Annotated in this window: 102 protein-coding genes and 2 tRNA genes (1 of these 104 only partly in view); 47 read left to right on the top strand and 57 right to left on the bottom strand. The window is 66.3% G+C overall.

What is annotated here, in order from left to right; genetic code table 11:
- Positions 1–164 precede the first annotated feature (164 nt).
- The 3 genes from glmS to MXA07_RS09870 all read right to left on the bottom strand — a co-directional run bounded on the left by glmS (position 165) and on the right by MXA07_RS09870 (position 6,809).
- Positions 165–1,973, bottom strand: a complete 1,809-nt coding sequence (gene glmS / locus MXA07_RS09880; RefSeq protein WP_247728441.1) for a glutamine--fructose-6-phosphate transaminase (isomerizing) — start codon at positions 1,971–1,973, stop codon at positions 165–167.
- A gap of 639 nt (positions 1,974–2,612) precedes the next feature.
- Positions 2,613–3,323, bottom strand: a complete 711-nt coding sequence (locus MXA07_RS09875) for a helix-turn-helix domain-containing protein (RefSeq protein ID WP_247728440.1) — start codon at positions 3,321–3,323, stop codon at positions 2,613–2,615.
- Positions 3,324–3,575: 252 nt separating this feature from the next.
- Positions 3,576–6,809, bottom strand: a complete 3,234-nt coding sequence (locus MXA07_RS09870; RefSeq protein ID WP_247728439.1) for a bacterio-opsin activator domain-containing protein — start codon at positions 6,807–6,809, stop codon at positions 3,576–3,578.
- Positions 6,810–7,309: 500 nt separating this feature from the next.
- Here MXA07_RS09870 and MXA07_RS09865 point away from each other — a divergent pair, with 500 nt between their 5' ends.
- The 4 genes from MXA07_RS09865 (at position 7,310) to MXA07_RS09850 (ending at position 11,128) form a co-directional block, all read left to right on the top strand.
- The gene (locus MXA07_RS09865; protein WP_247728438.1) at positions 7,310–7,492 is read left to right on the top strand and encodes a hypothetical protein; all 183 of its coding nucleotides are present in this window, start codon (positions 7,310–7,312) and stop codon (positions 7,490–7,492) included.
- Between the two features lie 378 nt (positions 7,493–7,870).
- Positions 7,871–9,526, top strand: a complete 1,656-nt coding sequence (locus MXA07_RS09860; RefSeq protein ID WP_247728437.1) for an alpha,alpha-trehalose-phosphate synthase (UDP-forming) — start codon at positions 7,871–7,873, stop codon at positions 9,524–9,526.
- Positions 9,526–10,452, top strand: coding sequence for a trehalose-phosphatase (otsB, locus tag MXA07_RS09855; RefSeq protein ID WP_247728436.1), 927 nt, complete (start codon positions 9,526–9,528; stop codon positions 10,450–10,452). The genes MXA07_RS09860 and otsB overlap by 1 nt, the downstream gene beginning before the upstream one ends.
- A 328-nt stretch (positions 10,453–10,780) precedes the next feature.
- Positions 10,781–11,128, top strand: a complete 348-nt coding sequence (locus MXA07_RS09850; protein WP_247728435.1) for a winged helix-turn-helix transcriptional regulator — start codon at positions 10,781–10,783, stop codon at positions 11,126–11,128.
- A gap of 34 nt (positions 11,129–11,162) precedes the next feature.
- Here the strand turns inward: MXA07_RS09850 and MXA07_RS09845 are convergent, their stop codons facing one another.
- Both MXA07_RS09845 and MXA07_RS09840 read right to left on the bottom strand, forming a co-directional pair.
- Positions 11,163–11,918: a zinc metalloprotease gene (locus MXA07_RS09845; protein ID WP_247728434.1), complete on the bottom strand. Its 756-nt coding sequence runs from the start codon at positions 11,916–11,918 to the stop codon at positions 11,163–11,165.
- Between the two features lie 46 nt (positions 11,919–11,964).
- Positions 11,965–12,276 (bottom strand): hypothetical protein, encoded by a 312-nt coding sequence (locus MXA07_RS09840; protein ID WP_247728433.1) that lies wholly within the window; start codon positions 12,274–12,276, stop codon positions 11,965–11,967.
- A gap of 414 nt (positions 12,277–12,690) precedes the next feature.
- On the opposite strand from MXA07_RS09840, the gene MXA07_RS09835 reads away from it, so the two are divergent.
- From MXA07_RS09835 to cysS, 4 genes are all read left to right on the top strand, one after another.
- Positions 12,691–13,356: a 2,5-diamino-6-(ribosylamino)-4(3H)-pyrimidinone 5'-phosphate reductase gene (locus MXA07_RS09835; RefSeq protein ID WP_247728432.1), complete on the top strand. Its 666-nt coding sequence runs from the start codon at positions 12,691–12,693 to the stop codon at positions 13,354–13,356.
- 83 nt (positions 13,357–13,439) lie between these two features.
- The gene (locus MXA07_RS09830; RefSeq protein ID WP_247728431.1) at positions 13,440–14,075 is read left to right on the top strand and encodes an HD domain-containing protein; all 636 of its coding nucleotides are present in this window, start codon (positions 13,440–13,442) and stop codon (positions 14,073–14,075) included.
- A gap of 150 nt (positions 14,076–14,225) precedes the next feature.
- Positions 14,226–14,723, top strand: a complete 498-nt coding sequence (locus MXA07_RS09825; protein WP_247728430.1) for a DUF7523 family protein — start codon at positions 14,226–14,228, stop codon at positions 14,721–14,723.
- Between the two features lie 125 nt (positions 14,724–14,848).
- Positions 14,849–16,336, top strand: coding sequence for a cysteine--tRNA ligase (cysS, locus tag MXA07_RS09820; protein ID WP_247728429.1), 1,488 nt, complete (start codon positions 14,849–14,851; stop codon positions 16,334–16,336).
- Between the two features lie 57 nt (positions 16,337–16,393).
- Here the strand turns inward: cysS and MXA07_RS09815 are convergent, their stop codons facing one another.
- From MXA07_RS09815 to MXA07_RS09800, 4 genes are all read right to left on the bottom strand, one after another.
- The gene (locus tag MXA07_RS09815; RefSeq protein WP_247728428.1) at positions 16,394–17,398 is read right to left on the bottom strand and encodes a presenilin family intramembrane aspartyl protease PSH; all 1,005 of its coding nucleotides are present in this window, start codon (positions 17,396–17,398) and stop codon (positions 16,394–16,396) included.
- 82 nt (positions 17,399–17,480) lie between these two features.
- Complete coding sequence (locus MXA07_RS09810; RefSeq protein ID WP_247728427.1) at positions 17,481–17,699, bottom strand: H/ACA ribonucleoprotein complex subunit GAR1; 219 nt, start codon at positions 17,697–17,699, stop codon at positions 17,481–17,483.
- Positions 17,699–17,980 (bottom strand): signal recognition particle subunit SRP19, encoded by a 282-nt coding sequence (srp19, locus tag MXA07_RS09805; RefSeq protein ID WP_247728426.1) that lies wholly within the window; start codon positions 17,978–17,980, stop codon positions 17,699–17,701. Before srp19 ends, MXA07_RS09810 begins: the two co-directional genes overlap by 1 nt.
- A 132-nt stretch (positions 17,981–18,112) precedes the next feature.
- On the bottom strand, positions 18,113–19,291 hold the full coding sequence (locus MXA07_RS09800) for a PGF-CTERM-anchored ABC transporter substrate-binding protein (protein WP_247728425.1): 1,179 nt from the start codon (positions 19,289–19,291) through the stop codon (positions 18,113–18,115).
- A 60-nt stretch (positions 19,292–19,351) separates the two neighbouring features.
- Between MXA07_RS09800 and btuC the strand changes: the two genes are divergently transcribed.
- The 4 genes from btuC (at position 19,352) to MXA07_RS09780 (ending at position 24,510) form a co-directional block, all read left to right on the top strand.
- Positions 19,352–20,449 (top strand): vitamin B12 ABC transporter permease BtuC, encoded by a 1,098-nt coding sequence (gene btuC / locus MXA07_RS09795; RefSeq protein WP_247728424.1) that lies wholly within the window; start codon positions 19,352–19,354, stop codon positions 20,447–20,449.
- Complete coding sequence (locus MXA07_RS09790) at positions 20,446–21,696, top strand: ABC transporter ATP-binding protein (protein ID WP_247728423.1); 1,251 nt, start codon at positions 20,446–20,448, stop codon at positions 21,694–21,696. Before btuC ends, MXA07_RS09790 begins: the two co-directional genes overlap by 4 nt.
- Before the next feature lie 1,385 nt (positions 21,697–23,081).
- Complete coding sequence (locus MXA07_RS09785) at positions 23,082–23,507, top strand: DUF5805 domain-containing protein (protein WP_247728422.1); 426 nt, start codon at positions 23,082–23,084, stop codon at positions 23,505–23,507.
- Positions 23,500–24,510, top strand: a complete 1,011-nt coding sequence (locus MXA07_RS09780) for a tyrosine-type recombinase/integrase (protein WP_247728421.1) — start codon at positions 23,500–23,502, stop codon at positions 24,508–24,510. Before MXA07_RS09785 ends, MXA07_RS09780 begins: the two co-directional genes overlap by 8 nt.
- 968 nt (positions 24,511–25,478) lie before the next feature.
- Here MXA07_RS09780 and MXA07_RS09775 read toward each other — a convergent pair.
- The 3 genes from MXA07_RS09775 to dph2 form a co-directional block, all read right to left on the bottom strand.
- A complete protein-coding gene (locus MXA07_RS09775) occupies positions 25,479–27,116 on the bottom strand; it encodes a hypothetical protein (RefSeq protein WP_247728420.1) in 1,638 nt (545 codons plus the stop codon).
- A 114-nt stretch (positions 27,117–27,230) separates the two neighbouring features.
- Entirely contained in the window at positions 27,231–28,070 is an 840-nt protein-coding gene (locus tag MXA07_RS09770; protein WP_247728419.1) for an MBL fold metallo-hydrolase, read from the bottom strand.
- 146 nt (positions 28,071–28,216) lie between these two features.
- The gene (gene dph2, locus MXA07_RS09765; protein WP_247728418.1) at positions 28,217–29,263 is read right to left on the bottom strand and encodes a diphthamide biosynthesis enzyme Dph2; all 1,047 of its coding nucleotides are present in this window, start codon (positions 29,261–29,263) and stop codon (positions 28,217–28,219) included.
- 407 nt (positions 29,264–29,670) lie between these two features.
- Between dph2 and MXA07_RS09760 the strand changes: the two genes are divergently transcribed.
- Together MXA07_RS09760 and MXA07_RS09755 are read left to right on the top strand one after the other, a co-directional pair.
- Entirely contained in the window at positions 29,671–30,597 is a 927-nt protein-coding gene (locus MXA07_RS09760) for a cell division protein CdpA domain-containing protein (protein WP_247728417.1), read from the top strand.
- Positions 30,598–30,693: 96 nt separating this feature from the next.
- Positions 30,694–31,722, top strand: coding sequence for a disk-shape morphogenesis protein volactin (locus tag MXA07_RS09755; RefSeq protein WP_247728416.1), 1,029 nt, complete (start codon positions 30,694–30,696; stop codon positions 31,720–31,722).
- Positions 31,723–31,881: 159 nt separating this feature from the next.
- On the opposite strand, the gene MXA07_RS09750 is transcribed toward MXA07_RS09755, so the two are convergent.
- Positions 31,882–32,052, bottom strand: a complete 171-nt coding sequence (locus tag MXA07_RS09750) for a hypothetical protein (protein WP_247728415.1) — start codon at positions 32,050–32,052, stop codon at positions 31,882–31,884.
- 162 nt (positions 32,053–32,214) lie between these two features.
- On the opposite strand from MXA07_RS09750, the gene MXA07_RS09745 reads away from it, so the two are divergent.
- A complete protein-coding gene (locus MXA07_RS09745) occupies positions 32,215–32,616 on the top strand; it encodes a DUF7961 family protein (protein ID WP_247728414.1) in 402 nt (133 codons plus the stop codon).
- Between the two features lie 193 nt (positions 32,617–32,809).
- Positions 32,810–33,742 (top strand): GTP cyclohydrolase MptA, encoded by a 933-nt coding sequence (mptA, locus tag MXA07_RS09740; RefSeq protein ID WP_247728413.1) that lies wholly within the window; start codon positions 32,810–32,812, stop codon positions 33,740–33,742.
- A gap of 13 nt (positions 33,743–33,755) precedes the next feature.
- Here mptA and MXA07_RS09735 read toward each other — a convergent pair whose 3' ends face one another.
- Complete coding sequence (locus MXA07_RS09735; protein ID WP_247728412.1) at positions 33,756–34,559, bottom strand: TrmB family transcriptional regulator; 804 nt, start codon at positions 34,557–34,559, stop codon at positions 33,756–33,758.
- 70 nt (positions 34,560–34,629) lie between these two features.
- The gene (locus tag MXA07_RS09730; RefSeq protein WP_247728411.1) at positions 34,630–36,276 is read right to left on the bottom strand and encodes a DUF255 domain-containing protein; all 1,647 of its coding nucleotides are present in this window, start codon (positions 36,274–36,276) and stop codon (positions 34,630–34,632) included.
- A 132-nt stretch (positions 36,277–36,408) separates the two neighbouring features.
- Here MXA07_RS09730 and MXA07_RS09725 point away from each other — a divergent pair, with 132 nt between their 5' ends.
- The 3 genes from MXA07_RS09725 (at position 36,409) to MXA07_RS09715 (ending at position 38,259) form a co-directional block, all read left to right on the top strand.
- A complete protein-coding gene (locus tag MXA07_RS09725) occupies positions 36,409–36,996 on the top strand; it encodes an FxsA family protein (RefSeq protein WP_247728410.1) in 588 nt (195 codons plus the stop codon).
- A gap of 58 nt (positions 36,997–37,054) precedes the next feature.
- Positions 37,055–37,128: transfer RNA gene (locus tag MXA07_RS09720), tRNA-Ile, on the top strand.
- Positions 37,129–37,677: 549 nt separating this feature from the next.
- The gene (locus tag MXA07_RS09715; protein ID WP_247728409.1) at positions 37,678–38,259 is read left to right on the top strand and encodes a hypothetical protein; all 582 of its coding nucleotides are present in this window, start codon (positions 37,678–37,680) and stop codon (positions 38,257–38,259) included.
- An 87-nt stretch (positions 38,260–38,346) separates the two neighbouring features.
- On the opposite strand, the gene MXA07_RS09710 is transcribed toward MXA07_RS09715, so the two are convergent.
- Both MXA07_RS09710 and MXA07_RS09705 read right to left on the bottom strand, forming a co-directional pair.
- Positions 38,347–39,111 (bottom strand): HFX_2341 family transcriptional regulator domain-containing protein, encoded by a 765-nt coding sequence (locus MXA07_RS09710; RefSeq protein WP_247728408.1) that lies wholly within the window; start codon positions 39,109–39,111, stop codon positions 38,347–38,349.
- A gap of 164 nt (positions 39,112–39,275) precedes the next feature.
- Positions 39,276–39,860 (bottom strand): NAD(P)/FAD-dependent oxidoreductase, encoded by a 585-nt coding sequence (locus tag MXA07_RS09705; RefSeq protein WP_247728407.1) that lies wholly within the window; start codon positions 39,858–39,860, stop codon positions 39,276–39,278.
- A gap of 180 nt (positions 39,861–40,040) precedes the next feature.
- On the opposite strand from MXA07_RS09705, the gene MXA07_RS09700 reads away from it, so the two are divergent.
- The 3 genes from MXA07_RS09700 (at position 40,041) to MXA07_RS09690 (ending at position 45,550) form a co-directional block, all read left to right on the top strand.
- Positions 40,041–41,123, top strand: a complete 1,083-nt coding sequence (locus tag MXA07_RS09700) for a bactofilin family protein (protein WP_247728406.1) — start codon at positions 40,041–40,043, stop codon at positions 41,121–41,123.
- A 66-nt stretch (positions 41,124–41,189) separates the two neighbouring features.
- Positions 41,190–44,552 (top strand): FAD-binding and (Fe-S)-binding domain-containing protein, encoded by a 3,363-nt coding sequence (locus MXA07_RS09695; RefSeq protein ID WP_247728405.1) that lies wholly within the window; start codon positions 41,190–41,192, stop codon positions 44,550–44,552.
- A 32-nt stretch (positions 44,553–44,584) separates the two neighbouring features.
- Entirely contained in the window at positions 44,585–45,550 is a 966-nt protein-coding gene (locus tag MXA07_RS09690; RefSeq protein WP_247728404.1) for a nucleotidyltransferase family protein, read from the top strand.
- Positions 45,551–45,604: 54 nt separating this feature from the next.
- On the opposite strand, the gene MXA07_RS09685 is transcribed toward MXA07_RS09690, so the two are convergent.
- Together MXA07_RS09685 and MXA07_RS09680 are read right to left on the bottom strand one after the other, a co-directional pair.
- Complete coding sequence (locus tag MXA07_RS09685; RefSeq protein ID WP_247728403.1) at positions 45,605–46,345, bottom strand: diphthine--ammonia ligase; 741 nt, start codon at positions 46,343–46,345, stop codon at positions 45,605–45,607.
- 70 nt (positions 46,346–46,415) lie between these two features.
- A complete protein-coding gene (locus MXA07_RS09680; RefSeq protein WP_247728402.1) occupies positions 46,416–47,573 on the bottom strand; it encodes a DUF373 family protein in 1,158 nt (385 codons plus the stop codon).
- A 501-nt stretch (positions 47,574–48,074) separates the two neighbouring features.
- Between MXA07_RS09680 and MXA07_RS09675 the strand changes: the two genes are divergently transcribed.
- A complete protein-coding gene (locus MXA07_RS09675; RefSeq protein WP_247728401.1) occupies positions 48,075–48,392 on the top strand; it encodes a HalOD1 output domain-containing protein in 318 nt (105 codons plus the stop codon).
- Positions 48,393–48,563: 171 nt separating this feature from the next.
- On the opposite strand, the gene MXA07_RS09670 is transcribed toward MXA07_RS09675, so the two are convergent.
- The gene (locus MXA07_RS09670; protein ID WP_247728400.1) at positions 48,564–49,445 is read right to left on the bottom strand and encodes a coiled-coil protein; all 882 of its coding nucleotides are present in this window, start codon (positions 49,443–49,445) and stop codon (positions 48,564–48,566) included.
- A gap of 366 nt (positions 49,446–49,811) precedes the next feature.
- The gene (locus tag MXA07_RS09665; RefSeq protein ID WP_247728399.1) at positions 49,812–51,656 is read right to left on the bottom strand and encodes a glycoside hydrolase family 2 protein; all 1,845 of its coding nucleotides are present in this window, start codon (positions 51,654–51,656) and stop codon (positions 49,812–49,814) included.
- Positions 51,657–51,927: 271 nt separating this feature from the next.
- On the opposite strand from MXA07_RS09665, the gene MXA07_RS09660 reads away from it, so the two are divergent.
- From MXA07_RS09660 to MXA07_RS09645, 4 genes are all read left to right on the top strand, one after another.
- The gene (locus tag MXA07_RS09660) at positions 51,928–52,353 is read left to right on the top strand and encodes a DUF5791 family protein (protein ID WP_247728398.1); all 426 of its coding nucleotides are present in this window, start codon (positions 51,928–51,930) and stop codon (positions 52,351–52,353) included.
- A 243-nt stretch (positions 52,354–52,596) separates the two neighbouring features.
- Positions 52,597–55,332: an aconitate hydratase AcnA gene (gene acnA / locus MXA07_RS09655; protein ID WP_247728397.1), complete on the top strand. Its 2,736-nt coding sequence runs from the start codon at positions 52,597–52,599 to the stop codon at positions 55,330–55,332.
- Between the two features lie 111 nt (positions 55,333–55,443).
- A complete protein-coding gene (locus MXA07_RS09650; protein ID WP_247728396.1) occupies positions 55,444–56,127 on the top strand; it encodes a PHP domain-containing protein in 684 nt (227 codons plus the stop codon).
- Entirely contained in the window at positions 56,128–57,381 is a 1,254-nt protein-coding gene (locus tag MXA07_RS09645; RefSeq protein WP_247728395.1) for an asparagine synthase C-terminal domain-containing protein, read from the top strand. It abuts the gene before it with no gap.
- 123 nt (positions 57,382–57,504) lie between these two features.
- Here MXA07_RS09645 and MXA07_RS09640 read toward each other — a convergent pair whose 3' ends face one another.
- From MXA07_RS09640 to MXA07_RS09625, 4 genes are all read right to left on the bottom strand, one after another.
- Positions 57,505–58,623, bottom strand: a complete 1,119-nt coding sequence (locus MXA07_RS09640) for an Mrp/NBP35 family ATP-binding protein (RefSeq protein WP_247728394.1) — start codon at positions 58,621–58,623, stop codon at positions 57,505–57,507.
- A 106-nt stretch (positions 58,624–58,729) separates the two neighbouring features.
- On the bottom strand, positions 58,730–59,047 hold the full coding sequence (locus MXA07_RS09635) for a hypothetical protein (protein WP_247728393.1): 318 nt from the start codon (positions 59,045–59,047) through the stop codon (positions 58,730–58,732).
- On the bottom strand, positions 59,044–60,390 hold the full coding sequence (nrfD, locus tag MXA07_RS09630) for an NrfD/PsrC family molybdoenzyme membrane anchor subunit (RefSeq protein WP_247728392.1): 1,347 nt from the start codon (positions 60,388–60,390) through the stop codon (positions 59,044–59,046). Before nrfD ends, MXA07_RS09635 begins: the two co-directional genes overlap by 4 nt.
- A complete protein-coding gene (locus tag MXA07_RS09625) occupies positions 60,391–62,115 on the bottom strand; it encodes a 4Fe-4S ferredoxin N-terminal domain-containing protein (protein WP_247728391.1) in 1,725 nt (574 codons plus the stop codon). It abuts the gene before it with no gap.
- Positions 62,116–62,585: 470 nt separating this feature from the next.
- Between MXA07_RS09625 and gatC the strand changes: the two genes are divergently transcribed.
- The 3 genes from gatC (at position 62,586) to MXA07_RS09610 (ending at position 64,754) form a co-directional block, all read left to right on the top strand.
- Positions 62,586–62,864, top strand: coding sequence for an Asp-tRNA(Asn)/Glu-tRNA(Gln) amidotransferase subunit GatC (gene gatC, locus MXA07_RS09620; RefSeq protein ID WP_247728390.1), 279 nt, complete (start codon positions 62,586–62,588; stop codon positions 62,862–62,864).
- Between the two features lie 3 nt (positions 62,865–62,867).
- A complete protein-coding gene (gene gatA, locus MXA07_RS09615) occupies positions 62,868–64,133 on the top strand; it encodes an Asp-tRNA(Asn)/Glu-tRNA(Gln) amidotransferase subunit GatA (protein ID WP_247728389.1) in 1,266 nt (421 codons plus the stop codon).
- Positions 64,134–64,346: 213 nt separating this feature from the next.
- A complete protein-coding gene (locus tag MXA07_RS09610) occupies positions 64,347–64,754 on the top strand; it encodes a DUF8048 family protein (RefSeq protein ID WP_247728388.1) in 408 nt (135 codons plus the stop codon).
- 10 nt (positions 64,755–64,764) lie between these two features.
- On the opposite strand, the gene MXA07_RS09605 is transcribed toward MXA07_RS09610, so the two are convergent.
- The 6 genes from MXA07_RS09605 to MXA07_RS09580 all read right to left on the bottom strand — a co-directional run bounded on the left by MXA07_RS09605 (position 64,765) and on the right by MXA07_RS09580 (position 70,650).
- Positions 64,765–65,115 (bottom strand): helix-turn-helix transcriptional regulator, encoded by a 351-nt coding sequence (locus MXA07_RS09605; RefSeq protein ID WP_247728387.1) that lies wholly within the window; start codon positions 65,113–65,115, stop codon positions 64,765–64,767.
- Between the two features lie 72 nt (positions 65,116–65,187).
- Positions 65,188–66,003 carry an NRDE family protein gene (locus tag MXA07_RS09600; protein ID WP_247728386.1) on the bottom strand — a complete coding sequence of 272 codons (816 nt, stop codon included), beginning with the start codon at positions 66,001–66,003 and terminating at the stop codon, positions 65,188–65,190.
- A 132-nt stretch (positions 66,004–66,135) separates the two neighbouring features.
- On the bottom strand, positions 66,136–67,680 hold the full coding sequence (locus MXA07_RS09595) for a class I adenylate-forming enzyme family protein (protein WP_247728385.1): 1,545 nt from the start codon (positions 67,678–67,680) through the stop codon (positions 66,136–66,138).
- Positions 67,677–68,720 (bottom strand): mandelate racemase/muconate lactonizing enzyme family protein, encoded by a 1,044-nt coding sequence (locus MXA07_RS09590; protein WP_343217238.1) that lies wholly within the window; start codon positions 68,718–68,720, stop codon positions 67,677–67,679. The genes MXA07_RS09595 and MXA07_RS09590 overlap by 4 nt, the downstream gene beginning before the upstream one ends.
- On the bottom strand, positions 68,717–69,661 hold the full coding sequence (locus MXA07_RS09585; protein ID WP_247728384.1) for a 1,4-dihydroxy-2-naphthoate polyprenyltransferase: 945 nt from the start codon (positions 69,659–69,661) through the stop codon (positions 68,717–68,719). Before MXA07_RS09585 ends, MXA07_RS09590 begins: the two co-directional genes overlap by 4 nt.
- Positions 69,662–69,762: 101 nt before the next feature.
- Positions 69,763–70,650 (bottom strand): 1,4-dihydroxy-2-naphthoyl-CoA synthase, encoded by an 888-nt coding sequence (locus MXA07_RS09580; RefSeq protein ID WP_247728383.1) that lies wholly within the window; start codon positions 70,648–70,650, stop codon positions 69,763–69,765.
- Positions 70,651–70,794: 144 nt separating this feature from the next.
- Here MXA07_RS09580 and MXA07_RS09575 point away from each other — a divergent pair, with 144 nt between their 5' ends.
- Positions 70,795–71,913, top strand: a complete 1,119-nt coding sequence (locus tag MXA07_RS09575) for a J domain-containing protein (RefSeq protein ID WP_247728382.1) — start codon at positions 70,795–70,797, stop codon at positions 71,911–71,913.
- 25 nt (positions 71,914–71,938) lie between these two features.
- On the opposite strand, the gene menD is transcribed toward MXA07_RS09575, so the two are convergent.
- From menD to MXA07_RS09560, 3 genes are read right to left on the bottom strand one after another with little or no spacing between them, the layout of a single operon-like run.
- Positions 71,939–73,816: a 2-succinyl-5-enolpyruvyl-6-hydroxy-3-cyclohexene-1-carboxylic-acid synthase gene (menD, locus tag MXA07_RS09570; protein WP_247728381.1), complete on the bottom strand. Its 1,878-nt coding sequence runs from the start codon at positions 73,814–73,816 to the stop codon at positions 71,939–71,941.
- Positions 73,813–75,153, bottom strand: coding sequence for an isochorismate synthase (locus MXA07_RS09565; RefSeq protein WP_247728380.1), 1,341 nt, complete (start codon positions 75,151–75,153; stop codon positions 73,813–73,815). Before MXA07_RS09565 ends, menD begins: the two co-directional genes overlap by 4 nt.
- Before the next feature lie 32 nt (positions 75,154–75,185).
- Entirely contained in the window at positions 75,186–75,776 is a 591-nt protein-coding gene (locus MXA07_RS09560) for a sulfite oxidase-like oxidoreductase (RefSeq protein WP_247728379.1), read from the bottom strand.
- Positions 75,777–76,017: 241 nt separating this feature from the next.
- On the opposite strand from MXA07_RS09560, the gene MXA07_RS09555 reads away from it, so the two are divergent.
- Together MXA07_RS09555 and MXA07_RS09550 are read left to right on the top strand one after the other, a co-directional pair.
- The gene (locus MXA07_RS09555; protein ID WP_247728378.1) at positions 76,018–76,317 is read left to right on the top strand and encodes a hypothetical protein; all 300 of its coding nucleotides are present in this window, start codon (positions 76,018–76,020) and stop codon (positions 76,315–76,317) included.
- 341 nt (positions 76,318–76,658) lie between these two features.
- Positions 76,659–76,874: a DUF7120 family protein gene (locus MXA07_RS09550; protein ID WP_247728377.1), complete on the top strand. Its 216-nt coding sequence runs from the start codon at positions 76,659–76,661 to the stop codon at positions 76,872–76,874.
- Positions 76,875–76,889: 15 nt separating this feature from the next.
- On the opposite strand, the gene MXA07_RS09545 is transcribed toward MXA07_RS09550, so the two are convergent.
- On the bottom strand, positions 76,890–77,075 hold the full coding sequence (locus tag MXA07_RS09545) for a DUF7550 family protein (protein ID WP_247728376.1): 186 nt from the start codon (positions 77,073–77,075) through the stop codon (positions 76,890–76,892).
- A gap of 134 nt (positions 77,076–77,209) precedes the next feature.
- On the opposite strand from MXA07_RS09545, the gene MXA07_RS09540 reads away from it, so the two are divergent.
- The 3 genes from MXA07_RS09540 to hisF all read left to right on the top strand — a co-directional run bounded on the left by MXA07_RS09540 (position 77,210) and on the right by hisF (position 80,222).
- Positions 77,210–77,902 (top strand): hypothetical protein, encoded by a 693-nt coding sequence (locus MXA07_RS09540; protein ID WP_247728375.1) that lies wholly within the window; start codon positions 77,210–77,212, stop codon positions 77,900–77,902.
- A 92-nt stretch (positions 77,903–77,994) separates the two neighbouring features.
- Positions 77,995–79,251 (top strand): hypothetical protein, encoded by a 1,257-nt coding sequence (locus tag MXA07_RS09535; RefSeq protein ID WP_247728374.1) that lies wholly within the window; start codon positions 77,995–77,997, stop codon positions 79,249–79,251.
- A gap of 155 nt (positions 79,252–79,406) precedes the next feature.
- Complete coding sequence (gene hisF / locus MXA07_RS09530) at positions 79,407–80,222, top strand: imidazole glycerol phosphate synthase subunit HisF (RefSeq protein ID WP_247728373.1); 816 nt, start codon at positions 79,407–79,409, stop codon at positions 80,220–80,222.
- A gap of 155 nt (positions 80,223–80,377) precedes the next feature.
- Here hisF and MXA07_RS09525 read toward each other — a convergent pair whose 3' ends face one another.
- The gene (locus MXA07_RS09525) at positions 80,378–80,659 is read right to left on the bottom strand and encodes a DNA-directed RNA polymerase subunit L (protein WP_247728372.1); all 282 of its coding nucleotides are present in this window, start codon (positions 80,657–80,659) and stop codon (positions 80,378–80,380) included.
- Between the two features lie 101 nt (positions 80,660–80,760).
- On the opposite strand from MXA07_RS09525, the gene MXA07_RS09520 reads away from it, so the two are divergent.
- Positions 80,761–82,743 carry a rhomboid family intramembrane serine protease gene (locus MXA07_RS09520; RefSeq protein ID WP_247728371.1) on the top strand — a complete coding sequence of 661 codons (1,983 nt, stop codon included), beginning with the start codon at positions 80,761–80,763 and terminating at the stop codon, positions 82,741–82,743.
- Positions 82,744–82,772: 29 nt separating this feature from the next.
- Here the strand turns inward: MXA07_RS09520 and MXA07_RS09515 are convergent, their stop codons facing one another.
- On the bottom strand, positions 82,773–83,393 hold the full coding sequence (locus tag MXA07_RS09515) for an METTL5 family protein (RefSeq protein ID WP_247728370.1): 621 nt from the start codon (positions 83,391–83,393) through the stop codon (positions 82,773–82,775).
- Between the two features lie 172 nt (positions 83,394–83,565).
- Here MXA07_RS09515 and MXA07_RS09510 point away from each other — a divergent pair, with 172 nt between their 5' ends.
- From MXA07_RS09510 to MXA07_RS09495, 4 genes are all read left to right on the top strand, one after another.
- Positions 83,566–84,489: a ZIP family metal transporter gene (locus MXA07_RS09510; RefSeq protein ID WP_247728369.1), complete on the top strand. Its 924-nt coding sequence runs from the start codon at positions 83,566–83,568 to the stop codon at positions 84,487–84,489.
- Positions 84,490–84,660: 171 nt separating this feature from the next.
- Positions 84,661–84,849, top strand: coding sequence for a hypothetical protein (locus MXA07_RS09505; RefSeq protein ID WP_247728368.1), 189 nt, complete (start codon positions 84,661–84,663; stop codon positions 84,847–84,849).
- A gap of 198 nt (positions 84,850–85,047) precedes the next feature.
- Positions 85,048–85,365, top strand: coding sequence for a hypothetical protein (locus MXA07_RS09500; protein ID WP_247728367.1), 318 nt, complete (start codon positions 85,048–85,050; stop codon positions 85,363–85,365).
- Entirely contained in the window at positions 85,366–85,884 is a 519-nt protein-coding gene (locus MXA07_RS09495) for a PIN domain-containing protein (RefSeq protein ID WP_247728366.1), read from the top strand.
- Positions 85,885–86,331: 447 nt separating this feature from the next.
- Here the strand turns inward: MXA07_RS09495 and MXA07_RS09490 are convergent, their stop codons facing one another.
- The 9 genes from MXA07_RS09490 to MXA07_RS09450 all read right to left on the bottom strand — a co-directional run bounded on the left by MXA07_RS09490 (position 86,332) and on the right by MXA07_RS09450 (position 100,611).
- Positions 86,332–88,530: a S8/S53 family peptidase gene (locus tag MXA07_RS09490; protein WP_247728365.1), complete on the bottom strand. Its 2,199-nt coding sequence runs from the start codon at positions 88,528–88,530 to the stop codon at positions 86,332–86,334.
- A 929-nt stretch (positions 88,531–89,459) separates the two neighbouring features.
- A tRNA-Gln gene (locus MXA07_RS09485) sits at positions 89,460–89,532 on the bottom strand.
- Positions 89,533–90,281: 749 nt separating this feature from the next.
- Complete coding sequence (locus MXA07_RS09480; protein ID WP_247728364.1) at positions 90,282–90,704, bottom strand: metal-dependent transcriptional regulator; 423 nt, start codon at positions 90,702–90,704, stop codon at positions 90,282–90,284.
- A 46-nt stretch (positions 90,705–90,750) separates the two neighbouring features.
- Positions 90,751–91,245: a ferritin-like domain-containing protein gene (locus tag MXA07_RS09475; protein WP_247728363.1), complete on the bottom strand. Its 495-nt coding sequence runs from the start codon at positions 91,243–91,245 to the stop codon at positions 90,751–90,753.
- 160 nt (positions 91,246–91,405) lie between these two features.
- Entirely contained in the window at positions 91,406–92,410 is a 1,005-nt protein-coding gene (locus MXA07_RS09470; RefSeq protein ID WP_247728362.1) for a hypothetical protein, read from the bottom strand.
- A gap of 266 nt (positions 92,411–92,676) precedes the next feature.
- Positions 92,677–93,897: a Fe-S cluster assembly protein SufD gene (sufD, locus tag MXA07_RS09465; RefSeq protein WP_247728361.1), complete on the bottom strand. Its 1,221-nt coding sequence runs from the start codon at positions 93,895–93,897 to the stop codon at positions 92,677–92,679.
- Between the two features lies 1 nt (position 93,898).
- A complete protein-coding gene (sufB, locus tag MXA07_RS09460; protein ID WP_247728360.1) occupies positions 93,899–95,329 on the bottom strand; it encodes a Fe-S cluster assembly protein SufB in 1,431 nt (476 codons plus the stop codon).
- A 57-nt stretch (positions 95,330–95,386) separates the two neighbouring features.
- On the bottom strand, positions 95,387–96,298 hold the full coding sequence (locus tag MXA07_RS09455) for an ABC transporter ATP-binding protein (protein ID WP_247728359.1): 912 nt from the start codon (positions 96,296–96,298) through the stop codon (positions 95,387–95,389).
- 356 nt (positions 96,299–96,654) lie between these two features.
- Positions 96,655–100,611 (bottom strand): DNA polymerase domain-containing protein, encoded by a 3,957-nt coding sequence (locus MXA07_RS09450; protein WP_247728358.1) that lies wholly within the window; start codon positions 100,609–100,611, stop codon positions 96,655–96,657.
- A 271-nt stretch (positions 100,612–100,882) separates the two neighbouring features.
- On the opposite strand from MXA07_RS09450, the gene MXA07_RS09445 reads away from it, so the two are divergent.
- The 3 genes from MXA07_RS09445 to MXA07_RS09435 are packed head-to-tail and all read left to right on the top strand — an operon-like array spanning position 100,883 to position 101,994.
- Positions 100,883–101,062, top strand: a complete 180-nt coding sequence (locus MXA07_RS09445) for a DUF7331 family protein (protein WP_247728357.1) — start codon at positions 100,883–100,885, stop codon at positions 101,060–101,062.
- A 43-nt stretch (positions 101,063–101,105) separates the two neighbouring features.
- The gene (locus MXA07_RS09440; protein WP_247728356.1) at positions 101,106–101,564 is read left to right on the top strand and encodes a DUF7322 domain-containing protein; all 459 of its coding nucleotides are present in this window, start codon (positions 101,106–101,108) and stop codon (positions 101,562–101,564) included.
- Positions 101,548–101,994 (top strand): DUF7346 family protein, encoded by a 447-nt coding sequence (locus MXA07_RS09435; RefSeq protein WP_247728355.1) that lies wholly within the window; start codon positions 101,548–101,550, stop codon positions 101,992–101,994. The genes MXA07_RS09440 and MXA07_RS09435 overlap by 17 nt, the downstream gene beginning before the upstream one ends.
- Positions 101,995–102,086: 92 nt before the next feature.
- Here the strand turns inward: MXA07_RS09435 and rad50 are convergent, their stop codons facing one another.
- From rad50 to MXA07_RS09420, 3 genes are all read right to left on the bottom strand, one after another.
- On the bottom strand, positions 102,087–104,789 hold the full coding sequence (gene rad50 / locus MXA07_RS09430; protein ID WP_247728354.1) for a DNA double-strand break repair ATPase Rad50: 2,703 nt from the start codon (positions 104,787–104,789) through the stop codon (positions 102,087–102,089).
- Positions 104,786–106,345, bottom strand: a complete 1,560-nt coding sequence (mre11, locus tag MXA07_RS09425; RefSeq protein WP_247728353.1) for a DNA double-strand break repair protein Mre11 — start codon at positions 106,343–106,345, stop codon at positions 104,786–104,788. The genes rad50 and mre11 overlap by 4 nt, the downstream gene beginning before the upstream one ends.
- Positions 106,346–106,524: 179 nt before the next feature.
- The gene (locus MXA07_RS09420) at positions 106,525–106,794 is read right to left on the bottom strand and encodes a MarR family transcriptional regulator (RefSeq protein ID WP_247728352.1); all 270 of its coding nucleotides are present in this window, start codon (positions 106,792–106,794) and stop codon (positions 106,525–106,527) included.
- A 135-nt stretch (positions 106,795–106,929) separates the two neighbouring features.
- On the opposite strand from MXA07_RS09420, the gene pan1 reads away from it, so the two are divergent.
- The 3 genes from pan1 (at position 106,930) to MXA07_RS09405 (ending at position 110,093) form a co-directional block, all read left to right on the top strand.
- Positions 106,930–108,144 (top strand): proteasome-activating nucleotidase Pan1, encoded by a 1,215-nt coding sequence (gene pan1 / locus MXA07_RS09415; RefSeq protein ID WP_247728351.1) that lies wholly within the window; start codon positions 106,930–106,932, stop codon positions 108,142–108,144.
- 229 nt (positions 108,145–108,373) lie between these two features.
- A complete protein-coding gene (locus MXA07_RS09410) occupies positions 108,374–108,931 on the top strand; it encodes a GMP synthase subunit A (protein WP_247728350.1) in 558 nt (185 codons plus the stop codon).
- Positions 108,932–109,367: 436 nt separating this feature from the next.
- Entirely contained in the window at positions 109,368–110,093 is a 726-nt protein-coding gene (locus tag MXA07_RS09405) for a hypothetical protein (RefSeq protein WP_247728349.1), read from the top strand.
- Between the two features lie 188 nt (positions 110,094–110,281).
- On the opposite strand, the gene MXA07_RS18185 is transcribed toward MXA07_RS09405, so the two are convergent.
- From MXA07_RS18185 to truD, 8 genes are all read right to left on the bottom strand, one after another.
- The gene (locus tag MXA07_RS18185) at positions 110,282–110,416 is read right to left on the bottom strand and encodes a hypothetical protein (RefSeq protein ID WP_282102516.1); all 135 of its coding nucleotides are present in this window, start codon (positions 110,414–110,416) and stop codon (positions 110,282–110,284) included.
- Positions 110,417–110,495: 79 nt separating this feature from the next.
- The gene (locus tag MXA07_RS09400) at positions 110,496–110,804 is read right to left on the bottom strand and encodes a DUF3194 domain-containing protein (protein WP_247728348.1); all 309 of its coding nucleotides are present in this window, start codon (positions 110,802–110,804) and stop codon (positions 110,496–110,498) included.
- On the bottom strand, positions 110,804–111,199 hold the full coding sequence (locus MXA07_RS09395) for a prefoldin subunit beta (protein WP_247728347.1): 396 nt from the start codon (positions 111,197–111,199) through the stop codon (positions 110,804–110,806). The genes MXA07_RS09400 and MXA07_RS09395 overlap by 1 nt, the downstream gene beginning before the upstream one ends.
- Before the next feature lie 167 nt (positions 111,200–111,366).
- Positions 111,367–111,642, bottom strand: a complete 276-nt coding sequence (locus MXA07_RS09390) for a KEOPS complex subunit Pcc1 (protein ID WP_247728346.1) — start codon at positions 111,640–111,642, stop codon at positions 111,367–111,369.
- Complete coding sequence (locus MXA07_RS09385) at positions 111,639–111,773, bottom strand: DNA-directed RNA polymerase subunit P (RefSeq protein WP_247728345.1); 135 nt, start codon at positions 111,771–111,773, stop codon at positions 111,639–111,641. Before MXA07_RS09385 ends, MXA07_RS09390 begins: the two co-directional genes overlap by 4 nt.
- Before the next feature lie 6 nt (positions 111,774–111,779).
- Positions 111,780–112,055 carry an eL43 family ribosomal protein gene (locus MXA07_RS09380; RefSeq protein WP_247728344.1) on the bottom strand — a complete coding sequence of 92 codons (276 nt, stop codon included), beginning with the start codon at positions 112,053–112,055 and terminating at the stop codon, positions 111,780–111,782.
- Positions 112,056–112,435: 380 nt separating this feature from the next.
- A complete protein-coding gene (locus MXA07_RS09375; RefSeq protein ID WP_247728343.1) occupies positions 112,436–113,161 on the bottom strand; it encodes a DUF2103 domain-containing protein in 726 nt (241 codons plus the stop codon).
- 50 nt (positions 113,162–113,211) lie between these two features.
- Positions 113,212–114,181, bottom strand: partial view of a tRNA pseudouridine(13) synthase TruD gene (truD, locus tag MXA07_RS09370; RefSeq protein ID WP_247728342.1) — the 3' portion only. It continues 440 nt past the right edge of the window; 970 of the gene's 1,410 nt are visible here — the last part of the coding sequence; its start codon lies beyond the right edge, outside the window; its stop codon occupies positions 113,212–113,214.

The following is a 114,181-nucleotide window of genomic DNA, read 5'->3' as shown; positions in this document are numbered from 1 at the left end:
CTCGACCGACTCCCCACGCCGTCGAACGGCGCCCGCCGAAATCGCCCGCTACGTACGTCAACGCGAGCGATAATCGGTCATTTCCGACAGTATTCGTTCCGTTAACGTCGGGATTCGAACGCCGTTCGGTCCGCCAGTGCTCCCGAAATCGGGCGGCCGTCGCGTCACTCGACGGTGACGCTCTTCGCGAGGTTTCGCGGCTTGTCGATCTCTCGGTCCAGCAGCGAAGCGGCGTGGTACGAGACGAGCTGGAGCTGGATCGTCGCGAGGAGTCCCGAGAGGATCGGGTGGACGTCGGGAATCGCCAGATGTGCGTCTGCCAGCTCGATCGCGTCGTGGCCTGGCGGACAGATCGCGACGACGGGCGCACCGCGGGTCGTCGCCTCCGCCGCGTTGGTCCGCGTGACGCCGTCCTCCTCGCCCGTGAAGATGGCGTAGACGGGCGTCTCGGGCGTGACGAGCGCGAGCGGACCGTGTTTGAGTTCGCCGGAGGCGAACCCTTCCGCGTGCTCGTAGGTGATCTCTTTGAACTTGAGCGCACCCTCCTTCGCGACCGGATAGCCGTAGCCGCGGCCGATGAAGAAGTAGGCGTCGCGGCCGTGGTACCGAGTGGCGATCGAAGCGGCGGTGCTCTCGTCGACGATCGACGAGACGTGATCGGGAAGGCGCTCTAGCTCGCGGCAGAGTTCCTCGTGAGCCAGGCCGGACGTGCCGGTCGAGTCGACGGCGATGCGGTGGGCCAGCAGCGAGAGCAAAACGGCCTGCGAGGAGAAGGTCTTCGTCGCCGCGACGCCGATCTCCGGGCCAGCTCGGATGAACAGTTGCTGGTCCGTCTCCCTGGCGGCGCTGGAACCGACGACGTTCGTCAGGGCGAGCGTCCGGGCGCCGTGTCGCTTCGCCCAGTCGACGGCGGCCAGCGTGTCGGCCGTCTCGCCGCTTTGCGTGACGGCGATCACCAGCGTCTCCTCGTCGATCGGCGGCGCCGCCAGGCTGCACTCGTTCGCGAGGATCGCCGTCGCGTCGACCCCGGACCGACGGAGCGCCACGGTGCCGTACTTGGCCGCGTGGTACGACGTGCCGCACGCGACGAGGACCACGCGTTCGACGTCCGCGAACGAGTCGAGGTCCTCGAGCGCGATCCGGCCCGTGTCCGCGTCGTACCGGCCCTCGATCGCCTGGGCGAGGGAGGTCGGCTGCTCCGTGATCTCCTTTAACATGTAGTGGTCGAAGTCGCCCTTTCCGGCCTCACCGGCGTTCCAGTCGACCGTCTGCCGGTCTCGACGCGCGGGCGTCCCCGTTCGATCCGTGATCCGAACGCCGTCCGGCCGAAGGACGGCCACGTCCCCGTCCTCGAGGTACGTGACCGTATCGGTGTATTCGAGGAACGCGGGGACGTCGCTCGCGAGGAAGTAGCCGTCACCGGCGTATCCGACGACGAGCGGTGAGCCCTGCCGCGCCGCGTAGATCGCCGTCGCGCCGTCGCAGATCGCAGCGATAGCGTAGCTCCCCTCGAGTTCGTCGACGGCGCGCCTGAAGGCGGCTTCGGGCTCGAGTCCGCGGTCCAGGTGCTCGTGAACGAGGTGCGGGACGACCTCCGTATCCGTCTCGCTCGTGAATTCGTGCCCGGCGTCGCGGAGGCGAGCCCTGAGTGCGGCGTGGTTCTCGATGACGCCGTTGTGGACCACCGCCACGTCGCTGGTCGCACAGGTGTGTGGATGCGCGTTCTCGTCCGTGGGCGGCCCGTGCGTGCTCCACCGAGTGTGACCGATGCCCAGCGATCCTCCCAGATCGGCGCCGTCGATCGCCTCCGCCACGGTGTCGACCGTCCCCGAACGCTTGACGATCTCGATGCCGGCGCCGTTCCGAACGGCGACGCCCGCGGAGTCGTAGCCCCGATACTCCAGGTTCTCGAGGCCGGTCACGAGCGGTTCGATCGCTTCGCCGCGCCCGATGCGACCGATGATGCCGCACATCAGCGACACCTCGCGCGCGACCGTTCCACGACGTCACCGACGAGGGCCGACCACCGGCGGTTCCGTCCGCCAGCCCGACCGTCCGTCGCGGTCCCGGGCTGCGACGATGGCGGTTCGCCGGTTCCGTCCGCTGGATCGATCGTCCGTGCTGCCACCGAACGTGCTCTCATACCCTCCGAGAACGAATCTCGTTCCATTACTATAGAGCGACTACGCCGGCGCGTACGACCGGTTCGAGGTGCCTATAGGCGGGACCGGTTCGAACCGATTCCGGCCACGCTGCGAAGACGACAGTTGGAGCCGTCGTCCGCGACGGCGACGGTCCGGAACGGCCGACGGGGCGACCGTGGGACGGCTCGGCTCGGGCGCGGTACGACGCAAGGAACGCGTAACCGATCGCCGATCGTGACCGTTCGAACGCTAGCACTGAGACGCGTGTCGGCGGTAATCGTGCTACGACGCGTGCGGCAAACCGACACGGTAGCGGTTTTCCTTACCAGCCCACAACCGGTCTCGACCGTATCGAGGTGGCGCACTCGACCGGGTCGTCGGTCGGTGGACTCGCCCTCTCGATGGAGGAAAGATACGGAGAGGCGAAGAGAAAGCCGAACCTGACCACGCTAGGCCGGCCAGTCTTCCTCAGGCCGGCTCCTCGAAGGGACCGTCGAACGACGACGCGCACAGTTCGCTCATCGCCCGGCGGAGACGCTGGGAAATTGCAGATTTCGAGACGCCGAGCGCCGCCGCCAGTTCGTCCTGCGAGATGCCCCTCGGAACGTCGAAATATCCCTCCTGGTACGCGACGGTCAGCAATTCCTGCTGTTTCTCCGTGAGACCGAGCAGGGGCGACCCCGCGAGGTCGGCGGTTCGCAACTGCGTGACGCTGACCGAGATGTCGCGTCCCTTGCACTCGTCGTTGAACTCGATCAGCGCCTCGCGCGTCGGCAGCCGGAGCTTCAGGACCCACCCAGTCGGCGTGATGGATGCGTCGCGAATGCGACCGCACCGATCGGCGACGGCGCCGTCGATCGTCAGCGCGCTATCGGTGACCTGGACCCGATAGATCAGCCGGTCGTCCTGGCGTTCCACGAGGAGCGGATCGGCGACCGTCGGATCGGCCGCCAGGGCCGTATCGAGAACGGACACCGAGTCGGCCTCGATCGAGACGAACTGGTAGCGCCGGCCATCGCGCGTGGCCCGGTTTTCCGGGACGATCGTCCCCTCGCCGAGGCGTCGCAGCGTCGGCCGCAACAACAATCGATCGTGGTCGACGTGGACTTCCGCGACGATTCCGGGAGCGTGCGCCGAGTCCGCGCGGGCCATCGCGCCGTTGTGGGCGTCCGTGCTCATCGCGACCGCCTCCGCGGGGGGTTCGACGGTCGTAATCGGACGTTACGGGGAGGGTAACGGTCTGTTTCCCGGTCGAGATTCATAGATGCCGCTTACCGCCGCGGCCACATCGGTCCACACGCTATATGCCCTCGCGATGCTGTGACGGACGCTATATGTATTCGGAGAGCCGACAGCTGGAGCGCAGTATACGATTGGTTACCGACGGCCACCGGGCCGATCTGTGCGAGTAATGGGGTGCTTCGAATCCGTTCAGTCGTCCTCGAACAGCGCTTGGAAGACGGCCCGCTCGGCGGCCCGGAAGTGCCGGGCAAAGGTCGGCTGCGAGATGTCGAGCCGTTCGGCGACCTCTTCGCCCGAGTGTTCGCGGGGCCACTCGAAATAGCCCGCCGCGTACGCGGTTCGCAACACCTCGCGCTGCCGGTCGGTCAGTGCGGAGAGAACGTCTTCGCGACCCGTTCGGTTCGTCGGCCCGGCGGGCCTTCGAGCGACGAGTTCGAGGCCGGGGACCTCCGCCCGGAGGTGTTCGACGAGCGACCGAACGGACCGATCGCTCGGTATCGAGACGAAGACGCGCGCGTCGGCGCCCGGCTCGACGGAGTGAAGCGTCCCGCCGAACGCGGCGATCGCGTCCGGAAGCGTTGGTCGCTCCAGTTCGACCTCCAGTCTGTTCGTATCGTCCGACGGACGGACGCGTACCGATCGGGCCGTCGGTTCGGCGCGGAGCGCCTCGGCGACGGGTTCGCCGTCAGCCCCGGAGACCGTGAGATAGACCGTCGTCGCGTCGGCTCCGCTCGCTGCCGCCTCGACGGTGATCGACGCGTCCGCGGTTACGGCCGCCCGCGAGAGGACCTCGGCGTCGGGCGGAACGGCGAGCTCGAGTTCGAGGCGATCGCCCGAGAGCAACGCCGCTCGACGGTCGATCGAGTCGATCGCGACGCCGACCGCCGCGGCCGCGACGGTCGCGAACCGCACGAACCGCTCCGTCGGTTGCGATCCGGACGCGAAGTAGATTCCGAGCGCGCCGTGCGAGAGCGACCGACCCGCGATCGGGACCGCGACGGCCGAGGACAGGTCGTATCGACGGAGCTGCCGCCGATTCGACGCGTCGTCCCGATCGGCGAGATCGTCGACGACCCGCGGCTCGTCGGCTTCGATCGCCCCGAGGATCGCGTCGACCGCCGGGGATCGGCCACTCGATGACAGCACCGCGGCGAACTCGCTCGCCGGCCCGGCGGTCGCGCGAACGTCGACGCCGTCGTCGGCCGACGACGCGACGACCGCGAGGCCGACCTCGTCGATCGCGGCGAGGGCCTCGCAGACGGTCGACTCGACGCTGGACCGGTCCGGTGCGGACCGGATCGAGCGCCCGATACGGTCGAGTCGATCCAGTAACGCCTCGCAGGCGTCCAGTTCGGTTTCCGCCCGCTCCCGACCGGCGGTGAGGGATTCCCGCGCGTCGCGTTCGTCGAGCCGATCGAGCGTCAGCGCCCCGACCGCACCACAGAGCGTTCCCAGCGTCGTTCGGGTGCGCGCGGTGGCGTCGGCGACCGATCCGTCGAACGAGCCGCTGGCCGACCCTCGATCCGGAAGCGAGCGGCTGCTCGAGCCGGATTCGACACCCGCGCCGGGGGTCGACGGCGGCGCCGAACGGGCCGATTCACCGTCGCGCATCGACCGATCGTGATCGACGGCCGCGACGGTCCGTCGGTCGTCTCCAGCCGTGAGCCCGTCGCCGGCGATGATCACCGCCGATTCGCGAATCGGTACGGCGAGCGCCGTGGCGAGGGTCACCTCGTCGTCGATCGGAAGCGGATCGGCCACGTCGAGCGCGGTCGCGCGGTCGTCTCCGGAGGCCGTCACGCGATCGAGATCGAGCCCGATCGGGATCGGCTCGATGGGGGAGCCATCCGTCGCGTGGGAGACCGGCTGCAGGTGCGAATCGGACCGACGATACCACACGGCGTACTCGACGGACAGGGATCGGCGAGTGGCATCGAGGATGACGTCGCGGGCGTCGTCGCGCCGTTCCGTCCCGCGAACGTCGGACATGGCGTCGCTCACGACCCCGATTCCGTCGAGTAACCGGCGCGTTTCCGTCACGTCACGTCCGACCAGAATCGCCTCGTCACCGTCGAGCGGGACGACCGAGAGTTCGACGATCGATCCGTCGGGGGTCTTCCAGGTGATCGGGTCGACGCGGCGGACCCGGGACCCGGCGCGAGCGAGGATGCGCTCTGCGACGTCGGCGCCGAACACCTCCGCGACGGTGTGGCCGACGACGGTCTCCCGATCGGCGTCCGCGAACGTTCGGGCGTTCGCGATCGCGATCCGATCGGACTCGATCACCGCGGCGAGGGCCGGGACGGCGTCGAGGAGGGAGCCGAGTCGCTCGAGGCGAGTCCGCATCGCGTCGGATTCCGTTCGATCGCGTTCCTGTGCGACGATTAGCGTCGACTCCCCGTTCGGGTAGGCGCGAACGGCGAGGGCCCCACCGTCGGACGGGCGATCCACGACGAACGAGACCGGCTCGCCGCGTTCGCGCGCCTCGGTCAGCCGCTCGAACCAGGTGTCGACGGTCGACGGCGGGAGCCGATCCCAGATGGATCTCCCCGTTCCGTCGGCGGAATCGACATCGAGGAGTGCCAGACCCGCCTCGTTGCCGGCTTCGAGGAGCCACGCGTCGTCGACGACGAACGCCGGATCCCCGATCCGTTCCAGCAGTCCGCCGACCGAACCGGCGGCGGCCGAGTGCTCGCCCGTTCGTGGCGATTCGATCGTCCAGACCAGTCCGTCGACGACCGGATCCTCGAGGCGGTTCACTCCCACGACGCGATGGACGCGGTAGCGCTCGTCCGCGTGCCGGAGTCGACAGGAAATCGATCGGCGAGCCCCGATCGACTCGTCGGCCAGCGCCGTTTCGGTCGCCTCGAAGTCCGACCGGTCGGCGGGGTGGACGAGGGCCGAGAGCTTCGTTTCGACGACCCCCTCCGGCGCGAGGCCGATGGTGTCGTCGATGCCGTCGCTCGCCCACTGAACGGTGCCCTCGCGACTCGTCAGGAGGGCGACGCTCGTCGCGCTCAGCAGGGATCGACACCGATCGAGGCGCTCGCGTGCGGCCGCCCCCATCGTCGAGGACACTCTCGCACGCACGATTCCCGGTGGGGCGTCCGCAGGAAGGACGTCGGTCGCCCCCGCTGCGATCGGATCGATCGTCGGGTCGTCGGTGACCGCGAGGATGGGCGTCTCGGTCCCCCGTCGCAAACTGGCGAGCGCGCGCTCAAGCTCGTCCGCCGGATACGCACAGAGCAGACAGTCGACCATCGACGCTCGGGAACGGGCCTCCTCGAGGTCGGAAACGATCGCCACCGAATCGTCGCCGAATTCGCGCTCTAAAATCCGTCGTATCCCGCGGGTTCGGGTCGCCGGACCGACGACGAGGACGGCCACGTCGTGCAGGGCGGGATCGGGTCGCCACTCCGACACGTCACCACCACCCCCGGTCCCTCGGTGGACCGCCGGACGCTCGCGGCTCACACGCGGGACGGCGCTCGACGACTCGAGACGCACCGGGAGACCGAGCCGCATCGAGCGTACACGCATCGGACGATCCGGCCCGTCCACGTGATCGTTCGTACACCGTTCCGGGGTTTGACCCACCTCGCGTTAATTAGCCGGACCGTTCCCCGGGGTAATCGTGGACTATCGGCCGGCTCGACCGACTGACAGCTCGTCGAGCGGTCGCCCTTCGGCGGTGGTCGGGCTCGTTGTACCGATATCCGGGGCGGCCGCGTCGAACACCAACCTCCCCGCGTCGATCGGCCGTCGGGGACACGCAAATGGCCGCGAGAACGCGTCCGATGGTCCCGGGAGCGCGTCCGACCGTTCGGTCGCGGACCGAACCGAGGGATGGACCCGTCGCTACTCGGCCGACCGGCGACGTATCGATCCGATAACTAACTCTCACACCGCCATAACGGGCGCGCATGTCCGGAACGAACGAGCGAGCAGTCGAGGTCGGCTGTCCGCACTGCGAGACGCCGGTCGCGGCCCGCGTGCCACCCGGTCCCGGGATCGTCTCGACCGACGATCGATCCGAGCAGCGCCTGCAAGGGACGAACGCTCGCTGTCGAAACTGCGGCCATCCCGTAGAAGTATATTACTACTGACCCACGCCGGACGCGGGTTCGTTTCCGAATCGAACTGATTCGACTGACGAGGCGATCATAGCCGGGGAGCCGTTCGAGGTACCCGGCTCCGTTCGGCGAATCGATCAGCACCGGAAGCGCCTCGAGTTCGATTCGGACTCGGTCGGAGTCGCTCCCCGTAGCCGCTCGGCTCGTCTGCGCACCCGCGAGGAACACGACCGGCCCGATCGACCGAACGTCCGCCCGTTCGGACTGACCCGGCCGCGGGAGGACCGGTCGGTTCATCGCCCGACCGGCTGCCGTCGACGAGTTACTTCGGCCTCGGTGTTCCCGCACGTTTAGCCGCCCGGCAAATGCAAGCGGGCGAGGAACCGGTCGCGACCGGGATTGAGTACCTGAATGCGAACACCCGATCAGGCGGCGTCTTCGGATCGAACGAGACGAACGGACGCCGAGCGGCGGCGCGCACTCGACGCGCTCGAATCCTTCGACTCGGTCGTCCTCGTCTCGAACCGGGAACCGTATCGCCACCGGTACGACGAGCAGGGGACGGTGACGGTCGATCGGCCGACCGGGGGGCTGACGTCCGCGCTCGATCCGGTGCTCCAGCGCGTCGGCGGCACGTGGATCGCGTGGGGCGACGGCGACGCGGACGAGGACGTCGTCGACGAAGCGGACTGCGTAAGCGTACCGCCGTCCGACCCCGCCTACACGCTCCGTCGACTGTGGCTGGACGAAGACACCGTCGACGGCTACTACGAGGGCTTTGCCAACCGCGTCCTGTGGCCGCTCTGCCACGGGTTCCCCGAGCACGTCGAGTCCCGACCGGGCGATTATCGGGACTACCGCGACGTCAACCGTCGGTTCGCGACCTGCGCGACGGACCACGCGGAGGCGAATTCGCTCGTCTGGCTGCAGGATTATCACCTCGCGCTGGCGCCCGCGTACATCGAGGAGACCGCCCCGCCCGGAACCACGGTCGGACTGTTCTGGCACGTACCGTGGCCGAAACCCGACGAGTTCGGCGCCTGCCCGGGCGCGGTCGAACTCCTCGACGGGCTGCTCGGCACGGATCTGCTCGGCTTTCACGTCGCCTCGTTCGTCGAGAACTTTTTCGAGTGCGTCGAACGGTTCGAGCCCGACGCGAGCGTCGATCGCGACGCCGGGGTCGTGACGCTCGACGGCGACCGAACGCGGGTGCTCGCCACACCGCTCGGTATCGACGCCGACGACCACGCTCGCACGGCGCGATCGCTCGATTCGGCCGGCCGCCGGACGGTCGAGTACGAGGAGCTGGATCGCACCCCGTCGGACCAGGTGACGGTGCCGAACTCGATCACCGAACGTTCGGACGACGGCGCGGACCGCGAACGCCTCTCGGCCCACCTCGCAATTCCGGAGTGCGACGCGCTCTGTCTCGGCGTCGACCGGCTCGATTACTCCAAAGGGATACTGGCGCGCGTGGAGGCGATCGAACGACTGCTCGAACGCGAGCCCGGGTGGCGGGACTCGCTGGTCTTCGTCCAGTCTGCATCGCCGAGCCGGACGAACATCCCCGCCTACAGCGAGTACGGGGACGCGGTTCGGTCCGCCGTCGACCGGGTGAACGATCGATTCGCGAGCGGGACGTGGCGACCGATCGTCTACACGGAGGACTACCTGCCCCGCTCGGCGCTGATCGAACTCTACCGGCGCGCCGACGCGCTGGTCGTCTCCTCGAAGCGCGACGGAATGAACCTCGTCGCGAAGGAGTACGTCGCCGCCAGCGTCGACGATTCGGGCGCGCTCTGTCTGAGCGAATTCGCCGGGGCGACCGAGCAGCTCGGCGACCTCGCCTACACGATCGACCCGACGGATATCGACGGGATGGCCGCGACGATCGACGCGGCGCTGCGAGCCGACCCGGACGAACGTCGCCACCGAATGCGCCGGATGCGCCGGCGCGTTCACGATCGGAGCGTCGACTGGTGGATGGCGAGCCAGTTCGAAGCGCTCCGCGACGCGCACGATCGGACGCGACGCTCGTCGTCGACGCCAGCGACCGGCGAACCGTGATGACCGACGCGATCGAAGACGCCGCGACCGGTTCCGGTCCGCGCGCAGCCGAAACTGGCGATCGCTCGCGGTCGTCCGCGCCGCGTCCGGTCGAGGCTCACGACGATGCGCTCCGACGCAGTCTCGCCGAGGCGGCGCACGTCCTCTGTTGTCTGGACTTCGACGGAACCCTGGCGCCGATCGTCGATCGGCCGGACGAGGCCAGGATGCTGCCGGCGAATCGGCGAGCCATAAAGGCGCTCGTCGATCGCCCACACGTCACCGTCGCCGTCGTCAGCGGCCGCGAACTCGGCGACCTCGAATCCAGGGTGACGTCGTCCGTCATCCTCGCCGGCAACCACGGCCTCGAATGCTCTCGACCGAACGAAGCGAGGACCGGCGGGCAGCGGACGGTCCACCCGATCGCGCGGGCCGCCAGACCCCGGATTCAGTACTGTTGCGGCCTGCTCTCCCGGACGCTCTCCGGATTTCCCGGCGTCAGCGTCGAGTACAAGGAACTGTCCGGAACGGTCCACTACCGGAACGCGCCGCCGGGGCTCGAACCGGTCGTCGACGCACGCGTTCGGGCTATCGTCGACCGGTACGGCGCGGGCAAACTCGACGTCTCCGCCGGTAAAGCCATCGTCGAGTTCACCCCGTCGATCGATTGGGACAAAGGGAGCCTCGTCGAACTGCTCCAGCGCGACAGTCCGGCCGGGACGGTGACGCTCTTCGTCGGGGACGATACCACCGACGAAGACGCGTTCGAGGTGGTCGAACCCGACGGATACGGGATCCTGGTGGGAGACCCGCGCCCCTCGGCCGCCTCGCTCCGACTCGAGCGGCCGGCGGCCGTGGCGCGGTTCGTCACGCGGCTCGACCGGACGCTCGTCCGACCCTCCGGCGACCTCGAACCGGCGAGATCGAATCGCCTCGAACGCACGTGATCGCGGCTCCGGTCGCGCGGTGACCGTGACCTCGAACGTGCAGTAATTTCGATACCGAATGACCCCTCACTGCGACCCGAATGGGCGCGATCACTGATCCGCACCAGTGGGAACCGAGCGCCGAGCTTCGTGCCGGAACGAGAGAACGCAAGCGCAGTTCGGTCGATAGCCCCTCTGTATCATTCCCTGCCGAAAAATTGCACAATACGGAACGCAGAAGCCGTGTGGAGCCTAAATTAGTATACCTAATAGCTATTAACGTGCCAATCTTCGAGCCGAAAGAGTTTATCACCATCGGAAACAACATGGGGTATCGGACGTCACTACCATGAAACTCCGACAACCAACTGACTTCCTGATTCTGGAAGCGCTCGAAGCCGAAGGTCGCAACGTCGCTACGAATTTGGCCTCCCACACTGGGAAAAGTCGAAAGAACATCAACACCCGACTTCCCGTGCTGGAAGACTACGGACTGGTCGATAAGATCGGCCCGGCGGAACGGTCGGGACTGTACGAGATCTCTCAGCAGGGGAAAGCGGCCCTGCTCTATCAAGACCAGTACGACGAGGTCGACGACTTCGAAGCCCTCATCGAGGGCCCGGAGGCAGCTACGGGCGAGGGAGCGGCCCAGGCCAGTTTTGCACGCGGCGAGGATGCCGAGCAGGACGAGGAATAGGCCGCGCGCGAAAGCGGTATCGAGAGGCGTGTTCTTAGAGGGATCTGTACGCGTACTGTGCTAACGTACGACGGGCGCAGTCGCTAAACGCGAACTGGAGGCGACGCTTCTCGGCGGGAACCGCCGTCTGATCCGTCCGCCTGCTCGTCGGGCGCGGCTCGCGTCCCCGACACCGACCGCGAGTGACATCGTGGTCGTCGCTCCAGGCGTACGTCGAGAGCATCGGCGTCGCGATCGATTCGTCACCCCGTCGGTAGTGCGCTCCGTGTTCGTGTCTTAATCCGAGCGCGTGGCCGATCTCGTGGAGCAGGACGTGCGCGCTGAACGCGCCCGGAGAGAGCGCCATCGTCTCGGCGTCGGGTTCGAAGCCCGCGAGGTGCGTCGCGCCGCCGACGGCGGCGACGTGGGAGATCGCGTAGCCGGTCGGCGGGTCGTCCATCCGGCTCGTCGTCACAAGCAGGTTCACGTCCCACGGTGCCCCGACGGCAACGTTCGTGGCTCGCCCGCGACCGACCAGTCGCGGCCACTCGCCGCTGGTGACCGCTCGCGCCGCGCGCTCGGTCGAGAGCGAAACCACACCGCCGTCGTAGACCGCCACGTCCCAGAACGGATACGCCATCGTCGATTCGACGAGCGATCGAACCGACCGGAACAGGCCCCGCTCGCGATCGGCCTGTTCGGAGCGGAACACGCGGATGCGCACCGTCTCGGATCCGCGTCGACCGGCCAGCCCGAGGACGGCTGCCGATCCGACGGCGCCGATCGTCGCGACGAGCTGACGGCGATTCACGGCACACCGTTGGCTCCGTCGGTCGTAACGTTCCGCCTGAACATCCTCAGACGTTAGGTGTATCCACAGTCGTTCGTCGTCGCGGGACCTGCCGATCGACGGGCGTCGTCCGCCGACGGTCGGCGATCCAGACGCCGCGGCCGTCGGATCTGAGTTCGATCCACGACGGCAGCGAAGCGGTCGGTACCGGGGACAACGACAGGAGGAGCCCGTCCGGGCGTTCGACGAGCAGCGTCGCCGACGTCGAGCTCTCCAGACACCGGCGCCACGTGCCCGCGGCCAGCCGACGGTCGATCTGCCACCGCGTCCGATACCGGCCGTCGCTACACCGGTAGACCGCACGCGGACGATCACCCACGTCCGCCACCCCCAGCGCGGATGATCGGCACCGACCGACGCCTCGAACGCCGTACTCGCGCGACCGGACCGCGCCACCGCTGCGACCGACCGGCACCACACGGGATACCGGCGGAACCGGTCCCGTTCCGTTCGGCAGTACCGGAGAGATCGGTCCCACGCTCGCGAGACTTGCCGCCGTCGGAGAGAGTCACGGGTTCGATACGGTCACCGCAACCGATTCGTTCTTCGCCTTTACAGTCACGCGTTCTTTACAATCAGCGCCAGCGAACGGTCTCGATCACGTTCAGATTAGACGCCGAGAGCATCAGGTCGCGGTGGACGACGATCGCGAACCGGGGCGTCGTCAACCCCAGGGGACCGCTCGGCCGACCGAACAGTCTTTGTACGACCTCGCGTGAAGGTCCGATCGAGCATGCACGTGACCGTCAACGCCGCGATGAGCGCGGACGGGAAGCTCTCCACCCGCGAACGCGTCCAGCACGCGATCAGCGGCGAGGCGGATTTCGACCGCGTCGACCGCCTCCGGGCCGACGCGGATGCCGTGGTCGTCGGCGTGGGCACCGTCCTCGCGGACGATCCGAGCCTCACCGTCAAAGACGCCGATCGCCGCCAGGCGCGAGCTGACGCCGGACGCGAAGCGAATCCCGCCCGCGTGGTCGCCGATTCGACCGGTCGAACGCCGGCCGACGCGGCCGTCCTCGACGACGACGCGGACACCTACCTTCTCGTGAGCGAGGACGCACCGGCGGATCGCCGCGCGACGCTCGCGGCCGAAGGAGCGAACCTGATCGTCGCGGGGACGGAGCGCGTCGACCTCCTCCGGGCGTTCGCCGCGCTCGAGGACGCGGGACTCGAGGAGGTGCTGGTCGAGGGCGGCGGCGAACTCTGCTTCTCGCTGTTCGACGCCGGGCTCGTCGACGACCTCTCGACGTTCGTCGGCCCCACCGTGATCGGCGGCCGCGACGCCCCCACGCTCGTCGACGGCGCTGGATTCGTCGAGTCGTTCCCGGAACTCTCGCTCGACGGCGTCGAGGAACTCGACGACGGCGTCGTCATTCACTGGCAGGTGGCACGATGACGGTCGAGTACTGGCAGGTGATGCGATGACGGTCGAGTACTGGCAGGTGGCACGATGACGGTCGAGTACCGGGCGGTGAGTCGATGACCGTCGACTCGGCCGCGGACGTCCGGGCCGTCGCCCGCACGTACTTCGAAGACGCCTCGCCCGCACACGACTGGCGCCACGTCCGCCGGGTGGAGCGCCTCGCGACTCGCCTGGCCGCCGACCGCGACGACGTCGACGAGCGAGTGCTCGAACTCGCCGTCTATCTCCACGACATCGGGCGGTCGCGCGAAGCCGACGGGCGGATCGAGGACCACGCGGCCTGGGGCGCCCGCGAAGCGCGCGACGTCCTCGCCGCGTTTCCGGACGAGACGGTCGAGGCGGTCTGTCACTGCATCCGATCACACCGGTACTCGACCGACGTCGAACCGGAGACGGTCGAGGCGCGACTCCTCTCGGACGCCGACAACCTCGACGCGATCGGCGCCGTCGGCATCGCGCGAGCGTTCACCCACGGCGGCGAATTCGGCCAGCCGATCCACCCGGACCGGTCCGACAGCGAGTCGGACGCTGCGGGGACGTCCCTCGAACATATCGAATCGAAACTGCTCTCGCTTCGCGAACGGATGTACACCGACGCCGGCCGTCGGGTCGCGAACGAGCGCCACGCGTTCGTCGAATCCTACCTCGATCGCCTGGAACGCGAACTCGCCGGGGCGGATTCGATCGACTGACCGTCGCGACGTCCGGCCGCCGGAGTCGCGAACGGGACGGATTCGTCGTCGCCCGGAGACGACCCGGCCGAATTTCGGCGTCGGGCCCGGACCCGCTGGAGGAAGCCCGCTTTCGGGGCGTTTATGCTGATCCGTCGCCGTCCCACGGACATGTCACTGGCAGCCCAGACCCGCGCCGCCGTCGAGGACTATCCGTTCCTCGTGGACGCCCTCCGAGCGGGCGTCTGTAACTACACGGCCCTGGCCCGGTTTCTCGACGTCGACGGCGAGGTCGACGCCGTCGCGACGGCGCTTCGTCGCTACGCCGAGGACCTGCCACCGCTGGAGTCGACCGAACGGGACGTTCGAGTCACGATGCAAAGCGGCATCGAACCGGTCGAGCGGCAGGACGAGACGCTCCTCCAGGTCGGCGAGACGCGACTCGGAGCCGGCGCCGGCGACCGAACGGCCATCGTCGCGAGCGGCGAGGTGGACGCGACGGGGGTTGCCACCGCGATCGAGCGGTGCGCCCTCGCCGACGTCGAGGTGCGTACCGCGGCGTTCGATGCCGGGTCTGCGGCCGTCTTCGTCGTCCCCCGGCGCGACGGCGCGAACGGCCTCCGGGTGATCGAATCGGCGTTCGCGTCGGTGCCGACGTCCGGGTCGTAGACGGGTCGAGCTGCGCGAGGACACTGCCCGGCCCTAGCAAGTCTGTCGCGACGGGCCGGGATCGATTCCGTCCTGTCGGCCGTGCATCCAACGGTTTAACTGTCCGCCGCGGAAAGAGGGGTCCAATGACCCTGCACGTGACGAACACGTTGACGGGCGAACTGGAGCCGTTCGAGCCACGGGATCCGGACGCGGTCTCTCTGTACTACTGTGGCCTGACGGTTTCCGACCCGCCCCACCTGGGCCACGCGCGGTCGTGGGTCCACGTCGACGTCATGCACCGGTGGCTCGAACACCTGGGCTACGACGTCCACCACGTCGAGAACTTCACCGACGTCAACGAGAAGATCGTCGCCCGGGTCGGCGAGGCCGACCTCGGCTCCTCCGAGAGCGAGGTCGCTCGCAGTTACGTGACCCGAACGATCGAGGACATGCGCTCGTTGAACCTCCTCCGGGCGGACGTCTATCCGCGCGTCTCCGAACACGTCCCCCAGATCATCGACCTCGTCGAGACGCTCGTCGAGCGAGGGTACGCCTACGAGTCGAACGGATCGGTCTACTTCGACGTGACCGCGTTCGACGACTACGGCGAGCTGTCGAACCAGACGATCGAGTCGATCGAGTCCCAGGGCGATCCCGACGAGCGCGCCGAGAAGCGCCACCCCGCGGACTTCGCCCTCTGGAAGGCCGGCGGCGTCGAGCCGGAGACGATCGAGGAGCACCGCCACGAGGAGGCCGCGCCGGCGATCGAGGCCTGCGAGACGGCCCAGACCTGGGACTCGCCGTGGGGCGAGGGCCGCCCCGGCTGGCACATCGAGTGCTCCGCGATGAGCATGACCCACCTCGGCGAGACGCTCGACCTCCACGTCGGCGGACGCGACCTCGTCTTCCCCCACCACGAGAACGAGATCGCCCAGTCCGAGGCCGCCACCGACCGCCAGTTCGCGCGCTACTGGCTGCACTGCGAACTCTTCGAACTCGACGCGGAGAAGATGTCCTCCAGTCTCGGAAACTTCGTCACCGTCGAGGACGCGATCGAGCGCCGCGGGTCGAACGTCGTCCGGACGTTCCTCACCGCCGGCTCGTACAACTCGAAGCAGGTCTACAGCGAGGAGGCCATCGAGGAGGCCGAAGCTCGGTGGGAGCGGCTCGAACGCGCACACGACCGCGCGGTCGAGGTCCTCGACTCGCCGGACGCATCGTCGACGGCAGCCGACGAAGCCCTCCGGAGTGCGGTCGACGAAGCCGTGTCGGCGTTCACCGACGCGATGAACGACGACTTCAACACGCGGGAGGCCCAGACGGCGCTGCTCGACCTGGCGAGCGCGCTGAACCGCCACCGGGAGGACGCCGCCGAGATCGACTACCGGGGGCTCAAACGCGGTATCGACGCCCTCGAGACCTACGGCGGGATCCTCGGCCTCTCCTTTACCGGTGAGACGACCGGCGACGTGGAACTGGCGGGCGACCTCGTCGAGCTCCTCCTCTCGGTCCGCGAGGCCGAACGCGAGGCCGGAAACTACGACCGGGCGGACGAACTCCGCGCGGAACTGCAGGCGCTGGGGGTCGAGGTGCAGGATCGGGACGACGAGACCGAGTACCAGCTACCGTAACGCGTCCGAAGCCGGACGGCCGCTTCGAGATTCCGTTTTTCGACGTGATTCGACGACCTAGAGTCCGATCGCCGTCGCGAGCGGGACGCTGCTCGCGAGGGCCCCGAGGAGGTAGCCTGCGATCGCACCGCCGTTGAGCAGCGGCAACCCGGCGTGGGCGCGTCCCCGCAGGACCATCCGAAGCAGGATCACCAGCCCGACGGTCGTTCCCGCGATGGCGCCCAGCGCCGGCACGTTCACCGTCAGCCCCGGGAGATCGACGGCGGGAACGTCGAGAAACGACGCGGCACTGACGACCAGGATCGTCGGGATCACGGCGTCGCCGAGCCCGATGAACAGCGCGTCCCGAACGGAGTCGTCGGACGGGTCGGCATCGCCATCCGCGTCGGAATCGGCGGAGTGCTCCGCGTTCGAGTTACCGTCCGCCGAGGTATCGTCGACACCCTCGAGCGGTCCGTCGTCGACGAGGTAGGAGTACGAGCGGGTCGTCGGCACGACGAAGACCACCGGGATCTTCAGGTCGAAGACTCCGTCGGCCAGCGACAGCATGTGTTCCGTTCGGTAGACGCTGATCGCGTCGTAGACGGCCAGCACCGAGAGAAAGAGCAGCGCCGGAAGGGGCCCGAAGCTGATGCCGAACAGCGTCGCCGCGCCCGCGGCCATGAGGACGCCGGCCGCGTCGATGACGTACCACTCCGGATACGAAAGCAGGGCGACGCCGATTCCCACCGCGGCGAGTGCGGCGACGATATCCACTCCAGAAACCACCACCGACGGGAAGAGGGCGGCGAAGACGTACCACGAGAGCATGGCGCTGACGCCGACGATGAGCAGTCGGATGAACCGATCCGCGTCGTATCGAAACGCCAGGAGCATGATCGCCGTCGCGACGAGGATAACCCCGAAGAAGATCCCGCTGTTGACCGGGTCGCCCGTGTCCTCGACGACGGGGCCGTAGGACGTCTCGAACGATTCGATCAGCGCGAGCGATCCCAACTGGACGGCGAGGAAGATCGCCACGACCGCGAGGCCGGCGAGCCACGTCCGACTCCGAGCGTTCATCGCCCCCACGTTTCGACGGACGGCCTATCTGTGTTTGGTTCTCGCGCGCACCTGGGGTCAAAACAGCGCGTCGCGTGTCCAGTCACCGAACGTACAGTCGATCGCCGATCAGTCCAGGCGGGTGGACGTCGTCGACGGGCGCGACGGCGAAGTACGGCTCCGACACCGGACCGAAGACGTCGACGATTCGGCCGACCTCCGACAGCGACTCGTCGACGACGGATTCGCCGATATCGACGTCCTCGCCGCGACAGACCAGCAATCCCTGCGCCGTCTCGACGACCGATCCGGCCCGGCGCATCACTCGCGCATGGCCGTCACGTAGGCCGCGACGGCCTGGACGAGGTCGTTCTTCGTCGAATCCTCGGCGCCCCGGACGACGACGCGACCGCGACGAACCCACGGCTCTCGCGAGTAGGCCTTCTCGCGCTCGATCGTCGCGTCGTACCCCACCTGCTGGACGGCCTTCGCGATCTCGTCGATCGTCGGCTCCGCCACCGCGAGCTCGGCCGGGACGCGGCGTCCTTCGCCGCGCGTCCGGGTGGCATCGAGGTAGGCCGGCCAGATGACGTTCTCGACCATACAGGACGGTCAGTGATGCGGGGAGAAAATGCTTCGCAAAATACCCGACGCGTCGATCGGACCGCGACCGTCGCACCGGGGCGTGCGAACGCCCATTCCCCGGCGAGCGGTAACCGATTCGGCCCGTACCGATCAGTCGCGCCGGCCGAGAAGCGCCGCGCCCGCGAGCGATGCGATCGCCGCGACGACGCCGAAGCCTGACATCGAGTCGTCGGATCCGTCGCCCGGATCCGCTCCGTCGGAACTCCCGTCAGCGTCCGAGCCGTCGGCGTCCCCGCCGTCCTCGCTCGCGCCACCGTCAGCGCTCTCGTCGTCGGACGCATCGTCCCCACCGTCTGTGGCGTTCGAGTCACCGGTCACCGCGGCGTAGGCGTCCGGGTGGACGGTCGCGGCGATCGTTTCGATCGCGTCGACGACGTGCGGACCGGGCTGGCTCATCGCGTTCGAATCGACCGCGACGAACTGCTCTTGCTCCCATGCCGTCGTGGATTTGGCTGCCTCGAGTTCGGGCGGTGAATCGTAGTGATCGGCGTAGACGATCCACTCGGGGTCCTCCGCGACGATCTCTTCCTCGCTGAGTTGCTGCCAGCCCTCGATACCGACGCGTTCGCCGATGTTTTCGAGCCCGCCGCGTTCGAGGATCTCGTGCTGGAACGTCCCGTTTCCGGGGGTCGTCAGGTCGCCTTCGCCCATCACGTAGTAGCCGAGCGGTCGCTCAGCCTCGGCCACGACCTCGTCGATCACGGCGAGGCGATCGTCCATCTCGGCGACCACGTCGTTCGCGCTGTCACACTCGTCGGTGAGCGCGCCCGCGAGGCGGACGTTATCGCGGATCTCGTCGATCGAGGACACCGAGTCGAAGACGTAGACGGTCTGGTCGGCCTCGCGGAGTTGCTCGACGAAACCGTCGACGTACGTGACGGTGTTTGCCGCGAGTACCACGTCCGCGTCGAGGTCAACGATCGTCTCCGCGACCGGCGTGACGCCGTCGTCAGCGGAGACGTCGGTTACGTTTTCCGGTGCGTCGAGGTGAGACGTGTACGGACCGACAGGCATGCCGACCAGCTTCGCACCAATCCCGAGCTCGGTGAGCAGTTGGGCGTCGCTCGGTTGCGCGGCGACGACCGTCTCGGGCGGCTGCTCGATCGTGACGTTCGTCCCGGTGACGTCGGTCACCGTCGTCGGATAGCTACACTCCGGCTGGGTCGTCGCAGCCGACGCCGCGGCGTCCGGGTGAGCCGCGACGGCTCCCGGCGCCAGCGCGACGGTGACCACGAGCGCTGCGATCAGAACGGCGATTCGATAAGCCATCACCGGGTACTCGACCCCAATTCAATAAATACTTGGCTAAAGCAATCCAATTTGTCTTCGATGCTCGCCCGTCGGCGCGTGGTCGGCTGGTCGGTCGGCCTCGCCTGCGTGCTGGTTTGCAGCGCCATCGCGAGCGCGGCGATCGGCCCGGTGACCATCGACCCGGTGGTCGTCGCGAAAGCCGTGTTAAACGCCATTCGGATTCCGGCGGGCGTCGGACTCGAATCGACCGCGGTCCCGACGATCGGCCGGACGATACCGACGCCGTCGGTCGCCTGGCGCCCGGTATTCGGGTTCGACGTGCACGGCCCGCACCAGTCGATCGTCACCGATCTGCGACTGCCCCGGATCGCGCTCGCGGCCGTCGTCGGCTTCGGCCTCGCGATCGCCGGGGCCGTGATGCAGGGGTTCTTCCGAAACCCGCTCGCCGACCCGTCGATCATCGGCGTCTCGTCGGGGGCCGCGGCCGGCGCGGTCGCCTCGATCGCGTTCCCGGCGCTCATTCCGTTCGGCGAGTTACACGCCGCCGCGTTCGTCGGGGCGATCCTGACGGCGTTCCTGGTCTACGCAATCGCCACCGAGGGCGGTCGGACACCGGTCGCGACGCTGTTGCTCGCCGGGGTCGCCGTGCAGGCCTTCCTCGGCGCGCTCATCTCGTACCTGCTCCTTCACAGCGGCGACGGGCTGCGCCAGGCCGTCTACTGGATGATGGGGCGACTGTCCGAATCGACCTGGGGAGACGTCCGGTTCGCCCTCCCGGTCGTCCTCCTCGGCTCCGCGATCCTCCTCGCGTACGCGCGCGATCTCAACGTCCTGCTGCTCGGCGAGGAGGAGGCCCACCACCTCGGCATCGAGGTCGAACGGACGAAACTCGTCCTGCTCGCCGTCGCGAGCATCGTCACCGCGGCGGGGGTCGCCGTGGCCGGAATCATCGGCTTCGTCGGACTCGTCGTTCCCCACGTGATGCGACTGGTCGTCGGTCCCGACCACCGCATCCTGCTGCCGACCAGCGCGCTCGCCGGCGCGGTCTTTCTGGTCCTGACGGACACAATCGCGCGATCGGGCCCGATCGTCGTTCCCGTCGGGATCGTCACGGCGGCGCTGGGAGCGCCGTTCTTCCTCTTCCTGCTTCGCAATCGGGAGGTGCACGCGCTGTGATCGAGATCGACGACGTTTCGGTGACCTTCGGGTCGACGCGAGTCCTCGAGTCGATCACCGCGTCGATCGAGGACGGACGGTTCGTCGGCCTGGTCGGGCCCAACGGGGCCGGCAAGACCACGCTCCTGCGAACGATCAGCGGCGTGTGTCCCCCCGACTCCGGGCGAGTCAGGATCGACGGCGACGATGTCACCACCTTCTCCGCGAAGCAACGCGGGCGGGTCGTCGCCGTGGTGCCCCAGGATACCCACCTCGCCTTCTCGTTTACGGTGCGTCACCTGGTTTCGATGGGACGCACCCCGTATCGATCCCGATTCGCCCCGCCGGACGAGCGCGATCGCGCGTGCGTCGACCGCGCCCTGGAACGGACGGGGACGACGGACCTAGCCTCGCGCTCGGTCGACGAACTCAGCGGCGGCGAACGACAGCGCGTCCTGCTCGCTCGAGCGCTGGCCCAGGAGACGCCGGTCGTCCTGCTCGACGAACCGACCGCGAGCCTCGACGTCAATCACCAGGTCGAGATGCTCTCGGTCGCCCGTCGGCTCACCGGCGACGGCACGACGGTCGTCGCGGCCATCCACGACCTCGACCTGGCCGCGCGGTTCTGTGACGAACTGCTCGTCGTGGCGAACGGGAAACTGGTCCGACGGGGGCCACCCGACGACGTGATCGACGCGGAGACGATCGAGGCGACCTTCGGCGCTACGGCCGCGGTGACGCCCGATCCGGTTACGTGGTCGCCGCGCGTTACCACCGTAACCGACGACGGAGCGGCCCACACACTACCCGATCACGTTCACGTGATCGGAACTGGCCGGGCCACTGCCGACGTCCTCACGACCGTCGCGGGTTCGACGGACTGTTCGCTCGGTCCCGTCCCGCGATCCGATGCTGCCGCGGTGACCGCTTCCTCGCTCGACGTGGAGTACGACCCCGTCGATCCATTGCGTCCGCTCTCCGATCGGGCGATCGAACGCTGTCGCGGGCGACTCGAGACGGCCGGGGCGGTCGTCCTGGTTCCGGGCGGCCCGCTCGACGCTTACGCCTCCCACTGGCAGCCGATCCTCTCCGACCGCCCGACGGTCGTCCTCACGGATGTCGACGGGACAGATCACTCACCGATGGATCGTACTGATTCCCCGTGTCAAACCGTCGAAACCGATCGATCAGGGCTGTTAGACGCGCTCGAGACGGTTGCACTCGCTCCTCGTCTTGGTCCTGAGGCCGTCCGTCAATCCGACGACTGAATCAGTCGGTCCGGAACGCCCTCTTATAGTTACAATTTTTACCATATGTGGACGAACAGCGCCGCCTCCGTTGATATAGCACTATAGAATTTATGTGAGGGCGCTCGACCAAGCGAGTGGAAATATTTGTCAACGATTACTATATCGAAGCCGCCGAAATAACGGGAAAACAGCCCCCAACTAACGACCCGAACTCCGGAACAGCATGGACGGTCAGACTGACACGGAATCCGGTACTGGCCGCCCGAACGATCATGATGTCCAGAATGGCGGCGTCGAACGAACGGAACCGCACAGATAACGCATCGGCCCTCATTCTCTGGTCCGCTGGTCAAACGTTCGCAGACCAGATTCGGGGTGAGAAATGGCCGTCGCGACGGCGTGTTGCCCTGAAACAGTTACTCCATCAAAGAGAGCCCTCATAGCATGAATACACAGCACATAGATTACGCGGATAAGCGGGATCGACCGACAATCGGAAAGACGACCCGAATTGGGCGCGTGACCCATTCGGGTTACCTCGGGTCGTGACCAATAGAGGGACTCAACTATCCGGTCATCCCCAGATCGAAACCACAGCAATCAACGGTGAACGAGAACAGAACGGACATGAAACGAGGACCGTACATACAGCGCCAGTGAGCAGGCGACGAGACGGACTTACAGCGTTCGAATACCAGTCACTCACGCCCTTACTGGAAGTTCGAACGTCCTAGCGATTCACAGCGGACGTGATACGTATTGACAGCGCGTGCAGAAGCGACGCGCTCGCCTCCCCGCAGATCTCCACAATATCCCGGAGGTCACACCGATCACTGTCAGTACGATGATACGGTCAGGGCGGCGTTCATTGCCAGAGTTTCGACCGACGCTTCTCTCGGTGACGATGCGAGCCGATGGGTAGCGTCACTATCCGCAGTGTCGACTCGATGGTTATCGGATCGAGCTACCGAACTAACCATCCGCCCGATATCGCACTGACTGTCGAATCGGCGGCCCAGAATGGTGTGGCCGAAAGCGAGAGCGGACCCGATCGGGCGATCAAGCGCAGAGAAACGGGCTCACCTGGCGGCACCAGCTACGGCAGGCGTGCGCCGAGTATCAACCGAACTGAAACACACCGTGATTTTGCAGGGCCGTTCTACGCCCTTCGACCCCAGGGGTTGCGCGGACAGAACGGCATCGTTGACGGTCGTTGCAAATACGGGCGCGATGGGAGGCAAGACGTTTATTCGTGTCAAGAGGACCATCGATAGCGGTTATGGAGACTATCAAGCCAAATAAAAAATGAACGAAGGGCGTTGCGAAGAGACAGAATTTCAAATAAGGGTCTTTATTTGGATATCTGGGATAGATTGATGAGACTCCAGTGTGAGTGACTATCCATGAGCGCGGACGATCGAGTCGCCGTGAAGACGTACGTTCCCCGATACCAGAAAGAGCGTTGGGAAGAGGACGCGACCGAGATGGAGATGAGCACGAGCGAGTTCGTCAGGACGATGGTGCAGGCTGGCCGATCGGATATCGTCGTTCCAGGCACAGAGTTGTCCGGTGAGAAGTCCCGATCATCGGACGAACCGTCCGATACTCCGTCCGAACCGCCGAACGGATCAGACGGGTCGGCCGATTTCGAGACCCGGATCACGGACGTCCTCGAGGAACAGGGGTCGCTCGACTGGGACGAGCTGGTCGACGCGCTCGTCGACGACGTCGAGGCGGACCTGGAAGCGGCGCTCCAGTCCTTACAGGCGGACAACGCCGTGATGTACAGCGGTCGAGCTGGGGGATACACGCTGATCGACGATGAGTGAGACGGTCGCCGACCCGATCGAGTACTTCCTCGAAGACGTCACCCACCACGGGCGAAACGTCCGCACTCACGAGGCATACCGTCGCGTCCTGACCGAATTCGAGGCGTTCCTTCGCGAGGAGCGCGGCGTCGGGCCGCTCGAGGCCGACTATCGCGATTGTATGGCCTGGGTCCACGATATCCGAGGGCGCCACGCCGACAGCACCGTCGCGACGTACGCCTCCTACCTGAATCGGTTCTACTCGTACATCGAACGCGTCGGCCGTCACGACGAGAACCCGATGTCGCTGGTCGTCGAGGAGATGGACGAGTCGATCGAAACCAATCCCTCCCGACGTGACGTCTCGCTGCCCCAGATGCGCGCGTTCGTCGCCGATATCACTCATCCGCTCCATCGAGCCGTCGTGGTGACCCTCCTGAAGACCGGTATTCGTTCCGGGGAGTTATGCAATCTGGAACTCAGGGACATTTCCCTCGATGCCCCGGGGTGTGAGTGGCAGGTTCGCGCCCAGCTCAGTACTCGCTCACAGGCGCTGTACGTGACGCCGGAACACACGTACGGCGAACGCAGCGGCGGTGAGGAGCGCACCGCCTCGAACAAACGCAAGCGAGAGACGGTGATCCCGGTCGACGACGAACTCGAAACCGCCCTGTTGCGATGGTTGGCCATCCGCCCCGATACGACCGGCCCGACGGAACCGCTGTTCGTCGGGACGGCCGACCGATGGGGACAGCGCCTCACACCCGATCACGTCCACTACCTCGTGACCGACTACGCAGCCGACGCCGGCTGGTATCGAAGCGGGGCCGGAGCCAGCGAAAACGTCACCCCGCACTACTTCAGACACTTCTTCACCACGCACATGCGCGATCGAACCGGTGATCGCGGAATCGTCAAGTACCTCCGAGGCGACGTCGCGGACGACGTCATCGACACGTACACCCACGACTGGGGCGATCGAATCCGGGAGACCTATCTCGACCACATCTACTCGATCGCCTGAGCGGACGCGAGAGCCAGGGACGACTATCGAACGACTCGTTGGATAAGGCAGGTCATCTCTCGATTTCACACTGAAGGACTCTCGAATACCAGGGCTGACGAGCGAAAATCGTCGATTACTCTGTTGGAGGATGGGGTATGCGCTGGGATCTGTCCTATGGGACCAGCCACGGTGGCGCATTCAACCGGCGACCGATAGCTGATTCTCCGTTCGGAAGACCGACTATCTAGTTCAGTATGCCCGTAGGGGCCGGTACCCAGAACGGGTCAGTGCCGTTCGGGTTCGATGACCGATCGGCATCGGCTGTGGTGGACACGGACGTGATCACGAGGACCGATTGACCGGACGAGCGGCCCCTGGCCTGTCACCGGAATACAAGCGAAGATAGCTCCCACCGTGGTGCTTGAGGTAATTCACTGATCAGTTGCGCGCCTCGATCGGTGCTATTCATCCCCCGTCTCGCCTGATTCGATCGGAATCGGCCCCGCTGAGCGGTTTCAATCACCGGTTGAATCCGGGCCACCGGATCCAATCAAACATAATTAGTAAGATGATTTTCATTGACGGGCCGGCAGCAGGCGGACAAATAAACTGTATATAGCTATATCAAATGGGGTGAGGCGGTTGCACGCTCACGACCCGGTTTCAGCAGTCGAACGAAGGCTCCCGAGCAAGAATCAGACAGAAACGGGGCTCGTGACCGGCGATCGATCAAACTGGCCAACGGCCTGACCAATCGAGTCGGCGGGAACTGTCTTCCGGTGCCGGAAACGGGTTCAGTTCTAGTCCCGTGCAGGCCTCGGCCGACGCTACCGGCCGCTGCGGTCGGCGGTGGAATCAAAACAAAATTCAGGCGAGCAAGAGGCCGATCGGTAGAGGGGTATCGAACAACACGGACGGTGCGGTAAGCGATGCGAGTAGCGATACGACACAGCACCGAATGATACACGCCAAGGAGATATCGTGCGTCAGTCGTCCGAGAACATGGAACCGAGTTGGTCCCGCCAATCGAGGATGTCCGTCACGTCCGCACGAACCGATTCGACGTCCGATTCGACGTCGGAAACCGTCTCCTCGAGGTCGTCGACGTCGTCGGCTACCGAGTCCAGGTCCGATTCCACGGAGGAGACCGACCCCTGGAGATCGTCGACGTCCTCGGAAACCGTCGCGACCGTCGATTCAACCGAATCGACATCGTCGTCGACGGATTCGACCTCCGACTCGACAGCATCGATGCGTGACTCGAGCGATTCGAGCGACGCCTCCACCTGTTCCTCGAGCGCCGAAACGTCCGCGCGCAGCGATTCGGATTCGGCTTCGACCTCCTCGACGGTCGACTCGATCGTCTCCTGAGACGACTCGAGGGAATCGAGACGAGTCGTGGTATCCGTGATCGTCGATTCGACACCTTCGATCTTCTCGTGGGCCGACTCCGCGGTGTCCTCGACGGACGCGACACTCGTATCGAGTTCGGAGACGGTCGGTTCGAGCCCGTCGACCGTCGATTCAACATCCGCGACCGACGAGCGGACCGACTCCAGTTCGGTGTGGACGGAGTCGAGTTCGGATCGAAGCTCCGAGATGAGCTGCGCGCCGGTACCCTCCGATTCGAGGAAATCCTCGAGCGCGTTCGAGTACGCCGCGACCTCCTCGACGCGACGCTGCAGGTGATCGAGTTTGGCCGTCGAAACGGCCTCGGGCTCGGGAACCAGTGCGGATCGGATCACGTCTCGATCGTCACCGGACAGTGATTCCTCGCGGAGTGCCTCCGCTAGCATGTGTGCGACGGACTCGGGATCGAGGGCGTCGAGGTCAGGGTCGGACTCGTCACCGACCGACGATGCCTCGTCGTCGGTCGTCTCAGTGGGCTCGGGGGTACTACCGGTCTCATCCTCCGTGGTCTCCGACTCCGACGCCGCCGGCGCCGTCGTGGGGGACGTTTCGGAAGCGGACGGTTCGGTGTCGGCAGAGTCAGTTGCGGGTTCGTCCGTGTCGGTTGTAGCAGAATCGGTCGAGTCGTCGGCCGACGCGGTTTCTCCCGCTGCGACGCGTTCGGCCGCCGCGTCGATGTCGAGTTCGACCGACGATTCCGCCTCCGCATCGTCGTCAGCCTCGAGGCCGGGGACACCATCAGAATCGCCGGCGAGCATCGATTTGACAACCTCGTTCCGGTCCTCTGGGATCACTTCCTCGACCGCGTTCGGGTCCGCTTCCGGGGTCTCGTCGGCCGAAGCGTCGGCCGGTTCGACGGCGATGATCGATGGCTCCGTCAGGAACGCCTCCGGATTGAAGTCCTCGTCCACCCGAATCCCGTAGACGGTCACCAGCGACGTTTCCGGTTCGATCTCACCGGTGAACTCCACCCGGTGATTCTGGTAGGCGACCCACTGATCGCTGTGGTACTCGGGATGGAACCCGACGGCATCCATCGGGAACGATTCGGGAATCGCTTCGCCGATCCGGACCGAGACTGGCGACTCGCGGGTCGATTCGATCTCGAAGCGGATCGCGGGGACCGGAAACTCGTCGGGTGCGAACTGTTTCGTGACGGAAATCCCGGACTCCGTCACCGTCACGACACCGTCAGCGTCCGCGGTGGAACTCATTAGGGTACGATTACCACAGCACGACCATAAAAGAAACGGGCGGGGAACGACGGGCAGCCGCGATTCGCATCTCGGCGACGAACGCTCGGCGACGGCTCGACCTGTCGGGCTCCGTCAGTTCGAAACCGAAACCCGATCGCCGATTTCGGCGACTGTCACACGCCTCGGGTGCGAGAACGACGCCGCGTGGTGTCGGAGGGCGTCGGGATCGGCCGTTAACCCACGCCACATGTCCCAGTGTGAGGGAAGTAACCGATCGAGCTGGAGCGCGCGGGCCGCCTCGACGACCTGATTCTCGTCGCAGTACCAGCGCGTCCGCTCGGGGTCACCGGTTTCTTTGTCGGGGATCATCCCCACGGTGCCGAAGGCCAGGATGCCCAAGTCGATGTCGTAGCGATCACCGATATCTTCGAACGCCGCTGCCGGCCGGGAGTCTCCGCCGTGGAAGATCGTCGCGTCCTCGTATTCGAGGACGTAGCTGACCGGCTCTATCGCGTCGGGATCGTTCGCCGGTTCGACGGACACGGAGAGGCCGCCGACGTCGACCGAGTCGCCGACGTCGACCGATTCGAACCGTGATCGGTCGACGTCCCACTGCTCGGTCCAGCGTTCCTCCTCGAGTGCGACCGACAGACTGGCGTCGGGGGCGTGGAACGACGCGCCGGTCGAGGCCAGGATCGGCGCCTGCGAGGGGCCGTGGACGTGGTCCGTGTGTTCGTGCGTCGCGAGAATGGCGTCCATCTCCGAAAAATCGGCCGGATCGAACGGCACTGGGATCATCCGAACCGTCCGCGGTGGATCGCCGAGTCCGACGTACGGATCGATCGCGATCGTCGTCCCGTCCGCGGTCTTGACGACGAACCCGTTACAGCCCAGGTACCAGAGCGAAAGCGTCTCCGGGGTGGTCGATTCGATCTCCCGGACGAGCCAGTCGCCCCAATCACTCACACTCATGCGCGATCCTGCGACGAACGTCCGGGTAAGTGTTACGTCTCCGCGTTCGCAACCGGACGGCTCGACGTCGGACGTCGGTCTCTCGACTTCGGACAAGGAATTCAGTTACGCGATATCTCACGCCGAGATCGAGTCGACCGGGGCGGTCACCAGGTGTCGTGGAAGGTGTCGAAGCCGATCTCCGAGAGCGGTTTGTTGCCGACGGCGGCGTCGTACTCGCCGGGAGTGAGCAGCGGCTTGTGAAACTGCGGCCCGTCGTCGGTGGTGATCCGCGGACAGCCCGTGTTGACGAAGGCGTCGAAATCGAAGTTCCGCAGGCGGTCCGGCGTCACCTCGTCCAGCGTGATGAGGTAGGCGTCGTCGTTGTCCTCGAGGATCTCCTCGGCTTCGTCCCAGCGGCCCTGGCCGATCTTCGTACAGAAGATGACGCCCCACGTCTCCGCGTCCATCGCCTTGTGGACCGAGGCGTAGCGCTGTTTGACGAACTTCTCCGTGTCCGCGACGGTGACGACGTTGTTCACCGGATCCGCGATGACCACGCGCTTGTCCGGGTGTTCCATCGCCAGACCGAGTGGGTGGAACTTCCCGCCGCCGACGTAGAGGACCTGCGGAGCGTCGACGTCGGCGCTCGCGTAGTTACAGCCGAGGACCTGCCCTTCGTGCGTGAGTCGATCGTCGCCTCGCCGGGTCTGTACGTCGTAGCCCCGCTCCTCGAGGAAGGTTCGCATCTCGTCGAAGCGATTCATGTGCTGGGCGGTCGTGACGAGCCCGACCGCGGGCGACTCTGACGGGTCCTCCAGAGTCTCCAGGGCTTCCTCCATGATCGGCGTGACCGCCACGTTCGAGAACAGCGGCACGTAGATCACCTTGTCCGTCTCTTTCATGGGGGAGTGGCCGAAGTGGACGAACACGTCGGAACGCTTCATGAGATAGGTGTCGAGATCGCACGCGCCGTAACAGGGTTGGCCCGAGATGAGCACCCGACAGTCCTCGAGGACGTCGCGAATGTCGTCTGCCACCTTCGGCGCGCGGCGTTTCAATCCTTCCGGGAACTGCAGCCCGATCGTTTCGGCGTCGCGTTCGGTCGCCGCTTCGACGATCCGATCGAGTTCGTAGTCCCACTCGCGGTCGTGTTTCAGGGCCATCCCCGTGTTCCGGAGATCGCCTTCACTGTACGAAGACTCCTGGCTCATTATCGATGCTATCGGCTTCGCACGTAAAACGACCGCGTTTCCCGCATCGACGAGGGCTCGCGACCCCGATGGTCTCGACAGTAAGGGGGTGGAGGCCGACGCGCGTCGAACAGATCGTGCAGCAACAGATCGTGCAGCCGATCAACGCGCGGGGACCGGGCCGACACGGGCGCGATACGAATACTATCCGAAGTGTTTCGAGTTGGTCGGGCTCGTCGGACGCGAGCGACAACCAGCCGCGGCGGAAACGAACAGTAGCGGAGACGACGACTTTGCGAAGCAGACGGCGCGTGCAACCGTCGGACGCAGCGGAAAACAGTAGCGTGTGACCGGCGTCAGACGATGGTTCGTTAACTGATACGGTTGCGGGCAAAAAGTGATGGTACTGGAGTCAAAAGGCAGTTGCAATGTCACCTATTCCCGAAGACAAACTGTTCGAACTTTACCGACGCTACATCGGTGAACCGAACAGTGACCGTGACGTCTACGTCGGGTTCGGGCTGTTCCTGTGCGGGCTCGTGCTGGCCGTCGTCGCACTGGTACTGTTCGTCTGGGGAGGTACGTTCGAAGTAGACTCAGATCCGTACATCAAATGGGTCCAGCCGGCATACGCGATGGGAATGCTGGCCCTGCCGGTCGTCATGCTCGGCATCGTCGTGCTGCTGCCGTCGGAGCGTCGGGTGCTCGCCGTCTCGGCCGCTGGGGTCGGGATCACCGCCATCGGCGTGGCCGGCTTCCTCTACTCGTACCCGGATAACTGGAACGGCTACGGCGCGGATTACACCGTCCAGGTCGTCGCCGTCTACGCGGTGGGGCTGGCGGGAATCGCCGCCTCGACGGGCGCCGCGCTGATCGCACACTACCTCGACCTGGCGAGGCAGATCGAGCCCGCCGGGCCAGCGGAAGAGGAAGACAAAGAACAGTATACAGACGAGGAGATCGCGGCGGACATCGACAGCGCGATGGAAGACGTCGAGCTCTCCTGGGGCGGCGTCGAGAAGCGCGAGACGAGTCGGCTGACGTTCACGGACGACGAGTTCGACGAGGCGAACGTCGGTTCGATGGGCGTGACGAAGACTCGATCCAGCGGCGTCCAGCAACAGGTCGCCGGCCTCAAGGGCCTCAAAGGGGGCGAGGCCAAGACCGCCACCGCCCCGGGAACCGTCGACGACCAGACGCAGAAGCTGAAGGAACTCCGAGAGAAGAAGCGGGCCGAGGAACTGGCCACGAGAAACGCAGGGCCGCTCGACACGGTCAAACACCGGGCGAGCGGATTGGTTAATCGGCTGAAGGGACGGGTCAGCGCAGTTCGAAATCGGGTAAAGCGTAATTAATCGTCGATCGTCGCGGGTTAATCGGTATTTTTCCCTATATAAGAGGGAGAGATTAATTCACATAGATTTATAATCCGTCAGTCTCCTTGGCCATATATGGCCAAAGGCCTAGACGTCGGAACGATGAACATCCTGTCCGCACAGCAGGATGGCAACGACACGGTATTCGTGCAGCAGCGCAACTCCTTCGTGGAAATCGAGTACTCGGATATGGCCGAGCAGATGCTTTCCCGGAGCGAAGTACTTCACATCCGCAAGGACGACAAGGTCTACGTCGTCGGCGACGACGCGCTCAACTTCGCGAATATCTTCAACAAAGAGACGCGTCGACCGATGTCCCAGGGGATCCTCTCCTCGGACGAGAAGTCAGCGATCCCGATGATGAAACTCATCATCGAGCAGGTCGTCGGCGAGCCGGCCTATCCGGACGAGAAACTCTACTTCTCGACGCCGGCCGACCCGATCGACTCCGATCTCTCGACGCTGTACCACCAGAAGACGATCGAGTCGTTCCTCAACGACATGGGTTACGACGCAGAGCCCATCAACGAGGGGATGGCCGTCATCTACAGCGAGCTGGCGGACAACAACTTCACCGGTCTCGGCATCAGCTTCGGTGCCGGGATGACGAACGTCTGTCTCGCGTACTACGCCGTCCCCGTGATGAAGTTCTCCGTCGCTCGCGGCGGCGACTGGATCGACGAGCAGGCCGCCCGCGCGACCGGCACGCCGGTCGACAAGGTCACCTCGATCAAGGAGGACGACTTCGAACTCGACTTCACCACGGACGTCGGTGGCGTCGAGGGCGCCCTCTCGATCTACTACGAGAACCTCCTCGACTACGTCATCGAACGGACCGTCAACGAGGTCGACGAGGAGGACGTCGAGGAGGGCCTCGACATCCCGGTCGTCGTCACCGGCGGAACCTCGAGCCCCGACGGGTTCGAGGCGCTGTTCCGCGACCACCTCGAAGACGCGAACATCCCGTTCTCGATCAGCGGCGTCTCTCACGCCGACGAACCGCTCTACAGCGTCGCACGCGGCGGACTGGTCGCCGCGCGGTCCGACGAAGACGTCGAGCAGGACACCGAAGCGGACGCGGAAGCGGCGCCGGCGAACGAGTAATCCCCACGGCGGCGGAATTCGGTTTTGTACCAGTTTCGCATTCGGATCTAGTCCACTAGGTGTTGTAGCGAGGACGATAGACCGGCAGTACCGTCGCTCACCGGGTGTGGACGGTCAGGTCGGAGCGGGTCGACGCGGCTGGAAAACGGAGCGACCGCGTCACTGTTCGTAAAACCGATTCATCGCGTCGCGCCAGGACTCCGGTTCGTCCCACTCCGCCTCGTGCTCGACCGGAATGTCGGCATATCCACAGCGCGTGCACGCGACGGTCTCTGCCTCGGCGAGAGAGAGTCGCTCGAGCGGAGACTGACATCGAGGACAGTCGTCCATATTTAGTCCAACGACTCCATGATCTTAACTCTATGTGTAACTGATAGACGGTCATCGAAACCGTTGTCGCTCCCTCGCACTGCCGAGGGCCGTCGTGACGCGTCTCGTATTACCATTATGCATCCATCAAAGTATAAGTATGCGGCGAGCGTATCGATTTCCATGAGCGCCACCCACCGGTCCACCATCGCGGAGACGATCGACGGCTGTCGACCGATCGAAACCACCCCCATCGACGTCGACGCGTCGTCCCTCGAATCGACCGATACAGCGTATCTTCGGGATTTCAAACGGACGTTGCGCGAGGAAGGGTTCACGCCGGCTCGGCTCACGGTCGAGGCGGGCTTCGATGGAACCTGCAGCCTGGAAACGCAAGCGACCGCGGATCGGGTGCGAGAGTACATCCGCGTCGGCTCGTTCCTCGGCATCGACAGCCTGCTCGTCGAGTGCCGGACCGAAGGAGACGGAGAGCGGATTCGATCGGCCCTTCGGGCCTGTGCCGATCGGGCGGACCGAGCCGGGATCCGGCTCGACGTCAGCGGTGATGTCGACCTGACATCCTGAACAGTCCGACGAGACGTCGGCTCGACGGCGCGGGTTCGACGACGCGATCGGAGCGACCTGGCGGCGGAGATCGTCCGTGCTGTCGAACGAAACCCCGTTCGTCCGATCACTCCCACGCCGCCGGGAGGCGAACGCGCCGTCTCGAAGTCCGGTTTCGAAAGGCCTAATCGCACGCTAGCCCAGCATCTACCCGATGAGTCAGCAACTGCCGGACGTGCAGGCGAGCTCGCCGGACGTGACCGTCGGCCTGAGCCAGGTCGGCGTCACCGGCGTCGAGAAACTCGTCAAACTCGCCCGGAACGGCAAGCGGCCGATCATCCTCACTGCCGAATTCGACGTCTTCGTGGATCTGCCGGCCTGGCGAAAGGGCGCGGACATGAGCCGGAATATGGAAGTGATCGACGAGATCCTGGAGTCGGCGACGCGCGAAGAGGCCTATCGCCCGGAGGAAGTCTGTGGCGACGCCGCAGGTCGCTTGCTCGAGAAACACGAGTACACCACCCGCGCCGAAGTCTCGATGGAGGCGACGCTGATGCGACGCGAGAGGACGCCCGCGACCGACCGCGAAACCCAGCACACCGTCGACATCATCGCGGCGGCGACGGCAACCGACGAGGGGACGCGCGAGGAGATCGGCGCCCGGGTCGACGGGTTGACCGTCTGTCCCTGTTCGCAGGGAATGTCGACGGCCCGCGCCAAGCAGACGCTCGAGGATCTCGGCGTCGACGAGGAGACCATCACGGCCTTTCTCGACGAGGTGCCGCAACCGGGCCACTCGCAGCGCGGACACGCGACGCTCACGATCGAGGCCGACGGCGATCCCGAGGTCGAGCTCGACACCGTAATCGACATCGCGCGCGACGCGATGAGCGCGCGGATCTACAACCTCGCGAAGCGTCCCGACGAGGACGCGATGACCTACCGATCGCACGCGGACGCCAAGTTCGTCGAAGACTGCGTGCGGTCGATGGCCGAGGGCGTCGTCGACACCTTCGAACACCTCCCAGACGACGCGGTCGTCACGATGTCGCAGTCGAACGACGAGTCCATCCACCAGCACAACGCCCACGCCGAGCGGGTCGTCGACATGGAGACGCTTCGAGCGGAAATCGCCCGCGAGGACTGACGGATCGGCGTTTTCAGAGTTCGAGCGGTTTCGCCTCACGCCAGAGGGGGCGAAACTCGTCGTACACTTCGCCGGCGAACTCCGCGTCCTTGAGATCGATCGTGCCGAATATCTCGCCGGTCGAGAGGGGGTTCGGGACCTGAATGCAGACCTCGATACTATCGATGAGATTGAACGATCCCGTGACTCGTTCGGACGTCCGCACGGCGAAGTCGGATCGTGACTGTAACGTCCGTCGGTATCGCCGTCCGACCGACTGGGGGAGTTCGTCGACAAGCGATCGATTCATCAGGACGTCGACGGAGACGCCCCGATCGAGCGCCGACTCGAGGTGATCGAGGACCTCCTCGCCTACCGTTCGCACGTCGATCTGCGGCGTCGGGTCCGCGGCGACCATCACGATCGAGTCGTCGGCCGCCGCGAGGCGCTCGCCGATGAGTTCGAAGGTGTCCGCGGGCCCGATCGCCGCCGTCCAGAACTGTTCGTCGACCGGGTCGGTCGCGACGAGTTCGTCGGAGAGGTCGTCGACGATGGACTCGTACTGGTCGGCTCGTTCCTCGAGTTCGCGTTTCTTGTCCGCGAGCAGGCGATCGAGCGCGGTCGACGGTTCGACGGCGACGTACTTCTTCGGGCGACTCGCCGTCTGGCTCCTGACGAGGTTGTACTGTTCGATGCTGTTGAGGACGTCGTAAATCCGTCCCATCGGCACGTCGCTGGCGCGGGACAACTCCTTGGCCGTTGTCGGACCCGTTTGCAGGAGGGACCGATAGGCGCGAGCTTCGTATTCGGAGAGGCCGAGATCCCGTAAACTCGCCATATCTCGGTATAGCACTTGGCGGATAATAAACGGATCGGTAGTTTGACTCCGTTTGGAGTTGTCCCGGAGGTCAGGTGCTGACGGACTCGACGCGGGAGACGAGTTCGGCCGGACTGCGTGCGGGTTCGGACCGTCGGTCGCCGCGTTCGACCCGGGCGGCGTCGTCGGGGACCGACGGAGCGTTCGGAACGACGATCTTCCGGTGATCGGCGACCCGGAAAGCTGCGCGGTGAAGGTCCGACCCGGCGGGGGCACCGACACGGACGATCAACGGATCGTGCAGGTACCGGCCCACGGCCGACGGGTAGCCGCACGAACGGACGCCGATGGTGTCGCTGGCGCCGGCGAACGCCTCGAGGATGGCACGACCGTCGGCTCGATAGGCCTCCTCGCCGGTCAGTACCGAGAGGTCGAGCAGGACCGACGCCAGTTCCGCGTTCGCTTCCAGCGGCCGGAGCGGGCGCGAGAGCAGGCCCGTTTCGGAGCGGGGACCGTCCAGCACCGATCCGGTCTCCTCGTCCCGAAGCCGGTCGATCGTGACGTCTGCGACGCGACGAGCGGCCGGGATCGTCTCCCAACCGAAGACGGAGCGGGCCGAGAGCAGCGCCCGGCAGACGCGCGTCTGATCGGCGAGCAAGCATCGCGTCGCCTCGTCGCGAGGGGCATCGAGACGGTGATCGACGACGCCGTCTTCGAGGAGGTCGTGCCTGACCGTAGCGAGCGCCCGCTGTGCGAACTCCCGTGCGCGTTCGTGGTCCGTGTAGGCCGCGTGCGAAGAGAGGGCATCGATCGCCAGGCCGTTCACGCCGGCGTAGACCGTCCGATCGATCGAGCGTCCACGATCGGCATCGAAATCGGCGTCGTCGGTCGCATCCCCCGCGACGGCGTTGGCGAACGCACCGTCGTTGCGGCCGGTCTCGGCCGATGGCTCGACCCACAGCGTCCCGGTCGCGAACTCGATCGCGCGCTCGGCGGTCGATCGATATCGCTCGGCACCCGTGTGGAGGTACGCGTTCGCGAAGGCTCGAATCAGGGCGGCGGTGTCCTCGAGTCGGATCTCGCGCTGTGGATCCGACCAGTCTCGCTCGTGGGCGAACCGGTAGAATCCGCCGTCCGGCGAGGCGAGGCCGGTTCGAACGGCGTCGAGGGCCGACTGCGCCATCGCATCGTCCCGTCCGAGGAGGAATTCGATCGCCGCCGGGAGCGGAAACTTTGGAGCCCCGCCCCAGCCGCCCGCCCGTTCGTCGTTCGCCGATCGGAGCGTCTGGTAAGCCCGATCGAGGATCGATTCCGCGAGCGTACCCTTCGGCGTCCCATCCGACGGGAGCGTCTCCGGAACGGTGCCGGCGGCATCGCCACGGTCCTGCCACGTCGACTCGACGTGATCGAGCGTCGACCTGAGTGCATCCGGATCGAGGTAGGTCACAGCCTCGATGATCTCCCCGTCGGGTGTCAGGAAGACGGTCGACGGAAAGCCGCCGGCGTTGTACCGATCGCGGACGCGCGGGCGCCGGTCGGCGTCGACGCGCACTGGAACGAACCGGTCGTTGATACTCGCGGCGATTCGGGGATCCGCGTAGGTAGTCGCGTCCATCGACGCGCACGGTCGACACCAGCTGGCCGTTAGCGAGAGTAGAATGGGACGATCAGTGCTTTCGGCCAGTACGAAGGGACGCGGGCCCCACTCGCGCCACTCGACCCGGGACTCGGCGCTCATATCGGGTTCGAGCGCCGGGATCGCGGTAAGTCCATCGTTTGGTCCAGCGGGTCGGGTCGATTGTCGTCCGGTGGGCGACCGAACGGCAGTCAAACTAAAGGGTTTTCCCGGTGGGGAAAGTAGCCCTGCGCAATGCTTCGGTGGTTGCTCGCGCTCCTCGCGATCCCGTTTCTCGACGCCGTCCTGCTCGGCGTGCTCATCGTCTACGTGGACGTCTTCGGGTTCCTCGAGATGGTGGCGCTGGTCGTCCTCACCGGTCTCGTCGGGTTACTACTCGTCAGGGCCGAGGGACGACGAACCCTGCGAAAGATCCAGCGGTCGCTGGCGAAGGGGAAGGCGCCGACGAACGAGTTGCTCGACGGCGCGCTGCTCATCGCGGCCGGTGCATTCCTGCTCACCCCCGGACTAGTCACCGACGCGATCGGGTTCCTCATCGCAATTCCGCTCACCCGAATCCCGATCCGCATGCTGCTCAAGCGAACCGTCGTCGTCCCCTACATCGACCGAAAGGCAAATGGGTTCGCGACCGGCGCGGTCTGGACCGGCGGCTTTCCCGCGGGGGGACAGGCCGGAGGCGACGCCACCGACGGTTCGACGGTCAACCTGGGTGCAGACGCCTACCGTGTCGACTCCGACGAAGCAGCGACGGAACGCAGCGGCACGTACGAGATCGATCTCGAGGACGATGCGGACGACGACGGCGACGCCGTCGGTCGATGAACCGCCGAACAGAAAGAAACGTTTAAACATCCCACCCGGCTACGGAACAATGCGGAGCGGGCCAATAGCTCAATTAGGTTGAGCGCCACTCTGATAAGGTGGAGGCTCTCGGTTCAAATCCGAGTTGGCCCATTTTCTCGCCGCGAGCAAGTTCGCGAGCGGCGAGCATCGGATCGTACGAGGATTTGAATGACGGAAGTCGCACGCTCACGAGCAGAGCGAGTGAGACCGTCTTCCGGTGGTTCAAATCCGAGTTGGCCCATCTCCTGTGGCGAGCAAATCCGCGAGCCACAGGTGTTGGATCAAACGAGGATTCGAGCCCTATCAGTCGCGCGCAGCGAACGGAGTGAGCGAGCACGTCTGATTTCGGTTCAAATCCGAGTTGGCCCATTTTCTCGCCGCGAGCAAGTCCGCGAGCGGCGAGCATCGGATCGAAGGAGGATTTGAATGACGGAAAACACACGCTCACGAGCGGAAGCGAGTGAGGTCGACTGCCGGTGATGGACGGTCGCGACCGTCGCGTCGAACACGGTGGCCTACCGACAGCGAGATGCTGCCACGTGGGCCTACACCGACGTCGAAGGTACGAACGATACTGAGCGTATCGATAGTTCAGATAGTATCGAAAGTAACGATACTAACGGCGAATTCCTGACGGTGCGATCACCCCAACGGTCGCACATGGCCGACGCAGACGGACAGGCGGCCGGGGTGGAGGCGCCGATCGAAGCGGTCGCAGCGGCGATCGACGCGACCGAGACCGTCGAAATCGCGCGAGGGGCGCTCGCGTGTGCCGGCGCAACGGTCGCGCGCCGTTTCGAGCCGCCGGTTCAGGCGCTGGCGGGCGTCATCGTCGCCAGTCAGCGGACGATCGGGCCCTCGGTCCCGGCGTCAAGGTCGGCGGCGGTGATCGGCGTCGACGAGAGCGCGGTCAGTCACGCAGTCGGGCTGATCGAGGAAAAGCTCACGCCGCCGGCACCCGGCGCGCGTCGGCGCCGGCTCCGCCAGACTATCGTCGCCATCGACGAGTTGCTCGACGCGAAGGATCGCGGCCTGGAGAACCCACCGCGGCTCCACGGGCCGGCGTTCGAGTACGCCGACCCGCGCGTGCTCGCGATGAGTACCGAGTCGCTCACCGAGCTCGACGGGACGGAACTCCGGGCCCACCGGCGGCGGCTGGAGGCGGACCTCGAAGTGGCCCGTCTCGGGGTCGAGCTCTACGTTCACCTTCACGGCGACGGCCCGTCGAGGGATCGGAACTGAGGTCGAAGCCGGCGACCCGATGTAACCCGGGGATGAGCCGCGCCTCGACACGGTCCCCGACGGTGGAATCGGGCCCGATCGACCGATTCACTCGTCGAGTTTGTGCCTGAACGCGCGGAGTGCGTTCCGTCCTCGATCGGTCAGGTGAACCAGTCGGCGGCGACCCACCCGTTCGACGGTGACGTAGCCATCGGCCTCTAGCGGTTCGACGATGTGGGTATCGAGCAACCGAAACGCGCCCTTCTCGCTCGCTGGATTGCGGTCGGCGATGAACCCCAGTTCGGCCGATCGGGCGTACTCGATCAGGTCCTTCTTCTTGGGGTGGGTCGTCTCGAAGCGATCGTCGTGGGCGGACGGATCGGCGAGAAAGTCCATGATCGCGATCTGGTCGCGGGTCGGCGAGTCGATTGGGTAGGTCGGAACGCGGCTGGTCGACGCGACGCCGCGACTGACCGGCGCCTCGGATTCGTCGTACACCGTCTCGGCCGGTTCGACGTGGTAGGCCGTGGCGTCGGTCGAGACGTCCATACACGCGATCGTCGCGCCGACCGCGGGGATGACTCCGGCTCCGGAGACGTTGACGAACACGTCGTCTCCCTCGTGGGTCGCCGCGATCGTTGTCACGTCGCCGAGGACGGCGTACACGTTCGAGAAGTCACACTCGTGAACGGAGACCGATCGGACGATCGATTCGAGCGACGAGCGCAGCGAATCGACGTACGGCGGGACGCCGTCGGGATCCGCGTCGACGAGGAGGTGGACGACGTCGGCGCGCTGGCGCTCGATCGGTTCGTAGACGCGATCGTACTCGAACCCGACCGGCGCGACGTGGACCCGTTCGGAGACCTCCATACGAGGGAGTACGCGCGGGAGCGCTCATTATTCTGACTGTTCGGGACGGTGAAACGGCGGCTAACCGCGGAGTCGCGAACCGGACGGCGAACCCGCACGCGCCAAACTGGCCGGCGGGGTCGACGGGCGAGAGCCAGGGTGGCAAGCAAGTTGGTCGACCGAACCTACGCGTCGTCACTCATCGAGCCGAATACCGCTTCGGCGTCGGATGGAACGTCGAAGTCGTGGAAGTGTTCACCGCGTTCCTTGGTGAGGATATTGAGCGCGGCCGCGGCGCCGTCGCCGGCGGAGATGACGGCCTGCCACTCCTCCGCGCGAACCATCGCGCCGGTCGCGTAGGCGTTCTCGACCGACGTCTCCTTCGTGACGTCGACGTCGACGACGTCGCCGTCGAAGGCGCACCCGAGCGTCTCGGCCAGGTCCCGATTCGCACCCGTCGCGAGGACGACGTAGCTCGCCTCGGTCGTACCGTCCTCAGATTCGATCTCGAATCCGTCCCCCGTCTCGGCGATCGATTCGACCGTCTCGCCCTGGCGGCGATCCACGTCGAAGTGATCGGCCTGATCGCGCATTCGTTCGAGCAGGGTGGATCCGTCCGTCGACCCGATTCCCGGGTAGTTGAACAGGTGGGCCTTGTGCATCCAGGTGCCGTCGGCGTCGAACAGGACCGTCTCGAGTCCGTTCTTCGCGGTGAAGAGGCCACAGGACAGTCCGGCCGGACCGCCGCCGACAATTGCTACGTCGGACATACGCCCACGTACCGTATCAACGCCCATAAACGTCACTTCGGCGGGGGATAAGGGTGGGTTTCTGGAACGGCCGCCGGAGTCACCTCGCGGGAACGGTGCTCGCTTCGAAGTTCGACGGTGGAAGAGGGAGCCGGCACGAGTCAGGCGAGCGGATAAGTGGCCAGTTGGCGTATCGACGATATGCGTCGCAGCTGGATCGGAGTGCTCTGTTTCCTCGTCGCGGGACTCGCCCTCTCGGGCGCCACGGCGGCCGCCGCGCCGGCCGACGGAAGCGGCCTCGTCTCGACGAGCGGGTTCGGCGGGTCGATCGTGGTCGAGGAGGGAGAGACCGTCTCGAGCGTCGAGGGCGTCGCCGGCGGGATCGTCGTGGACGGGACCGTCGAGGGGGACGTCTCCGGACTGGCCGGTGACGTTCGAATTCGGGGGACCGTCGACGGCGACGTCTCGGTCGCCACCGGAAATCTGTACATCGACGGGACGGTGACGGGCGACGTCTCGGCGGGTGCGGGATCGATCCGCCTGGCCGAGGGTGGTGAAATACGGGGTTCGATCGACGCCGGGGCCGGCACCGTCCGAATCGACGGCACGATCGGCGGTGACGCGACGATCGGCGCGGAGACGATAACCCTCGGCGAATCCGCCTCGATCGACGGCGACCTGACCTACGACGGCACGCTCGCGGGGAACACGGACGCGGTCGAGGGGTCGATCACCCACGATTCGACACTCGGCATGGGGCTCGTCGGCGACGTCCAGCCGCTCGCCTCCTGGCTGTTCGCCATCTACGCGTTCGTCCTGAACCTGGTTCTCGGAGCGGTCCTGTTGGCCGTCGCGCCGCGGTTTACGGCCGGCGTCGCGGGTCGCGCCCGGCGACGCCCGCTCCGAACCGGCGCGGTCGGGTTCGGCGTCCTCATCGCCGTCCCGGTCGTCCTCGTCGCCGTCGCGCTCACCGTGGTGGGGATCCCGCTCTCGCTGATCGGCGCGCTGCTCTTCGCGCTCGTCGTCTGGATCGGACTCGTCCTCGGGCGGTTCGCCCTCGGCGTGTGGGTGCTGTCGCTGGTCGACGTCGAGCGACCCTGGCTCGCCCTGCTCCTCGGCCTCGCGATCGGCGCGTTCCTTTCCCTGGTGCCGTGGCTCGGCGGCGTGATCGACTTCGTGCTCCTGCTGCTCGGCCTCGGCGGCCTGGCCATCGGCCTCTATACGTCCCGACGTCGATCCGGGCCGCCCGCCGCGAGTCCGCGCGATTCGACCCCGGCGTCCTGACCGACCGTCGAGCGCGAACCTGCCAGCCCGCGGCGGTTAAGTGGGTCCATCGCCGTACGGTGAGGCATGGCGAGCGACCGAGCGCCGGCCGACGATCCGCGGGCCACCTACGACTACGCGAGCGACGCGGTCGAGCGGCCGGCGCTGGCGACGGACCTGTCGGCGCGCGTCGACGGCGAGGTGCGGATGGATCGATACACGCGCTCGCTCTACGCGACCGACGCGAGCGCCTACGAGGTGACGCCGGTCGGCGTCGTCTTCCCCCGGTCGACGGCCGACGTGGCCAGCGTCGTGGGTTACTGCGCCGAGCGGGAGATACCGGTGTTACCCCGCGGCGGCGGGACGAGCCTCGCCGGACAGACGGTCAATCGCGCGGTCGTCCTCGACTTCACGCGGTACATGGACGAGATCCGGACGATCGACCCCGACGACCGGACGGCGACCGTCCAGCCGGGAACGCTCCTCGGAACGCTCGACGAACGACTCGAGCCCCACGGGCTCACGTTCGCCCCGGATCCGGCCTGGGGCGAGAAGAGCGCGATCGGCGGTGCGATCGGGAACAACTCGACTGGCGCGCACTCGCTCCGGTACGGCAAGACCGACGCCTACATCGAATCGTGCGAGGTCGTCCTCGCGGACGGCACCGTCACGCGATTCGGCGAGGTCACGCTCGACGAACTGGCCGAACGCGCCGATCCGGACGGCGACCTCGAAGCGCGGATCTACGCGACGGTCGACCGCATCATCGCCGATGAGGGCGACGCGATCGAAGCGGCGTATCCCGATCTCAAGCGAAACGTCTCCGGATACAATCTCGATCGGCTGATCGCCGAGGCCCGCGGGGCGGACCTGCCTGGCGGAGAGTCGACCGGTCCCGCGGGGACGGTCAACCTCGCGCGGTTGCTGGCGGGGAGCGAGGGGACCCTGGCCATCGTGACCGAGGCGACGGTCTCCCTCGAGCCCGTCCCTGAGACCAAGGCCGTCGCGCTGCTCTGTTATCGCGACCTCCACGACGCGATGGCCGACGTGGCGCCGATCCTCGAGCACGACCCGGCCGCCGTCGAGGTGCTCGACGACGTCCTCATCGACCTCGCGCGCGGGACCACCGAGTTCGGGCCCGTGACGGAGATGCTTCCCGAGGGGACGAACGCGACGCTGCTGGTCGAGTTCTACGCCGACGGCGACGCGGATCGGCGCGACGCCGTCGAGCGGTTGCTCGTGGATCGAGTTCCGGGGACCGGCCGTGCCGCGAGCGGCGATGAGCCCCCAGACACGGCCACCGAATCCGCCGACGACTCCAGATCCGGGTCGGCGGGTGACGAGCCGCGCTCACACCGCGCGATCGAGGCGATCGAAGCCTACGAGCCGGCCGACCGCGCGACCCTGTGGAAGCTGCGCAAGTCCGGCCTCCCCATCTTGCTCTCGCGGACGACCGACGCGAAGCACATCTCGTTCATCGAGGACACCGCAGTTCCTCCGTCTCGCCTGCCCGAGTTCGTCGAGTCGTTCGAGGAGATCCTCGAAACCCACGGGACGTACGCGTCGTTCTACGCCCACGCGGGTCCGGGCGTCTTACACGTCAGACCGCTCGTCAACACGAAGACCGTCGAGGGGCTCGACCAGCTCCGCGGAATCGCCGACGACGTCACGGACCTCGTCGTGGAGCTCGGGGGCTCGGTCTCGGGCGAACACGGCGACGGCCGGGCGCGGACCCGGTGGAACCGCAAACTCTACGGCGAGCGCGTCTACGATCTCTTCCGCGAGTTGAAGGAGGCGTTCGACCCCGACTGGCTCCTGAATCCGGGACAGGTGGTCGGCTACCCGCCACGCGACGGCGCGGGTTCGGCGATCGACCGCGCCTCGGCGGCCGACACGCGTAGGTCGGAAATCGACGGCGCGTCGACGACCGACGGCCCCGATCCGTCGTCCGGCGCAGGCGAAACGGCCGGAGACGAAGTCGAAACGGCAGGCGAGGGTCCATCCGCGCCGCCCGAGCGCGCCGGAGAGGTTTCGCTCGACGAGCACCTCCGGTTCGATCCGTCGTACTCGTTCGATCCCGGGTTCGAACCGACGCTCGACTGGCCGAACGACAACGGCATGCAGGGGATGATCGAACTCTGTCACGGCTGTGGCGGCTGCCGCGGGGAGCAGTCGACGACCGGCGGCGTGATGTGTCCGACGTTCCGGGCGAGCGACGAGGAGATCACGAGCACGCGCGGGCGCGCGAACGCGCTCCGACGGGCGATGAACGGCGAGATGCCGGGGGACGTGCTCGAAGACGAATTCGTCGAAGAGGTCCTCGACCTCTGTATCGGCTGTAAGGGCTGTGCGGTCGACTGCCCGAGCGAGGTCGACATGGCGAAGCTCAAGGCTGAGGTGACCCACCAGTACAACCGGCGACACGGGGCCTCGATTCGCGACCGACTCTTCGCCGACGTCGAGCGCCTCGCCGCGTGGGGGAGCCGACTCGCGCCGCTCTCGAACCTCGCCCAGCGCGTCCCCGGGGGCCGCTGGCTCCTCGAACGCACGATCGGGATCGACGCCAGTCGGCCGTTACCGACGTTTCACCGCGAGACGTTCGTCGACTGGTTCGAGGCGCGCGCGGCCGAGCGACCCGACGGGCCGGAACCAACGGTCGACGACGGGATCGGTGCGGACGACCGGCCGACGCGAACGGCGCTCGTCCTCCCGGACACGTTCACCAATTATGCCAATCCGGAGGCGGGGAAAGCCGCCGTGGAGGTGCTCGAAGCCGCCGGGGTTCGCGTCGGCGTCCCGACCGAACTGGGAGACACCGGGCGACCTGCGTTCTCGAAGGGGCTGCTCGATCGGGCGCGCGAACGCGCACGGGAGACGGTCGAGACGCTCGAACCGTACGTCGCCGACGGCTGGGACGTCGTCGTCATCGAACCGTCCGACGCGGTCATGCTGCAGTCGGACTACCGGGACCTGCTCCCGGGGGCGGCGACCGACGCGGTCGCGAACGCGACCTACGGGATCTGCGAGTACGTCGACCGGTTCGACCTCGACGAATCGATCGCGTACGACGCAGGGGGCGAGCAGTCGCTGATCTATCACGGACACTGCCACCAGAAGGCGTCGAAGCGAGACCACCACGCGGTCGCGGTCCTGCGACGCGCCGGCTTCGCGGTGGATCCGCTGGATTCGGGCTGTTGCGGCATGGCCGGCAGTTTCGGCTACGAGGCCGAACACGCCTCGATGAGCGACGCAATCGCCGCGATCCTCTTCGAGCAGGTCGCGGAAAGCGGGGGTGATCGCGTCGTTGCGCCCGGGGCGTCGTGTCGGACGCAACTGGAGACGCGTCCGGGCGACACCGACGACCCGCCGACGCCGATCGAGGTGATCGCGGAGTCGATGGCAGACTCCGCGCGTCGAGCCGACGTCTCGCGCGGCGAACACGAAAGGTAAGGGACTTATTCGCGTCCGGTGAACCGCCACCCATGGAGGCCATCGTCCTGGCCGGCGGGTACGCGACGCGATTGTGGCCGATCACGCGACATCGACCGAAGATGTTCCTCCCGATCGGCGAGACCACCGTCATCGACCGGATCTTCGAGGAACTCGAGGCCGACGACCGGATCGAGACGGTCTACGTGAGTACGAACGAACGCTTCGCGGAGGAATTCGAAGCGCACCTCGTCGACTCCCCCTACGAGAAACCGCAACTGTCCGTCGAGGAGACGACGGCCGAGGACGAGAAGTTCGGCGTCGTCGGCGCGCTCGAGCAGTTGATCGACCGCGAGCGGATCGACGACGATCTGCTCGTCATCGCGGGCGACAACCTGATCAGCTTCGCCGTCTCGGACTTTCTCGATCGCTTCGAGGAGCGGGAGGCGCCGACGCTCGCGGCCTACGACGTCGGCTCGCGCGAACGTGCCAGCGAGTACGGACTGGTCGAACTCGAGGGCGACCGCGTCGTCGACTTCCAGGAGAAACCCGACGAGCCGAACAGCACGCTCGTCTCGATCGCCTGCTACGCGTTCCCGGCGGAGACCCTGCCGCTCTTCGAGACCTACCTCGACGACGGCAACAACCCCGACGAACCGGGTTGGTTCGTCCAGTGGCTCCGGTCGCGCCGGGCCACTTACGCCTACACGTTCGACGGCGCCTGGTTCGACATCGGGACGCCCGAGAGCTACCTCGAGGCCGTCTCGTGGTACCTCGACGGCGACTCGCTCGTCGCCGAGAGCGCCACCCTCGACGGCGCAACGATCGGCGAGAACGTCCACGTCATGGCCGACGCCGAACTCGAGAACGCGACGCTCGACCGGGCCGTCGTCTTTCCGAACGTCACCCTCCGGAACGCGGAGATCCGTCACTCGATCATCGACGAGGACACGCTCCTGGAGGACGTGAGCCTCGCCGAGGCGCTCATCGGCGCCCACACGCAGATCTCGACCGAGTGACCGTCGGTCGCGCTTCTCCGGACCGCGCGTGAAGAAAGCCGCCGAGCGGCGCACCTACGACTCCGGCGTCGCTTCGAGCGTCGCGTCCGTCACCGCGATCGAACCGCGCGTCCCCTCCCACTCGACCGTGTACTCGAGGGAAATCGCCCGGTCCATGTGCGGCCCGTCGACGACGAACGTCTCGAACTCGCCGCCCTCGCCGAGAATGTGGACGCCGTGGGAGTCCGACAGAGCTTCGAGGTCGGCGAGTGCCGCCCGGTCGAGTCGGCGACCGAGCCAGGAGCGATCGAGCCCGCCGGCGGCCACCTGGATGACCCGAATATCGAAGCCCGCGTCGAGCATCTCCTCGGCCAGCTCCCGGGGCGGCCGGTTCCACAGCGGGGCGAAACACTCCCACCCGTACCGATCACAGAGTGCCGAGATCCGGCGGTGCTGAAAGTCGCTCTCGACGGCACCGACGATCAGTCCCTCGATTCCGCCGTCCAAATCGTCGTCGAGTGCCGCGAGCGCCGATTCGAGCGGTTCGAGTTCGCGATCGCCCTGGGCCGACGCGTCGGACGCACGGTCGGCGTCCAGTTCGCCGGGGTGGACGGCGACCGCCTCGATGCCGATGCTCTCGGCGGCGAGTTCGGCGAGGTCGGTCGCGGGCACGTGATACATGTACGAATCGCCCTCGGGATGAACCGTGAGGAGGCGACCGACCGAACGTCCGCGTTCGAGCGCCCGATACAGGGCGTACGAGGAGTCCTTGCCACCGGAGAAGAGCGAGATCCAGGAACCCCGTGAACGAGTCATAGGGAAGACGAACGCCCGCGGTGATAAATGACTCACGTTCCGCACCGCGCCTCGATTCCGGCGCGGACCGTCAGTCGGAGTCGGCTCGCTCGGGGATGTCGGGATCGTCGATCGTCGGGGGCGTCAGGTACGAGGTCAGCTGGACCCCGACGATGCTCAGGACGAACGCGACGACGACGTAGGCCGCGAGGCGTTCGCCCGGCGACGGTGCGAAGTCCGATAGCTGGAGCACGCCGATCGAAAAGCCCGGCACCGTCAGCGGCTCGATGACGTCCTGCTGCTGGAGGAAGTACGCGGAGAACCCGCGGACGACGAGACCGACGCTGACCACCACGAACGGCAGGTTGAGAAACGAGCGCCTGAGCGGTTCGTCGCGGATCAGTTCGTCGAGGAGCCGACCGGCGCTGGCGACCAGCGCCGCCGTGGCGATCCAGGGGACGCCCTCGAAGGCGAACTGCATGGCCCGGACGAGCAGCCCGGACGGCTCGCCGAGACTCGACACGCCGAGCGCCCCGGCGAAGAGGCCCACCAGGGTCAGTCCGCCCGCGACGACGTACGTGACGACGGAGATCTGACCCGCGTAGAGGGACTCCCTGGCCTTGATCGTCAGCGCCGTGAGCAGATCGTCGACGTTGAAGCCCTTGTAGAGGAGGAAGAGTCCGATCACGGTCGTGATCGCCGCGGCGCCCTCGGCGACGCTCCAGATCGAGGAGAGGATCGGGAACACGAGCAGCGTCAGTCCCAGGGGGACGAGGATCGTCTGCCGGAGTTCCTCGTCGCCGAGGAACTGTTTCAGGAGGTAATACGTCGACTCGATGTCGCGGGCCTGTCTGACGACGACGCGATCCACGGAGTCGACGGGCAATCGACTCTCGACGATCGGGACGAGTTGCTCGTCGTCCGCGCCGTCGATGACGACGACGGCGGAGTCGACGCCGCGGCTCTCGACGAGTTCGTCGATCTGGGCCGCGACCGCGCGGTCAGCACTGACGATCGACTCGCGGTCGCCCGAGACGACCGCGACGACGACCTCCTCGTTCTCGTCGCGCAGCTGCTGGGCGACCCGGAGGGTCTCGAGGAGCGCGTTGACCCCCGAATCCTCGGGATCGGCGAGCCCGACGTCGGTCACCAGGGCGCGGACGGCCTCCCAGCCGACGATGGGCGTGGAGAGGCCGGTCTTGCGGCCGACGTCGTCGTTTCGATCCAGACAGACGACCAGCGTGGTCACTGTACGAACCATGCTCCCCCGCCGATAAAATCCTTTATCCCGACCGCCGTCGCGTCGAGCGACACCGATCGATGCCGCGTCCTCCCCGAGGCACCGGAGACAGTAACGCCGGCGGGCCGTAGGCCGGGTGGAACCCGTCTTCGGATCGCCACTCGTCGGCACCGCCGCTGGCCTACCGTCGCTATCGTTTCACGTTGGCGAACAGTTGACCGTCGGTCGGATTCGGTCACGCGAGCGGGCCCGGTGTGAACGTATCAGATACGAAGACACTGTCTGACGCCTGGCTGACCGTCAGCGTGACGAATCGGTTCGTCTGAGTGTAAACGATTCGTTACGGTCGGAGCCAACGGACGATTGAGACGACCTTCGCGGCCTCGTCAGGGCCAGTCGACCGCCCATTATTTTGTAGGACAATCTGCCGTAAATTGTCTGACAGGGTTTTATGGTCGCGTTCGGCATACCGAGCGTGTCCCCCGGAAATCCGGGAGAGGGAAACATAGCATGAACGCACTCGACCACGACGCACCGGCCAATCCGACCCCGCCGACGCAGACGACGACCGTCACCCACGACTGGGAGGGCGATTGTTCGCTGGCCGTGACCATCGTCACCGGCATCGCCAGACTTGCGGACGTCGACCCGGAAGACGTCCCGCAAATCTACGACCAGGTCGACCCCGACAGCCTCGACTCACTGTTCGAGCCGACCCGACGAACCGGCGACCGTTCGGACGGTCACCTCTGGATTCCGGTCGACGACTACGGCGTCACCGTCCACGGTGACGGGACCGTCGTCGTCCGATCGCTGAACCACACCTGATCGACGGATCCGACGCACGAGCGCCGTATCGACGACACAGCGGACGAGCGACGGATCCGACGATCCCGAACCGACGGCCCCCGCGACGGCACGCAACCTCGATCGACAGCGCGACGAGCAGCGACGTGACTGATCGCCCGATCGATACGGTGAAACAAGTGGCTATTCGCCTTACAGCAAGCCGGTCTTCTGGAGCTTCATCAGGTCCTCGGTGTCGAGGGTCTCGCCTTCCTTGAACTTCTGATAGATCTCCTCGGCTTCCTCTTTGGCCTCCTCCTTCTTCTTGTCGCGCGCCGACTTGCGCTGTTCTTCTTCCTGCTTGTCCATCTCGCGCAGTCGCTTCTGGACGCGCACGAAGTCCTCGTGGTGGCGGTCGGCGGCCTCCTGGGCCTCGACGAAGGACTCGTGCATCTCGTCGGCCTCGTCGCGGATATCGTCGGCCTCGCGGTAGGCCTCGATCATCTCGTTGTGGTGTTCCTGGGCCTTGTCGGCCAGCTCGGTCACCTTCTGGTGGTGCTTCGAGGCTTCGGCGCGAACCTCCTCCGCTTCCGCACGGAGGTCTTCGAGTTCGTCGCTGCCTTCGAGTTTCTCCTTGCGGTCGGCGTACTCCTCGCGCTTTTCCTCGATCTTCTCGATGAGTTCGCGCTCCTCGTCCGTCGAGAGAACCTCGGTCTGCTGTTTGAACTCGAGTTGCTCGATCTCCTCTTCGAGCGCTTCGAGGTCCTTGCCTTCGTCGAGTTCGAGGTCCGATTTGAGGCGGTCGACCTTGTCGAAGAGTTCGTTGGCCTCCGCGTTAAGCTCGTTTCGCTTCTCTTTGTGCTCCTGGACCTGCTCGTTGAGTTCGTCGCGTTTCTCGCGATGCTCCTGGGCCTCGTCGACCTTCTCGCGCGTCTTCGAGTTGAGTTCGTCGCGCTTGGACGCGCGTTCAGAAGCCATCTGGTTCAGCTCGTTTCGCCGATCCCGGAGTTGACCGGCCTTCTTGATGAGCTGTCCTTTCGATTTGTTTTCGAGGTCGTCCTCTGTCAGTTCGATGTTTTTCGATTCGTCTACCATGTGTTCAAACCTCTGTGCCATACCCGCACCGGCGACGGCGTACGCTCACCGTGGGCGAAATCCCGGATAACAAGATTCCCCGTCATTGGTCGTCGAGCGATACGCGCCAAACCGATGACGCTCTGGTACCGGTAGATACTGTCGGCCGATAGTTAAAGGTACCGGTCGATAGCGCTGTGAAAACCGTTAGCACACGCCTCGACGGGGGCTCGGAAGCCGACGCGGTGTCGCAGGGAGGTGTTTAAATGATCGCACAGGTGATCTGCGCCGTTCAGCTGGTCGTTCGCGGGAACCAACGCGTGTAGGAGGCGGTTCGATGACCGATCGAGACGAGACTGGGGCCGGTACGAACCGACGTGAGGACCATCAGAGGTCGTACCGATTGACGATCCGATCGTCCGTCTCGACGACGAGCTCGAGCGTCGAGGCGTCGGACGGAATCGAGATCGACTCGACGTCGGTCACCGCGTGCGGATCGACGCTCGCACCGGCTGATCCGGATCGATCCCCTGCGGTCCAGGACACCGTCGTCTCCACCGCGTCAGGGGTATCGTTACAGATCGCTAACTGAACCGAGCCACCGGCCGCCGGCGGGCCGACGGTGACGGCCTGAATCGGTTCGAACGAGGCGGCAAGGGCGTCGAACGCCGATTTTCGCGATCGATCCGCGCGACAGATTCCCGCGTCGCCGTTCCCGGCGTCGACGAGCGTGTCCGCGACGACGCCGCCGTAGCCACGATACCGGGCCGCCTCCGCGACCGTCTTCAGCACGTGGCGCTGATACCCGTCCGCGTCCTCATCCGGGAGATCGCGCGAGGTGCCGACCGCAGCCGCCCCGGGGAAGGTCGGGTCGTCCGACTCGACGTCCGTGGCCGCGCCGAACCCGGCGAGCACGCGCCCGCGCGGGCTGTACTTCGTGAGGAGCCACTCGGCCGCCGACGCGTCGAGGTAGGCCCAGCCTGGCCAGGCCGAGAGCGCATCCGCGTCGGCGCCCGGCGGGCCGATCGTCGGAACGGACGCGACGCCGTCCGGGATCTCGGCTGCGACGGCGTCCGCTCCACCGCGATCGGCGTCCCGTCGCCACGCCCGATATCGGAGGCGGAGTTTCGACAGGGTACCGGTTCCGAGCGGCGCGGTCAGATCCTCCATCCCGCGATCCGCGACCGTAAGCGCCGCCAGGCTCGGGTGGTGCCCGAATCGATCGACGACGGTTCGGACCGTCTCGGTCGCCCGGTCCGCGTCGATCGGCGTCGGTTCGGGCAGGCCCTGCCAGACGAGGACGCCCGACTCGTCGCAGGCCTCGTAGAAGGACGCGGGCGCGAGAAACGCCGGGAGCCGGAGGACGGTCGCGTTCGCGTCGACGGCCGCGGCGACGGCGTCGGCGTCCGCCGCGCCGGGTCGCACCGTCAGCCCGCGGGCGGCGACGCGACGGCCGTTGACCAGAAAGCCGTCGGCGTCGCGGTCGACGTCGCAGAGGCCGACCGTCCGCTCGAGGGACTGCTCGCCGAGTTTGACGCGGAGCGTGTACCGGTGTTGGGGGCCGAGTTCGCGCGGCCACCACAGCGACGGATCGCGAACCTCGATCGCCTTCCGGATCGACAGCCGGTCGCCCGCGTCGGCCTCGATTGGCGTTCGATCCATCGACCCGCCGCCGCGAAAGCCGTCCGGGCGCAGCGAGAAGTTGAGCACGTCGTCGACCGGTTCGGCCGCGTCGACGTCGACGGTCACGTCGAGCGTCGCGCCGTCGTCGGTCACGGTGGGCGTGACCGACAATCCGGTGAGCACCGTCGACGGGCGCCGACTAACCGTCACGGATCCCCTGATGCCGGGGACGAGGTCGGTCGCAGGGACGGTCCCCTGCTGGGCGAGGGCCTCGACGGTCGCGTTCGGCTCACAGACGATCCGGAGGAGGTTCTCCGGTTCGGGGTCGAACGGAACGGAAACGGGCCCGACGGGTCGATCGACCGCCGCGAGCTGCGTGCCGTTGAGCCAGACGCGAACGCGGCCCAGCACGTCCAGGAGCGTCAAGAGCGCGCGATCGCCGTCTTCACGTCGGGGGTCCGGAAACCGGCGCTCGTAGACGATCGGCGCCGACTCCCCGGCGAACCGTTCGGCCCGACCGGGAACCGACACCTCGTACCACTCCGTAGCCGCGGGCGGCTCACCTGCCGCCGACGACTCGACGATTCCGCCGCGCCACGTACCGGTCATTATCCCTGCAAGTGCGCGCCGACCTCAAAGCCCTTGCGACGGATTCGAGCGCACAAATGCCGGCGGTCGAGTGGACACGGCAATCGACCGGCGAAACGGACCGGCGGCGAACCGATGGTCGGTCTGATCCGACCGGCGGCGGGCGATAGTAGCTCGAATCTGGGCACCAGCGGGCGAAGGAACGTCGGAGCGGGTGGGCAGCGACTCGATGGCCAGCCCCAGTTGCGTGCGGATAACAACGGTTTTCAGCCCCAATCGCCTTCGCGTCGGTATGTTCTCCGATCAACGGCTGTCGGTGCCCGATCGGCCCGAGGCGCTTCGCGAGGAATATCTTCGAACGTTCGGCTCGATCGTCGACTCGGTGGGCGTCGATCGCGCCGCGGCGGAGACGCCACTCGATCGAGCGACCCTCGAGGCGCTTGTCGACGGCGAGTCGCCGTCGCTCTCGCTCGAAGCGGCGAGCGAACTCCAGGCGCTGGAAGCGAACGCGCCGGATCCGGAGACGATCCGCATCGAAGCCTGCGAGCACCTCTTGCTCGGAATGTCGACGGCGGTACTCGACGTCGAAACGCTCGCGGCCGCTGTCGAACTCGACCTCGATCCGAAGGAGATCCAGCAGAAACTCGAACGACGGGCGGCCATGTCGTTCGACGAGTTCGTCCACCTCCAGCACGCGATCGGTGATCGGGCGCCCTGACGACGGCCGATCGAGACACCGGGTGACCGGCGATACAGACACTACGTGACCGGCCGATCGATCGCGCTGACGACGCGCGACGGGCCGTCTCGTCGCCGGCCGATCGGCCGCCCGCGACGGGCAGCACGACCCGAGAGCGATCCCGTCATATACGGGGCGCTACGACGGGTCTTTCGGCGAGTTTCGCGGGAAGAGAGGCGGAAACTCGCCAGATTGAAATGTACAGGCCGGCTAGTTCGACCAATGTCTCTCAACGACGTATCAGACGCCATCCGTCCGTTCGAACACGACGGAACGACCTACCAGATGGCAGATCTCACCGCGCTCGAGGACGCGGGCCTCTGCGAGCTCGACTCGCTGCCTGTGAGCATCCGGATCATGCTCGAATCGGTGCTCCGAAACGCGGACGGCGACGGAATCGATCTGCGGGACGTCGAGAACGCCGCCAGTTGGCGACCCGACGTCCCGAACGTCGAAGTGCCGTTCACCGTCTCGCGGGTCGTCCTGCAGGACCTGACGGGCGTGCCGGCCGTCGTGGACCTCGCGGCCCTCCGGTCGGCCGCCGATCGCAAGGGCGTCGACCCGGCGGTCGTCGAACCCGAAGTGCCGTGCGACCTCGTCATCGACCACAGCGTCCAGGTCGACCACTTCGGCTCCGAGGACGCCTACGAGAAGAACGTCGACCTCGAGTACGAGCGCAACGAGGAGCGATACCGCGCGATCAAGTGGGCCGAACAGGCCTTCGACGACTTCAACGTGGTCCCGCCGGGCACCGGCATCGTCCACCAGGTCAACTTGGAGCACCTGGGACGGGTCGTCCACGAGCGCGAGGAAGACGGCGAGCAGTGGCTCTACCCCGACACGCTCGTCGGGACCGACAGCCACACGCCGATGATCGGCGGCATCGGCGTCGTCGGCTGGGGCGTCGGCGGCATCGAGGCCGAGGCCGCGCTGCTCGGCCAGCCGATCACCATGCAACTGCCCGAGGTCGTCGGCGTCCGCCTCTCCGGCGAACTGCCCGAGGGGGCGACCGCGACCGACCTCGTCCTCCACCTCACCGAGACGCTCCGCCAGGTCGGCGTCGTCGACCGCTTCGTCGAGTTCTTCGGGCCCGGCGTCTCCCAGCTGTCGGTCGCCGACCGCGCGACGATCTCGAACATGGCGCCCGAACAGGGCTCGACGATCAGCATGTTCCCCGTCGACGAGAAGACCCTCGAGTACCTCGAGCTCACCGGGCGCGACGAGGACCACATCGACCTCGTCCGTTCCTACCTCGAGGCCCAGGGCCTCTTCGGCGAGCAAAACCCCGAGTACACCGAGACCGTCGAGTTCGACCTCGGCGACGTCGAACCGAGCCTCGCCGGGCACAAGAAACCCCACGCTCGCATCCCGATGGGCGACCTCGACGAGCACTTCCCGACGTTGCTCGCCGAGGAGGGTGTCATCGATTCGGGTGCCGCCACGAGCGACGGCGGCCTGGTCTCGAAAGACCAGCCCGGCCTCGACGAGAAGATCCCGGTCACGCTCGAGGACGGCACCGAGGTCGAGATCGGCCACGGGAGCGTCCTCGTCAGCGCGATCACGAGCTGTACGAACACGTCGAACCCGTCGGTGATGGTCGCCGCGGGGCTGCTCGCGCGCAACGCCGCCGAGAGAGGCCTCGACGTACCAGACTACGTCAAGACGAGCCTCGCGCCCGGCAGCCAGGTCGTCACGGAGTACCTGAAACGGGCCGACCTGCTCGACGATCTCGAAGCACTGGGCTACCACGTCGTCGGCTACGGCTGTACGACCTGCATCGGCAACGCGGGGCCGCTCGCCGAGCCGATCGAGGCCGCCATCGACGAGCACGACCTCTGGACGACGAGCGTCCTCTCCGGGAATCGCAACTTCGAGGCGCGCATCCACCCGAAGATTCGCGCGAACTACCTCGCCAGCCCGCCGCTGGTCGTCGCCTACGGCCTCGCCGGCCGGATGGACGTCGACCTCGAGACCGACCCGATCGGCACCGGCGACGACGGCGAGCCGGTCTACCTCGAAGACGTCTGGCCGGACCCCGAAGAGGTTCGCCGGACGATCCACGACAGCGTCTCGCCCGAGCTGTTCGAGTCGAAGTACGCCTCGGTCTTCGAGGGCGACGAGCGCTGGGAGGCGCTCGACGCGCCGACGGGCGAGGTCTACGACTGGGACGACGAGTCGACGTACATCCGCGAACCGCCGTTCTTCCAGGAGTTCCCGCTGGAGAAACCCGGCGTCTCGAACGTCGAGGACGCCCGGACCCTGCTCGCGCTCGGCGATACGGTCACGACCGACCACATCAGCCCCGCCGGACCCTTCGGCGAGGACCTGCCCGCGGGCCAGTGGCTGAAAGAGCGCGGCGTCGCGCCCCACGAGTTCAACACCTACGGCTCCCGCCGCGGGAACCACGAGGTCATGATGCGGGGCACGTTCGCGAACGTCCGCATCGAGAACGAGCTGCTCGACGGGAGAGAAGGCGGCTACACCGTCCACCACCCGACGGGCGAGGAGACGACGGTGTTCGAAGCGAGCGAGCGCTATCGCGAGGACGGAACGCCGCTGGTCGTGATGGCCGGCATCGAGTTCGGGACCGGTTCGAGCCGCGACTGGGCGGCGAAGGGGACCGACCTCCTCGGAATCCGCGCCACCATCGCGAAGAGCTACGAGCGCATCTACCGCGACAACCTCATCGGCATGGGCGTCCTGCCCCTGCAGTTCGACGACGGCGAGGGCTGGGCGGAACTCGGCCTCGACGGCACCGAATACTACACGATCGAGGGGCTCGAGGACGGACTCGAACCCGACCAGCGCCTCACCGTCACGGCCGAACCCGAGGCGGGCGAGACGACCACGTTCGAGGTCACCGCGCAGGTCGCGACGCCGTCGGCAGTGGAGTACGTCGAACACGGCGGCGTCCTCCACATGGTCCTGCGCGATCTGCTGACCGACGAACTCGCCTGAGAACGCGATCGTTCCCGGACGGCCGGACCGTGACGTCCTCCCGTGTCTGGGGCCGAACGCCCCACGAACCGGACCGATTCCCTTTTGATCGGTGGGGGGCAACGTCAGGGCGTGCAGACGGTGGAACTTCACACCCACACGTCGCTGTCCCACGACGGGCGTGATCCGGTCGAGCTGGTCCTCGAGCAGGCCGCGGCGGTCGGGCTCGACGCCATCGCGATCACCGATCACGACGAGATCGCCGCCAGCCTCGACGCCGTCGAACTGGCCCCGTCGTACGGGCTCGTCGGCATCCCCGGCATGGAAATTTCGAGCAAGGCCGGCCACGTGCTCGGGATCGGCATCGAGGAGGCGGTCGCGCCCGGACTCTCCTTCGGCGAGACGCTCGACCGGATCCACGATCGCGGCGGCATCGCCGTTATTCCGCATCCCTTTCAGGAGTCGCGCCACGGCGTGATGGCCCGCATCACGCGAACGGAACTCGCCGCGGCCGACGCCATCGAGGTCTACAACTCGCGACTGTTGACGGGTCGGTCGAACCGGCAGGCCAGGCGGTTCGCGCGCACGCACGATCTGCCGATGACCGCCGGCAGCGACGCCCACATCAGCGAGATGGTCGGCCAGGCGGTCACGCACGTCCACACGGACGAGCCGACGGCCGAGGCCATCGTCGACGCCATCGAGGCCGGCGAGACGACCGTCGACGGCAAGCGCACCCCCTGGCACATCAGCTTCCGGCAGGCGGCCGGCGGCGTCAAACGCCGCGTCGTCAGCGGACTCACCGGACTCTTTTGAATGCCCGACGCGACCGCTCTTCGCTTCGGATCCGGCCGGGGGACCCCTGAACGGATACACGAGGCGATCGAGACGAACGACCCGCTCCCCGGCACCGGCGGCTTCGCCGGCGCGTACGACGGCCGGCTCGTCCGCGACGTCCTCGGGCGCGTCCCGCTGTTCGTCGAGGCCGGGGTCCTCGACAGTGTCGACGAAGCCGAGGCGGACCCCACATCGTTCTCGGAGCCACCCGGCCCAGGGTCGCCCGTCTGGAAGGGAATCGGCGCCGTCGAGCCCCAGAGGTGGGGTCATCGACCGACAGTGCTCGAGGAACCGGTCGCGGTGCCGGCCGGGACGATCGCCGGGCGAAACGGAGCCGTCGCTCGAAAGGGACCCGGGGATTGGCGCCTCCCGCAACCGGAACCGATAGCCGAGTCGCTCGATCGGGTCGAATCCGCACTCGAACGAGTGAGCCGCGCGGAACTCGAATCGACCGCTCGCGCGGACGGAAGTGGCGAGGGAACCGAGGTTGCAGCATCGACCGCGGTCGCCTTCTCCGGCGGCGTCGACTCGGCGCTGCTGGCGGCGTTCGGCGAGACGCCGCTGTACGTCGTGGGGCTTCCGGACGGCCACGACGTCGAGGCCGCTCGCTCCGCGGCCGCGGCGATGGGACGCGCGGACGATCTGCGCGTGCGCGAGCTCTCGATCGAGGACGTCGAGCGGGCCGTCCCGACCGTCGCGCGGGCGATCGATCGGACGAACGCGATGGACGTCGCCATCGCCACCGCGATCTACCTGGTCGCGTCGGCCGCCGCAACGGACGGGATCGATCGCCTCGTCCTGGGCCAGGGTGCCGACGAGCTCTTCGGGGGCTACGAGAAGGTCGCGACGCTCGATCACCGGGTCGACGCGACGACGGTCCGGGGCGCCGTTCGCGAACAGCTCGCGACCCTTCCGACGCAACTCGAACGCGACGTCCTGGCCGTCGAGGCGGCCGGCGTCGAGCCGGTAACGCCGTACCTCCACGACGCGGTCGTCGAACCCGCGCTGGCCCTGCCCGACTCCCTCCTCGTCGCCGGGTCGACGCGAAAGGTCGGCCTCCGCCGCATCGCCCGGGAACACCTGCCGGCCGACGTCGCCGATCGCTCGAAGAAGGCCCTCCAGTACGGGACGTTAGTCTCGCGAGAACTCGACCGACTCGCGCGGCGGGCCGGCTACAAACGGCGCATGGACGACCACGTCCGCCGGTACGTCGAGTCGCGCCTCGAGGGGTGACGCCATCGAGACACAGGGCAGCTACCCGATCGGGCGCGAGTGGTGGCGGTTGCGAGAAGCGAACGCGGGTCCGACCTCGACCCGTCGGAGCTGGCCGGAACCGCAATCGAGACTGCTGGAAGTTTACTCGAACACGTCGTACTCGCTCTTGATCGACGGCGTCTCCGCGTCTTCGTCGTCGCCGGCCTCGCCCCGGTGGGACGCGACCTTCTGCCGATTGACTGCACTGATGCGATCGGCGATCGTGTCGACGAGATCGCGAACCTGGTCGCCGACGGGGCTGTCCTCGTCCTTCGCGAGCGCGCCGCGGGAGCCGTCGGCGCCGAAATCGGGATGCATGGGTAAGGAGCCGAGCAACGGGACATCGTAGTCCGACAGCGTCCGTTCGACGCCTTCGCGATCCCCGAGCAGCCGGTGTTCGTCGCCGCAGCTCGGACAGATGAACGTGCTCATGTTCTCGACGATACCGAAGACGGGCGTGTCGTGTTCGTTGTACATCTGGATGCCCTTGCGCGTGTCGTCGAGCGCCATGTCCTGGGGCGTCGTGACGATGACGGTTCCCGTGACGGGCATCGCCTGCAGGAGGTTCAGCGTCGCGTCGCCGGTCCCCGGCGGGAGGTCGACGACGAGGTAGTCCAGCCGGCCCCACTCGACGCCCTCGAAGAACTTCATCATGAACTTGTTGACCATCGGACCGCGGAGCATGGCCGGATCGTCCTCGTCCTCGAGCAGGAAGCCGGTGGAGATGATCCGAACCCCGTCGGATCGCGGCGGCACGAGGTTGTCGTCCGGCGTGACGCCGGGTTCGCTCTCGACGGGGAGGATCCGCGGCACGTTCGGGCCGTGAATGTCCGCGTCGAGCAGGCCAACCATCGCGCCCTTCCGTTCGAGGCCGGCGGCGAGGTTGGCCGCGACGGTGGTCTTGCCGACGCCCCCTTTCCCCGAGGAGACGGCGATGACGTTCTTCACGCGGGGCAGGACCTCGGTGTCGAAGCCCAGCTCCTCGCTGACCTTCGCCCGGATGTCCGGTTCGAGCCCCAGCTCGGAGACGGCGTCACGGACCGCCGTGCCGAGCTCGAGTTCCTCCGTGGCGTAGGGGGTGTTCAGCGCGAGGGAGATGGTCGCCGTGTCCTCCTCGATCGAGACGTCGTTGACGAGGCCAAGCGAGACGATGTCGTCACCGAGAGCGGGATCCGTGACGGATTCGAGCGCGTCGTAGACGTCGTCTGCGGTGTGACTCATGGTGCAGTACTCGTATACTAGGACGTGGACGACTCTTGTATGTTTGCTAGTTCACTCGACGGGCCCGCAAAACGGATGAAAACCGCAGCCAAACGCGGCGAGTTCGTTACCCGATCGGCGACGGCGCGCCGCCGTAGAAGACGACGCCGATGAGGACCGTGAGGACGAGCATGCCGATCCACATGTTGGCCGTCACCCCGACGAGGTAGAGCACGCCGAGCAGCCCCGTACTCGAGTCCTTGGGCTTGCCGACGAACCAGGAGATCGTCATCACGTACACCGGCATCAGGATGACGCCGAAGATCAGCCAGGAGCCGGGCCCCGGGAACCCGGTGGTTTCGCTCGACGGCATGTAGCCGTGATAGAGCGGTAGTTCCGCGAGTGCGAGCGTCGTCAGATCGAGGGCGCTTTGCTGCAGGCTCATGCTTCCACCTCCGTGGGTCCGTCGTCGTGACCGTGCTCACCGTTCAGGTGCTCGATCGCGTGGAGTTCGACGATCGGCACGACCTTCGAGACCAGGAGAAAGATCAGACAGACCATCCCGATCGTCCCGAGCACCGACGCGATCTCGATCAGGCTCGGGAAGTACTCGCCAGGAACGGCCTCGTAGATGCTGAACTGGACGTAGAGGAACCCTTCGACGACGAAGAGGATCTTCTCGACCAGCGTGGCCGTCAGCACGGCGACCGCGACGATGATCGCTCGCGTCTTGGTAAAGAGCACCGGCCTGAGCCCCTGGGCGAAGATGTAGATCATACTCGCCGCCACCAGCCCCAGCGAGAGCAGGTACAGCGGGTGGTGAAGCTTGCCGTGGGTTGCCTCGCCGGCCGCGACTCCGGGGATGAAGATCCCGTTGATGACCTGCTGGAGCTGGAACCAGAGGAACATCAGACAGAAGAAGCCCAGCCAGAGCAGGAGACCGCGGAAGACATCGCGCGTGATGATGTGTTCCCACTCGTAGGCCTTCGTGAACGCCGCCGCGGCGACGATGACGCCGCTGATCGCCGAGGTGAGCGCGATCGAGAGGAACTGCGGGCCCTGGATACCGCCGTCCCAGACGGGGTAGGTACCCAGCAGCGAGAACAGCCACGGGATGACCCCGCCGTGGAGGAGTAGCGGCGCCATGATGATGATCGCCGCCGCGATCCACCACACCATCCGCTCGATCACTTCGTCCTCCTCCTCGGTGTACCCGAGGGTGAGGAACTTGTAGACGGGTTCGAGGATGTCGGGCAGGTCGTCGCGCAGTCGGACGACGTCGTACCGGATCGTCAGCCCGAGGTAGGTCGCCGTCAGCACGAAGTAAGCCGTGATGACGGTCACGTCCCATACCAGCGGCGAGTTGTGGACCGTGATGTGATAGTGGCCGAGCACGCTCGTCACCATGCGGTCCGGACGGCCCATGTGGACGATGATGTAGAAGCCGGCCGCCGAGAGGCCGGCCAGCGTGAGCAGTTCCGCCATGCGCGCGACCGGCATGTAGCGTTCCATCCCGAGCAGCCTGACGGCCGCAGAGAGGATGATCCCGCCGTGGGCGATCCCGACCCACCAGATGAACGCGCCGATGTAGACACCCCAGGTCACGCCGCCGCCGCTCCCCCAGTCACCGAGACCGGTGACGACGAGGCCTTCCTGGAGCTGGTAGGCCCAGCCGATCAGGAAGAGGACGAACGCGAGGCCGGCGATGGAGACCAGCGCGATCCACTTTTTGGTGAGCGTGTTGACCGGACGCAGGATGTCCTCCGAGGATGGCGTCTTCGTACTCATTTAGATCCCCCTCACGGTTTCTTCATCGACGACGTCCATCCGGTTGTCGACGAGCGACACTTCCGATCCGTCGGCCCGTTCGTAATCGATATCGGCGTACTGGGTTGGTCCCTCAACCTGGTGGGCGTTGGGACCAGGTTCGTTTCCGATGTAGGTCACGTTGGGATTCGTCCCTATGTCGCCGAGGAGGTTAAAGCTCGAGGCACCCTCGCCGAACTCCGCCCGGAGGCGACCCATCGCGTCGTCGAAGCTCTCCTCGCCGAGTCGGAGTTGCTGGCGGACCTCCTCGGATTCGAAGTCGACGCCAGCGTCCTCGAACGCCGTGACGTACTCGCGGATCCGCTCGACGCCGGAGACGATGGCGCGACTGTGGTCCGGGTGGTCGGTGAGGTCGATCTCCTCGGCCGCCACGTCGACGGCGCGGAACTGCGCGACGAGGTCGATTGTCAGGTCCTCGACCGCTTCGACGACCTCGTCGAGGCTCAGGCCGCTCTCACCCTCTAACGCGGTGAGGACGTCCTCCCGCGTCGGGGAAAGGAGCCGCTGCGAGCCGCGGTTCTCGTACGAGGTGTCAATTGTGATCGGCGTCTCGACCAGCATCTCGACGGCGCGTCCGAAGGCCGGGTGGTCCGCGTACACGCTCGGATCGCTCCCCGGATCGTTGACGTCGCCGAACTGGATCGCCCCGGGCGGGCACGCGTCCATGCAGGCGGTCGTTCCGATCTTGTCGTCCCCGCCGCGACCGTCCTGGCGGGTCGGACAGAACGTACACTTGCTCATGACGCCGCGGGGCGAGCGGCTGTCGACCGGTCGACCGCGGTCGTCGTGGATGTGATCGCCGGGTTCGCCGAATTCGATTTCCTCGTTGCCGATCGACTCTTTCATCGCTTCGTTCTCGTTCGCCCGGGAGACGATCTGGTCCTGGGAGACGTCGGGCTCGTCCCACTGGAAGTAGTTGACGCCGTACGGACAGGCGACCTGGCAGTAACGACAGCCGATGCAGACGTCGTAGTCCGTCAGGACGATGCCGTCCTTGTTCCGCGTGTGGCGCGCCGTGGTCGGACAGACCTTCTCGCAGGGGGCGTCAGAACAGTGCTGGCAGGGGCGAACGAGCATCGGGTAATCCGTCCCCTGTGCGTCTTCGGGGACCGAGACGTTCTCGTCCTCGTAGGCCAGGACGTACATCCAGTTGACCCCCTGATCGAGGTTGTTCTCCTGTGAACAGGCTTGCACGCAGGAGAGACAGCCGTCACAGACCTCGAGGTCGATCGTCATGCCCCACTGGACGCCGTCGGTGTCGTCCTCGGAACTGGCGCTCGCGCTCGCACGCTCACTGACGTCGTCGTCGGCAGTCACGAGACCACCGACGCCGACGGCGGCACCGCCGACCCCCATCTTCTTCAGGACCTCGCGCCGACTCTGATCGTCGTCGGCGTCGATCGAGGCGAGCGCGTCGAAGAGGCCGCCGCCGTCGTCGGCCTCCAGCTCCTCGTAGGCCTCGGCGGTCGGTCGCTGATCTTCGCCGAACTCCGCCATCACCTCGTCGTGATACTTCTCGTGGAATTCGGCTTCGGTCATCTCCCCGGCGACCAGGCGCTGGGCGTCTTCCGCCATAGCGAGGCCGAGGTCGGTGTCGTACTCGGTGTCGTCGAGCATCTCGGTGAGCTCCGACTCCCACTCCTCGCCGAGCGGATGGAACGATTCGTCGTCTGTGTTCGTGCTCATTGTGCCGTCCTCACTGACTGGCTCTCTCGGTGGTGACATTGAAAAGGTGTCGACTTCCCGTGACCGATCACTGTAATCGGATCCGGCGACTGCTCGAAGAAAGGCAAGCGATCTCGACGGTCCGTCGGACGTGCTGTCACCGATCGGCGTCGATCGTCGTGCGATACCGTCATCGTTCGACCGACGGTAGTCGAGTCGCTTGGGGTTGTGGCCGATTCCCGGGCCGTGGGAACCGCGCGAACATATTCGTTTCTTATCTCCCGTGGTGAAACAGCGTCCACGGCGAGGGCCTCGACAAACCTCTCTCGGCTACCCTCTACCCGCGGTCGGAGAGAGCCCGACGGGCTAGCGAGACGCACGGGCAAGAAGAGAGTGGGTCGAATCGACGCCAAACCCGGAGACCAGAACTATCCGCCGGCGCTTTCTCGCGTATCGAAACGCTTACTCCCCGGAGACCAGTCGCCTTCAACATGAGCGAAGAGGGCGTCGATCCGGCCGAGGTGCGCCACGTCGCGTCGCTGGCCCGGATCGAACTGGACGACGACGAGGTCGAGCGCTTTGCCAGCCAGTTCGAGGAGATCCTCGATGCGTTCGAGACCCTCGATGCGGTGCCGGACGTCGACCGCGAGAGCGATCTGCACACCGTGTTGCGCCCCGACGAATCGCAAAGTACCCTCACGCGAGAGCAGGTATTCGAGAACGCACCGGACCGCGAAGACGACCGCTTCAAGGGCCCGAACGTCTCCTGAGCCATGTCCGACGCATTCATCACCGAGACGGAAATCCAGGGTGCGGACGCCGGGCCGCTGGCCGACCGGACGGTCGCGATCAAGGACAACATCTCGACCGAGGGCGTGCGGACGACCTGCGGCTCGCGGATGCTCGAGGAGTACGTCCCGCCCTACGACGCGACCGTCGTCTCCCGGGTGCGCGAAGCGGGCGCGACGATCGTCGGGAAGACGAATATGGACGAGTTCGGGATGGGGACGACGACGGAGACGTCCGCGTTCGGGCCCACGGACAACCCGGTCGCCCCGGGCTACGTTCCCGGCGGCTCGTCCGGCGGGTCGGCCGCCGCCGTGGCCGCGGGCGAGGCGGACCTCGCGCTGGGGTCGGACACGGGCGGGTCGATCCGCTGTCCCGCAGCCTTCTGCGGCGTCGTCGGCCTGAAACCGACCTACGGCCTCGTCTCGCGCTACGGCCTCGTCGCCTACGCCAACAGCCTCGAACAGATCGGCCCGTTCGGCCGGACGGTCGAGGACGCCGCGACCCTGCTCGACGTGATCGCGGGCCCGGACCGGCGCGATGCGACGACCCAGCCTGATCCCGGCGACGGCTCGTACGCCGAGGCCGCCGACGGCGACGTCGACGGGACGACCATCGGCGTGCCGACGGAATTGCTCGACGGCGCGGACCCGGCAGTGGTCGAGACGTTTCGGGACGCCGTCGACGAGCTCGAGGCCGCTGGCGCGACCACTAAAGAAGTCGAGTTGCCGTCGGTCGAACACGCGGTCGCGGCGTACTACGTCATCGCGATGTCCGAAGCCTCCTCGAACCTCGCCCGATACGACGGCGTCCGCTACGGGCACGCCAGCGACGCCGACGGCAACTGGAACGAGTCGTTCGCCGCGACCCGCAAGGAGGGCTTCGGCGAGGAGGTCAAGCGCCGAATCTTACTCGGCACGTACGCCCTCTCGGCGGGCTACCACGAGAAGTACTACGCCCAGGCCCAGGACGCACGCGAGTGGATCAAGCAGGACTTCGAACGCGTCCTCTCGTCGGTCGACGCGATCGCCTCGCCGACGATGCCCGTCCTCCCGTTCGAGCACGGAGAGGGACTCGACGACCCGCTGACGATGTACCTCGCGGACGCGAACACGGTCCCCGTCAACCTCGCCGATCTCCCCGCGATCTCCGTGCCCGCCGGAACGAGCGACGGCCTCCCCGTCGGCATCCAGTTCGTCGGACCCGCCTTCGGCGAACGCTCGATCATCCGAATCGGGAGCGCGCTGGCCTGACCGTCCGCCGCGGGGACCTGGACCGCCGGTCGGCTCGACGAACGGATCCGGCTTCGACCGGCCGGTCGGGGCCCGAATCGCATCGGTACGTCGGCTCCGCGTCGTCCGTTCGAAGATACCGGGGCGTCGGGATGAGGCGGCCGTTTCGCCGGTTCGAGGGATACACTTATCCTTGTTAGTGAAATAGAAGCGTCCAAGAGAGACAGCAAGCCAATGCTCGAAGAACCCACCGGCACCGTCGATTTCGACGAATTCTCGCGTGCCTGCGACCTCGTCGAAACATACTTCGGCGAGACGATCGACTCGGTGGCGCTCCACGCGCCCGTCTCTCGACGGCAGCTGGTGGCCGTCCTCGCGAGAGCCCAGCTCTCGGGGCGACAACTGGCGATCGACGGACTGGAAGACGCGGGCGAGGTGGTCTATCAATCGAACGACGAGACGCTCCTGTGGCTCGACGACGGGTTCTGGACCGACATGCGCGGTCGGCACCACCTCGAACCGGACGAGGGGCGGGCCGCCCGCGAGGTCCACCGGCGATTGATCGAGGCCCTCGACGGCGACGTCCCCTACTACAACCGCGAACGCGACCCGTTCGTCCTCATCGAGCGGAGCTATCCCTGACGGGCCGTCGTCACTCCTCGTAGGCGAGGTTCATGATCCACTGCGAGAAGGCGTCGCTGTTCGGGTCGACCTCTTCCTCGCCGATGAACGGCGAGAGCATGTCGCCCGCCATCAGGAGGGTGAAGTCGAGGTCGCGCGCGGTGGGCGAGATGTAGTAGGTGTTGTGTCCGTTGTAGATCGTCTCCTCGCGATCGACCAGCCCCTGTTCGACGAGGTGTTCGACGATGCGACTGCCCTTGCGCGAGGAGACGTCCAGTTCCTTCCAGAAGTCGCTCTGGTGAATTCCGCCGGTCTCGCGGACGAGTTCGAGCCCGGCGCGCTCGTCGGCGGAGAGTTCCTCCTCGAGTTCGGCGAGACTCACGGTACCACCGTGCCGTCGCACTGTCGTGTCCGGGACCCGAGCTGCATACCGGAACAACGGATAGGGATCCGCTTAAATGTGGCTTTCGAGGTCGACCGGTTCGAACGCGGTCCGACACGGCGGCCCCGGCGCGTATCGGTAATGCGGACGCTCGCCCAGGGCGATCAGCGACGACGAGCGCGTGCCGAAACCGTCTCCGTGGCGACAGACGCCGTACGCGTGATCCGAGAGGACTGCTTCGGCCCGATCGAGCCAGGCGTCGACGTCGCCGGCAGACCGGTCCCCGCGGTCGGATGTCCGCGGGGCCGATTCCGAGCCTGTATCCGCCGAGTCCGAGCCCCCGTCTACCTCGGATCCGAGTGCGTCCCGCACGCGGCGGCCCTGATCGAGCTGCTTGCGTGCAGGGCCGACGCGACTCGATGGAAGCACCGGTGCGTCGACGGGCCCCACGTTCGTCACGACGTGGACGCCGGGGTCGAGCTGGCGACGGTCGAGTCGCCCGTTCCAGCCGAGTACGTAGGCGTCGCTCGCGTCCGCGATGACGAGGTAGAAGCCGCCGTACTCGTCCGACGCGCAGGCGGAATCGACGGCGGTTGCGGCCGCGGATGCGGTGCGCCTCGACAGGGCATCGGCGACGAGCAAGCCCCTGGAACGCTCCCCCGCGAGCGTGGCGTCCGTCCATCGGTTGGTGATCGCGACGAGCACGTCGCGTTCGTTGATCCCGATCCAGGTGCCACCGGCGTCTCGGTCGCGCGGGGCGACGACGCGCGGGTCGTCCGCGAAACGGCCCGGCGGATCGGCCGGTCGGTCGAGCGCCTCGTCGCGATTGGCCGCGACGACCACCGGCGCGTCCGGAAACACTTGCCAGGCGAGAGCGAGCGTGCACACGGGTAACAGAAGGAGACGCCGGGTGATAAGCCGGGCGGCCAGCGGACGAACTCGCACCGGCGTGGTGGCGAAGGGGCCACTCGCTCCGGGAAGCGACGCAATCACGCGCTGTGGTATCGATTCATCTCCGAGTCACTCGTCGGCGCCGAACCGCTCGCGGAGCGCGTCGCGATCGACCGTCCCGGAGGGCGTTCGGGGAAAGTCCGAAACGACGGCGATTCGCCGGGGCCGACGGTGGGACGCGAGCCGGTCGCGACAGTGGGACTCGACGGCTAGTTCGATTTCCCGGGCGTCGCCGTCGCTCGGAACGACGGCGGCACCGACGATTTCACCCCACTCCTCGTCGGGGAGGCCGACGACGGCGGCGTCCGCGACGTCCGGGTGGTCGAGCAGGACGCGCCGGATCGCGGCGGGGTCGACTGTCTCGCCGCCGGTGACGATGCGATCACTGCGCCGGCCCGTCACCCGCAGGTAGCCGTCTTCGTCGCGGCGGCCGAGATCGCCCGTCCGATACCAGCCGTCCGCGAACGCGCGATCGGTGTGGCCCTGATCGAGGTAGCCGGGCGCGATCGTGGGCCCGCGGACGAGAATCTCGCCGGTCTCACCCGTCGCGACCGGGTCACCGGTGTCGTCGACGATGCGAACGCGCGTGTCGTACAGCGGCTGGCCGACCGTGTCCGGTTGCGCCTCGACCTGGTCGGGCGTCGCCGTCGCGATCTGCGAACTGGCTTCGGTCGCCCCGTAGGACGGGTACACCGGAACGCCGGCGTCGAGGGCCCGCTCGACGAGCGACGGCGGCGTCGACGCGCCCCCGACGAGGACGAAACGGAGGTGGTCGGGCGGCGTCCAGTCGATAGCGAGGAGCCGACGGAGCAGCGTCGGCACCAGCGAGACCCCGGTGGCGTCGGTTTCCGCGAGGGCCCGTGCGATTCGCGTCGGGTCGGACGAATCGAGTGTGACGAGGGTCGACCCGTACAGCGCACACCGGACGATGGGCGCGTAGCCGCCCATGTGGTGCATCGGGAGCGGGACGAGCCAGCGGTCGTCCCGATCGATCCCGAGGCGAAACGCCGAGGCGACGGCGCTCGATTCCAGGTTCGACCGGGTGAGTCTGACACCTTTCGGTCGACCGGACGTGCCGGACGTGAAGGTGACGAGCTGGACCCAGTCCGGGTCGAGCGTCGCCGGCGTGAACCCATCCCGTTCGGAACGGGACGAGTCGGTACCTGACCGATCCGCATCGATCCCGGGAAGCGCCGGGACGGAATCCGATGGGGATGGACCGAGCCGATACGGGCGGAGTCGATCCGACGCGTCTGCGAGTGCCGCCGCCGTCGCCTCGGTGGCCGCCTCGCAGACGATCGCCGCCGGGTCGACGCGATCGAACGCTGGTTCGAGTTCCGCCGCGGACTCGTCCGGCGAGAGCGGAACGAGCGTCACGCCGGCGCGCATCGCGGCGACGGCCACCCGGACGAAGGATTCCCCTGGATGGAGGACGACCGCGAGGGAGTCGGTCGCAACGGCGTCGATACCCGCGGCGATCGGGTCGACGAGACGGTCGAGTTCCCGGTAGGTCAGTCTCGTCTCGCGGTCCGGGTCGACCAGTGCGAGGCGGTCGGGCGTCGTCTCGACGCGACGGGAGAGGAGATCCGACGCCGGCTCCGTCGGGCCGATCATGGCTCGTCCCAGACGTCCTCGACGCCGAGCCCTTTCGCCTGGGGGATGACCGCGTTCCCGTGGTCGAAGAAGACGGGGTCGGGGCCGAGGTCCCGCTCGAGCATCGACGCCGTCGCGAGGCCCGAGGGCAACACGTCGGGGATCGCCGCCGCGAGGTGGACCGCGGCCGTTCGCGCCACGACGGCGTCGTACGTCGTCGTCACGATCACGCCCCGATTATCCTCGGCCACCCAGGCGGCGAGCTGTCTGGCGACGTCGACGCCGCCCAGCGCCATCGGCTTGAAGACGAAGACGTCGGCCGCCTTGGCGTCCAGAATCGCGTCGACGCCGTGTTCGAGGATGCCCTCGTCGACGGCGATGGCCACCCCGTTGCCCCGGAGTTCGGCGTGCCCGCCGAGCGCGCCGGCGGGCAACGGCTGTTCGAGGATCGAGACGTCGAGGTCCGCCAGCGCGGCGACGACCCGCTCGGCCTCCTCGAACGTCCAGGCGCCGTTGGCGTCGACGCGAAGATCGACCTCGTCGCCGACGGTCTCGCGCACCCGGCGAACCCGTTCGAGGTCGGCCTCGGTCGACCGCACGCCGACTTTGACCTTGCAGCAGCCGAAGCCGCGATCGACGGCGTCGGCCGCGGCCTCGGCGGTCGCCGCCGGCGATCCGTCGCCGATCGTGGCGTTGACCGGGACGCGAGGGACGCGCTCGAGGGCGCCGAGGTCGCGGTACAGCGGCTGGGCGTCGATGGTCGCGGCGAGGTCCGCGACGGCGAGGGAGACGCCGTGGCGGGCGGCCGAGGTGTGATCAGTCGCGTCGATCAGCGCCGAGCGCCCGTTCTCGCTCGCCTCGCTCGCGGCCTCCAGGGCCGCCTCGCAGTCGTCGATCGACTCGGTCCAGCCGGGGAGCGGAGACGCCTCGCCGTAGCCGACGTGGGTCCCGTCGGAGATGCGGATCAGGAACCCCTCGCGCGACTCGATCGCGCCGTCGGCCGTCCGCATCGGTTCGACCAGCGGACAGGAAAAGCGGCGGTAGTCGAAGGAGAGGCTCACGCGAAGATCATCCCTCCGGCGAAGGTGACGGCGTAGAGAGCGGTCAACAGTCCGGTCCGTTCTAACGCCCAGTTCAGGTCGACGCCGTCCATCTCCCGGACGTACCGGGCGAGCAACGCCGCGTGGGGGATCGTCACCAGCGGCGCGAGCACCCAGGCAGAGAAGGCGGTGGAAAACTGCCAGAACCAGAACGGAACCGCGTACGCGGCGGCGATCAACAGGACGTACTCGTACTCGGTCTTGCGCTCGCCGAGGCGCACCGCGAGCGTTCGCTTGCCGGCCGCGGCGTCGGTCTCGATGTCCCGCAGGTTGTTCACCACGAGGATCGCCGAACTCAGACAGGCCACCGGAAGACCCGCGACGAGCGATTCGGCCGTGATCGTTCCGTTCGGGATCGTCGTGGGGAGCGGACCGGCGAGCGTCGCCGCTGCCTGCACGTAGAATGTCCCCGCGACCGCGACGAGGCCGAAGAAGACGAAGACGAAGACCTCGCCGAGGCCGTGGTAACCGAGGGGATACGGACCGCCGGTGTAGGCCCACCCGGCGAACACGCTCGCGAGCCCGATCACGACGACGGGGAGTCCCCCGACGTAGACCAGGTACGTCCCGGTGAGGATGGCGAGCGCGAAGGTGGTGAGCATGGCGAACTTGACCCGGCGGGCCGGGATCAGTCCGGCCTGCGTGACGCGGGTGAAGCCCTCGCGCTCGTCGGTGTCCGCGCCGCGACGGGCGTCGTAGTAGTCGTTCGCGAAGTTGGTGCCGATCTGGATGAGCGCCGCGCCCGCCATCGCGACGAGCGCGGCCCGCGCGTCGAAGACGTGTTCGTGCAGGGCGAGGCCGGTCCCGACGAGCACCGGCGCCACCGCCGCCGGCAGCGTTTGCGGTCGGGCGGCCATCACCCACGCACGGAATCGGGAGACGTTCACCTCGGCCGTCGTCATTGCTCGATCATCCGTTCCGCGTGAGTGTCAACGTTGGCATTGCAGCCGGCCGGTTCGCCCCTCGACGGGGCGACCCACGCGCTCCCGGACCGGCGACTCGGTCAGTAGTGCCAGGGGAAGTCCTCGAAATCGGGCTCGCGCCCCTCGAGAAAGGCCTCGCGGCCTTCCGTCGCCTCCTCGGTCATGTAGCCCAGCCTGGTCGCCTCGCCGGCGAAGACCTGCTGGCCGACCATTCCGTCGTCGGTCATGTTGAACGCGTACTTCAGCATCCGCATCGCCGTCGGGCTCTTTCCGTTGATTCGCTCGGCCCACTCGAGGGCGACGGCCTCGAGCTCCTCGTGCGGGACGGTCTCGTTGACCATCCCCATCTCCGCCGCTTCTTCGGCGTCGTAGGTCGTCCCGAGGAAGAACACCTCGCGGGCCTTCTTCTGGCCGATCTGCTTGGCGAGGTAGGCCGAGCCGAAGCCGGCGTCGTAACTGGCCACGTCGGGATCGGTCTGGAGGAACTTCGCGTGCTGGCGCGAGGCGAGGGTCATGTCGCAGACGACGTGCAACGAGTGACCGCCGCCGACCGCCCAGCCCGGCACCACGCAGACGACGACCTTCGGGATGTGGCGGATCTGGCGCTGGACCTCGAGGATGTGCAGGCGACCGCTCTCGGCCGCCTCCGGTTCCTCGCCCTCGTACTCGTAGCCCGCCTCGCCGCGGATTCGCTGATCGCCGCCGGAACAGAACGCCCAGCCGCCGTCTTTCGGCGAGGGTCCGTTGCCCGTCAGCAGCACGCAGCCGACGTCGGTCTGGCGCTTCGCGTGGTCCAGGGCGGCCGAGAGTTCGTCGACGGTTCGCGGTCGGAACGCGTTTCGCACCTCGGGGCGGTCGAAGGCGATCCTGACCGTCCCCGAGTCGACCGCGCGGTGGTAGGTCAGGTCCTCGAAGTCGACCGATTCGATCGGCGTCCACCGGTCCTCGTCGAACAGTTCCGATACCATTGGCGGGTGTTGGGTCGCTCCCGCCAAATATACTGTCGATCCCACGCGTGGCCGCCCAGTCACGTGTCCGCGCTGACGTGACGGGTGCTCGTCACGTCTAACGAGTCACTTTTCGTGATGGCGCGGGAACCGGTCGGTGAGCGGATGGGAGAGACGTACTACGACGTGCTCGGGGTCGACCCGGACGCGAGCGCGGACCGGATCGAGGCGGCCTACCGCGAGCGCGTTCTCGAAACCCATCCGGACCGGAACGACGATCCCGACGCCGCCGAGGCGTTCAAGCGCGTCTGCGACGCCGAAGCCGTCCTCGGCGACCCGGCCGAGCGCGCCCGGTACGACCGGCTCGGCCACGAGGCCTACTGCCGGCTCGGGTCGGTCGTCGAGGACTCGAACGCGCCCGACGAGGGCGCAGACCCAGAGTCCGATTCCGAATCACAGCCGGCGACCGACGAGGACATTTCGGCGGGCGGATCCGCGACCGCATCGGACCGATCCGACGAACAGGAACCCAGCTCGACTGCGTCCAGCAGGACGGACGGAGCACGCGGAGCGGACGCCCGCCGGAACCGGGACGACGGACGACGCGGTCGAAGCCACCACGCCAGGCAGCGCGCACGACGACGGCGACGCTCGGCCCGGTACGTTCGGGAGGCGTTCGGCGACGGAGGGGGCCACGGATCGGGGGAGGGCGGAACGAAGCCGGATGCGACCGCGGCGAACGGGGACGGAGACGACACGACGACCCACCGGCGGACGCGGAGATCGAGATCCGACCGGCGGGCCGGCGAAACGCGATCCGGCGGCCGAGCGAGCGCCGGACACGCTGGTACGGGGGCGAGAGCCGCTCCTGCCGGTGGGGCCAGCGCCGCCTCGACCGCGCGAGCCAGCGATTACGCCGTCCACGGCTGGACGGACGAGGTCGAACTGACCCCATCCTACCGGGAGCTGAACGGCCAGGCGATCGTCACGATCGGCTTCCTGGCCCAGCTCTACCCGGTGTTCGTCGCCGCGTCGATCACCCCGGCGTTTCCGCTCGTGGTGAACGCGACCGTCGCGGGGTGTACGCTCCTCCTCGTCGGCTACCTGCTAACGGTTCCTCGGATCGCCATCGGGGTGTTCGGGGTCTGGAGCGTCGTCGTGCCGCTCGGCCTCTCGACGCACGGGCCGGTCGCCCCCACGTCGGGGCTCGGACTGCTCGCGCTCGGCGCCTGCTGGACGCCGCTCGGCTACGCCGTGGCCGTCTGGTGGGTGCTGCGGCCGTGACGGGTGGCCACCGGGGTCGCCGCCGTCAGTCGTCGGTTCGAAGCCGCTCACGCACGCGTTCGGCGAGTGCCTCCCGACGACGGTGACTGGATTCGCCGTCGATCGAAACCGAGAGGAGGTGCGACCCGTCCGATTCCACGGCGCGTCGGTAGCTCGCCGCGACGTCGGCCGGGTCGACCGACGCGTACGACAGCCCGTACATGTCCGCGAGCGGCTCGAAGTCGAGGCCGTGGGGCGTCTTGAAGTGATCGGTGAACGGCGGGTCGTGATCCTCGATCGGAAGCATGTGGAAGATCCCGCCGCCGTCGTTGTGGACGGCGACGATCGTGACGTCGACCTCGCAGCGCTCGACGGCGAGCAGCCCGTTCGAGTCGTGGTACAGGGCGAGGTCGCCGGTGAGCAGCGTCAGGTGCTCGTCGTCGACGCTGCCGGCGCCGAGCGCGGCGCTGACGATGCCGTCGATCCCGCTGGCACCGCGATTGCCGAGGACGTGCAGGCGCGTCCCGCGCGAGCCGCCGAATCGATCGGCGTCGCGGATCGGCATGCTGTTCGAGACGAACACCGTCGAGTCGGGCGGCGCCCCCTGGAGGACGGTTCGCGCAATGGCGCCTTCGAACGGGGTGGTGTCCAGTCGATCGGGCTCGGTCGCCGCCTCGACGACCGACGCCGCCGCAGTCTCTGCCCGACGGAATCGGTCGAGCCACGCCGTCTGGGTCCAGTCGGCGGTGGCGGCCGGTTCGTTCCCGGCCCCGGAACCGGCCGCCAGGTCGTCGGACAGCGAGTCGATCAGGTGCACCGGATCGGCGACGAGCAGGTCCGTGGCGGTGAACGTGGCCTCCCGCCAGCCGCCGGCCGCGTCGACGAGAAACTGGCGACACGACGCGTCGCGGAGCGCGTGCGCGAGCCGTTTGGAGGTCGGCGCCGCGCCGAATCGGATGACCACGTCTGGGTCGAAGGCGACGTCCGCGACGTAGCCGTCGTAGGCCGTACAGATCACGGGCGAGTCCGCCCACGGGCCGTACCGCAGGTCGGACAGCGGGTCCGCGAGGATCGGCGCCCCGATCGAGTCGGCGACGCCGACGAGTTGCTCCCGCCAGTCCGCGTCGGATGCGTGCATCGACGGATCGGCGGGCCCGACGACGACGAGTGGCCGATCGGCGGATTCGAGCGCGGCGAGCAGGTCCTCGCGAGCCGCGTCGGTCGCGCGGGTCTCGCCGTCCGCCGTCGACACGAACGGCCCGTCGCGACCGCGACCGGCCGGCCGGTCGTCGAAGTCGTCGGGAACGGCGTGGATCGACCGATCCGGGTCACCAGACCCCGCCGGATCGTCCGCATCGGCCCCCGGGTCCGACGCCACCTCGGTCGGTTCGAGCGGCTTCGAGAACGGACAGTTGAGATGGACGGGGCCGGAATGGGTACCGCCGGTTTCGACCAGCGCGCGAGCCGCCGTCGTTCGCAGGCTCCGAACCCGCCGATCCGCGACGTCGGGTTCGGGCAGGTCGACGCTCCAGCGAACGGCGTCGCCGTAGAACTCCCGCTGGTCGATGGTCTGGTTTGCGCCGCTGTCGCGCAACTCGGCCGGTCGATCCGCGGTGAGGACGAGCAGCGGAACCCGCCCCCGGTCGGCCTCGACGACGGCCGGGTGGATGTTCGCGAGCGCCGTTCCGGACGTACAGACGACCGCGGTCGGCTCGCCCGTTCGACGCGCCCGTCCCAGCGCGAAGTACGCCGTCGATCGCTCGTCCAGGTGCGAGTAGACGGTCACGTCGGGGTGTGCTGCGAACGCGACCGTCAGCGGCGTCGACCGACTGCCCGGGGCGACACAGACCGCGTCGAGGCCGCCGGCGACGAGTTCTTCGACCAGCACCCGGCCCCACAGCGTCGATCGGTTCGGCGCGCTCATCGCAACGCCTCGCGGATCGGACGGAACTTGAGTTCGACCTCGTTCCACTCGGCGGCCGGGTCGCTGCCGGCGACGATGCCGTTGCCGGCGAACAACGTCACCCGTTCGTCGCGGGCGAGCGCGGAGCGGATCGCGACCGCGAACTCGCCGTCGCCGTCCGCGTCGAACCAGCCGACCGGCGCCGCGTACCAGCCCCGGTCGAACGACTCGATCGAGCGGATCGTCTCGAGTGCGAGCGACTGCGGAACGCCGCCGACGGCGGGCGTCGGGTGTAACGCCTCGACGAGGTCGAGGACGTGGCGTTCTTCAGCCAGGGTGGCCGATATCGGCGTCCGTAAGTGCTGGATCGTCGCGAGTCGCTTCACCCGCCGATCGCCGGTCGTGACGGACGTCGCCCGTTCCGCGAGCTGGCGCCTGATCGCCGCGACCACGTGGTCGTGTTCGGCGTCGAGCTTCTCGCTGGTGCGCAGCTGCCGGGTGAATGCTTCGTCGGCCGACTCCGTCTCACCCCGCGGAACCGAGCCGGCGAGGGCCTCCGTCTCGACGGCGCGACCGGTGACGGCAACAAGTCGCTCCGGCGGTGCTCCGAAGAACGTCGCTCCGTCAGGGGCGTCGACGGCGAATCGATAGCACGACGGGTACCGCTTCGAGAGTGCGTCGAGCGTCGCCCCCAGACGAATCGGTCGATCCAGATCGAGGGTCACCGAGAGGGCGAGGACGAGTTTTTCGAGCCGCGTCGAGGCGATGTCCGAGAGCGCCGACTCGATCTGGCTTCGCCACTCGCTTCGGTCGGTCGATCGGGCCCGCCCGACGATCGTCGGGCTATCGGCGTCGACGGGGTGCGATTCGTTCGATTCCAGCCGCTCGCGCCAGGTGGCCAGTCGGGATTCGACGGCGTCGTCGCTCCCCGTGACGGTCAGGTAGGTCTCCTCGTCGGTGACGAGTTGGACGCGCGGAATCCGAAAGGTCCCGCGGGGCACGTCGCCCCAGACGGTCGACGTCGCTTCGTCCGGTGGGTCGGCGTGAAACGCGAGCCCACCGATCGCTCTGGGTCTGGCGATCTCGGGCCCGTCGTGGGCGAGGCCATCGAAGGCGGCCCTCGCCTGCGCCCGGAGGCTCTCGAACCGATCCGGACCGGACGCCTGCAGGGTCCGGACGGCGCCGAATCCGTAGACGGTGGGACCATCGGGCGCGCGCCAACAGACGCGGGGGCCGTGATCTTCGGTCAACCCGACCGTTCCCGGGTCGACGGACAGCGCCGTGCTGTAACTTCGTAACGGCGTCGGGGTTCCACCCGGGCTCGACGGTGCGGCTCGGCCACCGAGGCGTCGCTCCATCGCAGGAGTATCGGGACGGTACCGCCTTCAGCCTAACTATATCGCTCCTCGCGCCAGGGGTTGGCCGTCTCCGAGTAGCCCCGCTTCTCCCAGTAGCCTGGCCGGGACTCGGTCAGAAATTCGACGCCCGTGACCCACTTTGCCCCCTTGTAGGCGTACTTGTGAGGCGTGACCACCCGAACCGGCCCGCCGTGGTCGGCGGGGAGCGCCTCGCCGTCCAGTTCCCAGGTAAATAGCACGCCCTCGTGGAGGCAGTCTTCGAGCGGTATGTCCGTGGTGTAGTCGTCGGCCGCCGCGAACATGACGTGGACCGCCTCGTCGGTGACGCCCACCGCGTCCGCGAGCGCCCGAAACGGGACCCCAGTGAATGTACAGTCGAAGCGGCTCCAGCCGGTCACGCAGTGAAAGTCCTGCCGATGGGTCTCGGTCGGCAGCGAGCGAAACTCCTCCCAGGAGAACGTCCGGGGCGTCTCGACGGCACCGCTCACGGACAGCAACCACGACTCGCGGTCGACGGCCGGCGTCTCACCCTTGCTGAGGACGGGAAAGGCCGTCGTCTCCCGCTGTCCGGGCGGGAGCCGACCCCCGTCGTACTGACGGTGGAGATCGGTGAGATCCTTCATACCGAACCCGTCGGCAACCGAAGACGTAGGTGTGGCGGTTCCCGGCGGCCGGGGTTCGACCGCGGGGTCGGTAACGACCGTTTTCCCGGACGGTAGCCGGTTCGAACGCGCACAAACGGTCGGACGTCGGGCCGAAACTGGCTGTAACGGAGCTGAAACGTCGGTGAACGCGAGCGGCATCCGGAGCGAGGGTCGATAGCCATTCCATAACCAAGTCGCCCCTGCCCGACGCTCCCGTTGCATGGCGAACACACAGATGATTCGCGAACGAGATGCATCGGAAGAATCGCCCCAGGAGATGGGACGGGAAGCGATGGGGCCGGCGGTCATGGCTGCCGCCGCTTCGGTCGGACTCTCCTGGTACTACTTCTTCGGACGCGGGGACAAAGAACGCGGCCTCTTCGTCGGGCTCTGGCCGCCGACGATCCTCGCGTTCGCCAGCTATTTCAACCAGCGAAAAATGCGACGCACCCTTGAGAAGCTAAGCGCCCCCGGAACGACCATCAAGCGAACGATCGACTCGATGATGGGCAACAGCTGAAACGCGTTCTCGGTCCGCGCCTACCCGTTCGGCCGCTTCGTTTTCGAGTACACGTTCGGCCAGGGACCAACGGGAGCGATAGTGGTCCGGGCGTCGCCGGACGCCGTGTTCCGAGCCGGCGGTCACCGCGCGTTTCCGGCGCGGCGAAGATCCCGGATTGATCAGCCGTCACGGATCGCGAAAAGTGACTCGTGCGCGCCTCGAGAGCAACCCCGGTACGGCCGGCACGGGCGGACGCAAAAGGTCCGCACCGGCGTTCGATTCGGCCGAGCTGTGGGCCCGATACGCGTCCGTAGAATCCCCGTCAGGCTTAAATACCCCTCCACCGAAACCGGAGTCAGATGCCGAAAGTTGAGCTCACGATTCCGGAACATCTCGAGATGCAAATCGCGCAGATGGTCGAACGGGGCGAGTTCGTCAACCGAGAGGAGGCGGTCGAGGACCTCCTCTCGACGGGGATCAAAGCCTACAAGACGAGCGGCCCGCAGGACGAGGAGGAACCGGGCGGATTCGAAGACGACGGGATGATGGGCCACGACGACGAGTACGTCTTCTGAGCGTCGGTCTTCTGACTACAGCGTTCCGAGCAACGGCACGCCGAACGCGACGACGAGTCCCACCAGCAACACCAGCAGGCCGAGCCCCACGGCTGCGCTATCGTACGGGCTCATCGGCGCCGTCTCGCGCGACGTGTCTCGCACTCCATCGGTCGAGGCTCCCGAACCGTCTGCAGTCTCAGGGTCCGTTTCGTCCGTCATACGTGCGAGTAGCCGGGACGCCTCCTTAAATCCGTCTACACCCGTGAGATGCTGCACGGATGGCACTACCGAACCCGTACTCCGTAGGGGACCGTCCAATGCATATTTATCCAAGAGGTAAGTACTGAAACCAGATGCCCTCCGCAAGTCGAACCCGCCGCGGGCTGCTCGCCACGGCGAGTGGCTGCCTCGGCGCTGCGCTGGCCGGTTGTTTCGGTACCGATAGTGACGGCTCGTCGGACCCCGAACGTGGAAGGTCGTCGTCCCAGAGTTCGCACGTCGATCTGGGTGGCGACCACTCGTCGACCCACGAGTACGAGGTTCGGTTCGCGCGTTCGGAGATCGACGAACCGTTCGTCTTTCGTGACGAGGATGCGGCCCAGCAGTTCACGGAAGCGAAACAGGACGATCCGGAGTCACCGTGGATCGATTCGACGTGTTTCGTCCTCGACGGCGATGGCGCTGCTAACCTCCGAATCAAAACCGACGCGGATGAGCTTCGATCGTTCGTGGACGCGACCGAGTTCGACGTCGAATCGGTCGTGGTCCAGCACCGCTCTATCGGTGACTGTTACTATCGCGAGCTCACAGGTGTCGAAGCTCGCGACGACGAGTTTCGTGCCCACTACTGCCGATGGCTGAAGGACCCGACGACCCTGTGTGAGGCGGACAGAGACGTGATGGAAGCGGTTGCGATTCGGGTGGCTCGTCCGTACGCGGACCCACCGTCGAGTCGCGGGAGTTCCGAGAGCGCCGTCTGTCGCCCACGGGGTCGAGAGGGGAAACCGACCGGGAATCAGTCCGTCGTGGGGAGTGACGCTCGATGACCGGAGAGGGCGTGCCGACGGTGAACCGGCGTGGCCTACTCGTCGGCGGAGCGATAGCGACCGGCGTCTCACTCGCCGGGTGTCTCGAAACTATGCCGTGGTCGGACCAGTCGTCGGACGGAACCGTCGCCGCAGGGAACGTAGGCGCCGTGGTGCAAGGCGACCGTCCCCCCATCGAGTGGCCGGCCCCCGTTGACCCGACTCCCGCGTCGATCGATGCCGCACGTGAACGAACCGATGCGCTGCTCGCCCATATTCCCGGGCCGCTGACGACCGACGACGTCCCGAACGGCGTCGTTCGCCAGTCGATCGCCTCGAATCGGCGCGACGCGATCGACGGTCGGCCCCCTGGGGATGCGACGCGGTATCGGGAGCTGCGTACGTCGCCGGCCGCCCGGGAGGCTGCCCGCCACGCTCGAACCACGTTCGGCGCGATCGAACGGGGTACCGAAGCGCTCGTCTCCGACCTCCGTAGCGAACGGGCCGACGCGATCGAGGTCGTCCGAACGCGACGCGACGCGATCGACTACCGCGGCCCGGAGACGATCGCAGGGGCGTCCCGAGCGGCCCTCTTTGCACACCAGCACGAGGCTGCGCTCGTCCGAGCCGATCGAACCCTCGAGGAGTGGCGTGTCCACCCAGAGGACACAGTCATCGATATCGGAGCGGCCGCGGGCGAGGTGGAACGGGCGTCGGCGACGGCGTCGGTCTGGTCGCACCTATTCGATCGGTACGCGGCCGACCTGACCGATCCGGTCTCCCTCGAGTCGACGTTTTCGGAGGCGGTCGACCGGTCGCTGGATCGGATCGCGACGGTCGATTTTCCCGACCAGGAAGACGACGACTGGTACGAGGCCGTCGGCGTCGACGATGTCGACGATCAGGTCCTCGAGTTCGCTCTCCGGCGAGCGGGACGCGACGTCGTCGATGCAGTCGACGGCGTGGGATCTGCCTCGTCGGCGGGTCGGCTCGGAACGGCGCTCTATCGCGCGCTCACGTTCGAGGTTCGGTACCGGGCGTTCGAGACGTTCAGAGACCGAATCCAGGCGGGTTCGTTCGAGTGGCCCGCATCGATTTCAGCGATCCAGGCCGAACGGTCCGCCGCGCTCGAAACCGCCGAAGCCGTCCGTGATTCGATGTCCGGACCCACACTCGCGGCGCTCGCGCGTTCAGAAACGCTTCGATCGATCAAATGGACCGACGAGCGCGTCGAGCGGGCAGCCGACAACGATCCAGCGGTGCGCGTTTCTCTCGACGACGAGTACCGCGACTACGCACTCGCCGAGGCGAAACTGGCTGCGCTCCCCGACGCAACCGAGGCCGTTCGTGACCGATTGGGCGGACTGTAACCGGGATCGAACGGACTCGACCAGTGACTTCCGACACGCCCGCGAGGCCGTCGATCACGGGTGCGACCGGGAACCGAAACTCCGACGGATGCGACCGGGAACCGCAACTCCGGACCCCTTTACTACCTTCGCTACCAACGTCCGGTCGACACTGTATGGCCCTGACCAAGCGAATCATCCCCTGCATCGACGTCGATCTCGACGACGACGGCGACGCGGCCGTCTACACGGGGGTCAACTTCGAGAACCTGGAGTACACGGGCGACCCCGTCGAGATGGCCCGGGCGTACAACGACGCGGGCGCCGACGAGTTCGTCTTCCTGGACATCACGGCCTCCGCCGAGGGCCGCGAGACGATGCTCGACGTCGTCGAGGCCGTCGCCGACGAGGTGTTCATCCCGCTGACGGTCGGCGGCGGCATTCGGACCGTCGAGGACATCGCGGAGACGCTTCGCGCCGGCGCCGACAAGGTCTCGATCACGACCGGCGCGCTCGAACGGCCCGAACTGATCACCGAAGGAGCAGAAGCGTTCGGCAGCCAGTGTATCGTGATCAGCGTCGACGCCAGACGCCGGTACGACGACGGTGGCGAACACTACGTCGACGTCGACGGCGAGTCGTGCTGGTTCGAGTGTACGAAGCGCGGCGGCCGCGAGGGGACCGGGATCGACGTCGTCGAGTGGGCGGCGGACGCCGATCGACGCGGCGCGGGCGAACTCTTCGTCAACTCGATCGATCGCGACGGGACCAAAGACGGCTACGACCTCGCGCTGACCCGCGCCGTCTGTGAGGCCGTCGAGACGCCCGTCATCGCCTCCTCCGGCTGCGGCGGTCCCGAGGACATGTACGACGTCTTCACGGAGGCCGGCGCGGACGCCGCGCTCGCGGCCTCGATCTTTCACTACGGGGAGTACTCGATCGAGGAGACGAAAGCCCACCTCCGCGATCGGGGCATCGAAATTCGAACCTGAAGGGGTGTGAATAGACGGAGTTCCGACCGGGTTCGCGACCGACGTTCCACAACCGATCGGACCAGACGGTACCTCGCTACGGCCTACCGCGTCGAGGAATGGCCAGAACGAGCGTCGGACCGGACCAGACTGGTCAGGGACTTTTCTCGGCGATGTCAGGCGGCCTCGAACGCGTCGCGGAAGGCCGAGGCCTTCGATCGGAGGTCGCCCGCCGCGGCGTCGAGCGCGTCGATCGGTTCGACGGTCCCGTCGGTCTTGAGCGTAAGGATCGGGTCGGTCTGGCCGCCCGACTGCTCGGGATTGATGTCGTAGGTGGCCGCCTGGATCGCGTCCTGTTCGAGGAGCGTCCCCTTCAGCACGTTCATGAAGGTGTGATCCTCGCCGGCGATCTCGATGGCGAGTTCCTCGTCGGTGTGTTCGGTGACCCGCAGTTCCATACGTATCAGTGGGCGCGTCGGTCGTTTGTACCTTTCGAAGCCTCGCAAGCGCGCCGACGCGAGGGGCAACCGCTTTGGGCGTCCGACGTCAGGTCGGTCGTATGGAGCGTTGGGTGCAACTGGGGATGCTGGTCGCCGTCGTCGCCCTGGTGGCCGCCGGCGTCGCGACGATTCGCCGGGTCGACGGCGATCGAACGAACCTGATCGACCCGCTTCGCGACAGGTTCTATCTCGGCGTCCCCTGGGGGACGCTCGTGGTCGTCGCGTTCGTCTGCTGCGTCTACCTGTTCGTCCAGGGCGGTGGCGCCGACTGGGACGATCCGGTCGTCCTCCCGTTTCGCGCGTGGTCCTATCAGTACCCGCTCGGGATGCTCACCGCGGGATTCGCCCACGCCAGCGAGAGTCACCTCCTCGGGAATCTCACGGGCGCGCTCGTCGTGGCTCCGATCGCCGAGTTCGCCTGGGGGCACTATCCTCGGACGGAGGGGGCGAAACCAATCCCGCGGATGCCAACCGATCCGCGTCTGCGGGCGTTCGTCGTCTTTCCGCTGATCGTCGTCGCCGTCGGGCTCCTCACCAGTTTGTTCGCCATCGGGCCGGTGATCGGATTCTCCGGCGTCGTGTTCGCGTTCGCCGGGTTCGCTATCGTCCACTACCCGATCGCGACGATCGTCGCGACGCTGGGCGCCCACGGCGCGCTCGCGACGACGATCCGTGCGATCCGCTGGCCCCAGATCACCGTGGAAGCGACCGCCAGTCCCCCGGCGCCGCCCTCCTGGGCGACGATCGCCATTCAGGGCCACGCGCTGGGGTTCTTACTCGGCCTGCTGCTGGGTATCGGCCTGCTTCGACACCGGACGCGCCGGCCCGATCCGCTCCGGTTCGCGGTCGCCGTCACGCTCTACGCCTTCGCCCAGTCCATGTGGGCGATCTACTGGTTCGGATCCGGCCGGCGCTACCACCTCTTGCGCGGGCCCGGGGTCCTCGCCGTCCTCGCCCTCTCGATCGTGGTCGTCCTCGCCGTCTTCGCGTCCGAACGGCCCCTCGTCCCGTGGCCGGGTTCGCCGGACGATTCCTCGCCGGGCGATCCGGCACCGCAGTCGATCGACGACTCGTCGATGCCGACCGTCGACGGATCGATCCACCGTGGCGGCGGTAGGTCACCACGCGGCGACACCGAGACGGATCGGGACCGAGCCGAATCGAGGAGGCGCCCGACCGCGGCCTCGGTTGACACCGCACCGCGGGAACCCCCGTCGGACGCGTCGATCCAACGAACCGACGACGGGACCGGTGAACCCACAGGGGCGGAAACCGCAGCCGACGACGACCACGCCAGCGCAGCGCGCGGCCAATCTACGTCGAGCCTCCGCGCGACACTGCTCTCGGTCACGAACCTCGATCGACTCTCCCGGCGCGGCGCCGCCCTGCTCGCGGTACTGCTCGTCCTCGCCGCGATCTCCGGGCCCGCCGTGTTCGTCAACGCCTTCGCGTACGACGACGCGCCGAGCGAACCGACGATATCGATCGAGGATTATCACCTCACCTACGACGAATCGGTCGAGAACCAGCTCGTCTCCGTCGCGCCCGTCGAAGCCCTCGGACTCGACGGGAACGTCACCGCGAGCGGCGTCATCGTCTGGTCGGACGAGCGCCACGTCTGGACGGACGCCATCAGCGCCGAGCGCCTCGCGTTCACCGGGCGCGGGACGGTCGAGGTCGGCGGCCTCGGCTGGCGCGAGACCGCCGTCGCGGAGCGACGCGGCTGGTCCGTCATCGGCAACGAGACGGTCTACCAGGTCCACCTCTCGAGCGACGACGCCCCGCCGACGCTCGCGTTCGAATCCGAGGCGGTACGCTCCGACACGCGCATCGCCGGCTACGGGTTCGAGCTCGCCTCGACCGACGGAACGTTCGAACTCCGGGCGACCCGCGAAAACGAGACGGTCGCCGCCGCGGCGATTCCCGACGAGGACGAGACGGTCCCGCTCGATTCGCTCTCGGTGACCCGCGAAGCCGACCGACTCGTCGTCGCCCACGACGACTCCCGGGTGGTCCTCGCGACGGTCGAAACCTACCGTTGACGGGAACGATTCCGGGCCTACCGGGCGCGTCACGGCCACTCGATTCGGTACACCTCGACCGGCAGGACCGATCGATCTTCGGTGTGGAAGTCGAATCGGCGGTCGACCGGTAGCTCCGCGGCGAACGCGTGAGTGACGGACGCACCGGCGTCGGCTGCGAAGGCGTCGACGAACGATCGGCTCCCCTCGTTGTGCACCGTGTAGGAGACCGACGCGAGCTCCGACGTCGCGTTCAGGAACGGCCGATCGCCGTGGGCGCTATCGTGCTGGGCGCCGAACGGCGGATTGGACAGGACCGTCGCGTTCGTGAGCGAAAGCGGCGGTCGGGTCGCGTCGGAGCGGACCCAGTCGATCGCGGCCTTCTCGTACAGGCGATGCTCGTTCGACCGGGCGATCGCGAGCGCCGCCGCGTCGACGTCGAGCCCCACGATTCGGGACGGATCGGCCGTTCGCGCGCCGAGGGCGAGCATCCCCGTTCCCGTCCCGAGGTCGACGACCGGCCGATCCTGCAGGTCCCCCTGCATCGCCGCCGTGTGACAGATGGACGCGGCGAGATCCGGCGAAGTGAGGTACTGTTCGAGGTCGACCGATGGCTCGTCGAAGTCGTCGACCCGGCCCAGCCGTCGAGCCAGGTCTCGCCGGCTCCCCATACCACTTCTCGAACCGCCGGGCGGGAAGCCGTTTCGATACCAGGGGCGTGCCGCCCGCGGTTCGACGGCGATCTGGCCGCCAGATGGATACCGATCGAACGATGTTTTAGGATAACCAAAATTTGGTTTTCGAATTGGAAAGTGTTTTTACCCAGGTGCGGGTAGGAACGGTATGGTCTTGCTCGAGAATCTGGCTCTCGTCTTCGTCGCCGGACTCGTCACCGCCCTGGCGACGGGACTGGGGGCGCTCCCGTTCTTCTTCGTCGAGGACTTCAGCGACCGGTGGAACGTCGCGCTCTGGGGGCTCGCTTCGGGGATCATGGTGACCGTGTCGGTGTTCGGGCTCGTCGACGAAGGGCTGGCGTACGCCTCGAGCGGATTCCCCACGCTCATGGTCGCCGGATTGCTGACCGGGGCGGCCCTCGTCGAGGTCGGTGACTGGCTTCTGGACAGAGTCGACGTCGGCGACGACGATCACGACGACCAGGATCACGGCCGCGAGGAGCCGGCGCACGCGACCGCGATCGGCGACGATGTCAAGACCGACGGCGCCGGTCACGACCACGGCGATCGCGCACTGGAGGCCAAGGCCTTCGCCGAGGGCGACCTGAAGACGCTCGTGCTCATCCTCGGCATCCTCACGATCCACAGCTTTCCGGAGGGCGTCGCCGTCGGCGTCTCGTTCGCCGAACTCGGCCTCGACGGCGGGGTCTCGGTCCTCGGCTTCTCGATCCCGTTGCTGGCGGTGTTCGTGACCGTCGCCATCTCGATCCACAACGTTCCCGAGGGAACGGCGATCGCCATCCCGATGCGCGCGATGGGGCTCTCGAAGTGGCGCATGGTCGGCGCGGCCATTTTCTCCAGCCTACCCCAGCCCATCGGCGCCGTGATCGCCTACGCGTTCGTCTCGTGGGCCCAGGCGTTCCTCCCGTTCGGCTTCGGCTTCGCCGCGGGCGCGATGGTCTACCTCGTCGCCACGGAGTTCGTGCCCGAGGCGCTGAAGACCGGAAACGCGCTCCCGAACGGGGGCTACCGGGAACTCGCGACCGGCTTCGGGATCGGCGTCCTCGCGATGCTGCCGTTGACGGTGCTCTGAGAGATGGGGCTCGTCCGCTCCGTCGTCGGACGCTCGCGATGTTCGTGGCCGGCGCCGTTCGGTCTGACCTCGTCGCACGCTGGACCATCGTCCGCGCGGCGATCGACGACGCGGCCACACCCCGCCACTTGCATGCCGTCCATTTTTCGACGCTCGCCGAGTCGTCCGACCATGCATCGGATAGTGAACGTGCACACGAACACGATCCACCGGGCGAGCGAGAACCCGGTAGCCCAACGGACGACTTGCGGCGCATTACGCCACGTGCCGTCCCATCACGTCGAGCGACTCGGCGAGGACGGACCGCCCGCCGACGCCTCCAGGTGCGGGCGCTGTTTCGACGACGCCGGCGGCTACTGAGACGCACCGACGGGCAACGGGCGAAGACGACTCACGCGACGGTCGGTCGACTGCGGACGAACCGGGACACCTGTTGATCGTACGTGGTAGTAGTCCCGGGCGGATTCGAGAATATCGAAACCGAATTCTCCGTCCGTACTCCCCACCGACAGCGGGACCGAAGAAAGAGTTAACCGATGGCACTCACATTGTACACACATGAGTTCCGAAGGGAAGAAGCGAGTGCAGTTCCGCGCTCCCCGAGGCCTGGTCGATCGGGCGGACGCGCTCGCGTCGGTCTTCGAGACCGACCGGACGGACATTCTCACCAGTGCGCTGCGCGAGTACCTCCGCGACGCCGCTCACGACGACGACATCAAACAGGAGATCGCCGGGGCGTACTACGACGACGAGATCACGTTCGAGCAATTGAAGAACCTCGTCGGACACGAGGAAGCGGCGAATTTTCGCGTCCTCAAGGACCAACTGAGCGAGGAATTCCTCGAAGAGACTGCGGAGGAACTTGCGAACTCGTAAATGACGGTTCTCGTCGCAGACACGTCCGCGCTCGTCAGTCTCGGAATCGTCGCAAAACACGAGACATCGCCTCTTAGTAGGATTCTGGACTCCTCTCAGGTCTGCATTCCGGAGCGGGTGGTCTCGGAGTTGGAAACCACCGCAGCGTACGACGATCGATCGGCAGCGGCCGCACGGGACGTACTCGATCACCTGTCGCGGTTCAGCGTACAACCCGCGGAACTCGAGGAGGACTTTCCCCTCGACGACGGCGAGAACGCAGCAGTATCGCTCGCCAACGACCTCGACGCGACGCAATTTCTCTGCGACGAATTCAATCGGCTCGCGCTCGTTCACGTGTCCCTGGCCGACACTCGACTCGTGACGACGCCGACGCTATTGACGGCGTTAGTTCGCAACGAGCGCCTCGACCCGTCAGCGGCGGAAGATCTCTTGTCGACGATGCGCGACGCGCGGAGCTGGGAGTCGAACACGTACGTGGAGCAGGCACGGCTAACGTTGGGCCGGCAGAAACGGTGAGCGGTCCATCGACAAGGCCGCCAGACGATGGGTCGGGCGGATTCGAGAAAGTGAATCGAACACAACCAGATGGACCGTCACAGACGTCACGGCCAGGGCCGGGCAGTGCGTTCGCGAAAAAAGCGTCGGCGAAGAACCGCCACCAGCCGTTCAAATGCCGCGAATCGTTTCGAAACTCGGCCCGAAGGCCGCTGAAGTGTCCGATTTCACCACCGATTGTACGAGCATGAGAGTTCGAAGGGAGCATCCTGGCTCGCGTTTCTCCGGCTCGCCGCCGATCCCGCGAACTCGGAGCCGCCCAGGCGATCGACGCAACCGGGTCGATCCGCGCGGTCTCGGTCGCGACAATCCACGAAGACCGGTCTGGAACCGGAGCGAACGTTGTGGACGAAAGTCGATAGCCGTTGAAAGAGCGGGTTCGATCGTCCACGGTGGGCCCGGTGTGGGCTAGTGGACGGTCCAGGCCACTCCGTACCACGACGATCCGCTGCCCGACCACTCGCGTATCTTCACTGTGTACGTCTGGCCGGGGACCGCGTCGAACTCGGCGATCTCGTAGCTGTTATCCCACGAGCTGCTCCACGCGATCAGGGTATCGTGCTCGTCGTATATCTGGAGATCGTAATCCATCTCGAGCGTCGACGAGAGGAACACTCGATTGCCGAGGACCGACCTCGTCGTGACCTCGCTGTTCCAGGCGAGGGCGACCTTGACGTGGGTCTGGTGAGGTCGGTTCGGCACCCGAACGCGGTACTCGAACTTCGAGCGCCCTCGATCGTCGAAATCGCTCGAACTGAGACTTCCGACGTCGTATCCTCGGGAGGTCGGGGAGTCGTCTTCGGATCGCCGATTGAGCGCGATCCGTCTGGCCGTATCTATGTCGAGCGCCCCGGTACCGTCGACGCCATCGGACCCGAGATCCTCCTGCCAGGTGCGTCCGGAGATGTTCCGACTCGCTCCGGCGAGCAAGATTGCACGGATTCCCTCCGGCCAGTACAGGAGGGTATTGTCCATGTTCTGGAGCAACGCAGCCGAGCCCGCTACCGCCGGGGACGCAAAGCTCGTGCCGCTCATGGAGAGATCGACGGCGTCCACGCCGACGCCGTTCGCGCTGATCTCTGGGAGTTCCCGGTCGTCGTACGAGCCGGGGGAATTGGGATTACGGAAGACCGACGATCCCGACATCGCGGTGGCCCCGTCATTGTGATTCCCGACGCTGAGGCTATTGTATCCCTTGTGGTTGACGTACTCGCTCGAGGGCGGGGTGATACCGTCCGAATCACCGCTCCAGTAATTGCCAGCCGCCTGGGCGATGAAGGGGTAGGGATAATGCAGGACCAGATAATCCTTCAACACATCGTCGTACGATAGGACGCCGTTTTTGGGCTCGGAGTCCCGGTGGAAGCTCTGATTGATCGCGCGACACTCTTTGCCCACGACGGCCCACTCGAGCGCGTCGCGGGTGTACTTGTTAGCGGCGTACACCTTCGAGTCCGGGCCGTACCCGTCCGGCACGCCCTCCTCGTCGTTTTTGACGATAGAGGTCACGAGCCGGGCGTGTTCGCTCGTTTCCGAGCGCGTACTGTCGTAATGCTCATCGATGTTGAGGTCCGAGAGGTCGTCCGGTCCGGATTCCCAGATTCCAACCCGGATGTCCGTCGCCCGCCATCCGTGCGTGTCGACCACGTCGTCGGCATTCGAGACGCTCATCGAGTCGGAGAGGTCGTCGATTCCGTCCGATTCGTCGAGGAACAGAACCCCGACTTCGTCGAGTTCGGACAGTTCGCGGAGGACGTACGGCTCCGCCTCGAAATGGAGTACCGGTACCGTCTCCAGGGACTCTTCGCGATCCACCGTCACCTGGAACTGCTCGTCTAGTCGCTCGGCCATCTCCTCCTGGGCCTCCGTGACCTGTTCGCGGTACGCGAGGAGGGCGTCCGGTCGGTCGCGGAGGGCAGCCAGTTCGAACTCGCTCTTGTCGACCGCCTCCTCGTCGACATCGATCCAGAGGGCGACAGCGAGTGGCTCGGACGCCTGTTGCATCTCCTCGTACAGTACCGGGTGGATCTTCCCGTACTTTTCGGAGAACGCCTCGTACTCCTCGGAAAGTAGTTCCTGGGGATCGACTCGGTCTCCGTTCCCGTCGAAGCCGAGTTCGTACCCCTCCTCCGCTTCCGGGTCGAAAACCTTGACGACCTCCAGGTCTTCATCTATCATCTGAAAGGCGACCTGCGTACGCGAGAGGACGACGTGTTCGTCGGGAACGTCGAGTTCGGGCCCGTGCTGTTCGCTGACGGCGAACCCGACCTGAACGGGGTCGATTTCACCGGTCTGTTCGACGTTCTGAATCTCTTCGAGGTGGAGGGTGTATTCGCCTTCAGTCATTGGTCGGAGCGGCGTCCACCGGACGACCGTGTCGTCGTCCTCGAACTCGATGTCCCCCCGGACGTCCGGGGTGAGGGCAAAGCCGGTCTGGGCCGACTTGCGATCGACAGAAGTGGTGAACCGCACTTCGATCTCCGATTCTGGACCGATTTCTCTGTGCGTGTGCAGGTTGGTCGATTCGACGCTGATTTCTTCTTGCATGCGCTCTACACCAAATTCCTGTTCCGGAGAGAACATGATACTAGTTGCTGATATTCTCACAAATTGAAATTAGGTCCTGCTCTCACTCGGCAGACACGTGCACGTTCGGACCGTTCACGAACGGCGCCAAGGTACTCACCAGTTTTATCGCCGCGCAGTCGGCTGGTGGTCGAGCGAATCCAGCAGTGTAACCTCTTCAAATGATTATCTATCGTATAGATGACTTGCCGGTAATTGAATGCCCCAAGACGACCCGAGTGCAGAATATCTTTCCTCCCCTGGTGACGCATTCGGTTGTAGAGATAGCCGTGTTCGATCGGGTTCGACGGGTTGTACAGGGCGTCTTTACTCGATCGCCGCAGTAACGGATGTCACGAGCGCTCGTCTAGACGCTGTTGGTCCGGACGCTCATCGTCGGTATCACGCGATCACTGTCGCACTGTTCATCACTGGCAATCTGGTGACGCCCTCAGTATCGGGATCGGTACGAACATCAACAAGACAGGGACGTACTACGGATACGAACGGCTCTGGGACAGAATCCCGTGGGCGTGGTACTATCGAGGCCGAGACCACACGTATTAGCCTCCTCACTCGATCTCCTCCGCTGTATCACGCCGTCGTCTGGACCAGACCGCTCGGTCGGCCGACGATACCCATCGCACACGACGAGCGGCAGTTAGCGGTCCGAGTGCACCGTCTCCAGCGGCTTCGAACGAAGTCGCCGGTCGCGTCCGCTCCGCTCACGCGCTGGAACTTGGCTCCTTCAAACCGCCCGAGAGTCCCGTACTCGTGACTCGCCTGCCGGCTCGCTCCCTTCGGTCCCGTCCCGGGCTGGGGCTTGCAGGGTTCGCATCACCGACGGGGATACGTGGCGCTTACGGCAGAAGTAGTCCCGGGCGGTTTCGAACCGCGTGGACTCGCTTCGCTCGCCCTCTGGCTCGAACCGCCGAGGATATTTCGCGCTCACGAAGTTGTTCATGCGAAAATAGTCCCGGGCGGATTCGAACCGCCGTCAGCGGCTCCAAAGGCCGCTATGATTGGCCGCTACACCACGGGACTCCGCACGCATTAATTGAGTAACCGGCGACGGACTAATAGTGTTACTTTTCGACCGGGTCCATCGACCGGCGTCGCCCGATACCGTTTCTCGGAGAAATAAATCCGAATCCTCACTCGGTACAGAGATCCGAGAACCAAACTCGACAGCGATCCGAATCCATAATTCGGTCGAAGAAGCGGCCATGGATCGTAAATTGTCTTCCATAGTAGTTAGATATAAGTCACGATCGCTCGTATCTCAAACCGGAAGCTATCGTCTCCATCAGTCGTCGCCAGGGGACGTGCGCGAAAATGTCCCGGGTGCAGGAACACCCGAGACGGTGGCTTCCAACCCGCGAAGGCCGAAGCCATGATTCACTTCCCGCCCCCGAGACATAAACGTCTCGCACGAGACCTTTCCCGCTCGGTATCGGTAGCCTCGCGTCTCGGCGCCGTTCTCGACGCGACTGCCACCGTCGACCGCTGGATTGGGGGATCTGTGTCACCCGTGGTGTCGACCGTCGAAGGTGGCTATCCGGGACGCCACATCGCACTGATCCGGGATGGACGTGGCATCGGCTCGACCGGACTGTCTGCGCGAAGGCTCACCAGTCGCGAACGGCCACGACCGCGGGAACGGCCCGCGGTCGGTATCCGTAATGTGAACGGATCGAGCCGAGGGTAGCGACGTTCATCTAACTGAGCGGAGAACCGGGACCGACTAGCGTGAAGCTCGCCACTGCAAAGTGAGGGAAAGTCCACTCGATCGCCTAGTCCAGACTCGGCTCCAGGTACGAACAGCAGTCGGCCTCGGGGTCGAAACACTCCGGACACTCCGCGGGGCGGTCGATGATCGTGTCCAGGCGCTCGGCGACGGTGTCGTCGATGACTGCCTCGAGGGCGCGAGCTTCCTCGCGGAACTCCTCGACCTCCAGGACGTTCGCGAGGAACCGCTCGATGATGCAGTAGGTCGTCAGCGCGTCGTGGGCGCGTTCGATGCCGTCGTCGGTCAGCGTCGCGCCCTTGTACTTCTCGTGTTCGAGCAGGTCGCGGTCCTCGAGCTTGCCGACCATCTCGTTGACGCTGGCGGGGCTGACGTCGAGCATGTCCGCGAGCTGGCCGGTCGCGGCGGGGCCGTCGTCCATCAGCTGGGCCAGGTAGACCGCCTTGAGGTACTGATCGGCCGTGTTCATCGGTTCCCCTCCGGCTGTCGCGTTCCCGTTCGCGCGTTCGATCCTGTCATGCTCGTCGCTCCATGATGTCGGTGACGTCCTCGACGCCCTCGCGTTCCTCCGCGCGAATCTCGCGCAGGGTCTCGAGGAGCTGCGCGCGATCGATCGCGTACTCGGCGTCGGACGCTTCGATCGCCTCGATGAGGTCGTCGTAGAACTTGTAGGCGGTTTCTTCGTTACACAACTGGTCGTAGAGGACCCCGTCGGTGTCCTCCGGCGGGCCGTAGCGAGCGTCGACGAGCGCGTTGATCTCGTCGTAGGAGACCGTCTCCGCCTCCAGGTGGGCGACGAGAGCCTCGAGTCGGTCGCGGTGGGTGGCCGACTCCGCGGCCGCCTCGTCCAGGAGCTCGCGGACCTCGTCGTCGATCGCCGCCCGTTCGTCCGCCGGGAGGCTCTCGAGGTGGTGGGCGGCGCGCGATTCGACGACCTCCTCCAGCACGATCCCGATCTGGAGCAACCGGGCGAGCTGGTGGTCGGTCGTCACGCGCTGTCCCAGACTCATGCACATGGCTCAGTGTCCGGTCTACTTAACTTCCCCCGTCCGCAGCCGTGACGATCGCGGCTGACACAGTGATCGACCGGCAACGTCTCGTGGCCCCGGACACGACACCTTCGCGTCGACGTCGAAACTACAACCAGACCGATCGAAGCGTCGGACGATCTCAGTCCGTCAGTCGCCAGATGCGACTTCCGTCGCCGCCGTCGACGCGGTCGACCTGTTTGAGTCCCGTCTTGAGACAGCGCCACCAGCCGCCCGGCGAGCCGTAGCCGGCCGGATACTCCTCGTACAGCGCGTCGACGAAGTCGCCCTTCTTGGCCGAACCCGCGTCGCGGAGGTGCGCCAGCGCGACGCCGATCAGCTCCTGTCGCCGTTCGACGAGATCGGCCGAGCGACCGGGGACGTCCAGCGCATCCAGATCTGCCACGTCCTCGCCGGGACGGATGTCGCCGTTGGTGTCGGCGAGCGACGTCGCAGAGCGATACTCGAGCCCCGTCTCGACGTCGCGATCCAGCCGTTCGCGCGTCTTCGCGACGGCACGCCGAGAGAGTTCGTCGACGCGATCCGTTTCGACCGATCCGAGTTCGCCGGCGTCGTCCGACAGCCGCTCGTCACGGATTCGCTCGATCCGTTCCGGCCGCAGGTTCATCGAGGAGATTCCGGCCTCGTCGCTCACGGACGAACGCGACTCGTCCACCGCCGTGGTGGCGGAGGCTGGGTCCGGTCTCGACGGTTCGACCGAAGCAGCGTCGCTCGAGGCTGGATCGGCGACGGTCGTCCACCCGCCGTCGGCCGTCGTTCGACGTCGTGTCGACTCGCTATCGGCGGCTGAGGACCCGGCGGGGGAGTCGGTCGACGGACCGTCCGCGGTTGCACCCGCGTCGACGGCCGTCGAATCGGCGTCGGAGGGCGACCGTTCGGGATCCGCCGACTCGGTATCGTCTGGACCGGCCTGTGTTTCGATTGCCGAGAGACGCGCTTCCAGATCGGCGATACGATCGCTGTAGGCCGACAGGACCGTCCCCGTATCGGCGTCCCCGTCGACCGTCGCGCGCTGGGCGAGGAGCCAGCGAACGTACGCCGCGGTGCTCTCGAACCCGATGAGCGAGCGCTCCACCTCGAGTGTCTCCAGCGTCTCCTCGTCGAGTTCGAGCGAGAGTGTCGGCATCGATTCTCACTAACGCCATCCTCATACAAAAAGACCCGTCAGACAACCGAGTTATGTATCGAATCTGGGGGATAGCGAGTCGTCACCGAGCCGCCGAAAAACGAATGATGCCGGCGGGCTACGAGCCGTCACGAAAGCGGTGCTGGCGTCCCGCGGGGTACGATCCCCGGGACGCCCGCTCGGGAGACGCGGCGCGGTATCATCGTCACCGAAGCGAACGCGATCGGTCGGCTGCCGGTGAAAATCGTCAGAACAAGCGAGCTCGCTTACTCGTCGAGTCGCGCCCGGATCAGCGACTGCAGGTCGTCGCGGAACTCGTCGATCGCGATCTCCTCCAGAACGGGAACGAAGAAGCCTTCGACGAGCATGTCGGTGGCCTCGTCCTCCGGGATGCCGCGCGAGGTCATGTACAGCAGTTCTTCGGCGTCGACCTGCCCGACGGTCGCGGAGTGACTGGCTTCCGTGTCGTGGTTGTTGATGATGAGCTTCGGACTCGCGTCGGCTTCGGAGTCGTCCGAGAGCATCAGCGTGTTCTCGCGCTGGTAGGAGCTGGTGTCCCAGGCCTCGGTGCCGACGTCCTGGACGCCCTCGTAGACCGAGCGGGCCTCGTCGTCGAGCACGCCGCGGGTAACGAGGTCCGCGGTCGTGTGCTCGTCGTTGTGCCAGACGCGGGCGTTGATGTCGAAGTGCTGGGCCTCGTGGCCGAAGAACGCGCCGACGATCTGGCTCTCGGAGCCGCTGCCGTCGAGGGTGGTCTCGACGGCGGACTTCGTCAGGCGGGAGCCGAGGTTGCCCTCGATCCAGTTGATCGTGGCGTACGTATCGGCCGAGCCGCGCTTGAGCGTGTAGTTGTAGGTGTCCTCGTCGAGGTTCTGGAGCCAGCCGTACTGGACGTGGCTGTTTTCGGTGGCGACGACCTCGACGATGGCGCTGTAGTAGCGGTCGTCCGCATCCACGGCATCGCCGGTCGATTGCCGCTCCAGGATCGTCGCGGACGAGGAGTCCTCGGCGACGACGAGCGTGTGGTTGAACAGCGACCGGGAGTTCATCTCGGTCCGGATTTTGACGTCTTCCGCGTCGACCCCTTCCGGGACGTAGACGAACGTCCCCGAAGTGAACAGCGCGGTCGACAGCGCGGTGAGGTAGTTCTCCTGCGGATCGACGATGCTGCCGAAGTGCTCGCGGACGATGTCCGCGTACTCGTCGTCGGTGGCCGCCTCGGCCAGCGTCGTCACGACGACGTCGCCGTCGCCGACGAGGTCTTTCGCCTCGGCCGCGTTCAGCGGATCGACGAGCGACTCGAAGTCGAGCGCGTCGAGGTTCGTCCAGTCGCGCCCGGGGGTCCGGATGACCGGCGGCATGTCCAGTTCCGAGAGGCTCGCGAGCGCGTCCAGACGCGTCTCGGTGAGCCACGCGGGCTCGTCGTTCGTCTCGCTGATCTCCCGAACCGTCTCCTCCGAGACCGTGGCGTGTACCTGCGTGCTCATGTTATCCGAGGCTTCCCTCCATCTCGAGCTCGATGAGTCGGTTGAGCTCGACGGCGTACTCGATCGGCAGTTCCTCCGTGATCGGCTCGATGAAGCCGGCGACGATCATCTTCTTGGCGTCGTCGTCGTCCAGCCCGCGCGACTGGAGGTAGAAGATGTCCTCGTCGCCGATCTTGCCGACGGTCGCCTCGTGGGCGACGTCGACCTTCGACTCCTCGATCTCCATGTACGGCATGGTGTCGGACGTCGACTCGTTGTCGAACATCAGCGCGTCGCACTCGACGGCCGTCGAGGCGTTCTCGGCGCCGTCGGCGATGTGGACGAGGCCGCGGTAGTTGGTGCGGCCGCCGTCCTTCGAGATCGACTTCGACTCGATGGTCGAGCTGGTGTCGGGCGCGTTGTGGTAGACCTTCGCGCCGGTGTCGATGTCCTGGCCCTCGCCGGCGAACGCGATCGTGATGTGGGTGTCCGTCGCGCCGCGGCCCTTGAGAATCGTACACGGGTACAGCATCGTGGCCTTCGAGCCCATCGAGCCCGAAACCCACTCCATCGTCCCGTTTGCCTCGACGATCGCGCGCTTGGTGTTCAGGTTGTACGTGTTACGCGACCAGTTCTGGACCGTCGAGTACTGGACGTGGGCGTCCTCGCCGACGAAGACCTCGACGCCGCCGGAGTGGAGGTTGAACGCGGAGTACTTCGGGGCGGAACAGCCCTCGATGTAGTGGACCTCGGCGCCATCCTCGGCGACGATGAGCGTGTGCTCGAACTGGCCCATCCCCTCCGAGTTCATGCGGAAGTACGCCTGGACCGGCATCTCGACCGTGACGTCCTCGGGGACGTAGACGAACGAGCCGCCGGACCAGACCGCGCCGTGCAGCGCGGCGAACTTGTTGTCGCTCGGGGGGACGCAGGAGGTCATGAAGTACTCCTTGACGATGTCGGGGTGTTCCTGGACCGCGCGGTCCATGTTCATGAAGATGACCCCCTTCTCCTCCCACTGCTCCTGCATGTTCTGGTAGACGACCTCGGACTCGTACTGGGCGCCGACGCCCGAGAGCGCCTTCTTCTCGGCTTCCGGGATGCCCAGCTTGTCGAACGTGTCCTTAATTTCGTCCGGGAGGTCCTCCCAGTCGTCGGTTCCCTCGCGTGCGTCGACGTCCGGGCGGATGTACGGCACGATCTCGTCGATATCTATTTCGGAGAGGTCCGGCTGGCCGGGCCAGTCGGTCGGCATCGGCATCTCCTGGAACAGCCGAAGCGCGCGAAGGCGCCGTTCCAGCATCCACTCCGGTTCGTCCTTGTCTTCCGAGATGAGCCTGATCGTCTCCTCGTTCAGGCCCTTCTCGGAGGTGAGAGCGGCTTTGTGTTCGTTCTTGAACGCAAAGCGCTCCTCGGTGTCCGTCTCTTGCAGGTGATCTTGTTCTGAGCTCATGTTCGTAGTGTAGGTTTGCGTCTCTAGCGGTAAGACCCTTCGTCCGATCGGCGTCGATCAGGCCGTCTCGTAGACTTCCTCGCGGACCCAGTCGTATCCCTTGTCCTCGAGCTGCTCGGCCAGTTCCGCGCCGCCGCTCTTGGCGATCTTGCCGTCGAGCATGACGTGGACGTGGTCGGGTTCGACGTAGTCGAGGATGCGCTGGTAGTGGGTGATCTGGAGGATGCCCGTGCCCTGTTCGTCGCGCAGGGCGTTGATACCCGTCGAGACGTCCTGCAGGCGGTCGATGTCCAGCCCCGAGTCGATCTCGTCGAGGACGGCGATCGAGGGTTCGAGGATCGCGGCCTGCAGGACCTCGTTCTGCTTCTTCTCGCCGCCGGAGAAGCCGGCGTTGAGGTAGCGCTGGGCGAACGATTCGTCCATGTCCAGCTGGGCCATCTTCTCCTGCAGAATCTCCTGGAACTCGGCGACGCCGACCTCGCCCTCGTCGGCCGGACCCTCCATCGGCGAGGTCTCGTAGCCCTCGTCGTCCGCGTCGTCGGCTTCGGTTTCGTCCTCGTCTTCGAAGAGCTCCTCGCGCTCTTCGATCTTCGCGTTCAGCGCCGTGCGGAGGAAGTTCGTCATCGTGACGCCCTCGATCTCGGCGGGGTACTGGAAGCCGAGGAAGACGCCGAGCGCCGCTCGCTCGTTCGGTTCGAGGTCGAGGAGGTTCCACGTGCGCTGGTCCTCGTCGATCTCGATCTCGTCGCCGAACTCGTCGTCTTCCAGATGGATCAGCACCTCGCCCTCGGTGACCTCGTAGGCCGGGTGGCCGGCGATGACCTTCGCCGTCGTCGACTTCCCCGAACCGTTCGGGCCCATCAGGGCGTGAATCTCGCCGGACTCGACCTCGAGGTCGACCCCGTCGAGAATTTTCTCGTCGCCCTCAGCAACGCTCGCGTGCAGATTTTTGAGTTCTAATCGTGCCATGGTGTCTTCTCAGTCGTCCGAAGATGGGGGACTTGGACTCATAATGATTTCGCATTTGGACCAGACCGCTTTGCCTTCCCAGCAAATTATTTTCTCAAATAGGAAACCACCGCGACGTTACCGCGTTCGAACGGGGCTAAGTGGATCGCGCGGACGAGTGAACCCCATCGGGAGAGATTAGCAGCGATCCGGGCCATCCGGGACGGAAGAACGCGAAGCACGTCCCGATACGCGGATCGGTTCGAGAGTTGATCACGATCCGATGATGACGATACCCACCGAGCTGCCGAATGGTTCAACCGGCAGCTGCGTCGCATCCGCCGAGAATCTGAACTGAGTCGAGGCGCCCGATTCGGTCACATGAACGATTCCAGTCCGGTCTGTTCCTGACCGGACTTCACCTCCTCCCAGGAAATGTCCAGCGCCTCCAAAATCCGCTCGATCGGGCCCTTGAGCGTCTTGTCGAGCATCTTCTCGTAGTCGATCTCGAACTCCGGCGGGATCTGGTCGTCGTACTCGAAACAGATGACGTCCTGGTTGCGCTTGAACTCCTCGTAGACGCCGTTCTCGGCGGGGTCCAGCCCCTCTTGAGCCTCGATGCGCTGGAAGAAGTCGTCGTGGACCCGGTCCAGGTAGACCCGCTTGGGTTTACTCCCGCGCTGGAAGTTGGTCCCGAGCAGCAGGTTCGCGTACTTCGCGCCCCGAACGTGGGCCGTATCAGTCTCGTACTCCGTGAGTCGCTTGCCGATGCCGCCGGGGATCGCGATCTCGTCCAGCGACACCTCGCCCGCGAGGAAATCCTCGATGATTCCGTTGACGTAGGTTTCGGCCCCCTCGATGTCCCCGTCGCGGACGATCATCTCGATGACCTGGTGCTGAACCTCCTTGGTGATCTGAGCGATGTCCGAACGCTGGTACTCGAAGCCGGTGATGTCGATGTCGTCGACGTCCTTGCCCTCCTTCCAGACGATGTGGCCCGCGTAGCGCTTCTTCTTGCCCGCCTGGAAGAATCGTCGATAGAGCTTCTCGAATTCGATCTGGAAGCGGTGCTCGTCGGCGTTCAGTTCCTCGCGCGCGAAGTCGTCGTACCGTCCGTTGATGTAGTCCTCGATCTCGAAGGATTGCTCGAGCGCCTCGTCCGGGGAGACGTCGGGGCCGAGTTCGAGCATGACCGAATCGGTGTCGCCATACGCAACCTTATAGTTTAGCTCGTTGGCGGCGGTTTCGGTGAATTCAATGACCTCACGGCCTGTCGCCGTGATTGCCGAGGCGGCTTCCTTGTCGTAGAGCCGGAACTGTTCCCATCCTGATACGCCGTACAGCGACTGCCCGATGAACTGGAACGTGCCGTTTCGGCCGGCCAGCAGCGTGTGATTGTCTTCGACGGTGACGCAGTACACCCCATCTTCAGCCCGACTCTCGGTCGCGCTTCGGTGCATTCGAAGCGTGTTTTTCGACGACTCGGTTACGTAAATTCGCCACGACCCGCTATCCTGATTGTAGTTCGCGGTCAGTCCCAGATGCGCACAGAGTTTGAGTACGTCATCGCGGAGCCGATCGCTCGAGGTAGTGTACCGCCACGAATTGGATTGCCAGTCCCCGTCACCGTCGATCAGGACGTCGAGGAATCGACGCTTCTGCCGCTGGCTGAGCGAGAAGACGAACTCGGGAATCCGCTTCTCGAAGCTAGTCTCACCACACCGTTCGCGGAACAGGTCTCCGAGGAGTTTCGAGGTAAACTGGTAGCTCCGTTCGTCGACGTAGTAATCCAGGCCCAGCTCGTCGAGCAACGCTCCGATCGTGGTGTGATGGTCGGTCCCGCCGTCGGCGACGGGCCGTTCGTTTTGGGCAATTTGGATGGTCGTCGCAGACCCGCGAACATTCTCACCGAAGGCCTTCTCCGTGGACGTGTAGACGTTCCCTTCCGTCACGAACCAGGCGAGCAAATCGAGGAAAGCATCTCCCTCGTACGTCCGGGGAATCCACTTCCGTCCGGATTCGCGGTGGATAAAGCTCGTCTCACAGACCTCCTCGATATACTCGCGGTGTGCTTCGAACTCGTCTGCGGTAAAGACGTACCCCGTCTGACCGACGTCGGCTTTCGGGACGCGCCTTGGAGTCCAGCCGAGTTCGGCGGTAAACGTGTGACCGTGAACGGACGGGCGAACCCAGACCTCGTAGTCACCGTCGAGGAACCGGGTGAGATCGACCGTTTCGAGGTCGTCACCGTCGGGACCATCCCAGTCGTGGGGAAGTTCGTAATTCGTCGCGCGATCGAGTTCGCCCGCTTCGACGAACCGATAGTCGTCTTCCGTGATTCCGTTCGTTTCGTTCTTACGAACGAGCATGCGATGATTCGGCGTGACGCGGAAGTCGATCTTGCTCGTCTCGATGTCGATCAGGTCGCCCTCGTAGTCGGGATACGCGTGGGTCTCGACGACGGGTTTGATCTCTAGTTCCTCCGTGTCCGGATCGAGAGAGTACACGTCGTCACCGACCTCGAGATCGGTGATTTCGCACACCCCATCTGGAGTCAATACCTCCGTATCCGGCGTGAAGCAGTTCATGATGACCTTCACCGCCCCCTGCTGGCGGTCGTACTGTTCGTACGCGCGTGTGTCGGGTTCGTGCTCGTTCCGCAGCGACTTCTTCTCCTCGCGCTCGGCGAGCAGTTCCGTGATCATCTCGCGCATGACGCCGTCCGGCTCCTGTCTGAAGTGTGTCCCCGAAGGGGCGACGTGGGTCTCGCCGTCGTACGTTTCGGGATCGACGCGAGTCTCGGGCGAGGCGTTGATCGTCACCATGCACATCGGGTACAGGCTCTTCAGGTCGAGGACGGTCACGTTCTCGCGCACACCCGTGATGGGATCGAAGACGGCGCCGCCCTCGTACTCGTCGCCGGCCTCCTGTCGGCCCTTCGAAGGCAGCGCCCACCGGCCGTTCGCCTTGTGGAGGACGTACATGTCGACGGCGTCACCGGGCGTCGGGGCGTCCTCTAGTTTGCAGCCGACGAAGGTCGCCATCTCGCGCCAGAACGCGATCAACTCCTGCTGGCGGTCGAGTTCGACGCAGATCTCGACGTCGCGGAGGTTGTACTCAAGCAATCGCGTCGGATCGTCCTCCCAGAGGTCGCCGATCTTGCCGGGATACCGTTCCTTCCCGACGCCGAGTTCGCTCTCGCCGACGGCGTCGAGGCGGTAGGAATCGAGTTCGGTGAAGATGCGCCGCTGATAGCCGTAGAGCAGGTCGAAGACGACGCGGCCCTTGACGTCGGGGCCGCCCCAGTTGCTCCGCCAGACCTCGCCCAGGCGCGAGAGGCGGTCGCCGTCGAGGTCGTAGTCGTGGTGCGGGCCGTCGAGCGCTTCGAGGCGATCGAGGAGGTACGGAGCGTCGAAGTCGTCGAAGTTCCACCCGGTCAGCACGTCGGGATCGGTCTCGTCGACGTACGAGAGGAACGATTCGAGCATCGCTTCCTCGGTCTCGAACGCGCGCACGTCGTGGTCGATCTCGCCTTCGATCGGTTCGTACTCCTCGAGCGTCGACGGAACCGTCCCGTCCCCGTCGTCGGCGTCCCAGATCCAGAGGAGGTACTCGTCGCGGTAGGAGTCGTGGCTCGCGAGACAGATGATCGGTTCCTCGCCGTCTTCCGGAAAGCCCGACCGATCGTCGACCTCGATGTCGAACGTCTGGACGCGCGGGGTCGCGTCGGCGTCGACGGCTTCGACCTCGTCGTGGGGAACGATCAACGAACCGTCGTCGGCCCGGCGCTCGGGAACGCGGATCCCGCTACGGACGTCCTTGTCGATGAGAAACCGGTTCGGAAAGAGGATGTCCGCCTCGTAGTGGTCGAACTCGTCTCTGATCTGGCCGACGTCGCGCGGGGTCTGCCCGAAAATCTTCGTCAGTCGTGTCCCGCGGATGCTCTCGTAGGGCTCGCCGTCGGCGTTCGTTTCCGCCCAGTCGGTGATCCGATCGTAACTCGACAGCCGGTCGTCGTCGACCGACTCGGTCGGCGCGTAGAAGTACGGCCGAAAGCCCACGATCTGGACGTGTTCGAGTTCGTCCGCATCGGTCCGACCGAAGACGTGGACGATGGGGCGCTCGTCGTCGCCCCGGCCGACGATCGTGTAATCGACCTGCATGACGGCGACGTCGAGGTCGCCCCGGCTGTCCGGTAGCGTCTCACGTCGTGGGTCGAGAACGGTCGCGTCGCTCGACCGGCCGGCGCCGGCAACGTGGGCGGCCTCCGCGTCCGGCCGCTCGTCGGTTCCGCCCGCAAAGTCCCCGAGGGCCTGCTGGGCCTCGTCGCTCATCGTCACGCGGTTTGGTGGCCGATGGTATAAACCCAGTCACTCGGCGAGGAAGGCGCTCCCGGTCAGAGTTCACGGAATGCGACGTAATCGCCGAGGTGAGTCGACCGAAATTCGCGCGGAGCGCGAGGACGACGTGCGCCGGATCGAATTCGGCCATTCTCACCGACTGAGAGTGGCCCTGAAGATTGTAAACATCTGGTTTACCCCGCTCGCTTCCGGCGGTGTCGGGGCAACAAGACATATAACGTGATAACACGTAGCACAAGTCGAGGTGACACCAGTGTCCACCCGCATCAACGACGACACGACGGACGAGCGGGAATCGACGGGCGTCACGGTTCCCAGTATCGACTCCTACGAGACCGAGGACGGCGTCGTCTTCTACGATACGGAGAACCCACTCGCCTGGGTAGAGACCGACCGGACACTGTGTCTCGACGAGTTCGCCTGAATCCATCGACACCCTTTTTCGCCGACCGGACCGAGAGCCGGGTGTGGGGCTCGACGATTTCGAACTCGAACCGAGCGAGCACGAACCCGAGGAGTGGGATCCCGAGTCCGATCTGCACGATCCGGACGCGCCCGGACTGACGATTCCCGCGGTCGAGACGGACGAGACAGACGCCCCCAAGGAGGTCGTCGAGACCTTCTGGATAACCGTGCTCGTCGTTAACGTGGCCGTCTTCTGCGTTGCCGTCGGGCCGATGCTCATCTACTTCGAGGGGTGGATTCGCGAGGGGGCGGCCATGGTGATTGCAGGCATCGCCCTCTTCGGCCTCGCCTATCGCCGCTACCGGGCGTTCATGCAGGGACCACCGCCGGAAGTGGATTCGAACGTCGCCGACGCCTCGTCAACGCCAGCACGGTCGTCGGAGTCCGAGGCGTCGAGTGCCGATACGCACGATCGGTCAGATTCGAGCGATTCAACCGACACCCATGAAGACAGTTCGTGACGACGACGGAACCAGGTACGTGCTCCTCAAACGCGCCGACGAGGCGAGCCTCGTTCGCGACCCGCGGACCGGCGCCGAGTGTTACGTCGGCAACGACCGACTCGAGCCGGAGCCCGAGGAATCACCGCTCGAAGCGTTCGCCCTCGCCGCTCCGGCGGCCACCCGGACGGTGATCGAGAACGTCCACGACACCCGGACGCTGGGACTGTTGTACTGGATCGACGACGAGGGGCCGATCGACGTCCGAACGTTGCTGGCGGAGTCGACGTTTTGCGAGAGCGACCTCGGCGGTCGATTGACGTCGCTGACGATGGCCGGCCTGCTCGACGAAGACTCGGTCGACGGCGAACGGGCGTACCGGACCACCGACCTCGCGACGGAGGCGCTCACCGAATTACGGTCCACGTCGGCTGACCAGACGTCACAGTAACGGAAGCGCGTCGACCGGACCGACGGGCGAGGCGACTGATCAGAGCCTATCGGCTGCTATCGCCCACACGGAAGCCATCGACCGGTTCGAGATCAGTCGCCGGAGCCCGCCCGACCGGCGGCCGGGAGACCGTCGACGAGGTCGAGTGCGTCACGGTGGGCCAGCGTGGATCGATTCGTCGTCGCGTCCTTTTCGACGTGGACGAGGTCGTCCGCGGCGCCGACGAGTTCCTCGTCGTGACTGACGAGGACGATCTGCTCGACGCCGAGCTCGCGCATCGACTCGACGAGCGAGACGAGCTGGCCGACGTGACCGGCGTCGAGGAAGACGGTCGGTTCGTCGAGAATGAGCGGCGGCAGCGGCGCGGCGCCGTCGACGCCCTCCGCGAGCAGGCGGTAGATCGCACACCGCAGGCTCAGGTTGAACAGGGCCCGCTCGCCGCCCGAAAGTTGCTCGGGATCGAGCGCTTCGCCGTCCTTCTGGTAGACGGTGAGCTGGTAGGAGCCGTCGAGATCGATGCCGGCGTAGGAGTCGTTCTGGTAGACCAGTTCGAACGTCTCGTTGAGCAGGCGTTCGAGCGTCTCCACGTTTCGCTGTCTGAGCTCCGCGCGGAGCGTCTCGTAGGTGTCCTGGAGGGTCCGGGCGTCCGCGTGGAGCGATTCGAGCGCCTCCATACGGTCCGCGACCGCCTCGCGTCGCTCGCGAAGCGATTCGAGTTCCTCGAGTTCGTTCTCGACGGCGCCGATGGCGTTCTGCAGGTCGTCGCGCTCGCCGCGCAGTTCGTCGAGTTTCTCGTCGACGCGCTCGATGTACGACCGGGCGTCCGCGAGATTCTCCCGCGCGGCCTCGACCCGGTCGTCGTCGAACTCGGCTTCGAGTTCGGATCGGCGATCGCGGGCGTCGGACAGCTGGGCGCGCCGTTCCTCGTTCATCGTCTTCCAGTCGGCCCTGCGCTCCCGAACGGTCTCGATCTCGCGGTCGATCTCCGCCCGCGTCGCCCGCTCGCTCCGGAGCGTTTCGACCTGCTCGCGCGTCTCGCGAAGCGCGGCGAGTCGCTCGTTGTACTCGCCGAGTTCCTCGCGCAACGTTTCGATCTCGTCCTCGATCGACGCGGCTCGCTCGCGGTTCTCGGTCGCCGTCGCCTCGGCGTCCTCGGCGGAGTCGATCAACGACTCGCGCTGCTGGACTTTGTCCTCGACCGTCTCGCGTTTCTCTTCGAGTAATTGCGAGAGTGACTCGCGCTGGTCCTCGAGTCGGTCGATTCGGCGGGCCGTCTCCGCGAGCGACTCCGCGCGCTCGATCCGCTCGGCGAGCGTTTCGAGTTCGGCCTCCAGTTCGTCGCGTTCGGCCGCGAGCGTCTCGCGACGCTCGCGTTCCTCCGCGAGGTCATTCACGTGGGGGCTGTCCTCGACCGGTTGGCCACACTCCGGACACTTGCCGGCTTCGAGCAGCTCCTCGGCCTCCTCGATGGCGGACTCGACCGTCGCCAGCTCGGTCGTCAGTTCGGTCAGCTCCTCGCGGCGCTCCGACTCGCGCTCGCGCACCGTCGACAGGTGGTCGTCGACGGACGACGGGTCGACCGGTGCGTCCTCGAAGCGCGCGCGAGCGTCCTCGATATCCTCGTCCAGCTCCGCGAGCTTCTCGCTGCGTTCTTCGATCGTCTCCCGATCGGCCGCGAGCGTCTCGGCGAGGGATTCGGCGTCGGACCTGGACGTCTCGGCCTCCTCCTCGAGCTCCGCGGCCGTCTCGCGAAGGCTCTCGATCGTTCCCGTCCGTTCGGTGATCTCGACGCGGGTATCCTCGAGCGACGAGCGAAGCGACTCTTCTCGATCGTCGAGCTCCGCGAGTCTGGCTTCGATGGCGTCCTCGTCCGGCAGATCACCTTCGAGCGCGGAGCGAAGCGACTCGATCCGGTCGCTCACGTCCTCGCGTCTGGATCGAAGATCAGAGAGCCGTTCTGCCGCTTCCTCGCGGTCCGACTCTGTCTCCGTGATCTTCTCGCGAAGCGTTTCGATCCGTTCGTCGAGATCTTCGAGTTCCTCTCGGATCTCTTCGTGGGTATCGAGGACGTCCTGAGCGGAATCGCGCGTCTCGATCGCGTTCTCGCGCTGTTCCTCGAATCGCTCGATCTCCGTGACGACGTCGGACCGCTTCGTCTCGAGCCCGTTGAGGCGGTCGTGGAGGGATTTCTCCTCCTTCGCCTCGATCTGTTCGTCGAGCGTCGCGGCTTCGCCGCGAACTTCGTCGAGGACGTCCGAGACGCCGAGCCTGGCCTCGCTGGCCCGTTCGCGGTACGATTCGAGGGCGCCGAGCTGGAGGAGGTCGTCGATCATGTCCTGGCGCTCGCCCGGCGAGGCGTGGATGAGTTTGTTGACCTCGCCCTGCCGGACGTACGCGCAGTTGACGAACGCCGTCGCGTCCATCCGGAGGAGGTCCGTGACGAAGGCGCGCACGTCCCTCGCGCCGTCGACGGTTCCCTCGGGCCCCTCGAGGACGCACTTCGTCGTCACCGCCCGGTCGTCCCGCCTGGAGAGGCGGCGTTCGATCCGGTACTCCGCGCCGGCGTGACGGAACCAGAGGGTCACCGACGCTCCATCCTCGCCGGTGGTGATGACGTCCGCGAGGGCTCGGTCGTCGAGCGCTTTCGACCCGTAGAGCGCGAAGAATACGGCCTCGAGAAGCGTCGACTTCCCGCTGCCGTTCACCCCGTGAACGACCGTCACACCGGTCGAGAGCGAGAGATCGACCTCGCCGTAACACTTGAAATTGGTCAGCGAGAGGCGCTCTACTCTCACGAGAAATCACCGATCGAAACCTGCGTGTCGTCCGCGACGGTCGCCTCGTCGCTCGATTCGTCCGGGTCGCCAGCCGAGTCCGCGTCGGCGGCGTCGGTGGCGTCGTCGACGGTGGCACCGTCTTCGCCGTCGGGGACGTCGTCGACACCGGCGGGACTGTCCTCGGTCGGTGACTCGACAGCAGCCTCAGCCGCGGGCTCGTCACCGGCCGGAGTCACTGACTCGTCATCGGTCGCAGCCGCGTCATCGCCGGCGGCCGAACTATCGTCGGTTCCCCCGGCCGAGGTGGAGTCAGCGCCGGCTTCCGCTCCGGACTCGGAATCGTCGCTCGATCCGTTCGATTCGTCGGGCTGCTCCTCGTCCGAGAGATCGAGGGCCCCGTCGGCATCGTCGGTCACGTGTGAATCGGTCGGGTCAGGGCCCGGTCCGTCGAGGTCGACGGCGAGCTCCAGGCCGTCGTCCGTCAGTCCGTCGCGCACGCTGCGTTCGACGGCCTCGCGGACGTTCGAGTCCGCGACGGTCTCGTCGCGGACGGTCGCGTCGATCGCGAGCGCGCCCGTCCCGAGGTCCAGTTCGCGCAGTCGCTTCGTGACCGCGGTATCCGGATCGGCGAACGACACCTGCAGGTCGGCCTCGGAGTCCGCGATCTCGCGGCGATCGTTGGCCCGCGCGACGAGCGCGTCGCGTTCGAACGCGAACTCCTCGACCGCGGCCGGCGAGACCGGGTCGCCCTCGCCCTCGATGGTGACGACCACCACCGCGTCCGCGAGCTCGTACTGCCCGAGGCGTTCGAGGACGCGATCGACTCCCTCGCCCTCGTCCAGTTCCACGTCGACGAAGACGAACTCGCGCGTTCCATCCAGGCCTCGCCGGGTGATGGTCACCTCGTCGTCGAACGTGACGAGGTTGTATCCCCGCGGGTCGCGCTCGCTCGCGCTCGCACGCTCGGACGATCCGCAGTAGGTGACCCAGGTGTCCGCGACCTCGGCGGTACCCGGCGCGTGATTGTCGCCGAGCAACATCGCGTCGAAGTCGACCGACGCCTCGGACAGGACCGTTTCGGTCTCCCAGGTGGCGTGCGCGAACGGTTCGAAGAGGCCGTGTCCGACGAGCGCGCGGTGGGCGGCGCCGGATGGCGGCGGGGCGAAATCGTACGAGAGGGCGTCCCGGCGCGACTTCGGGACGAAGTCCAGGCCGTAGAGAGCCACGTCGCCGACGAGCATCGGCTCGGAGCCGAGCCGGGTCGCCAGCCCGAGATCGGCGAAGAGGTCGAGCCACTGTGCGTCGCGCTTGGTTTCGTGATTGCCGACGATGGCCAGAAATGGAATATCGGCGTCGGCCAACCGGCGGAGCACCCGAATCGTTCCCTGGAGGTCGACGAGTCCGGGGCGGCGGTCGTGAAAGAGGTCGCCGGCGTGGACGACGGCGTCGACGTCGGCCTCGATGGCGTCGGTGGCGACCTGGTCGAACGCCGCGAGAAAGTCGCGGCGCCGATCGGGCGAGTTGTACTGTTGGTACCCGATGTGGGTGTCGCCCGTGTGTATCACCCGCGTCATCACCGACCGTTCGAACGCGGCCCCTATATGGATTCCGTCGTGCGTGTCCGTAACTCGCGCTGAGGGGGCTCGACGTGATCGAAACGACCGCGGGAGTGCAACACGGACAGTTCGTCCCGACCAGCAGCCGACGGTTTCGATGCAGGAGTTCTCGTCTCGACCGAGGGATCGACCTCCGATTAGGAGTCGATATCGAGACGGTAGACGCGTTTGCGGGCGTCGGTGAACGAGAAGCGCGATTCGATCACGTCGGCGTCGTCGAGTCGGCTGATCGCGTAGCGGACCGTCCGGGCGGGCAGCAGCGTCTCCTCCGCCAGTTGTTGCTGTGACAGCGTGTCGTTGTACTCGAGGACCTTCGCCACCAGTTTCGCACTCGGCGGCAGGTCGCGAACGTCGTCCCAGCTTCCGCCGGGATCGGTGTCGCCCTGAATTGCCTCTGAAGCGCTCATCACCGTACCCATTCGGATACGGCCTAATAATATTTTCTGTTCAGATATATTCCTATCAGTTATTCCCCTCGCGGGTTCGGGCGACCGTCGTGGTGACCCGAAGCCTCTTATGAAGCAGCCACCTACGAGGGGGTGATGACCGATACCGTGGACGACGTTGAGCTTCCCTACGAGGACGAAACGTCCCAGCAGGAGAAAATACGGGCGCTGGAAGAGCGTCTCGAGGTCGTCGAGTCCCAGAACGAGGAGATGCGGGATAAATTACTCGACGCCAACGCCGAGAACAACAAGTACCAGCAGAAGCTCGAACGGCTCTCGCACGAGAACAAGAAACTCAAGCAGTCCCCGCTGTTCGTCGCCACCGTCCAGGAGATCTCGGACGACGGCGTCATCATCAAACAGCACGGAAACAACCAGGAAGCGCTCACCGAAGTGACCGAGGAGATGCGCGAGGACCTGACGCCCGACGACCGCGTCGCGGTCAACAACTCGCTGTCGATCGTCAAGTCGCTCTCCAGCGAGACCGACGTCCGCGCTCGCGTGATGGAGGTCACCGAGAGCCCCGACGTCGGCTACGAGGACATCGGCGGACTCGAAGACCAGCTCCAGGAGGTTCGCGAGACCGTGGAGATGCCCCTCGATCGGCCGGAGATGTTCGACGACGTGGGGATCGACCCGCCATCGGGCGTCCTGCTGTACGGCCCGCCCGGGACCGGCAAGACGATGCTCGCGAAGGCCGTCGCGAACAAGACCGACGCCACCTTCATCAAGATGGCCGGCTCCGAACTCGTCCACAAGTTCATCGGCGAGGGCGCGAAGCTCGTTCGCGACCTCTTCGACGTCGCCCGCGAGCACGAACCGGCCGTCCTCTTCATCGACGAGATCGACGCCATCGCCGCGAAACGCACCGAGTCCAAGACCTCCGGCGACGCCGAGGTCCAGCGGACGATGATGCAACTACTCTCGGAGATGGACGGCTTCGAGGAGCGCGGCGATATCCGCATCATCGCCGCGACCAACCGCTTCGACATGCTCGACCGCGCAATACTGCGCCCCGGCCGATTCGACCGCCTCATCGAGGTGCCAAAGCCCGACGAAGCGGGTCGCGAGCTCATCTTCGAGATCCACACGCGCGACATGAACGTCGCCGACGATGTCGACTTCGAGGCGCTCGCGCGCGAGACCGACGACGCCTCCGGCGCCGACGTGAAGGCGATCTGCACCGAGGCGGGCATGTTCGCGATCCGCGACGACCGCACCGAGATCACAACCGAGGACTTCTACGACGCCTGGGAGAAGGTCAGCGCCGAATCCGACGAAGCGGGCGACGTCTCGAAGACGTTCGCCTGATCCACCCGGACCGTCGTCCACGCCGCGCAGCAGTTCCTCTCGAACGACGTGATACGGAGTACAGTCCGACGGCGAAGGGGACTCTCGGCCGACCCGTACCGGGGATCGATCCGCCGGTCGAACGACGGCTCGACCACCGACCGTCTGGTCGGCCCGTCCGAAGGACTGGTCGGATTCTGCGGTCTGCATTCCGGACTCCTTTTGTTCACCCGCTCGGTAGGACCCACGCATGACGAAGATCGTGGTCGTCGACAACCACGGCCAGTTCACTCACCTCGAGCGGCGGGCGCTTCGAGACCTCGGCATCGAGACGGACCTCGTCGACAACGATACCCCGCCGTCCGCGGTCGACGCCGACGGCGTCGTGCTCTCGGGCGGTCCGGACATGAACGATATCGGCGAGAGCCCGGCCTACCTCGAGGCGGACGTGCCCGTCCTCGGGATCTGTCTCGGCATGCAGCTCATGGCCGAACACCTGCCGGGCGGCGCCGTGGGAAGCGGCGACTACGGCGGCTACGCCGACGTGACGGTCGACGTGCTCGACGAGACGGACCCGCTGATCGGCTCGCTCGCCCCGGAAACCCGCGTCTGGGCGAGTCACGCGGACGAGGTGACGACCGTCCCGGACGGATTCGAACGCACCGCGACGAGCGACGTCTGCGGCGTCGAGGCGATGAGCGACACCGACCGGAATCTGTACGGCGTCCAGTGGCACCCCGAAGTGGCCCACACCGAGGCCGGCGACGTCGTCTTCGAGAACTTCCGGGACGTCTGCGAGTCGACCTGAGTTTCAGGTCGAGCGGTATTAGCGTCTGTACGGGGTGGCCAACCATCGTTAGCGGTGAGAAGAACCGCCTGACAGCGGCAGCGTTCCGAAAACTCGTTTCGAGAAGGGTTCGGTGGCGACGGCTGGGCGAACCAACGACCCCACGCTGGCATGATTCGTCAGGAACTCGGCGAGTGCCTCGGCTATCGCCACCGCCGCTGCTGGAGCGGCTGATGAAAGACGACCATATGAGAGACCAGTGACGAGCGATCGTCCGATAGATGCTCGCTATCGTTACGCAACCGGGGTGTGAGCATCCGCTGATTATTCAAATCTCGTAGGGGAGTACGTCACGCCACCGACGGGTAGATCGTCCTCCATTCCGATAGAACTGGCGTACGGAGGGCGTTGAGGGACACTTCCTGGGGTTTTAGGCCATTGTGGGCGCAGAGCTGGTATGGCGGGTGCGCATATCGACTTCGAATTGGATTCGATCGATGCTGAACGGCGGTTTTTACGAACGTACCTCGCGGCGGCGTGGGACCGCTTCGAAGCGAGTGATTTCTTCGAAACCGGCTGGTTCTGGCGATACGGCCAGTTCAACGAGTACTTTGGACAGGACGGAGGCCGCGTCTTCCTGGTGTTCGACGGAAATCCGGAGGACCTCATCGAAACCGAGGAGGACTGCTGGCGGAACTTCGACGGACTCGACTCGTGGGAACTGCATCGGTACGAGAGTTCGGACGCGTTGCGAGGCGGCGGGTGGGAGCTCGATGAGGAGTACGGTAGCGTGCTCGAAGAACAGAAGGCGAGAAAAGGTGAGGAAGGCGGAGACTGGCAATATCGGCTGCTACCGCTGGCAGCCCAGTTCTCCCTCGCGTATCTCAGTGAATTCGGCGACACCCTTCCAGCCGTCGCTGAACAATCCGAGGCGAACCACACCGGGGTCGGGTTCTGGAGCCTTCACCATTACACGATGATCCAGTGTGGCTACGACTGGTACGACGAGACTGACTCCTGTCTCAAAGGGATCAAGTACCGACTGAAAACGCTCGCCAACGATTTCGATCCGGAGACCGCCCGTGAGGAGTATACCCGGCTCAAAGCTGAGTTGGAGGCCTACGAGGAGGAATTTGAGGAATGGCTCGCCGAAAATCCGAATGGTGATGCCGAAGACCTCTAGTCCAGTGAAGAAATCGCGCGACGTCTCTCACAGGCCGTCGGAGAACGGTATCGGATCTGGTAGTTGAGCTCCGACGGCTACGACGCCACAGTCAGATTGAACCCACGCTACGCTAAAGACGGGATGGGGAGGCAGGCGAATCCGATCGATACCCACTATTCGGCCGGCAGAATGCGAACAGACGGCCACTACGCCATGAAGATAGCGTACGGCACGAGGAAGAGGAGCACCGTCAGAAGGGCGAGGATGAGGCCGTAGCCGACGACGGTCCCGAGTCCGGCGAGCCAGGCGGGGTGGTCGAACTGATCTCCTTCGAGGGCCATGCTACTGGCTTCTCGGTGTGAGCAATAAACGTACCGGAGGACGACGGACCCCGCTGCGATGCCGACCGATCCTCGAAGCCTACGATCGGTCCTCGAAGAGTTCGTCGACCGCAGTCTGCGCCGCGAGCGCGGCGTCGTCGGCGACCCGTTCGGGATCGACCGTCGACTCGGGTGCGTGGAGGTAGACGTCGACCTCGAGTCGACCGCCCTCGAACGTGACAGTCACGTCGAGGTCGCGAACCTCAGACTGTTTGTATCGGTCGAACACGAGTCCCTCGGCCGCGTCCGAGGCCGTTTCGACCACGGTCTCGTCGTCCGGCCACTCGGTCTCGTCATTGCCGTCGGCCGGCGACGACTGCCGCGCCGGGTCGGACTCCTCGGGTGGCATTACGCGCCGCCCGCACCGGGGCCGCCGGGGCCGGCCGGACCGCCCATCGCGCCGCCACCGAGCATCCCTTCGAGTTCGTCCTGGAGGGACTCGAACTGCTGCTGGACGCGTTCCTCCTGCTTTTCGAGGGTTTCGAGTCGGACCTCGAGGTTCGAGACCTTCTCTTCGAGGTCCTCGGCGGCTTCGTCGTACTCAGTTTCGACGAAGAGGTCGCCGATCTGGCGGTACATCGTCGTATCGTCGTCGACCTCGTCGAGTTCGTCGAGGGCCATCTCGGCCTGCTGCAGGCCGGATTCGGCCTCCTGCTTCTGGACGGCGACGGTCTGGGCCGTCTCCTGCAGTCCCTGCAGCTCCTCGATTTTCTCCTGGGCCTCTGGTGGCAAATTACCCTGCATAGTCGAGCGGACGGTTCCCGGACTGATAAACCCAAGCTTTGAATCCGAAACCGGGCCGCCTCGTCCGAATCGCTCGACGGACGCGCCGGTTATCACCTCGGTCCGAGCGACCGGATCAGCTGTCGACGATCGGTGGTAGAACAGGTCGGGGACCGACGCCGCTCGCCTCACGACGCACGTTCGGCGTCTGACTGCCCGCCCTCGATCGCCCGCTCGGCGACGTCGACGAGGGTCAACCAGGTGTTGAGCGCCGCCCGCAATGCCGTCAGGTCGCTCGCCTCGATCCGAATCTCGACCGTATCGCCGTGACGCTCGAGCCGCGTCCGGGACCGGTCGTCGTCGATATCGCCGATCTCCGGACGGACGCTCGTCGCGACGCGAGTCGCTCGTCGCGTCGAGGGGTAGGAAAACGAAAGCGTCGTCGCGTGGGCGGCGGTCGTCACTCGACGTCGACTTCCTTGACGTCGCGGCTGCGCTCTTTCAGCAGCACGCGGTGGCCGCAGTACGGGCAGCGGACGCCGCCGTACTCGTCGAGCGTGACGTCGCGCTTGCAGCGAGAGCACTTGTATGCCATCGTGTGTTACTCGTCGTCCGCGTCTTCGGAGAGTGCTGCGCGGATAGAGCGCGTGACCGTCTTGCCGGCGGGCGTCGTCGGACGGTAGGCCCCGCCGGTGAACGTATCGCCCGTTTCCTCGTTCTTCCAGATGCCGGTGCCGACGCGGGTGACGTCGTCGCCGTCGACGGTGGCGTGTTCCATATCCGACTCGATCTCCGAGACGCGTCGGCGGGCGACCCGGCCGTACCGGGCGCCGAAGCGTCCGGCGCTGCCGATCGTTCCCCTCGTTTGCTCGGCCATAGTATCCGTACCTATCCCCACCCCACCAATAAACCTGTTGAGTCGCGACCGGCGGGGTTCGGTCGCGCCACTGCCAGACGGCGCATTCCCACCCGATCACCCCCAGTGCGGCGACGGACCCGGCGGTCCGCGGAACTGCAGGTGACACCGTCGCGGGTTCGATTCGCGCGGCGACCTCCCCGGCGAACACGCCGGCGAGGACGAACGCCGCCACGGCGATCAACACCGCGTCCGAACGATCGACCACGCCAGCGGCTTCCACGCCGGTCCGGATAACGCTGATCGATCGACCCGTGACCGTCAGGACGCCGAACGCGAGGCCTCACCCGGAACTGTCGAGGAGCGACCCAGCGGGCCGCCGACATCGACGTGTCCCGGTTTCAGGCCTCCCGCATGTCGGCGTCGACGAGCGCCTCGTTCAGGGCCTCGCGAACCCGCTCGCCGGTGTCTCTGTCCCAGGCCGTCGTCACCACGCGGTTCTCCTGGACGCTCGACCCGTCTCGCAGGAGCAGTCGGAGGTTTCCGCCGTCACCGGACCTGGCGACCTTCGCCCGGAGGCCGGACTGGGAGCCGGTGCCGCCGGCGTCGATCGGCCCGGGGATCACCTTCTTGACGTGGGGATGTTCCGCGACCGTCTGGATCGCGCGCACGCCCGACCGACCGCCGATGAGCGTCGAGTGACTGCCGCCGATCTTCTCCGCGGGCGGCGTCTCAACCACGTCGAGGGCGTCCTCGCCGCGTCGGTCGCGAACGTAGGCGACCGGATCCGGGTCGTCGACACGGTAGAACGGGTAGCGTAGCTTCGATCGCACCGCTCGGATCACCGGCCGCTCGCCCGTGGCGTATATTTCGGTGGGACGCTTGCGCCGGATCTCGTCGGCGACGCGGCCCGCGAAGTTCCGGAGTTCGACGACGGCGCGATCGCCCTCGGATTCGGGGGTGGTCGTCACGGTCGTCTCCCCCGCTCGATCCGCCTCGGCGAGCATCGTGATCGTCGCTCGATCTCGGGCCGCGTCGAGGACGACGGTGTCGGCGTTGCGCGTTCGACAGACCAGGCAGTAGTCGCCGGGTTTCTCGAGCGGCGAGGCACAGTGCCGACACTCCATACCGGAACGACGGTGGCTCGACTCAAAACCGCCACGCTTCGGGTCGAGGCCTAGCCGAGGTCGACGGGATCGGTCTTCAGGAACTCGCGCAGGACGACGGTCGCGTACGAGCCGCTCGGCAGCGAGAACGAGAGGGTGAGCGGGTCGTGATCGAGCGAAAGCTCCGTTCGGACGAGGATCGCCCGTCGCGTCCCGCTCGAGTGATACGCTCCAGGCAGGTCGAAGTCACCCGGAGACAGGCCCAGGTCGTCGAGGACCGACCGCTCGATCGCTCCGGGTTCTCCCTCGCCGAGTTCCGTTTCGGTGCCGACGAGCGGGGCCGTGACGAACGCCCGACCGCGCTCGCAGTGGCGCGCGATCGACTCGACGCGTCGCCCGGAGACGCGCTGTTGTCGATCGGTGTCCGGTACGGCGAGGTCGTCCGGCCCGTCGCGGTCGGCGAAACACGCCACGTCGCCCTCGACGGGGCGATCGAACGGCAGTCCGGCGGCCAGGCGCTCGCTCAGAATCCGGTTGAACGCGTACGACTGGGCCGCGTGGACGAACAGCCGCCTGAGGTTCGAGGGGAACCGATCGAGGGCGTCCCGGTACGTCGATTCGTCCGCGGGACCGCCCGATTCCGCAAGCGCGTGCAACAGCGAGCGTTCGTACCGGAGGTGCCCGGGAAATCGATCGAGCGCGCCCTGCCAGTCGCGCGTCTCCGCGACGAACTTTCTGGCCTCGCGCGTCTCCGCGGGCTCGGACTCGTGCGGGTCACCCAGATACGTCATCACCGCTCCCTCCCAGTCTCGCCCGACGATCGCGAGTCCGACCTCGTGGGTGATCGGGCGGTAGCTGCCGAATCGCTGCTGGCCGAAGACGTTGGGGACGCCGATCGTGGTCGGATCGTCACCGGCGCCGGAATCGTCACCCCCGGCAGAATCCCTCGCGTCGGCCGATCGGCGATCGGTTGCGGAATTCCCGAGACCGCCGAACGCCGCGAGTTCGTCCCGGACCGTCCGAGCGGATTCCGGCGAGTTC

The organism is Halovivax limisalsi (assembly GCF_023093535.1).
Taxonomy (GTDB): Archaea; Halobacteriota; Halobacteria; order Halobacteriales; family Natrialbaceae; genus Halovivax; species Halovivax limisalsi.
This window is presented reverse-complemented; position numbering and strand designations above follow the sequence as displayed.

Bases quoted from the DNA above. Each gene is read 5' to 3' on its own strand.
- glmS (WP_247728441.1), bottom strand. From the start codon at position 1,973: ATGTGCGGCATCATCGGTCGCATCGGGCGCGGCGAAGCGATCGAACCG.
- MXA07_RS09875 (WP_247728440.1), bottom strand. From the start codon at position 3,323: ATGAGCACGGACGCCCACAACGGCGCGATGGCCCGCGCGGACTCGGCG.
- MXA07_RS09865 (WP_247728438.1), top strand. From the start codon at position 7,310: ATGTCCGGAACGAACGAGCGAGCAGTCGAGGTCGGCTGTCCGCACTGC.
- MXA07_RS09860 (WP_247728437.1), top strand. From the start codon at position 7,871: ATGCGAACACCCGATCAGGCGGCGTCTTCGGATCGAACGAGACGAACG.
- otsB (WP_247728436.1), top strand. From the start codon at position 9,526: ATGACCGACGCGATCGAAGACGCCGCGACCGGTTCCGGTCCGCGCGCA.
- MXA07_RS09850 (WP_247728435.1), top strand. From the start codon at position 10,781: ATGAAACTCCGACAACCAACTGACTTCCTGATTCTGGAAGCGCTCGAA.
- MXA07_RS09835 (WP_247728432.1), top strand. From the start codon at position 12,691: ATGCACGTGACCGTCAACGCCGCGATGAGCGCGGACGGGAAGCTCTCC.
- MXA07_RS09830 (WP_247728431.1), top strand. From the start codon at position 13,440: ATGACCGTCGACTCGGCCGCGGACGTCCGGGCCGTCGCCCGCACGTAC.
- MXA07_RS09825 (WP_247728430.1), top strand. From the start codon at position 14,226: ATGTCACTGGCAGCCCAGACCCGCGCCGCCGTCGAGGACTATCCGTTC.
- cysS (WP_247728429.1), top strand. From the start codon at position 14,849: ATGACCCTGCACGTGACGAACACGTTGACGGGCGAACTGGAGCCGTTC.
- MXA07_RS09815 (WP_247728428.1), bottom strand. From the start codon at position 17,398: ATGAACGCTCGGAGTCGGACGTGGCTCGCCGGCCTCGCGGTCGTGGCG.
- MXA07_RS09810 (WP_247728427.1), bottom strand. From the start codon at position 17,699: ATGCGCCGGGCCGGATCGGTCGTCGAGACGGCGCAGGGATTGCTGGTC.
- srp19 (WP_247728426.1), bottom strand. From the start codon at position 17,980: ATGGTCGAGAACGTCATCTGGCCGGCCTACCTCGATGCCACCCGGACG.
- MXA07_RS09800 (WP_247728425.1), bottom strand. From the start codon at position 19,291: ATGGCTTATCGAATCGCCGTTCTGATCGCAGCGCTCGTGGTCACCGTC.
- btuC (WP_247728424.1), top strand. From the start codon at position 19,352: ATGCTCGCCCGTCGGCGCGTGGTCGGCTGGTCGGTCGGCCTCGCCTGC.
- MXA07_RS09785 (WP_247728422.1), top strand. From the start codon at position 23,082: ATGAGCGCGGACGATCGAGTCGCCGTGAAGACGTACGTTCCCCGATAC.
- MXA07_RS09780 (WP_247728421.1), top strand. From the start codon at position 23,500: ATGAGTGAGACGGTCGCCGACCCGATCGAGTACTTCCTCGAAGACGTC.
- MXA07_RS09775 (WP_247728420.1), bottom strand. From the start codon at position 27,116: ATGAGTTCCACCGCGGACGCTGACGGTGTCGTGACGGTGACGGAGTCC.
- MXA07_RS09770 (WP_247728419.1), bottom strand. From the start codon at position 28,070: ATGAGTGTGAGTGATTGGGGCGACTGGCTCGTCCGGGAGATCGAATCG.
- dph2 (WP_247728418.1), bottom strand. From the start codon at position 29,263: ATGAGCCAGGAGTCTTCGTACAGTGAAGGCGATCTCCGGAACACGGGG.
- MXA07_RS09760 (WP_247728417.1), top strand. From the start codon at position 29,671: ATGTCACCTATTCCCGAAGACAAACTGTTCGAACTTTACCGACGCTAC.
- MXA07_RS09755 (WP_247728416.1), top strand. From the start codon at position 30,694: ATGGCCAAAGGCCTAGACGTCGGAACGATGAACATCCTGTCCGCACAG.
- MXA07_RS09750 (WP_247728415.1), bottom strand. From the start codon at position 32,052: ATGGACGACTGTCCTCGATGTCAGTCTCCGCTCGAGCGACTCTCTCTC.
- MXA07_RS09745 (WP_247728414.1), top strand. From the start codon at position 32,215: ATGAGCGCCACCCACCGGTCCACCATCGCGGAGACGATCGACGGCTGT.
- mptA (WP_247728413.1), top strand. From the start codon at position 32,810: ATGAGTCAGCAACTGCCGGACGTGCAGGCGAGCTCGCCGGACGTGACC.
- MXA07_RS09735 (WP_247728412.1), bottom strand. From the start codon at position 34,559: ATGGCGAGTTTACGGGATCTCGGCCTCTCCGAATACGAAGCTCGCGCC.
- MXA07_RS09730 (WP_247728411.1), bottom strand. From the start codon at position 36,276: ATGAGCGCCGAGTCCCGGGTCGAGTGGCGCGAGTGGGGCCCGCGTCCC.
- MXA07_RS09725 (WP_247728410.1), top strand. From the start codon at position 36,409: ATGCTTCGGTGGTTGCTCGCGCTCCTCGCGATCCCGTTTCTCGACGCC.
- MXA07_RS09715 (WP_247728409.1), top strand. From the start codon at position 37,678: ATGGCCGACGCAGACGGACAGGCGGCCGGGGTGGAGGCGCCGATCGAA.
- MXA07_RS09710 (WP_247728408.1), bottom strand. From the start codon at position 39,111: ATGGAGGTCTCCGAACGGGTCCACGTCGCGCCGGTCGGGTTCGAGTAC.
- MXA07_RS09705 (WP_247728407.1), bottom strand. From the start codon at position 39,860: ATGTCCGACGTAGCAATTGTCGGCGGCGGTCCGGCCGGACTGTCCTGT.
- MXA07_RS09700 (WP_247728406.1), top strand. From the start codon at position 40,041: ATGCGTCGCAGCTGGATCGGAGTGCTCTGTTTCCTCGTCGCGGGACTC.
- MXA07_RS09695 (WP_247728405.1), top strand. From the start codon at position 41,190: ATGGCGAGCGACCGAGCGCCGGCCGACGATCCGCGGGCCACCTACGAC.
- MXA07_RS09690 (WP_247728404.1), top strand. From the start codon at position 44,585: ATGGAGGCCATCGTCCTGGCCGGCGGGTACGCGACGCGATTGTGGCCG.
- MXA07_RS09685 (WP_247728403.1), bottom strand. From the start codon at position 46,345: ATGACTCGTTCACGGGGTTCCTGGATCTCGCTCTTCTCCGGTGGCAAG.
- MXA07_RS09675 (WP_247728401.1), top strand. From the start codon at position 48,075: ATGAACGCACTCGACCACGACGCACCGGCCAATCCGACCCCGCCGACG.
- MXA07_RS09670 (WP_247728400.1), bottom strand. From the start codon at position 49,445: ATGGTAGACGAATCGAAAAACATCGAACTGACAGAGGACGACCTCGAA.
- MXA07_RS09665 (WP_247728399.1), bottom strand. From the start codon at position 51,656: ATGACCGGTACGTGGCGCGGCGGAATCGTCGAGTCGTCGGCGGCAGGT.
- MXA07_RS09660 (WP_247728398.1), top strand. From the start codon at position 51,928: ATGTTCTCCGATCAACGGCTGTCGGTGCCCGATCGGCCCGAGGCGCTT.
- acnA (WP_247728397.1), top strand. From the start codon at position 52,597: ATGTCTCTCAACGACGTATCAGACGCCATCCGTCCGTTCGAACACGAC.
- MXA07_RS09645 (WP_247728395.1), top strand. From the start codon at position 56,128: ATGCCCGACGCGACCGCTCTTCGCTTCGGATCCGGCCGGGGGACCCCT.
- MXA07_RS09640 (WP_247728394.1), bottom strand. From the start codon at position 58,623: ATGAGTCACACCGCAGACGACGTCTACGACGCGCTCGAATCCGTCACG.
- MXA07_RS09635 (WP_247728393.1), bottom strand. From the start codon at position 59,047: ATGAGCCTGCAGCAAAGCGCCCTCGATCTGACGACGCTCGCACTCGCG.
- nrfD (WP_247728392.1), bottom strand. From the start codon at position 60,390: ATGAGTACGAAGACGCCATCCTCGGAGGACATCCTGCGTCCGGTCAAC.
- MXA07_RS09625 (WP_247728391.1), bottom strand. From the start codon at position 62,115: ATGAGCACGAACACAGACGACGAATCGTTCCATCCGCTCGGCGAGGAG.
- gatC (WP_247728390.1), top strand. From the start codon at position 62,586: ATGAGCGAAGAGGGCGTCGATCCGGCCGAGGTGCGCCACGTCGCGTCG.
- gatA (WP_247728389.1), top strand. From the start codon at position 62,868: ATGTCCGACGCATTCATCACCGAGACGGAAATCCAGGGTGCGGACGCC.
- MXA07_RS09610 (WP_247728388.1), top strand. From the start codon at position 64,347: ATGCTCGAAGAACCCACCGGCACCGTCGATTTCGACGAATTCTCGCGT.
- MXA07_RS09595 (WP_247728385.1), bottom strand. From the start codon at position 67,680: ATGATCGGCCCGACGGAGCCGGCGTCGGATCTCCTCTCCCGTCGCGTC.
- MXA07_RS09585 (WP_247728384.1), bottom strand. From the start codon at position 69,661: ATGACGACGGCCGAGGTGAACGTCTCCCGATTCCGTGCGTGGGTGATG.
- MXA07_RS09580 (WP_247728383.1), bottom strand. From the start codon at position 70,650: ATGGTATCGGAACTGTTCGACGAGGACCGGTGGACGCCGATCGAATCG.
- MXA07_RS09575 (WP_247728382.1), top strand. From the start codon at position 70,795: ATGGGAGAGACGTACTACGACGTGCTCGGGGTCGACCCGGACGCGAGC.
- menD (WP_247728381.1), bottom strand. From the start codon at position 73,816: ATGAGCGCGCCGAACCGATCGACGCTGTGGGGCCGGGTGCTGGTCGAA.
- MXA07_RS09565 (WP_247728380.1), bottom strand. From the start codon at position 75,153: ATGGAGCGACGCCTCGGTGGCCGAGCCGCACCGTCGAGCCCGGGTGGA.
- MXA07_RS09560 (WP_247728379.1), bottom strand. From the start codon at position 75,776: ATGAAGGATCTCACCGATCTCCACCGTCAGTACGACGGGGGTCGGCTC.
- MXA07_RS09555 (WP_247728378.1), top strand. From the start codon at position 76,018: ATGGCGAACACACAGATGATTCGCGAACGAGATGCATCGGAAGAATCG.
- MXA07_RS09550 (WP_247728377.1), top strand. From the start codon at position 76,659: ATGCCGAAAGTTGAGCTCACGATTCCGGAACATCTCGAGATGCAAATC.
- MXA07_RS09545 (WP_247728376.1), bottom strand. From the start codon at position 77,075: ATGACGGACGAAACGGACCCTGAGACTGCAGACGGTTCGGGAGCCTCG.
- MXA07_RS09540 (WP_247728375.1), top strand. From the start codon at position 77,210: ATGCCCTCCGCAAGTCGAACCCGCCGCGGGCTGCTCGCCACGGCGAGT.
- MXA07_RS09535 (WP_247728374.1), top strand. From the start codon at position 77,995: ATGCCGTGGTCGGACCAGTCGTCGGACGGAACCGTCGCCGCAGGGAAC.
- hisF (WP_247728373.1), top strand. From the start codon at position 79,407: ATGGCCCTGACCAAGCGAATCATCCCCTGCATCGACGTCGATCTCGAC.
- MXA07_RS09525 (WP_247728372.1), bottom strand. From the start codon at position 80,659: ATGGAACTGCGGGTCACCGAACACACCGACGAGGAACTCGCCATCGAG.
- MXA07_RS09520 (WP_247728371.1), top strand. From the start codon at position 80,761: ATGGAGCGTTGGGTGCAACTGGGGATGCTGGTCGCCGTCGTCGCCCTG.
- MXA07_RS09515 (WP_247728370.1), bottom strand. From the start codon at position 83,393: ATGGGGAGCCGGCGAGACCTGGCTCGACGGCTGGGCCGGGTCGACGAC.
- MXA07_RS09510 (WP_247728369.1), top strand. From the start codon at position 83,566: ATGGTCTTGCTCGAGAATCTGGCTCTCGTCTTCGTCGCCGGACTCGTC.
- MXA07_RS09505 (WP_247728368.1), top strand. From the start codon at position 84,661: ATGCATCGGATAGTGAACGTGCACACGAACACGATCCACCGGGCGAGC.
- MXA07_RS09500 (WP_247728367.1), top strand. From the start codon at position 85,048: ATGAGTTCCGAAGGGAAGAAGCGAGTGCAGTTCCGCGCTCCCCGAGGC.
- MXA07_RS09495 (WP_247728366.1), top strand. From the start codon at position 85,366: ATGACGGTTCTCGTCGCAGACACGTCCGCGCTCGTCAGTCTCGGAATC.
- MXA07_RS09480 (WP_247728364.1), bottom strand. From the start codon at position 90,704: ATGAACACGGCCGATCAGTACCTCAAGGCGGTCTACCTGGCCCAGCTG.
- MXA07_RS09475 (WP_247728363.1), bottom strand. From the start codon at position 91,245: ATGAGTCTGGGACAGCGCGTGACGACCGACCACCAGCTCGCCCGGTTG.
- MXA07_RS09470 (WP_247728362.1), bottom strand. From the start codon at position 92,410: ATGCCGACACTCTCGCTCGAACTCGACGAGGAGACGCTGGAGACACTC.
- sufD (WP_247728361.1), bottom strand. From the start codon at position 93,897: ATGAGCACGCAGGTACACGCCACGGTCTCGGAGGAGACGGTTCGGGAG.
- sufB (WP_247728360.1), bottom strand. From the start codon at position 95,329: ATGAGCTCAGAACAAGATCACCTGCAAGAGACGGACACCGAGGAGCGC.
- MXA07_RS09455 (WP_247728359.1), bottom strand. From the start codon at position 96,298: ATGGCACGATTAGAACTCAAAAATCTGCACGCGAGCGTTGCTGAGGGC.
- MXA07_RS09450 (WP_247728358.1), bottom strand. From the start codon at position 100,611: ATGAGCGACGAGGCCCAGCAGGCCCTCGGGGACTTTGCGGGCGGAACC.
- MXA07_RS09435 (WP_247728355.1), top strand. From the start codon at position 101,548: ATGAAGACAGTTCGTGACGACGACGGAACCAGGTACGTGCTCCTCAAA.
- mre11 (WP_247728353.1), bottom strand. From the start codon at position 106,345: ATGACGCGGGTGATACACACGGGCGACACCCACATCGGGTACCAACAG.
- MXA07_RS09420 (WP_247728352.1), bottom strand. From the start codon at position 106,794: ATGAGCGCTTCAGAGGCAATTCAGGGCGACACCGATCCCGGCGGAAGC.
- pan1 (WP_247728351.1), top strand. From the start codon at position 106,930: ATGACCGATACCGTGGACGACGTTGAGCTTCCCTACGAGGACGAAACG.
- MXA07_RS09410 (WP_247728350.1), top strand. From the start codon at position 108,374: ATGACGAAGATCGTGGTCGTCGACAACCACGGCCAGTTCACTCACCTC.
- MXA07_RS09405 (WP_247728349.1), top strand. From the start codon at position 109,368: ATGGCGGGTGCGCATATCGACTTCGAATTGGATTCGATCGATGCTGAA.
- MXA07_RS18185 (WP_282102516.1), bottom strand. From the start codon at position 110,416: ATGGCCCTCGAAGGAGATCAGTTCGACCACCCCGCCTGGCTCGCCGGA.
- MXA07_RS09400 (WP_247728348.1), bottom strand. From the start codon at position 110,804: ATGCCACCCGAGGAGTCCGACCCGGCGCGGCAGTCGTCGCCGGCCGAC.
- MXA07_RS09395 (WP_247728347.1), bottom strand. From the start codon at position 111,199: ATGCAGGGTAATTTGCCACCAGAGGCCCAGGAGAAAATCGAGGAGCTG.
- MXA07_RS09385 (WP_247728345.1), bottom strand. From the start codon at position 111,773: ATGGCATACAAGTGCTCTCGCTGCAAGCGCGACGTCACGCTCGACGAG.
- MXA07_RS09380 (WP_247728344.1), bottom strand. From the start codon at position 112,055: ATGGCCGAGCAAACGAGGGGAACGATCGGCAGCGCCGGACGCTTCGGC.
- MXA07_RS09375 (WP_247728343.1), bottom strand. From the start codon at position 113,161: ATGGAGTGTCGGCACTGTGCCTCGCCGCTCGAGAAACCCGGCGACTAC.